At 74.4% G+C, this 113244-nt stretch carries 101 protein-coding genes, 2 tRNA genes and 2 pseudogenes (2 of these 105 cut by a window edge); 49 read left to right on the top strand and 56 right to left on the bottom strand.

Translation table 11 applies throughout. The annotated features are described in order from the left end of the window. Together E7Z53_RS06200 and E7Z53_RS06195 are read right to left on the bottom strand one after the other, a co-directional pair. A protein-coding gene (locus E7Z53_RS06200; RefSeq protein ID WP_035928199.1) for a mandelate racemase/muconate lactonizing enzyme family protein crosses the window boundary here: on the bottom strand, positions 1-157 show its 5' end (the start). The gene continues 947 nt to the left of window position 1, outside the view; the window shows 157 of its 1104 coding nt (coding positions 1-157); it begins with the start codon at positions 155-157; its stop codon lies beyond the left edge, outside the window. Further along, positions 154-1089 carry a LysR substrate-binding domain-containing protein gene (locus tag E7Z53_RS06195; protein WP_109221699.1) on the bottom strand — a complete coding sequence of 312 codons (936 nt, stop codon included), beginning with the start codon at positions 1087-1089 and terminating at the stop codon, positions 154-156. The genes E7Z53_RS06200 and E7Z53_RS06195 overlap by 4 nt, the downstream gene beginning before the upstream one ends. A 186-nt stretch (positions 1090-1275) precedes the next feature. Between E7Z53_RS06195 and E7Z53_RS06190 the strand changes: the two genes are divergently transcribed. Further along, a complete protein-coding gene (locus E7Z53_RS06190) occupies positions 1276-1890 on the top strand; it encodes a flavin reductase family protein (RefSeq protein WP_017832662.1) in 615 nt (204 codons plus the stop codon). A gap of 10 nt (positions 1891-1900) precedes the next feature. Here the strand turns inward: E7Z53_RS06190 and E7Z53_RS06185 are convergent, their stop codons facing one another. After that, a complete protein-coding gene (locus E7Z53_RS06185; RefSeq protein ID WP_176337393.1) occupies positions 1901-3607 on the bottom strand; it encodes a long-chain-fatty-acid--CoA ligase in 1707 nt (568 codons plus the stop codon). Between the two features lie 113 nt (positions 3608-3720). Between E7Z53_RS06185 and E7Z53_RS06180 the strand changes: the two genes are divergently transcribed. The 5 genes from E7Z53_RS06180 to E7Z53_RS06160 all read left to right on the top strand — a co-directional run bounded on the left by E7Z53_RS06180 (position 3721) and on the right by E7Z53_RS06160 (position 8761). Then, the gene (locus E7Z53_RS06180; protein WP_176337392.1) at positions 3721-4689 is read left to right on the top strand and encodes a hypothetical protein; all 969 of its coding nucleotides are present in this window, start codon (positions 3721-3723) and stop codon (positions 4687-4689) included. Positions 4690-4825: 136 nt separating this feature from the next. Further along, positions 4826-5542, top strand: coding sequence for a LuxR C-terminal-related transcriptional regulator (locus E7Z53_RS06175; RefSeq protein WP_017832665.1), 717 nt, complete (start codon positions 4826-4828; stop codon positions 5540-5542). Between the two features lie 33 nt (positions 5543-5575). Continuing rightward, positions 5576-6871: a sensor histidine kinase gene (locus E7Z53_RS06170; protein WP_017832666.1), complete on the top strand. Its 1296-nt coding sequence runs from the start codon at positions 5576-5578 to the stop codon at positions 6869-6871. Beyond that, a complete protein-coding gene (locus tag E7Z53_RS06165) occupies positions 6868-7881 on the top strand; it encodes a hypothetical protein (RefSeq protein WP_017832667.1) in 1014 nt (337 codons plus the stop codon). Before E7Z53_RS06170 ends, E7Z53_RS06165 begins: the two co-directional genes overlap by 4 nt. 130 nt (positions 7882-8011) lie before the next feature. Further along, positions 8012-8761, top strand: a complete 750-nt coding sequence (locus tag E7Z53_RS06160) for a DNA-3-methyladenine glycosylase I (protein WP_176337391.1) — start codon at positions 8012-8014, stop codon at positions 8759-8761. On the opposite strand, the gene E7Z53_RS06155 is transcribed toward E7Z53_RS06160, so the two are convergent. The 5 genes from E7Z53_RS06155 to E7Z53_RS06135 all read right to left on the bottom strand — a co-directional run bounded on the left by E7Z53_RS06155 (position 8727) and on the right by E7Z53_RS06135 (position 15464). Further along, positions 8727-9956 (bottom strand): aminotransferase class I/II-fold pyridoxal phosphate-dependent enzyme, encoded by a 1230-nt coding sequence (locus E7Z53_RS06155; RefSeq protein WP_035928190.1) that lies wholly within the window; start codon positions 9954-9956, stop codon positions 8727-8729. The two genes, E7Z53_RS06160 and E7Z53_RS06155, sit on opposite strands and share 35 nt — an antisense overlap. 469 nt (positions 9957-10425) lie before the next feature. After that, positions 10426-11874 (bottom strand): dihydrolipoamide acetyltransferase family protein, encoded by a 1449-nt coding sequence (locus tag E7Z53_RS06150; protein ID WP_035928185.1) that lies wholly within the window; start codon positions 11872-11874, stop codon positions 10426-10428. 82 nt (positions 11875-11956) lie between these two features. Continuing rightward, positions 11957-12940: an alpha-ketoacid dehydrogenase subunit beta gene (locus E7Z53_RS06145; protein ID WP_035928182.1), complete on the bottom strand. Its 984-nt coding sequence runs from the start codon at positions 12938-12940 to the stop codon at positions 11957-11959. Then, the gene (locus E7Z53_RS06140; protein WP_081994485.1) at positions 12937-14244 is read right to left on the bottom strand and encodes a thiamine pyrophosphate-dependent enzyme; all 1308 of its coding nucleotides are present in this window, start codon (positions 14242-14244) and stop codon (positions 12937-12939) included. Before E7Z53_RS06140 ends, E7Z53_RS06145 begins: the two co-directional genes overlap by 4 nt. Positions 14245-14300: 56 nt before the next feature. Then, positions 14301-15464 carry a histidinol-phosphate transaminase gene (locus E7Z53_RS06135; RefSeq protein WP_017833498.1) on the bottom strand — a complete coding sequence of 388 codons (1164 nt, stop codon included), beginning with the start codon at positions 15462-15464 and terminating at the stop codon, positions 14301-14303. A 167-nt stretch (positions 15465-15631) separates the two neighbouring features. On the opposite strand from E7Z53_RS06135, the gene purB reads away from it, so the two are divergent. After that, positions 15632-17059 (top strand): adenylosuccinate lyase, encoded by a 1428-nt coding sequence (gene purB, locus E7Z53_RS06130; protein WP_017833497.1) that lies wholly within the window; start codon positions 15632-15634, stop codon positions 17057-17059. 118 nt (positions 17060-17177) lie between these two features. On the opposite strand, the gene E7Z53_RS06125 is transcribed toward purB, so the two are convergent. After that, positions 17178-17441, bottom strand: a complete 264-nt coding sequence (locus E7Z53_RS06125) for a hypothetical protein (protein ID WP_017833496.1) — start codon at positions 17439-17441, stop codon at positions 17178-17180. A gap of 318 nt (positions 17442-17759) precedes the next feature. Here E7Z53_RS06125 and E7Z53_RS06120 point away from each other — a divergent pair, with 318 nt between their 5' ends. After that, positions 17760-18473 carry an AfsR/SARP family transcriptional regulator gene (locus E7Z53_RS06120; protein WP_081994483.1) on the top strand — a complete coding sequence of 238 codons (714 nt, stop codon included), beginning with the start codon at positions 17760-17762 and terminating at the stop codon, positions 18471-18473. Between the two features lie 112 nt (positions 18474-18585). Here the strand turns inward: E7Z53_RS06120 and E7Z53_RS06115 are convergent, their stop codons facing one another. The 8 genes from E7Z53_RS06115 to E7Z53_RS06080 form a co-directional block, all read right to left on the bottom strand. Then, positions 18586-22653 (bottom strand): Pls/PosA family non-ribosomal peptide synthetase, encoded by a 4068-nt coding sequence (locus E7Z53_RS06115; RefSeq protein WP_217905473.1) that lies wholly within the window; start codon positions 22651-22653, stop codon positions 18586-18588. A gap of 469 nt (positions 22654-23122) precedes the next feature. Then, positions 23123-24793 (bottom strand): FAD-dependent oxidoreductase, encoded by a 1671-nt coding sequence (locus E7Z53_RS06110; protein ID WP_109242922.1) that lies wholly within the window; start codon positions 24791-24793, stop codon positions 23123-23125. A 22-nt stretch (positions 24794-24815) separates the two neighbouring features. Further along, a complete protein-coding gene (locus tag E7Z53_RS06105) occupies positions 24816-25718 on the bottom strand; it encodes an FAD:protein FMN transferase (protein ID WP_176337390.1) in 903 nt (300 codons plus the stop codon). A gap of 114 nt (positions 25719-25832) precedes the next feature. After that, positions 25833-26774, bottom strand: coding sequence for a glycerophosphodiester phosphodiesterase (locus E7Z53_RS06100; RefSeq protein WP_176337389.1), 942 nt, complete (start codon positions 26772-26774; stop codon positions 25833-25835). A 169-nt stretch (positions 26775-26943) separates the two neighbouring features. Beyond that, the gene (locus E7Z53_RS06095; protein WP_109242923.1) at positions 26944-27762 is read right to left on the bottom strand and encodes a di- and tripeptidase; all 819 of its coding nucleotides are present in this window, start codon (positions 27760-27762) and stop codon (positions 26944-26946) included. Between the two features lie 106 nt (positions 27763-27868). Continuing rightward, on the bottom strand, positions 27869-28843 hold the full coding sequence (locus tag E7Z53_RS06090; RefSeq protein ID WP_126350376.1) for an acyl-CoA thioesterase: 975 nt from the start codon (positions 28841-28843) through the stop codon (positions 27869-27871). 63 nt (positions 28844-28906) lie between these two features. Then, entirely contained in the window at positions 28907-30802 is a 1896-nt protein-coding gene (locus E7Z53_RS06085) for a pyruvate kinase (RefSeq protein WP_255219442.1), read from the bottom strand. 81 nt (positions 30803-30883) lie between these two features. Beyond that, positions 30884-31135, bottom strand: coding sequence for a hypothetical protein (locus tag E7Z53_RS06080; protein WP_035928159.1), 252 nt, complete (start codon positions 31133-31135; stop codon positions 30884-30886). Positions 31136-31366: 231 nt separating this feature from the next. On the opposite strand from E7Z53_RS06080, the gene E7Z53_RS06075 reads away from it, so the two are divergent. Then, positions 31367-31981: a cyclodeaminase/cyclohydrolase family protein gene (locus E7Z53_RS06075; protein WP_035928155.1), complete on the top strand. Its 615-nt coding sequence runs from the start codon at positions 31367-31369 to the stop codon at positions 31979-31981. Between the two features lie 19 nt (positions 31982-32000). Here the strand turns inward: E7Z53_RS06075 and E7Z53_RS06070 are convergent, their stop codons facing one another. Further along, on the bottom strand, positions 32001-33530 hold the full coding sequence (locus tag E7Z53_RS06070) for a DHA2 family efflux MFS transporter permease subunit (RefSeq protein WP_035928152.1): 1530 nt from the start codon (positions 33528-33530) through the stop codon (positions 32001-32003). Positions 33531-33622: 92 nt separating this feature from the next. On the opposite strand from E7Z53_RS06070, the gene E7Z53_RS06065 reads away from it, so the two are divergent. Both E7Z53_RS06065 and E7Z53_RS06060 read left to right on the top strand, forming a co-directional pair. Beyond that, complete coding sequence (locus E7Z53_RS06065) at positions 33623-34393, top strand: spermidine synthase (protein ID WP_176337387.1); 771 nt, start codon at positions 33623-33625, stop codon at positions 34391-34393. An 87-nt stretch (positions 34394-34480) separates the two neighbouring features. After that, positions 34481-34924, top strand: coding sequence for a DUF779 domain-containing protein (locus tag E7Z53_RS06060; RefSeq protein ID WP_031283030.1), 444 nt, complete (start codon positions 34481-34483; stop codon positions 34922-34924). Here the strand turns inward: E7Z53_RS06060 and E7Z53_RS06055 are convergent. The 4 genes from E7Z53_RS06055 to E7Z53_RS06040 are packed head-to-tail and all read right to left on the bottom strand — an operon-like array spanning position 34899 to position 37102. Then, positions 34899-35288, bottom strand: a complete 390-nt coding sequence (locus tag E7Z53_RS06055; protein WP_017833482.1) for a hypothetical protein — start codon at positions 35286-35288, stop codon at positions 34899-34901. The genes E7Z53_RS06060 and E7Z53_RS06055 overlap by 26 nt on opposite strands. Further along, positions 35278-36243, bottom strand: a complete 966-nt coding sequence (locus E7Z53_RS06050) for a cation diffusion facilitator family transporter (RefSeq protein WP_176337386.1) — start codon at positions 36241-36243, stop codon at positions 35278-35280. The genes E7Z53_RS06055 and E7Z53_RS06050 overlap by 11 nt, the downstream gene beginning before the upstream one ends. 41 nt (positions 36244-36284) lie before the next feature. After that, on the bottom strand, positions 36285-36623 hold the full coding sequence (locus E7Z53_RS06045; protein WP_017833480.1) for an acylphosphatase: 339 nt from the start codon (positions 36621-36623) through the stop codon (positions 36285-36287). Next, positions 36620-37102 (bottom strand): pyridoxamine 5'-phosphate oxidase family protein, encoded by a 483-nt coding sequence (locus E7Z53_RS06040; protein ID WP_017833479.1) that lies wholly within the window; start codon positions 37100-37102, stop codon positions 36620-36622. Before E7Z53_RS06040 ends, E7Z53_RS06045 begins: the two co-directional genes overlap by 4 nt. Before the next feature lie 145 nt (positions 37103-37247). Between E7Z53_RS06040 and E7Z53_RS06035 the strand changes: the two genes are divergently transcribed. Together E7Z53_RS06035 and E7Z53_RS06030 are read left to right on the top strand one after the other, a co-directional pair. Next, entirely contained in the window at positions 37248-37787 is a 540-nt protein-coding gene (locus E7Z53_RS06035) for a nuclear transport factor 2 family protein (protein WP_176337385.1), read from the top strand. Further along, positions 37784-38248 carry a nuclear transport factor 2 family protein gene (locus tag E7Z53_RS06030; protein ID WP_176337384.1) on the top strand — a complete coding sequence of 155 codons (465 nt, stop codon included), beginning with the start codon at positions 37784-37786 and terminating at the stop codon, positions 38246-38248. Before E7Z53_RS06035 ends, E7Z53_RS06030 begins: the two co-directional genes overlap by 4 nt. Before the next feature lie 104 nt (positions 38249-38352). Here E7Z53_RS06030 and E7Z53_RS06025 read toward each other — a convergent pair whose 3' ends face one another. Continuing rightward, entirely contained in the window at positions 38353-39012 is a 660-nt protein-coding gene (locus tag E7Z53_RS06025) for an SDR family oxidoreductase (protein ID WP_017833476.1), read from the bottom strand. 183 nt (positions 39013-39195) lie between these two features. Here E7Z53_RS06025 and E7Z53_RS06020 point away from each other — a divergent pair, with 183 nt between their 5' ends. Continuing rightward, positions 39196-39363 carry a hypothetical protein gene (locus E7Z53_RS06020; protein WP_017833475.1) on the top strand — a complete coding sequence of 56 codons (168 nt, stop codon included), beginning with the start codon at positions 39196-39198 and terminating at the stop codon, positions 39361-39363. A gap of 33 nt (positions 39364-39396) precedes the next feature. On the opposite strand, the gene E7Z53_RS06015 is transcribed toward E7Z53_RS06020, so the two are convergent. From E7Z53_RS06015 to E7Z53_RS06005, 3 genes are all read right to left on the bottom strand, one after another. Continuing rightward, positions 39397-39729, bottom strand: coding sequence for a hypothetical protein (locus E7Z53_RS06015; protein WP_017833474.1), 333 nt, complete (start codon positions 39727-39729; stop codon positions 39397-39399). Next, positions 39717-40256, bottom strand: coding sequence for a DUF488 domain-containing protein (locus E7Z53_RS06010; RefSeq protein WP_017833473.1), 540 nt, complete (start codon positions 40254-40256; stop codon positions 39717-39719). Before E7Z53_RS06010 ends, E7Z53_RS06015 begins: the two co-directional genes overlap by 13 nt. 76 nt (positions 40257-40332) lie before the next feature. Then, positions 40333-40833 carry a pyridoxamine 5'-phosphate oxidase family protein gene (locus tag E7Z53_RS06005; protein ID WP_035928142.1) on the bottom strand — a complete coding sequence of 167 codons (501 nt, stop codon included), beginning with the start codon at positions 40831-40833 and terminating at the stop codon, positions 40333-40335. Between the two features lie 136 nt (positions 40834-40969). On the opposite strand from E7Z53_RS06005, the gene E7Z53_RS06000 reads away from it, so the two are divergent. After that, entirely contained in the window at positions 40970-41812 is an 843-nt protein-coding gene (locus E7Z53_RS06000) for an SDR family oxidoreductase (RefSeq protein WP_017833471.1), read from the top strand. Here the strand turns inward: E7Z53_RS06000 and E7Z53_RS05995 are convergent. The 3 genes from E7Z53_RS05995 to E7Z53_RS05985 are packed head-to-tail and all read right to left on the bottom strand — an operon-like array spanning position 41770 to position 44610. Continuing rightward, positions 41770-43053, bottom strand: coding sequence for a cytochrome P450 (locus E7Z53_RS05995; RefSeq protein ID WP_176337383.1), 1284 nt, complete (start codon positions 43051-43053; stop codon positions 41770-41772). The genes E7Z53_RS06000 and E7Z53_RS05995 overlap by 43 nt on opposite strands. A gap of 46 nt (positions 43054-43099) precedes the next feature. Then, entirely contained in the window at positions 43100-43585 is a 486-nt protein-coding gene (locus E7Z53_RS05990; protein WP_017833469.1) for a hypothetical protein, read from the bottom strand. 56 nt (positions 43586-43641) lie between these two features. After that, positions 43642-44610, bottom strand: a complete 969-nt coding sequence (locus tag E7Z53_RS05985; protein WP_176337382.1) for a hypothetical protein — start codon at positions 44608-44610, stop codon at positions 43642-43644. A 290-nt stretch (positions 44611-44900) separates the two neighbouring features. On the opposite strand from E7Z53_RS05985, the gene E7Z53_RS05980 reads away from it, so the two are divergent. The 3 genes from E7Z53_RS05980 to E7Z53_RS05970 all read left to right on the top strand — a co-directional run bounded on the left by E7Z53_RS05980 (position 44901) and on the right by E7Z53_RS05970 (position 48692). Then, positions 44901-45998 (top strand): acyltransferase family protein, encoded by a 1098-nt coding sequence (locus E7Z53_RS05980; RefSeq protein ID WP_017833467.1) that lies wholly within the window; start codon positions 44901-44903, stop codon positions 45996-45998. Positions 45999-46134: 136 nt separating this feature from the next. Continuing rightward, a complete protein-coding gene (locus E7Z53_RS05975; protein ID WP_095650334.1) occupies positions 46135-47091 on the top strand; it encodes an ABC transporter ATP-binding protein in 957 nt (318 codons plus the stop codon). Next, positions 47088-48692 (top strand): ABC transporter permease, encoded by a 1605-nt coding sequence (locus E7Z53_RS05970; RefSeq protein ID WP_176337381.1) that lies wholly within the window; start codon positions 47088-47090, stop codon positions 48690-48692. The genes E7Z53_RS05975 and E7Z53_RS05970 overlap by 4 nt, the downstream gene beginning before the upstream one ends. Positions 48693-48806: 114 nt before the next feature. Here E7Z53_RS05970 and E7Z53_RS05965 read toward each other — a convergent pair whose 3' ends face one another. Next, positions 48807-49349: a type 1 glutamine amidotransferase domain-containing protein gene (locus E7Z53_RS05965; RefSeq protein WP_035930518.1), complete on the bottom strand. Its 543-nt coding sequence runs from the start codon at positions 49347-49349 to the stop codon at positions 48807-48809. Between the two features lie 250 nt (positions 49350-49599). Here E7Z53_RS05965 and E7Z53_RS05960 point away from each other — a divergent pair, with 250 nt between their 5' ends. The 5 genes from E7Z53_RS05960 to E7Z53_RS05940 all read left to right on the top strand — a co-directional run bounded on the left by E7Z53_RS05960 (position 49600) and on the right by E7Z53_RS05940 (position 54086). Next, on the top strand, positions 49600-50463 hold the full coding sequence (locus E7Z53_RS05960; protein ID WP_176337380.1) for a sulfite exporter TauE/SafE family protein: 864 nt from the start codon (positions 49600-49602) through the stop codon (positions 50461-50463). A 92-nt stretch (positions 50464-50555) separates the two neighbouring features. Beyond that, positions 50556-50942 (top strand): thioredoxin, encoded by a 387-nt coding sequence (gene trxA / locus E7Z53_RS05955; RefSeq protein ID WP_176337379.1) that lies wholly within the window; start codon positions 50556-50558, stop codon positions 50940-50942. 130 nt (positions 50943-51072) lie between these two features. Further along, entirely contained in the window at positions 51073-52425 is a 1353-nt protein-coding gene (locus tag E7Z53_RS05950) for an MBL fold metallo-hydrolase (RefSeq protein ID WP_176337378.1), read from the top strand. A gap of 81 nt (positions 52426-52506) precedes the next feature. Continuing rightward, on the top strand, positions 52507-53577 hold the full coding sequence (locus E7Z53_RS05945; protein ID WP_095651252.1) for a HoxN/HupN/NixA family nickel/cobalt transporter: 1071 nt from the start codon (positions 52507-52509) through the stop codon (positions 53575-53577). 5 nt (positions 53578-53582) lie between these two features. Further along, positions 53583-54086, top strand: a complete 504-nt coding sequence (locus tag E7Z53_RS05940) for a metallophosphoesterase family protein (protein WP_017833459.1) — start codon at positions 53583-53585, stop codon at positions 54084-54086. A 34-nt stretch (positions 54087-54120) separates the two neighbouring features. Here the strand turns inward: E7Z53_RS05940 and E7Z53_RS05935 are convergent, their stop codons facing one another. Both E7Z53_RS05935 and E7Z53_RS05930 read right to left on the bottom strand, forming a co-directional pair. Continuing rightward, positions 54121-54690, bottom strand: a complete 570-nt coding sequence (locus E7Z53_RS05935; protein ID WP_144835868.1) for a hypothetical protein — start codon at positions 54688-54690, stop codon at positions 54121-54123. Between the two features lie 149 nt (positions 54691-54839). Continuing rightward, complete coding sequence (locus E7Z53_RS05930) at positions 54840-55136, bottom strand: DUF1540 domain-containing protein (protein WP_109242937.1); 297 nt, start codon at positions 55134-55136, stop codon at positions 54840-54842. A 234-nt stretch (positions 55137-55370) separates the two neighbouring features. On the opposite strand from E7Z53_RS05930, the gene E7Z53_RS05925 reads away from it, so the two are divergent. The 3 genes from E7Z53_RS05925 to E7Z53_RS05915 are packed head-to-tail and all read left to right on the top strand — an operon-like array spanning position 55371 to position 57308. Continuing rightward, complete coding sequence (locus tag E7Z53_RS05925; RefSeq protein WP_017833456.1) at positions 55371-55931, top strand: carboxymuconolactone decarboxylase family protein; 561 nt, start codon at positions 55371-55373, stop codon at positions 55929-55931. Next, positions 55928-56938, top strand: a complete 1011-nt coding sequence (locus E7Z53_RS05920) for a pirin family protein (RefSeq protein WP_176337377.1) — start codon at positions 55928-55930, stop codon at positions 56936-56938. Before E7Z53_RS05925 ends, E7Z53_RS05920 begins: the two co-directional genes overlap by 4 nt. 22 nt (positions 56939-56960) lie before the next feature. Next, on the top strand, positions 56961-57308 hold the full coding sequence (locus E7Z53_RS05915) for a GNAT family N-acetyltransferase (protein ID WP_176337376.1): 348 nt from the start codon (positions 56961-56963) through the stop codon (positions 57306-57308). A gap of 63 nt (positions 57309-57371) precedes the next feature. On the opposite strand, the gene E7Z53_RS05910 is transcribed toward E7Z53_RS05915, so the two are convergent. After that, a complete protein-coding gene (locus E7Z53_RS05910) occupies positions 57372-58247 on the bottom strand; it encodes a shikimate dehydrogenase (RefSeq protein WP_017833453.1) in 876 nt (291 codons plus the stop codon). A gap of 285 nt (positions 58248-58532) precedes the next feature. Between E7Z53_RS05910 and E7Z53_RS05905 the strand changes: the two genes are divergently transcribed. Both E7Z53_RS05905 and E7Z53_RS05900 read left to right on the top strand, forming a co-directional pair. After that, a complete protein-coding gene (locus tag E7Z53_RS05905; protein WP_176337375.1) occupies positions 58533-59315 on the top strand; it encodes a cyclase family protein in 783 nt (260 codons plus the stop codon). Further along, positions 59312-61030, top strand: a complete 1719-nt coding sequence (locus E7Z53_RS05900; protein ID WP_095651256.1) for a thiamine pyrophosphate-binding protein — start codon at positions 59312-59314, stop codon at positions 61028-61030. The genes E7Z53_RS05905 and E7Z53_RS05900 overlap by 4 nt, the downstream gene beginning before the upstream one ends. A gap of 54 nt (positions 61031-61084) precedes the next feature. On the opposite strand, the gene E7Z53_RS05895 is transcribed toward E7Z53_RS05900, so the two are convergent. Beyond that, positions 61085-62425: a hemolysin family protein gene (locus E7Z53_RS05895; protein WP_172604386.1), complete on the bottom strand. Its 1341-nt coding sequence runs from the start codon at positions 62423-62425 to the stop codon at positions 61085-61087. Positions 62426-62555: 130 nt separating this feature from the next. On the opposite strand from E7Z53_RS05895, the gene E7Z53_RS05890 reads away from it, so the two are divergent. Further along, complete coding sequence (locus tag E7Z53_RS05890) at positions 62556-63770, top strand: glycerophosphodiester phosphodiesterase family protein (protein WP_109221727.1); 1215 nt, start codon at positions 62556-62558, stop codon at positions 63768-63770. Between the two features lie 61 nt (positions 63771-63831). Here the strand turns inward: E7Z53_RS05890 and E7Z53_RS05885 are convergent, their stop codons facing one another. The 5 genes from E7Z53_RS05885 to E7Z53_RS05865 all read right to left on the bottom strand — a co-directional run bounded on the left by E7Z53_RS05885 (position 63832) and on the right by E7Z53_RS05865 (position 67599). Further along, entirely contained in the window at positions 63832-64044 is a 213-nt protein-coding gene (locus E7Z53_RS05885) for a hypothetical protein (RefSeq protein ID WP_017833937.1), read from the bottom strand. Between the two features lie 94 nt (positions 64045-64138). Next, on the bottom strand, positions 64139-65044 hold the full coding sequence (locus tag E7Z53_RS05880) for an ABC transporter ATP-binding protein (RefSeq protein WP_255219441.1): 906 nt from the start codon (positions 65042-65044) through the stop codon (positions 64139-64141). After that, on the bottom strand, positions 65034-65807 hold the full coding sequence (locus E7Z53_RS05875; protein WP_176337374.1) for an ABC transporter permease: 774 nt from the start codon (positions 65805-65807) through the stop codon (positions 65034-65036). Before E7Z53_RS05875 ends, E7Z53_RS05880 begins: the two co-directional genes overlap by 11 nt. Further along, positions 65804-66598 (bottom strand): ABC transporter permease, encoded by a 795-nt coding sequence (locus E7Z53_RS05870; protein ID WP_051063790.1) that lies wholly within the window; start codon positions 66596-66598, stop codon positions 65804-65806. Before E7Z53_RS05870 ends, E7Z53_RS05875 begins: the two co-directional genes overlap by 4 nt. 38 nt (positions 66599-66636) lie before the next feature. Beyond that, the gene (locus E7Z53_RS05865) at positions 66637-67599 is read right to left on the bottom strand and encodes an ABC transporter substrate-binding protein (RefSeq protein WP_035927715.1); all 963 of its coding nucleotides are present in this window, start codon (positions 67597-67599) and stop codon (positions 66637-66639) included. 132 nt (positions 67600-67731) lie between these two features. On the opposite strand from E7Z53_RS05865, the gene E7Z53_RS05860 reads away from it, so the two are divergent. Next, the gene (locus tag E7Z53_RS05860) at positions 67732-68682 is read left to right on the top strand and encodes a LysR family transcriptional regulator (protein WP_017833932.1); all 951 of its coding nucleotides are present in this window, start codon (positions 67732-67734) and stop codon (positions 68680-68682) included. Between the two features lie 94 nt (positions 68683-68776). Further along, the gene (mdlC, locus tag E7Z53_RS05855; RefSeq protein WP_176337373.1) at positions 68777-70378 is read left to right on the top strand and encodes a benzoylformate decarboxylase; all 1602 of its coding nucleotides are present in this window, start codon (positions 68777-68779) and stop codon (positions 70376-70378) included. Between the two features lie 24 nt (positions 70379-70402). Here mdlC and manA read toward each other — a convergent pair whose 3' ends face one another. After that, entirely contained in the window at positions 70403-71515 is a 1113-nt protein-coding gene (manA, locus tag E7Z53_RS05850; RefSeq protein ID WP_176337372.1) for a mannose-6-phosphate isomerase, class I, read from the bottom strand. A gap of 64 nt (positions 71516-71579) precedes the next feature. Here manA and E7Z53_RS05845 point away from each other — a divergent pair, with 64 nt between their 5' ends. Beyond that, positions 71580-72980: a phosphomannomutase/phosphoglucomutase gene (locus tag E7Z53_RS05845; RefSeq protein WP_035927725.1), complete on the top strand. Its 1401-nt coding sequence runs from the start codon at positions 71580-71582 to the stop codon at positions 72978-72980. A 66-nt stretch (positions 72981-73046) separates the two neighbouring features. On the opposite strand, the gene E7Z53_RS05840 is transcribed toward E7Z53_RS05845, so the two are convergent. The 3 genes from E7Z53_RS05840 to E7Z53_RS05830 all read right to left on the bottom strand — a co-directional run bounded on the left by E7Z53_RS05840 (position 73047) and on the right by E7Z53_RS05830 (position 76828). Then, positions 73047-74234: a globin domain-containing protein gene (locus E7Z53_RS05840; RefSeq protein WP_017833928.1), complete on the bottom strand. Its 1188-nt coding sequence runs from the start codon at positions 74232-74234 to the stop codon at positions 73047-73049. A 58-nt stretch (positions 74235-74292) separates the two neighbouring features. Continuing rightward, positions 74293-74784: an RrF2 family transcriptional regulator gene (locus E7Z53_RS05835; RefSeq protein WP_017833927.1), complete on the bottom strand. Its 492-nt coding sequence runs from the start codon at positions 74782-74784 to the stop codon at positions 74293-74295. A gap of 178 nt (positions 74785-74962) precedes the next feature. Next, entirely contained in the window at positions 74963-76828 is a 1866-nt protein-coding gene (locus E7Z53_RS05830; RefSeq protein WP_176337371.1) for a phosphoenolpyruvate carboxykinase (GTP), read from the bottom strand. A gap of 299 nt (positions 76829-77127) precedes the next feature. On the opposite strand from E7Z53_RS05830, the gene E7Z53_RS05825 reads away from it, so the two are divergent. Beyond that, a tRNA-Arg gene (locus tag E7Z53_RS05825) sits at positions 77128-77203 on the top strand. An 83-nt stretch (positions 77204-77286) separates the two neighbouring features. On the opposite strand, the gene E7Z53_RS05820 is transcribed toward E7Z53_RS05825, so the two are convergent. From E7Z53_RS05820 to upp, 5 genes are all read right to left on the bottom strand, one after another. After that, a complete protein-coding gene (locus tag E7Z53_RS05820; protein ID WP_176337370.1) occupies positions 77287-78471 on the bottom strand; it encodes an FAD-dependent monooxygenase in 1185 nt (394 codons plus the stop codon). A 12-nt stretch (positions 78472-78483) separates the two neighbouring features. After that, positions 78484-79470, bottom strand: a complete 987-nt coding sequence (locus E7Z53_RS05815) for an aldo/keto reductase (RefSeq protein ID WP_176337369.1) — start codon at positions 79468-79470, stop codon at positions 78484-78486. A 53-nt stretch (positions 79471-79523) separates the two neighbouring features. Beyond that, positions 79524-80063 carry a SixA phosphatase family protein gene (locus tag E7Z53_RS05810; RefSeq protein ID WP_017833923.1) on the bottom strand — a complete coding sequence of 180 codons (540 nt, stop codon included), beginning with the start codon at positions 80061-80063 and terminating at the stop codon, positions 79524-79526. Positions 80064-80159: 96 nt separating this feature from the next. Beyond that, on the bottom strand, positions 80160-80984 hold the full coding sequence (locus E7Z53_RS05805) for a winged helix-turn-helix domain-containing protein (RefSeq protein WP_035927744.1): 825 nt from the start codon (positions 80982-80984) through the stop codon (positions 80160-80162). Positions 80985-81491: 507 nt separating this feature from the next. Further along, on the bottom strand, positions 81492-82127 hold the full coding sequence (upp, locus tag E7Z53_RS05800) for a uracil phosphoribosyltransferase (protein ID WP_031283230.1): 636 nt from the start codon (positions 82125-82127) through the stop codon (positions 81492-81494). Positions 82128-82215: 88 nt separating this feature from the next. On the opposite strand from upp, the gene tadA reads away from it, so the two are divergent. From tadA to E7Z53_RS05755, 9 genes are all read left to right on the top strand, one after another. Then, entirely contained in the window at positions 82216-82761 is a 546-nt protein-coding gene (tadA, locus tag E7Z53_RS05795; protein WP_176337368.1) for a tRNA adenosine(34) deaminase TadA, read from the top strand. Between the two features lie 29 nt (positions 82762-82790). After that, a tRNA-Ser gene (locus tag E7Z53_RS05790) sits at positions 82791-82880 on the top strand. Between the two features lie 206 nt (positions 82881-83086). Next, the gene (locus E7Z53_RS05785) at positions 83087-83920 is read left to right on the top strand and encodes a thioesterase family protein (protein WP_035927749.1); all 834 of its coding nucleotides are present in this window, start codon (positions 83087-83089) and stop codon (positions 83918-83920) included. Positions 83921-84043: 123 nt separating this feature from the next. Further along, the gene (locus E7Z53_RS05780; RefSeq protein ID WP_017833918.1) at positions 84044-84370 is read left to right on the top strand and encodes a 2Fe-2S iron-sulfur cluster-binding protein; all 327 of its coding nucleotides are present in this window, start codon (positions 84044-84046) and stop codon (positions 84368-84370) included. Between the two features lie 85 nt (positions 84371-84455). Continuing rightward, on the top strand, positions 84456-87326 hold the full coding sequence (locus tag E7Z53_RS05775) for an FAD-binding and (Fe-S)-binding domain-containing protein (RefSeq protein ID WP_035927752.1): 2871 nt from the start codon (positions 84456-84458) through the stop codon (positions 87324-87326). 142 nt (positions 87327-87468) lie between these two features. Then, a complete protein-coding gene (locus tag E7Z53_RS20730) occupies positions 87469-88293 on the top strand; it encodes a DUF4232 domain-containing protein (RefSeq protein ID WP_176337367.1) in 825 nt (274 codons plus the stop codon). Next, positions 88283-93301, top strand: coding sequence for an Lhr family ATP-dependent helicase (locus E7Z53_RS05765; protein WP_176337366.1), 5019 nt, complete (start codon positions 88283-88285; stop codon positions 93299-93301). The genes E7Z53_RS20730 and E7Z53_RS05765 overlap by 11 nt, the downstream gene beginning before the upstream one ends. 27 nt (positions 93302-93328) lie before the next feature. Further along, complete coding sequence (locus tag E7Z53_RS05760; protein WP_176337365.1) at positions 93329-94171, top strand: Fpg/Nei family DNA glycosylase; 843 nt, start codon at positions 93329-93331, stop codon at positions 94169-94171. A gap of 127 nt (positions 94172-94298) precedes the next feature. Next, complete coding sequence (locus E7Z53_RS05755; RefSeq protein ID WP_017833913.1) at positions 94299-95828, top strand: stealth conserved region 3 domain-containing protein; 1530 nt, start codon at positions 94299-94301, stop codon at positions 95826-95828. 89 nt (positions 95829-95917) lie between these two features. Here the strand turns inward: E7Z53_RS05755 and E7Z53_RS05750 are convergent, their stop codons facing one another. From E7Z53_RS05750 to E7Z53_RS05735, 4 genes and pseudogenes are all read right to left on the bottom strand, one after another. Then, positions 95918-96478, bottom strand: coding sequence for a hypothetical protein (locus E7Z53_RS05750; RefSeq protein WP_109221736.1), 561 nt, complete (start codon positions 96476-96478; stop codon positions 95918-95920). Positions 96479-96972: 494 nt separating this feature from the next. Continuing rightward, positions 96973-98076: pseudogene (locus tag E7Z53_RS05745) on the bottom strand (pyridoxal-phosphate-dependent aminotransferase family protein). 102 nt (positions 98077-98178) lie between these two features. Continuing rightward, a complete protein-coding gene (locus E7Z53_RS05740) occupies positions 98179-98544 on the bottom strand; it encodes a hypothetical protein (RefSeq protein ID WP_017833909.1) in 366 nt (121 codons plus the stop codon). Positions 98545-98770: 226 nt separating this feature from the next. Beyond that, positions 98771-100068: pseudogene (locus tag E7Z53_RS05735) on the bottom strand (MFS transporter). 374 nt (positions 100069-100442) lie between these two features. Between E7Z53_RS05735 and E7Z53_RS05730 the strand changes: the two are divergent. Both E7Z53_RS05730 and E7Z53_RS05725 read left to right on the top strand, forming a co-directional pair. Beyond that, positions 100443-100934: a nucleoside deaminase gene (locus E7Z53_RS05730; RefSeq protein ID WP_017833907.1), complete on the top strand. Its 492-nt coding sequence runs from the start codon at positions 100443-100445 to the stop codon at positions 100932-100934. A 224-nt stretch (positions 100935-101158) separates the two neighbouring features. Next, the gene (locus tag E7Z53_RS05725; RefSeq protein ID WP_176337364.1) at positions 101159-102397 is read left to right on the top strand and encodes a S1C family serine protease; all 1239 of its coding nucleotides are present in this window, start codon (positions 101159-101161) and stop codon (positions 102395-102397) included. 18 nt (positions 102398-102415) lie between these two features. Here the strand turns inward: E7Z53_RS05725 and E7Z53_RS05720 are convergent, their stop codons facing one another. Together E7Z53_RS05720 and E7Z53_RS05715 are read right to left on the bottom strand one after the other, a co-directional pair. After that, a complete protein-coding gene (locus E7Z53_RS05720; RefSeq protein ID WP_052132978.1) occupies positions 102416-104416 on the bottom strand; it encodes a CHAT domain-containing protein in 2001 nt (666 codons plus the stop codon). Positions 104417-104494: 78 nt separating this feature from the next. Continuing rightward, on the bottom strand, positions 104495-104824 hold the full coding sequence (locus E7Z53_RS05715; RefSeq protein ID WP_035927776.1) for a CU044_2847 family protein: 330 nt from the start codon (positions 104822-104824) through the stop codon (positions 104495-104497). Between the two features lie 553 nt (positions 104825-105377). Between E7Z53_RS05715 and E7Z53_RS05710 the strand changes: the two genes are divergently transcribed. Then, on the top strand, positions 105378-106145 hold the full coding sequence (locus E7Z53_RS05710) for a hypothetical protein (RefSeq protein WP_176337363.1): 768 nt from the start codon (positions 105378-105380) through the stop codon (positions 106143-106145). Between the two features lie 14 nt (positions 106146-106159). Further along, positions 106160-106861, top strand: coding sequence for a class F sortase (locus E7Z53_RS05705; RefSeq protein WP_052132979.1), 702 nt, complete (start codon positions 106160-106162; stop codon positions 106859-106861). Positions 106862-106966: 105 nt separating this feature from the next. Here the strand turns inward: E7Z53_RS05705 and E7Z53_RS05700 are convergent, their stop codons facing one another. After that, positions 106967-110473, bottom strand: a complete 3507-nt coding sequence (locus tag E7Z53_RS05700) for a bifunctional proline dehydrogenase/L-glutamate gamma-semialdehyde dehydrogenase (protein WP_217905471.1) — start codon at positions 110471-110473, stop codon at positions 106967-106969. 128 nt (positions 110474-110601) lie between these two features. Here E7Z53_RS05700 and E7Z53_RS05695 point away from each other — a divergent pair, with 128 nt between their 5' ends. Next, positions 110602-111510 (top strand): LysR substrate-binding domain-containing protein, encoded by a 909-nt coding sequence (locus E7Z53_RS05695; RefSeq protein WP_126350392.1) that lies wholly within the window; start codon positions 110602-110604, stop codon positions 111508-111510. Positions 111511-111537: 27 nt separating this feature from the next. Here E7Z53_RS05695 and idi read toward each other — a convergent pair whose 3' ends face one another. Continuing rightward, positions 111538-112089 carry an isopentenyl-diphosphate Delta-isomerase gene (gene idi / locus E7Z53_RS05690; protein WP_109221739.1) on the bottom strand — a complete coding sequence of 184 codons (552 nt, stop codon included), beginning with the start codon at positions 112087-112089 and terminating at the stop codon, positions 111538-111540. Between the two features lie 122 nt (positions 112090-112211). Between idi and E7Z53_RS05685 the strand changes: the two genes are divergently transcribed. Both E7Z53_RS05685 and E7Z53_RS20725 read left to right on the top strand, forming a co-directional pair. Further along, positions 112212-113153 carry a pseudouridine synthase gene (locus E7Z53_RS05685; RefSeq protein WP_043739122.1) on the top strand — a complete coding sequence of 314 codons (942 nt, stop codon included), beginning with the start codon at positions 112212-112214 and terminating at the stop codon, positions 113151-113153. Continuing rightward, positions 113150-113244: the start of a DUF418 domain-containing protein gene (locus tag E7Z53_RS20725; RefSeq protein ID WP_017833902.1), read on the top strand. The gene runs 1159 nt beyond the window's last position; 95 of the gene's 1254 nt are visible here — the first part of the coding sequence; the start codon lies at positions 113150-113152; its stop codon lies off the right edge, out of view. The genes E7Z53_RS05685 and E7Z53_RS20725 overlap by 4 nt, the downstream gene beginning before the upstream one ends.

The raw sequence follows: 113244 nt of genomic DNA, 5'->3' as shown, positions 1-113244 counted from the left end.
AGGGCCGCGGCGGGGTGTCGGCGGTGCCCACGATCCCGTCGTCGGTGGTGATCCGCACCAGCACGTGGTCCGCCTCGTGGACGGCGCCCGAGGCGAAGTGCAGCGGGTGGACGTAGGGGATCGAGTAGGGGATCGCCTCGACGGTCGCGATCTTCATGGGCGGGCGGGCCTTTCCTGGGCGGGCGGGACGGGCGTGCCGCCGGGGGACCCGGGGGCGGCCTGGACGTCGACGACGAGGTCGATGAAGTTGTGCAGGAGCGCGGAGCGGTCCTCGCGCCGCCACGCGACGGCGAGCTCGATCTGCGGCGAGTGCTCGATGTCGCGGTAGACGACGCCCTCGAGCTGGAAGGCGCGCACCCCGGCGGGCACCACGGCCACCCCGCCGCCGGCGGCCACGAAGGAGAGCAGCGTGGACGTCTCCCCCGCCACCTGGGCGATCCGCGGCTGGAAGCCGGCCTGGCGGCAGAGGTCCGCGGCGGTGCGGTAGAGCACGGAGTCGGGCGGGTAGGTGATGAACTCCTGGTCCTGCAGCTCGTGCACGGCCACGGGCAGGTCCACGGCGAGGGCGCTGAAGGAGGGCAGCGCCACCACGAGCGGCTCGCGGGCGACCACCCGGTACTCGACGTCCGCAGAGGCCACGGGCGGGCGCAGGAGGGCGGCGTCGAGGGTGTGCTCCCGCAGCCCCTCCTCCATGGCGGGGGTCAGCATCTCGCCGTGCAGCGCCAGGGACAGCCCGGGCATCGTCTCCTTCGCCCGGCGCACGACCTGCGGCATCACCCCGTAGGTGGCCGAGCCGGAGAAGCCGACCCGCAGCACGCCCGTGGCCCCCTGCCCCACCTGGTAGACGTCGGCCTTGAGGGCCTCGATCTCGTTGATGATCCGCCGCCCCCGGTCCAGGAGCACCTGGCCGGCGGCGGTGAGGTCCACCCGCCGGGTGGTCCGGTCCAGCAGCCGAACGCCGAGCTGCTCCTCGAGCTGGCGGATCTGCTGGGACAGCGGCGGCTGGGCCATGTGCAGGCGCTTGGCGGCGCGGCCGAAGTGGCGCTCCTCGGCCACGGCGATGAAGTAGTTGAGCTGCCGGATCTCCATCGTGGCACCTGGCCCTTCCGCTCGGTCGGAGGGGTCGTCGTCGACCGCCACCCGTCGTATTGATCCACAGAGTACACCCAAAATGCTCCATTAGGACATCCGTGACCCCTAATCGACTCTGCTGCCGCCGTGCGTTGCGGGGCCGCGCCCTGTGCCCGCGGCCCGTCGAGGTGGTGCAATGGGCCCATGCGCACCGACATCACCGCCGACCGGCACGGCTCCTTCGCCCGGGCGGTCAAGTCCCTCGTGGTCCCCCGCCCCATCGCGTGGGTCAGCTCCCGCTCGGCCGCAGGCGTCGACAACCTGGCCCCGCACTCGTTCTTCACGGTCGCCTCGGAGAACCCCACGATCGTCCAGTTCGTCTCGGTCGGCGAGAAGGACAGCCTCCGCAACATCCGGCAGACCGGGGAGTTCGTGGTCAGCTTCGCGCCCGAGGGGCTGTTCGAGCGGATCAACGCGACCAGCACCGACTACCCTCCCGAGATCAGCGAGTTCGACGCCGTGGGCCTGACCCGTGAGCCCTCGCTCACCGTGGCCGTCCCCCGCGTGGCCGAGTCCCCCGCCGCCATCGAGTGCCGGCTGCACACGGACCCCATCCCCGTGGGCAACTGCTTCCTGGTCCTCGGCGAGGTCACGCACGTGGTCGTGGACGAGGAGGACATGGACGAGCGGGGCCCGGTCGTGCGGACGCTGCGCCCGATCGCGCGGCTCGGGCGCGACGAGTGGGGCGAGCTGGGCCGGATCCGGTCGATCCGACGGGTCCCCTACCGGGACGTCGCCCCGGAGGCGGACCTGCCCTGAGCCCCCGGGCTCAGGGCCGCACGCCCGTGCGCCGCAGCTGCTCGCGGACCTCCCGGCGCTGGATCTTGCCGAGCATCGTGCGCGGGAGCTCCTCCACGGCCACGATCCGCCGGGGGACCTTGTAGCGGGCCAGGCCCGCCCAGCAGTGCTCGCGCAGGGCCGCCTCGTCGAGCTCGGCGCCCGGCACGAGGGTCACGGCGGCGACGACCACCTCGCTGCCGTTGGGGTCGGTGAGCCCCACCACCGCGGCGTCCGCCACGGCGCGGTGCCGGCGCAGCGTGTCCTCGACCTCGCTGGGGGCCACGTTGAACCCTCCGGTGATCACGACCTCCTTGAGCCGGTCGACCACCCGCAGGAACCCGTCGTCGTCGACCGTGACGATGTCGCCGGTGCGCAGCCACCCGTCGTCCGTGAGCGTCCGGGCGGTCTCGTCGGGGCGCTTCCAGTACCCCTGGAAGACCTGCGGGCCCCGCACCCAGAGCTCCCCGGGGTGTTCCGGGGGGACGTCCTCGAGGGTGTCCGGGTCGACGAGCCGGATGTCGGTGGACGGGAACGGGATCCCGATGGAGCCCGCCCGGCGGGAGTCGTTGAGCGGGTTGCAGGCCACCAGCGGGGAGCACTCGGTCAGTCCGTAGCCCTCGATCAGGATCCCCCCGGTGGCCCGCTCCCACTGCTCCACGAGCGGGACCGGCAGGCTCATGGCCCCGGAGACGGCCACCGGGATGCCGCGCAGGTCCACGCCCTGCTCCGGTGCGGCGTCGAGGAGCTTCTGGTACACCGGCGGCACCGCGGGCAGCACCGTGGGGCGGGCGCGCTTCATCGCCCCGAGGATCAGGTCCGCGCGCACGGTCGGGAAGAGCACGAGCCGCGCGCCGAGGGACATCGCGAACGTCACGCCCAGGGTCAGGCCGAAGGCGTGGAAGAGCGGCAGCACGCCGTGCACCACCTCGCGCTCGCCGGAGCCGAGCCAGTGCCGGCCCATGAGGGCGTTGGACTCGAGGTTGCGGTGCGTGAGCATCGCCCCCTTGGGCAGCCCGGTGGTGCCGGAGGTGTACTGCAGCAGCGCGAGGTCGTGCGCGGCGGGCCGCGGGTGCTCCGCGGCGATCGGGGCGGAGGCCAGCAGCTCCCGCCAGGGGATCGTGCCCGGGGCGGGGCCGGTGAGCTGCGCGCGGGAGGCGCGTGCGCCCGGCAGCGGCAGGCGCAGGGCCAGCCGCTTCGGCCGCGGCATCGCGGCGGTGATGTCCACGGACACGACCGCGTCGACCCGCAGGTCCGCGGGCAGGGAGCGCACCCGCTCGGCCGCCCGGTCCCAGACGATCGCCACGCGCGCCCCGTGGTCCTCGAACTGGTGGCGCAGCTCCGGGGCCGTGTAGAGCGGGTTGTGCTCGACGACGACGGCCCCCAGGCGCAGCACCGCGTAGAACGCCACGACGTGCTGCGGGCAGTTGGGCAGGACGATCGCGACCCGGTCGCCGCAGCCCACGCCCAGCCGGCGCAGGCCCTCGGCCGCGCGGTCGACCTGCCGGCCCAGGGCGGCGTAGGAGGTCGTGGCCCCGAAGAACTCGAGCGCGGTGCTCGCACCGTGGCGGGCGACGGAGCGCTCGAGCATGTGCACCAGGGACGTCTCCGGCAGGTCCAGGTCCGCGGGGACGCCCGGGTCGTAGCTGGCGGTCCAGGGGCGGGCACGCAGGAACTCGCGGACGGTGTCGACAGGCATGGTCCCGACCCTACTCGGCGGCGGCACCCGGCCGCCCGGCCGCGGCGACACCCCGTGCAGGACGGGACGGCTCACCGGGCCCGGTCCGGGAACCGGCCGTAGACTCCGGTGCCATGACGCCCTCCTCGACCCCCGGCTCGCCCTCCCCCGACGACCCGACGCCCTGGTCGGACACCGGTCCGCACGACTCCCCGGACGCCACCCGGCCGCTGCCCCCGGTCAGCCGGTTCGCCGCCCCGGCCGGCGGCGGCTCGCCGCACGACGCCCCCGAGGGGGGCGCCGGGAGCGGCGGGACCGAGGACTGGTCCTGGTACGACGACGAGGACGACCAGCACACCCGGCCGCTGCCGGCGGTGACCGCCCAGCGCCCGGTGCCGGAGGACCCGCGGCCGCGCACGGACCCGACGCCCGCGGTCGGGGTCCCCGGCGCCGCGGCCGGCTACGGCCCCGCGCCCGGCTACGGCGCCGGACCCGACGGCCCGTTCTCCGGCGACCCGTCCTCCGGCGTCCCGGTCGACGCCGCGACCCGTCTCGCCCGGCAGCGGGAGGAGTTCGGGGGCCTCCAGCTGGTGCCCGGCTTCTTCGGCTGGCTCAGCGCCATGGCCCTGTCCTGGCTGCTGCTGGCCCTGGCGGGCCTGACCGCGGCCGCGCTGGGGCTGCGCCTCGTGGACGGGGTCGGCGGCGTGGTGGACGACCTCGCCGCCGGGTCCGCGGCGGCCTGGACGGGAGCGGCCGCCCTCGGCCTGGTCGAGTTCATCGCGTTCCTGGGCGGCGGCTACGCCGCGGGCCGGATGGCGCGGTTCTCCGGGGCACGGCAGGGCGTGTCCGTGTGGCTGTGGTCCCTGTTCGGCCGCTCCGTGGCCACCGTCGCGGGACTGGTGTGGGCCGACACCGTCGGCCTGGCGCCCGTGGGCGTCTCGGCCCAGGCGCTGATCGGCGACCTGCTGGTCCCGGGCCTGCTCGCGGTCCTCGCCGTGCTCGCCGTCGACCTGCTCGCGGCGGTGCTCGGCGGGCTGTGGGGCGTCCGCTACCACCGCAGGGTCGATCGCTGGGGGGACGGACCGGAGGACCGGGCCCGGTAACTTTGCGTCCCGGCACCGTGTCGGGTTCGCATCCGACCACCAAAGAGGGGACAATCGGAGCACCTCGGTGAGATCCGTCACCCCCACGCGGAAATCTGCGGACCGGCCCACCGAGCAGCACCCGGAGGAAACACAAATGCCGTCCACCCTTGTCGCCGTCGTCGATGACCACGAGGTCGTCCGGGAGGGCGTCCGCCTCGTCTCCATGACCTCGCAGGCGGACGTGAAGCTCGTCGGATCGGCCTCCAGCGTCCCCGGACTCCTCGACCAGCTGGGCCGGGACCCCGAGAATCCCGCCCTCACCGCCCAGGGCGCCAAGCGGATCGAGTGCGAGGTCGTGCTCCTGGACCTGTCCCTCGACGACATGTCCCGACCCGCCACCAACGTGGAGCTGCTGCGCGCCGCCGGCATGAAGGTGCTCATCTTCAGCATCGGCGAGAACGCCGCGCTGATCCGCGAGGCGCTGCGGGCCGGCGCGCTGGGCCTGGTGCGCAAGTCGGACCCGCTCGAGCACGCGATCGAGGAGGCCCGCAACATCGCCGAGGGCAAGCCCGTGATCACCAAGGAGCTCGCCGCCGCGATCGACGGGGACGTGGAGTTCTCCCGGGCCAGCCTCTCCCCGCGGGAGCAGGAGACCCTGCGGCTCTACGCCTCCGGCTTCGCCCAGGTCCAGGTCGCACGCCGGATGGGCATCAAGCAGAGCGCCGTCAAGACCAACATCGACCGCATCCGGGAGAAGTACGCGCGCGTCGGACGCCCGGCGCCCACCAAGATCGACCTGCGCATCCGGGCGATCGAGGACGGCCTGGTCGAGCCCACGGCGGACATCACCACGGCGGAGAAGCATCTGTGATCCGCCCCTCGCCCCGGTGAGGGCCGCCGCTCCGTGAGCCACGCCGCGCACCGGCCCCCGCTCGCCTACCGGAAGGTCCCCGCCCGGCGGCGCCGCAGCAGCCTCCTGGTGCCGACCTCGCCGCAGGAGCTGGGGATGAACTCCTACCGCATCCACCTGCTCGCGAACATCTGCCACGGGCTGGTCGTCGTCGCGCTGTTCCTGGAGGCCCTCACCATCGTCGAGGACCAGCTGCGCGCCTTCGAACGGTGGCACCTGGTGTTCCTGCTGGCCCTCCTGGTCAACGGCGGCGCGATGCTCCTCCAGGGCGCCAGGCGGCAGGTGCGGATGTGGCCGGTGCTCGCGGCCCCGGTGCTCGTGGCCCTCACCGTCCTGACCCTCCCGCTCGCCTGGACGGGCGCCGCTCCGCCGCAGGACCCGTGGGTGGAGCCGTTCATTCTGCTCGCGGCCGCCGCCACCGTGGTCGCGTGGAGCATCGAGCTGGCAGTCGCGTACCTGGCGTCCGTCACGGTCTTCTACGTCCTGGTCATGGTGCGCACCACGGAGTCGGCCGACGTGATGGGCGTGCTGTTCGACGCCACGAGCCGGATCGCGTTCGGCGTGGTCCTCGTGGTGCTGATCAGCCTGGTCTACAAGGGCGGGCAGAACGCGGACCAGGTGTACGCGGCCGCGATCGCGCAGGAGCTGCAGCTGAACCGCTCGCGCTCGCAGGCCGAGGAGCAGGAGCGGCTGGACCGCCTCATCCACGACAACGTCATGGCCGCCCTGCTGGACGCCGGACGGGCCCCGGGCCCCGTCCAGCGGCGCACCCGGGAGCTGGCCCAGCGGGCCCTCGAGGTCCTCGCCTTCGAGGAGCGCCGCGCCGAGGGCAAGGGCACCACCATGGTGCACACCTTGCTCGACGACCTCCTCGAGTCCCTGTCCCCGTGGCGCAACCGGGTGCGCTTCAACAGCATCACCCCCTACATCAGGCCCCCCGGCCAGCCGCGCCCGCTCATCCCCGTGGAGACGGCGCAGGCGCTCGTGCAGGCGGTCACCGAGGCGGTCTCCAACAGCGCCCGCCACGCCGGCACCGAGGTCACCTTCGTGACCATGGACGGCGGCGTGTGCCCGCCCACCCCCCTCAACCCCGAGGGCTTCTTCCTTCGCTTCCAGGTGGTGGACCGCGGCCGCGGCTTCCAGGTCCGCAGCATCGACTCCCGGCGGCTCGGGGTGCGCGTGTCCATCCTGGGCAACGTGCGCCACGTGGGCGGCGCGGTGGACGTCGACAGCGCACCGGGACGCGGCACCCGCGTCACGATCCTCTGGCCCCGGGACGCGCAGCCGTGATCTCCCGCACCCTCTTCCATCCCCTGAGCCTGGTCGCCGCCACGGTGTTCTTCCTGATCCCCGTGGTGCTCGGGATCCTGCAGACGCCCAGCATGGACAAGCCGGACCTCATGCAGGCCGCGCTCGTGACCTACGTGGTCGCGGTGGCGCTGGTCGTCTACCCGTACCGGCAGCGCCGGCTGCCCGATCTGCCCGCGGCCCTGGGCGTGCTCCTCATGCTGGTGTCGATCCAGCGCTCCTACGACGCCCTGAACCCCCAGGCGGAGCTGTTCGGCGGGCAGTGGTTCACCCTGGGCTTCGACGGCTTCCTCGTGGTCCTGGGCATCCGGCGCCGCGCGGGGTGGGGCTGGGCCACGCTCGTCATCGCGGTCGCCGTGTCCATGACGTGGGGCGCCCGCTCCGCCCTGGGCCTTTGGGACGCGGCGCTGACGAACGCCGCGGCGGCGGCCCTGCTGCTCGCGAGCCAGCTCATCGCCCGGGAGTACGACCGGGCCTCCGCCGCGTTCGCCGAGGCCCGGGACATGGTGATCTCGGCGCGCTCCCACGACGAGGCGGAGCAGGACACGGTCAACGCCTCCGTGCAGCGCGTGCACGAGGTGCGCCGCCTCGCGGGCGGGCTGCTCGAGCGGATCGCGCACGACCCCTCCCCCGTCTCCGAGTACGAGATCGAACAGTTCCGCCTCACCGAGGCGCAGCTGCGGGACTCCATCCGGGGCCGGTCGATCGCCACCCCCTACCTGCTCGAGGTCACGCGGGCGGCGCGGGCCCGGGGCGTGCTGGTGGACATCCTGGACGAGCGCGGCAGGCCCCTGCCCACGGCGGTGCTGCGCGCGGCCACCCGCCAGGCCATGGAGGTGCTCAACGCCGCGACCTCGGGGTCGGTCACGATCCGCGCCTTCCCGGAGGGAGAGCCCGCCGCGGTGTTCATCGTCCACGACGGCAACGCCGGGGACGAGGAGCCCGTGGCCATCGAGATCGCCGACGGCACCGGTGCGGTCTCCCGGTTCTGACCGGCTCCACCGCCCGCGGTGCGGGCACCCGCACTGCACCCGGTCGTCCGGCGCCCCGGACACCGGCGGCTCCGTCCACAGGGAGCCGCGTGCCTGCGGTCCGCCGGCCCGGCGTTCCTACCGTGGTCCCATGGACACCGCCTCCGCCGGGCACGGCCCGCACCCCGCCGACGACCGCTCCCGCCCCGGCACGGACGACCGCCCGCCCGACGCCCACCGCTCCCCCGGCGCCCACGACCGCCCGCCCGGCACCGCCCTCCGGGACGGTGGCGTCCGCTCCCCCTACGACGCCTTCCGCGCCGTGCTCTGCGGGGACGGCCTGCGCCGCTGCCCCTGGGCGCCCACGGGCCCGGCCGCCCTCGAGGAGCACGACCGGCGCTGGGGCGCACGGCCCGCGGACTCCTCCGGCTGGTTCGAGGCCCTCGGCCTGGAGATCTTCCAGGCGGGCCTGGCCCGCTGGAGCATCGCCCAGCGGCGGGAGGGCCTGCGCCGGGCGCTGCGGGACTTCGTCCCCGAGGAGATCGCCCGGATGACCGAGGACGACGTCGACGAGCTGCTCCTGGATCCCGCGGTCATCCGCAACCGGGTCAAGATCGAGGCCGTGGTGCACAACGCGCGCGCCTGCCGCGGACTCGGTCCCGAGGACTGGGCGGAGCACGTCCGGGATCTCCGCCCGGCCGCCGCCGAGCCGCCCCTGACCGTCCTGGAGGAGTCGCGCCGCTCCCCCGAGGGGGACCGGCTGGCTGCCCGGCTCAAGGAGCAGGGACTCGTGTTCGTGGGGCGCACCACCGCGCACCGGTTCCTGCTCCGCACCGGGGTGCTCCCCGGGCACCTGGCCGGGTGCTTCAGGGACGGGACTGGAACCGGAGGATCCGGGTGAGGGCCTCCTCCACCCGGTCGGGCCCCGCGGCGAAGGACAGCCGCACCGCGCGGTGGCCGCGTGCGGCGTCGAAGTCCAGGCCCGGGACGACCGCGACGGCCTCCGCCTCCAGCAGCCGCCGGCACCACTCCAGGGAGCTGCCGTGCCGCTCGAGCTGCTCCCCGAGGTCGGCGTAGAGGTAGAACGCCCCGTCCGCCGGCGCGACCTCGCCCCACCGGAGCGCCGGGAGCGCGTCCAGGAGCAGGCTCCGGGAGCGCGCGAACTGCTCGACCGCCCGGTCCGCCTCGGCGTAGGCGTCCGGGGTGAAGGCCTCCACGGCGGCGTGCTGCGCGGCGGCGGGCGGGCAGAGGCTCAGGTTGCCGGCCAGCGCGTCGACCGCGGCCGCGAGGTCCCGGGGCAGCAGGGCCCACCCGAGCCGCCACCCCGTCATCCCCCAGTACTTGGAGAAGGAGGAGATCACCACGGCGTCGCGGTCGTGCTCCCACGCGCTGGTGCCCCGGTACGGCCCGCCGTCGCGGGGCGCGCCGCCCTCCGGGGCGGTGTGCACGATCCCGTGGTAGATCTCGTCGCTGATCAGGCGCGTCCCGTGCTCGGCGCACCACCGGGCCAGCGCCGCCAGCTCCCCGGGCTCCAGCACGGTGCCGGTCGGGTTCGCCGGGCCCGCCACCACCAGTCCCTGCAGGGGCCCGTGCTCGGCGACCGCGGCGTCGAGCATCCCGGGCGTGGGCTGGAAGCGGGTCGCCGCCCCGCAGTCGAGCTCGACCACCTCGGCGCCCAGGGCGGCCAGGGTGTTGCGGTAGGCGGGGTAGCCCGGCCGGCACACCGCCACCCGGTCCCCCGCGTCGAACGCCGCCAGGAAGGTGAGCACGAGCGCCCCGGAGGCCCCCGTGGTGATCGCGACGTCCTCGGGACGGACGTCGAGCCCGTACCACCGGGCGTAGTGGCCGGCCACCGCCCGGCGCAGCGGCTCGATCCCGAGGGCGGGGGTGTAGCCCAGCCCCTCGTTGCGGGCGTGCACCCGGGCGGCCGCCCGCGCGACGGGACCCGGGGCGCCGCCGGAGGGCTCCCCCGCGCAGAGGGAGACGACGTCCCGGCCGGCGGCGCGCAGGCGCTCGACGTCGGCGAGGATCTCCATCACCCGGAACGGCGGCACCGCCGAGCGTGCGGAGGGACGGGGCGGCAGGTGCGCAGGCATGCGCCCAGCCTACGGCCGCCGCGGTCCGGCGCGATCGCGGTCATGCCCCGTCATGCGCACATCGGGGGACAGACTTTTGTCCAGACCTCCGCAATACTGGACCCAGTCCTGGACGTCAGGAGGCCGCACTGAGGCGGTCCTCCGGGCGTGGGGGGACAGGTCTCCGGCAGCAGTGCCGGGGGCCGACGGGCAGGTTGCCACCGCGGCCGGCGTCGCACGAGTGATCCATCGTGAATGAGATGTGTGATTGTGTCTGGGGGGATTTCAATCACGGGTCCACAGGAGATGGGGCGCCGGGCACGGGACGCAACCGCCCAGTTCCACGTCGGTGCGGCGTCGGGCCACGGCCCGGCGGGGAGAGCCGTGAGACGTGGCGGCACGCGCGTCGACGACGCAGCACACGGCCCCGCACCGATCGGTGCGGGGCCGTTGCCGTGCCGCTCGTGCCGCGGACCGCACGGGCCGGGGCTCACTCCAGCAGCAGCGCCGGCTCCTCGAGGATCCGGGCCACGTCCGCGGTGAAGCGGGCCGCGAGGTCCCCGTCGACCACGCGGTGGTCGAAGGACCCGCCCAGCGTGGTGACCCAGCGGGGCACCACGGCGCCGTCCACGACCCACGGCTTCTGCTTGATGCTCCCGAACGCGATGATCGCCACCTCGCCGGGATTGATGATCGGCGTGCCGGTGTCGAGGCCCAGGGCCCCGATGTTGGTCACGGTCAGGGTGCCGCCCTGCATGTCGGCCGGCTGCGTGCGCCCCGCCCGGGCGGTCCGGGAGAGCTCGTCGAGGGCCACGGCCAGCTCGCGCAGCGAGAGGTCCTGGGCGTCCTTGACGTTCGGGACCATGAGACCGCGCGGCGTGGCCGCCGCGATGCCCAGGTTGACGAAGTGCTTGACGAGGATCTCCTCGTCCGTCCACGTCGCGTTGACCATCGGGTTGCGGGCCGCGGCCCACACGACGGCCTTCGCGAGCACCAGCAGGGGCGTGACCTTGACGCCCTCGTAGTCCGGGGCGGCCTTGAGCCGCCGGACGAACTCCATGGTGCGCGTGGCGTCGACCTCCACGAAGACCGAGGCGTGCGGGGCGCTGAAGGCGCTGCGCACCATGTTCTGCGCCGTGGCCTTCCGCACGCCCTTGACGGGGATCCGCTCGATCCGCTCCTCCGGGGCCGCGGGGCGGCGCCGGTCCACGGCCTCGCCGAGCCGCGCCACGTGGGCGAGCAGGTCCTGCTTGGTGATCTGTCCGGCGGCGCCCGTGGCGGGGACGTCGGCGAGGTCGACGCCCAGGTCCCGTGCGGCCTTCCGGACCGGAGGCTTCGCCAGCGCGGGGCGGCGCGGGACGACCTCGACGGCCGGGGGCACGTCGCCGCGACCCGGCCGGCGCCAGACGCCGCTGTCCTCGGCCAGCCGGGCGGCGCGCCCGGCGATGCCCTGGGCCGCCGTGCCGATCCCACCGCCGAGCCCGGCGCCCAGCGGGCCCCGGGACAGCTTCTCCGTCCAGCCCGCGGGCCGGGCCGGCTCCGGCTCGGCCTCCGGCGCCGGCGGCGGGACCGCCCGGCGCCGCCGCCGCACGGGGTCGGCCTTGGGCCCGGAGCCGACGAGCGGCCGGTCCGCACCGGGCTCCCCGCCCTCCCCCAGGATCCCGGGGACGCCGGAGGCCGGGGCGGGCTCCGCCGACTCGCCCGGGGAGCCCACGGCGATGATGGGGGCGCCGACCTCGACTGTGCTGCCCTCGGCGGCCAGCAGGTCCAGGACGGTGCCGGCGTACGGGGACGGCAGCTCGACCACGGACTTCGCGGTCTCGATCTCGACGAGCACCTGGTTGACCGTGACGGTCTCCCCCGGTGCGACCTTCCACGCGAGGATCTCCGCCTCGGTCAGGCCCTCGCCGACGTCGGGCAGGTTGAAGATCTGGGGCATGTCAGTACTTCCTCTCTCGCGCGCGGCCCCCGGGCCGGCGGCGGTGCCGCCGGCCCGGGGGCCGGCGACCGGGTCGGCGGGGTCAGTAGGCGAAGGACCGGTCCAGGGCCTCGAGGATGCGGTCGAGGTCAGGCACGTACTGGTCCTCGACGGCGGCCACCGGGTACGGCAGGTGGTAGGCGCCCACCCGCAGCACCGGTGCCTCCAGGGAGTAGAACGCCCGCTCGGTGAGGCGGGCGGCGATCTCCCCGCCGAGGCCGCCGAAGGTCGGGGCCTCGTGGGCGACGACGAGGCGGCCCGTCCGGCGCACGGAGTCCTCGAGGGTGTCGAAGTCGATCGGCGACAGCGAGCGCAGGTCGATCACCTCGACACTGCGCCCGTCCTCCTCCGCCGCCTGCGCCGCGGCGAGCGCGACCGGCACGAGGGGGCCCCAGGCCACCACGGTGGCGTCCTCGCCGTGACGGACGACCTGCGCGGAGAACGGGTCGGCGGTCGGGCGCTCGACGTCCACCGCGCCCTTGAGCCAGTACCGCCGCTTGGGCTCGAAGACGATGACGGGGTCCTCGCACGCGATGGCCTGCTGGGTCATCCAGTAGGCGTCCTGGGCGTTGGACGGCGTGACGATGCGCAGCCCCGCCGTGTGCGCGAACAGCGCCTCGGGGGACTCCGAGTGGTGCTCCACCGAGCCGATGACCCCGCCGTACGGGATGCGGATCGTCACGGGGACGGTGACGTCCCCGTTGGTGCGGTTGCGCATCTTGGCCAGCTGCGTGGTGATCTGGTTGAACGCCGGGAAGGAGAAGCCGTCGAACTGGATCTCGCACACGGGCCGGTAGCCGCGCAGGGCGAGCCCGATGGCGGTGCCCACGATCCCGGCCTCCCCCAGCGGGGTGTCCATCACCCGGTGGGCGCCGAAGTCCGCCTTGAGCCCCTCGGTGACGCGGTAGACGCCGCCGAGGGAGCCGATGTCCTCGCCCATGAGCAGCACCCGGGGGTTCTCCTCCATGGCCCGGCGCAGGCCCGCGTTGACCGCCTTCGCGATCGTCAGGTCCGGTGCGGTGCTCATGCGAGGTCCTCCTGGGTGCCGGCGGTCTGCGGGTCGGGGGCCCCGGCCACGGGGTCGGCCGCCACGGTCAGCCCCGCGGCCTGCGTGCCCCGGTCCGGTCCGGCGGGGCCCGGCCCGGCGTCGTCGTCGGTGTCGGTGTCGGTGTCGGCGAAGCCCGCCTGGTAGGCCGCGTACCAGGCGCGCTCCTCCTCCACGAGGGCGTGCGGCTCGGCGTAGGGCCGGTCGAAGAAGTCCTCGAACGCGGGCGGGTCCATGGCCAGCACGAGGGCGCGGGCCTGGTCGGCGAACGCCTGGGCGTCGGCCGCGACGTCGGCGAAGAAGTCGTCGCCGGTGCCGTGGGCCTCGCGCAGGTGCGCCTCGAGACGGAGCAGCGGGTCGAGCTCGCTCCAGTGCTGCTCGTCCTCCCGCAGGCGGTACTTGGTGGGGTCGTCCGCGGTGGTGTGGGCCCCGAGCCGGTAGGTCTCGGCCTCCACGAGCACCGGGCCCTGGCCGGCGCGGGCCTTCTCGAGCGCGTACCGCGAGGCCGCCAGCACCGCGAGCACGTCGTTGCCGTCCACGCGGATCCCCTCGAAGCCGTACCCCGCGGCGCGCTCGGCCAGGGGCACGCGGGACTGGGTGCGGAACGGCACCGAGATGGCCCACTGGTTGTTCTGCACGAAGAAGACCACCGGGGCGTCGTAGGACGCGGCGAAGACCATGCCCTCGTGGACCTCGCCCTGGGTGGAGGTGCCGTCCCCGAAGTAGACGACCGCGGCCGCCGGCTCGGCCTCCCGGCCCTCCGCCTCGGCCGTCCGCCGGTCCAGGTCGATGCCCATGGCGTAGCCCACGGCGTGCGGGACCTGGCAGCCGAGCACGATGGAGTAGACGTTCATGTGGTGCCGGCTGGGCCGCCAGCCCCCGGCGCTGTGCCCGCGGAACACGGTGAGCAGCTCGGCGGGCTCGACGCCCCGCTCGATGGCCACGGCGTGCTCCCGGTAGGTCGGGAACACGTGGTCGGCCGGGCGCAGCGCACGGGCGGAGCCCACCTGGGCTGCTTCCTGCCCGCGCATCGGCGCCCACAGCACCAGCTGCCCCTGCCGCTGGAGGTTGGTCGCCTCCTCGTCGAAGCGGCGGGCCAGCGCCATCGAGCGGTACAGCCCGCGCAGCTGCTCGGCGTCGACGTCGCGCACGTACGGGGACAGGACCGGGTCCTCGCTCAGCCGGCCGTCCCGGTCGAGGAGCCGCACCAGGCGCGTGCGCACCTCCGGCGTCGGCACGGTGCGGGCCGGCACGGGGGCGGCCGGGGACGATGGGGCGGCATCCATGGGCAGGACGTCCTTTCGGGTTGCTCGGGAGGGAGCCGGGCCGGCGCGGCCGAGGATCAGAGCACGGGCGGGTGGGGGAACTGCGCGCACAGCTCCAGGAACCGGGTGTTGGCCTCCGGCTCCCCGATGGTCACGCGCACGCCCTCGTCGCCGAAGCGGCGCACGGACAGGGCGTGGGCGTCGCACAGCTCGGCGAAGCCCCCGCTGTGCTCGCCCAGGTTCAGCCACACGAAGTTCGCCTGCGTCTGCGGGTACGGCCAGCCGAGCCCGTCGAGCCCGGCGAGGACCCGCTCCCGCTCGTCGACGACCCGCTGGACGCGCTCGGCCACCTGGTCGTAGTGGCGCACGGACGCGATCGCCGCGCGCTGGGCGAGGTCGGTCACGGAGAACGCGGGGGACGCCTGGCGCAGGTACTGGGTGATCTCCTGGCGGGCCACGGAGTAGCCGATCCGGAGCCCGGCCAGACCGTGGGCCTTGGAGAACGTCCGCAGCACGACGACGTTGGGGTGCCGGCGGTACAGGTCGACGCCGTCGACGAGGTCGTCGCGGCGCTGGAACTCCTGGTACGCCTCGTCGATCACCACGATCACGTCGCGCGGCACGGCGGCGAGGAACTCCTCGACCTGCGCGGTGGTGAGGCTGGGGCCCGTCGGATTGTTCGGCGTGCACAGCAGCACGACCTTCGTCCGGGCGGTGACCGCGGCGGCCATGGCCTCGAGGTCGTGGGAGCCGTCGCGGCGGTTCGGGACCGGGACGCCCAGCCCGCCGGAGAGCCCGATGCTGATCGGGTAGGCCTCGAAGGAGCGCCAGGCGTGCACCACCTCGTCCGGGGTGCCGTCCTCGCCGGCGCCCACGAAGGCGCCGAGCAGCTGGTTGAGCGCGCCGAGGCTGCCGGCGCCGGTGACGATGTCCTCGGCGGGAACGCCGAGGAACTCGCCGAGCACCTCCCGCAGCTCCGCGGAGGTCGTCTCGGGGTAGCGGTGCACCGCGTCCCAGCCGGCGAGGACCTCCTTGACGGCGGGCACGGGCCCGAACGGGTTCTCGTTGGAGGACAGCTTGTAGGACACGAGCCCGTCCACCACGACCGGGGGCTTGCCGGCCGCGTAGCGGGGAAGTCGGGACAGAGCCGGGCGCGGCCGGACCGCCGGGGTGGTGGCGGTGGCCGGGCCCGAGGCCGGGGCGGTGCCGGCCAGGGTGCGGGTAGCGTCGCTGGTACTCATGGAGGTCATGCTATCCCCGCACCCCCGGGGTTCCCCCGGTCGATGACGCCCCTCCGGACGACCCGCTGCTTTTCGGGGCGAAAGCTACAACCGGGTTCCGCGAAAGTTGGCGGCGGACGACAATTCGTCCGCCCGGGAGCGCGCGGGGGCCGTGGAAGAATGTGCCCATGCCCAACACCGATCGCATCCTGTCCTCAGGGCGCGCGGCGCTCGCCGCCGCCGTCCCGCCCGTCGCGCTGGGGCCCCTCGACGGCCGCTACCAGCCCGTGGTCGCGCCCCTGGTCGACCACCTCTCCGAGGCCGCCCTCAACCGCAACCGCGTGCACGTGGAGGTCGAGTGGTTCCTGCACCTCGCCGAGCGGTCGGTGCTGCCGGGGCTGGCGCCCCTGACCGAGGAGCAGATCGCCGGGCTGCGCCGGGTCGTCACGGACTTCGACACGGACTCGGTCGCGGAGCTCGCGGAGATCGAGGCCGTGACGGTCCACGACGTCAAGGCCGTGGAGTACTACATCGGCCGCCGGCTGCCCGCCCTGGGACTGGAGCACCTGGTCCCCCTCGTGCACTTCGGCTGCACCTCCGAGGACATCAACAACCTGGCGTGGGCCCTGGGGGTCAAGGACGCCACGACCGACGTGTGGCTGCCCGCGGCCCGGGCGCTCGTGGCCGACGTCGCGGCGCTGGCCGGGTCCGCGGCGGAGACCCCCATGCTCTCCCGCACCCACGGCCAGCCCGCCACGCCCACCACGCTGGGCAAGGAGATGGCGGTGGTCGCCCACCGCCTGGGCCGCCAGCTGTCCCGGATCGAGCGCACCGAGTACCTGGGGAAGATCAACGGCGCCACGGGCACCTACGCCGCCCACTACGCGTCCGTCCCGGACGCGGACTGGACGGAGGTCTCGCGCGAGTTCGTGGAGGGCCTGGGCCTGTCCTGGAACCCGCTGACCACCCAGATCGAGTCCCACGACTGGCAGGCCGAGCTCTACGCCGACCTCGCCCGGTTCAACCGGATCCTGCACAACTTCTGCACCGACGTGTGGTCCTACATCTCGATCGGCTACTTCCAGCAGATCCCGGTGGAGGGCGCCACCGGCTCCTCCACCATGCCGCACAAGGTCAACCCCATCCGCTTCGAGAACGCCGAGGCGAACCTCGAGCTCTCCAACGCCCTGCTGGACGCCCTCGGCGCCACGCTCGTGACGTCCCGGTGGCAGCGCGACCTCACCGACTCCTCGTCCCAGCGCAACATCGGCGTGGCCTTCGGGCACTCCCTGCTCGCGGTCTCCAACGTGAGCAAGGGCCTGGCCCGCCTCGACGTGGCGGAGGCGGTCCTGGCCGCCGATCTCGACGCGAACTGGGAGGTCCTCGCGGAGGCGGTCCAGATGGTCATGCGCGCCGAGGCGATCGCCGGCGTCGAGGGCATGGACAACCCCTACGAGCGCCTCAAGGACCTGACCCGCGGCCGCCGGGTGGACGCCGCCCGACTCCAGGAGTTCGTGGCGGGCCTGGGCCTGTCCCCGGCCGCGGAGCAGCGGCTGTCCGGGCTGACCCCGGCCACCTACACGGGCATCGCGGCGGACCTCGTGCGCTTCCTGTGAGCCCGCGCCCCGCGTGACGACGGGGTGCCCGGGCACGGGGCGCCGGGACGCGCCCGGGCACCCCGTGCCGCGCGGATCGGCCCGTGCGGACCAGTCCGTGCGGATCAGTCCGTGCGGATCAGACGGACGGGAGGTCGTGCAGGTTGTTGCACACGGTGTCCTCCGGGGCGGCCCACAGCCGCTTCTCGCACCCGGCGGACACCACGCGGACCCGCAGCTGCCCCGACGACCCCGGGACGTAGTAGAGGTGGACCTCGCTCTCGATGTCCCGGATGATCCGGGTGGTCGACCGCGGGGACCACACCTCCGCGGGATTGCACAGGGCGACGATGTTCCCGAGGGGGTCCGTGCGGACGCCCGTGACGGGTCGCTGGTCGGTCATCGGTAGAACTCCTGAGCTCGTGCCCCGGCCGGCACCGCCGGTCCGGGGATCAGTCGTATACCACGGTGCGGTCCTGCGCACCACCCTCCACCGGGGTCGTGTGCCGGCCGCCTGGGTTTTCGTTTGCTTTTGACGCACTCCGGGCGTTCGCTTTTGACTCACGGGGCGTTGCCCGGGATCATCGGTGCCTGAACCCTCTCTCGCGGCGGACCTGGATCCTGGTCCGCGGGACCGGAGAGGACGGTGCTCGGACCACGGCCTTCGGGGGAAGGCAGGCTCCGGGCGCACCGGGGACAGTGATCATGACAGTGGGGGATCATGACAATGGATGGGGAACACTCGATCAGGCTGCGGCTTCTCGGCAACGTCGAGGTCGAGCTCGACGGCACCGTGCTGGCCCTGGGCCACCGGCAGCAGCGCCTGCTGGCCGCGCTCGCCGTCCTCGGTCCCAAGCCGCGCCGGTTCCTCGGCGAGCTGCTGTGGCCTGACCGGACCGCGGAGCGCGCGATGGGCAGCCTGCGCACCACCGTCTTCAACATCTCGCGCCAGGTGCCCGGAGCCGTCGGGGCCCGCGGCAACAACATCGCCCTGGCCGAAACGGTCACCGTGGACCTGCACGAGCTGCGCGCGTCCCTGGACCGGGCGGCCACCGCCACGGCGCCCGTGACGGAGGACCCCTGGTTCCTGTCCCCCGACGGCGCCCAGCTGCTGCCCGGCTGGTACGACGGCTGGGTGATGGCCGAGCAGGACCGGCTGCGGACCCTGTACGTCAACGCCGTGGAGCACCTCGCCCGGCTCTCCCTGGAGCACCGCGACTTCTACCGGGCCCACGTGCTCGCCGACAACGTCCGGGCCCTGGACCCGCTGCGGGAGAGCGCGGTCCGCGTGTCGATCGAGGCGGACCTGGGTCTCGGCAACAACGCCCCGGCCCTGCAGACGTTCCGCAGCTTCTGCAGCACGATGGCCGACGAGCTCGGAGCGCCGCCCTCCCCCCAGATCACCCAGCTGATGGGCCACATGCGCAGCGCCTGACGCGCTCCCGCCCGGGGCCGTCCCGGCCGGTGCGTGCCCGGCGGCGGGGCAACGGCGTCCCCGCGACCCGCTGCCGGGTCGCGGGGACGTCCACTGGGCGGTCATGGCCGGGTCATCGTCCCGAGGTCAGGGCGGCCGTGGCCGACCGCACCGGGATGCCGCGCCAGGCGGTGTGGGGCAGCAGCTGCTCGCCCTTCATCACCAGCGACAGGGCGTCCACCGAGGCACCCGCGCCGACCGTCGTGTCGTAGAGCACGATCGAGCGCGCACCGACGGAGGCCCCGGGCAGGATCTCCACGTGGGACATCTTCATCACGCGGTCCTCGAAGAGGTGCGTCTGCAGCGACACGTCCGTCGAGACGGCGGCGTCGTCGCCGATGTGGACGAGGTCGAACTCGGTCAGGTAGGTGGTGCCGATGTACGTCCGCCGGCCGATCTGCGCGCCGAACAGGCGCAGGACCGGGCCGATCAGGGGCGTGCCCACGAGACCGCCGATGAGGGCGGGGACCGCCGCGGACTCGTACACGCCGGTGACGAACTCGCTGCGCCGGACGAAGTTGTCCCACAGCGGCTCGACGCGCTGGCGGTACCGGCCCACGATCGCCCACTTCAGGACGACGACGGCGAGGACCACGGTCAGGCCGGTGGCCAGCGCGACGAGGGGCAGCACGGCCACGAAGCCGAGCAGCGTCAGCTCGGGCACCAGGGCGACCGAGGCGAGCAGGCCCAGGTAGCCGATCAGCCCGATCAGCGCCGGCGGGACCGTGATGCGCAGCGCCTCGATGACGAGGCGGGCCGCCACCTTGCCGCGCGAGGGCCGGAAGGTGAGGCTCTCGTCGTAGTTGCCGCTGTCCTGCCGGCGGGGCAGGAACATGGCGGGCGAGCCCAGCCAGGACGTGCCGTCCGGCACGTCGGCCGGGGGCACCGAGGCGACGCCCACCAGGGAGCCCTCGCCCATCCGGGTGCCCGAGGGCACGAACGCGGCGTTGCCCACGAACGAGCGGTCGCCCACCACGGTGCGCTCCATGTACAGGTGACCGTGGTGGTAGACGGCGCTGCCCACGCTGGCCATGTCCGCGACGAAGCTCCCCTCGCCGAGGGTGAGGAGGTCCGGGTCGATGTGGCCGACCGTGGAGACCTCGGAGCGGGGGCCGACCTTGGCGCCCAGGGCGCGCAGCCAGGGGACCGTGTACATCGTGGCGTACAGGGCGTTGGTGCTCTCCAGGCTGGTGGAGAGCAGCTGGTCCGCCATCCACTTGCGCACGCCGAGCCCGCTGCGCACGGGGTGGATGCCGGTGGGCGTGCGGCGCAGGACGATCTTCCGGCCGCCCGCGACCACGGCGCAGACCGTGAGCACGTAGACGACGCCGACCGCCGGGGTGAGGGCGAGCCCCACGGGGAGGCCGAACTCCAGGGCCGCGGCCCAGATCATCAGGAAGGACGGGAGCACCAGGACGAAGGGCATCAGCTCGAGGACCAGCCAGCCCAGGAGCAGGCCGGCCGCCAGCGGGGCGGGCCAGCGGCCGCTGGGCAGCGGGCGCCGCTCCATCCGCTCGAGCAGCTCGTCGTCCCCGTCACCGGGCCGGGCCGGGGAGCCCAGCCAGTGCTCGCCGGCGGGGATCGTCTGGTTGCGGGAGGCCAGGGACTGCTCGGCCAGGCGGGCACCGTCCTCGATCCGGGTGCCCGGCTGCAGGAGGGCGTTGGCCCCCACGAACGCGTCGTCGCCGATGTGCACCGGCGCGATGGTCACCCACCCCTCCTCGACCTGGGCGGTCTGCACGGAGGAGTTGTAGCCGATGCTGGCGCGGGCGCCGACGGTGACGAGCGAGGGCAGGCCGATGGCGGCGGTGCCCACGTGGGCGTCCGGACCGATCCTGGCGCCCAGCAGGCGCAGGTAGACGGCGGCCATCGGGGTGCCGGTGAGGAGATTGAGCGGCGAGAGCCGGGTCAGTCCGTCGATGCACCAGAGCAGGTAGTACTGCCGGCCCCACAGGGCGTGGTGCCCCGGTCTGACGAAGCGTCCCAGCACGCGGGAGCCGAGGAACGGCAGGAGGACGCGGGCGAGCACGGAGACCAGGACGCCCACCAGGAGCATGTCCCACATCAGGGCGTAGCTGAACTGACCGCCGTAGGAGTACAGGACCGCGGCGAGCGGGGAGCCGACGAGCATGGCCGCCAGGACCATCGTCGTCACCTGCGCGAGGCCGCACAGCGCCACGCGGCCGCTGGTGTGGTGCAGCGGCGCGGGGCGGTCGTCCGGGGCGGCCGCGGCGGGGACGTACGCCGGGGCGGCGTCCAGGTGGCGCGCCAGGTCCCGGACGGTCGGGTAGGTGTAGATGTCCGCGATGGAGATGTCCTGGTCCGGGTGCGCGCGGCGCAGCTCGGACGTGGCGGTCGCGGCGAGCAGCGAGTGCCCGCCGAGCTCCATGAAGAAGTCCGCCTCCACGGAGAGCTGGTCCTCGGGGATGCGGAAGACCTTGGACCACACCTCCGTGATCCCCCACTCGGCGTCCGTCGCCGGCGGGACCAGCCCCATCGTGGTGACGAAGCGGGGCGTGCTGGGGTCCGGCAGGTTCTTCCGGTCCACCTTGCCGCTGACCATCATCGGCATCGCGGGCAGGATCTCGTAGAAGGACGGCACCATGTACGGCGGCAGCGCCGCGACCACGGAGTCGTGGAGCAGCTCGAAGAGGGCGCGCTCGTCGCGCACCGGGGCGCGCAGGGTGAGGAACGCCGCGACGTCGTCGCCGCCGGAGGTGAGCTTCACGGCGGCGTCCGCCACCGCGTCCTCCCGGCGCAGCACGTTCTCGATCTCCTGCAGGTCCGCGCGGTGACCGCGGATCTTCACCTCGCTGTCGGCGCGGCCGAGGTACTCGATCTCGCCGTCGGGCATGAACCGGCCCAGGTCGCCGGTGCGGTAGATCCGTCCGGCCCGGGGCCCGTCCGGGTGGGGGCGGAAGCGCTCCTCGGTGACGTGCGGCAGGTTGACGTAGCCGCGGGCCACGCCGGGGCCGGCGATGCAGATCTCGCCCGGCTCGCCGTCGGCGACCTCGTTCATCTCCTCGTCGAGGATCCGCACCTCGTAGGTGGGCAGGGGCTTGCCGATGGTCACGGGCCGCCCGGGGGCGAGCTCGCCCCACGTGGCGGTCACGGTGCCCTCGGTGGGGCCGTAGGTGTTGAGCATCCGGCGCTCGGGGGTGCACCACCGCTCCACGAGGTCGGCGGGGCAGGCCTCGCCGCCCACCAGGATGCTGCGGATGCGGGGCAGGTCGTGCTCGAGGGTGGCCAGGACGGTCGGCACGCAGTAGAGCACGGAGATCTCCATGCGCTGCAGAAACTCGGCGAGCCCCTGTCCCAGGCGGGCGTCGTCGGTGGGGCCGGCCACCAGGGAGGCGCCCACGGCCCAGGTCGGCCAGATCTCCTCGATGGAGAAGTCGAACGCGATGGTCATGCCCTGGTAGACGCGGTCCTCGGAGCGGACGTCGTAGACCTCGGGCACGATCTCGATGAAGTTGCAGATGCTCGAGTGCGCGACCTCGACGCCCTTGGGGCGGCCGGTCGAGCCCGAGGTGTAGATGATGTAGCACGTGGGGTCGCCCTCGTGGCGGACGACGGGGCGGTGCGCGGGCGCCTCCTCGAGCCGCTCGCCGATCCGGCCGACGTCGACGACGTCGGCGGGCGCGTCCTCGACCAGGGCCACGAACTCGGCGGAGGTCAGCATGAGGGACAGGTCGGAGTCCTCGGCGATGAACTGCACGCGGTCCGCGGGCAGGTTCGGGTCGATCGGGACGAAGGTGGCGCCCGTCTTGAGGATCGCCAGGAGGGACGCGTAGAGCATCGTGGAGCGCTGGAGCAGGATCCCGACGCGGTCGCCCGCGCTCAGGCCGTAGCCGGTGATCAGGTGGGCCAGGCGGTTGGCGAGCTCGTCGAGCTCCGCGTAGGTGTAGGCCCGGCCGTCGGCGTGCAGCGCCTGGGCGTCGGGGGTCAGGTCGCAGCTGCGCTCGAAGAAGTGGTGCAGCCGGGTGGGCTTGGTCTCCGTGCTCCGGACGCCCCGGGTCGAGGGCTCCGTCCACGGAGCTGCTCCGGCGGGGCCTCCCTTCGCGGCGGCCTCGTCCCACAGCACTCGCTCTGCCGCCGCAGTCTCCTCGCGGCGGTGAGAGCGATGTGGCACTGAGGTCATGTCCAACTCCTTTCGATGCACGTAACACCGGTGTTACCGGCATGTCCGTTCTACGGAGCGGGGTGTTATGGCCTCCTCACGGATCCGTCACGGCGGCGTTATTCCTCCGTTATCGATGCGTTCGTCGGTGGAGCTGCCAGGGGCGATGCCGACCGCGCGATCGGTTTCCAGTGGCAAAGATCACAGCCCGCATCTCGCTCTGCGAGACGTTTTCGACTGCAATCGTGCGGTTCCCGGGCCGGGGGTCGACGGTCGGGGACGCTCCCCCGGTGCGCGCCGGGGGCCGGGAGCTGGGTGGCCGGTCGCCCGTCCCGGCCACAGCTCCGGGGACAGGAGAATTCCCCCTGTTACCTTTCGTGAACGAGCGTCGGGTCGTCCTTGCACGCACGAGGCCCCCGCACGGGAACAGGACCGTCTCGTCCCTGTTCCCGTGCGGGGGCCTCGTGCTGCGCCGCGTCCCGGGTGCCGCTCAGCCGGCCGGGGAGCCCCGGTCCTCGTCGTCGCCGGAGGGCGTCGCCGCGGCGCCGTCGGGCCGGGCCGCCCAGGTGAGGTAGCCGCCGTCGAGGTTGACGACGTCCCGTCCGTGCTGCGCCAGGACCCGGGCCGCGAGGTAGCCGCGCAGGCCGGCCTGGCAGTGCACCACGAGCTCGCCCTCCGGCAGCTCGTCGAGGCGGTCCCGCAGCCGGTCCAGCTCGATGTTGATCCCGCCGGGGATCGGCATCGCCGTGTGCTCGCCCGGGGTGCGGACGTCCAGCAGGGTGGCGCCGGAGGCGAGGCGGTCGTCGAGCTCGTGCCACTGGACGGTCTCGACGAGCCCGTCCCGGTGGTTGCGGTCGATGTAGCCGAGCATGTTCACGGGGTCCTTGGCGGAGCCGTAGAGCGGGGAGTAGGCCAGCTCGAGCTCGGCGAGGTCGGCGGCCGCGATGCCGCCGGTGATGGCCGTGGCGAGGACGTCGATGCGCTTGTCCACGCCCGCCCCGCCCACGCCCTGGGCGCCGAGGATCGCGTCGTCCTCCGGGTCCACGAGCAGCTTGAGGGTCATCCCCTCCGCCCCGGGGTAGTAGCCGGCGTGGTTCGCGGGGTGCGTGTGGATCGCGCGGTAGGACCGGCCCGCGGCGCGCAGCCGCTTCTCGTTCCAGCCCGTGGCCGCGGCCGTGAGGCCGAAGACGCCGACCACGGAGGTGCCCAGCACCGGCCGGTCGGAGACGTCCATGCCGGCGATCACGTCGGCGACGAGCCGGCCCTGGAGATTGGCCGTGTTGGCCAGCGCGACGAGCGTGGCGGACCCGTCGAGGGCGTCGCGCTTCTCCACGGCGTCCCCCACGGCGTAGACGTCCGGGTCGGAGGTGCGGAGGTGCTCGTCGACGACGATGCCGCCGCGCGCCCCGACCTCCAGCCCCGCGGCCCGGGCCAGCGTGCTGTCGGGGCGGACGCCGACCGCGGCGAGGACCACGTCGGCCGGCAGCTCGGTGCCGTCGTCGAGCGTCACGGTGCGCTCCCCCACCTCGGTGACCGTGGTCCCCAGCCGCAGGTCGAGCCCGCGCTCGCGCATCAGGGTGTGCACGGGCTCGACCATCTCGGGGTCGAGCGGGGCCATGACCTGGGGGGCGGCCTCGACGAGGGAGACCTGCAGGCCGCGGTGGACGAGCTGCTCGGCGACCTCGAGGCCGACGTAGCCGCCGCCGACGACCACGGCGGAGCGGGCGCCCTCGACCGCGGCCACGACCGCGTCGGTGTCCTCGATGTCGCGCAGGACCAGGGCGCGCTCGATGCCGGGCACGGGCGGGCGGACGGGGACGGCCCCCGGGGAGAGGACGAGGACGTCGTAGCCCCGCTCCTCCTCCCGGCCGGAGGCGAGGTCCCGGACGCGCAGCACGTGCCGGTCCCGGTCGACGCCGACGACCTCGTGCCCCACCCGGACGTCGAGGCCGAACCGGGCGCCCAGGGACTGCGGGGTCTGCAGCAGCAGCGCGGAGCGCTCCTCGATGACGCCGCCCACGTGGTAGGGCAGGCCGCAGTTGGCGAAGGACACGTGGCCGCTGCGCTCGTACACCGTGATCTCGGCGTCCTCCAGCAGGCGGCGCAGACGGGTGGCCGCGGACATTCCGCCGGCGACGCCGCCCACTATGACGATTCTCATGCGGTCATGCTACCGGCGCCGCTCAGGCCGCCGCGCGGCCCGCCCGCTCCGGCCAGCCCGGTGTCCTGAGGCGGCGCCGGAGGGTGCTGCCGGGCCGGGAACCGGTGAACTCGCCGTCGGCCGCGCACGCCGCGACCCAGCCGGGCGCGTCCCGTCCCAGCACGTGCGCCGCGCGGGCGTAGGCCTGGGCCTCCACCGCGCTCTGCGCGGCGACCACGACCCGGTCCCACGGGCTCGCCGCGACGGCGCCGGTCACCGGGTCGACCAGGACGCTCCCAGGGCTCTCCACCACCGCGAGGCCCCGCCGGCCGCCCTCGACGAGGGCCGCCCGTACCCCGGGCTCCACACCGGTCCGGGGGTCGGCGCTCCGTGCCGCCGGGGCGGCGCCCACGAGGGCGGCGGCCGCGGCGGTCGGCCCGCCCACGGCGCACGCCGCGCCGACCTCGGCGACCAGCGCAACGCCGGGGTGCGTCTCCGTGAAGGCCCGGACGATGCGGTCCGCCGCCCACGCGTCCGCGACCGGCGCAAGGTCCAGGACCGTGCCGCGGCCCATGCGCAGCCGCCGGGTGGCCACGTCCAGGTCGAGGCGCCCGATCCCGGGCGCCGGGTGCGGCTCGAGCCCGTCCAGGGCCCGCCAGGCCGCCCCGCCGGTGGTGGGATCGGTGAGCCCGCTCGTGAGGCGGGCGGAGAGCAGAGCGGCCGCGACGATCCCGGCGAGCACGGGCCCGAGGACGACGTCGACGTCCTCGTGCTCGGCGAACCGGTTCAGCAGGGACAACTCCGAGTCGATGCGCTCGGGCGCGACGGCGCGGGCGGTCTCGCGGCGCACGTGCTCGGCGAGCCGGACGGCCTCGGCCTGGAGGTCCGGGGCGGGAGCGCGCACGGCGCCGGCGTCCGGGGCGCGGGGCGGGATCGGGGTGGGCATGACCGTCTCCTGGTGGTGGGGGGAGAGGCGGGCAACGGTGACGTGCGGGGGACACGGACAGCTGCTGTCGAGCATACGCGCGCCGGGCCCGGCCGGCGGTGACGTGACCCCCCGTTACCCGACCGTCGTGCTCGCGCACCGGGACCGGCCCGTGACGGCCGCCGGGCCGCCGGCCGGGACGCCGAGCGGGGCCCCGGAGGGAGCCCGCACCCAGCGCAGCACGTCGGCCGGGCGGTTCGTGGTGAGCTGCTGGACGCCCAGCGCGCGGCACAGGTCCACCTCCCGTGCGGTGTCGACCGTCCAGACCCGCAGCACGCGTCCCTCCGCCCGCCACTGCCGCACGAGGTCGGGGCGGGCCCGGACGAGGTCCAGCCCCGGGCCCACCAGGTCCACGAGGCCCGCCGAGATCACGGGCAGCGCCGGCGGCACCACGAACCGCATCCCGGCGTGGAGCACCGCCGCGGCCGTGCGGCCGACGCGCAGGCTGTCCCCGACCGTGCGGCGGGTGGTCGTCCCGACCAGCTGGCACACGTGCCGGGCGGGCACCGTCTCCAGGAAGTGCCGGACGGCGTCGGGGTGGAAGCTCATCAGCGAGACCGTGACGTCGTCCAGCCGCCCGGTCTCGGGGTCCCAGCCCTCCCGCATCAGCAGACCGAGGACCTCCTCCTCGAGCCGGTGGCCGAACGGGCTGGGGTGCTTCGTCTCCACGGCCAGGCCCACGGGCCGGCCCGCTCCCCGCAGCAGGTCCAGCAGCTCGGGCAGGGTGAGCAGCTGACGGTCCGGCGCCCCGTGGCCCGGCGGGATGCGCACGCCCTTCCAGGAGGTCCAGTCGAGGCGGCGCAGCTCGGCGAGCGTGCGGGCGGAGACGGGGCCCCGGCCGTCGCTCGTGCGGCCCAGCTGGGCGTCGTGGTGCAGGACGAGGTGGCCGTCGCGGCTGAGGTGGACGTCGCACTCCACCCCGTCGGCGCCGTCCAGCAGCGCCTGCACGTAGGCGGCCCGGGTGTGCTCGGGGAGGTCCGCGCTGGCCCCCCGGTGCGCGTAGACGATCGGCCGCACGGCGCTCCCTCGGCTGTCGGTCGGGGCGCGGTGGGCCCCGCTCGTGCACCAGGCTAGGCAGACGCGGTGAACGCGGGGCCACGCCCCGGCGGACCTGTCGTGAACGACGACGACGCCCCGCCGGGGGCGGGGCGTCGTCGAGCGGCAGCGCGGCAGCGCGGCGCGGGGTCTACTGCTCGCCGGTGATCTCGCCGCGGGCCGCGGCGGCCGTGTCGGCCTTCCGGCCCCGCCTGCCCTTCCGGGACGTGCCGTCGTCGAAGCGGGGGGCCCGCTCCTCCGGCCCGAGCTCGGCGGGGAACGTGGTGGGCAGCGGCCCGAACGCCTCGTGGGTCGCGGCGATGACCTGCTTGGACATGGCCAGGTTCGCTCCCCCGCCGACGATCGCGCCCACGCCGAACGGCAGGGCGCGGCCGAACACGGCGCCGGTCTGCTTGAGCAGGAAGCGCTTGACGAACATGTTGCGGATGATCCTGCTGACGTCGAAGGTCTTCGAGTCGTCCTTGCCCATCATCAGGCCCCAGGAGGACATCATGCCGCGGCCCTTGGTGCCGCTGGCCAGGATCTGGTTCATGACCTGGCGGCCGTCCTCGCCGAGCATCAGGGCCATGACCATGGTGCGGGTCTTCTCCGGGTCCTCCGTGTGCACCCCGTGCAGCTCGGCGATCGCCTGGGCGTACAGGGCGGTGGCCTCGAGGTAGCCGACCACCGCGAACGAGGACAGGCCTAGGGACGCGACGGTGCCGATGCCGGGGACCACCGCGGTGGCGCCGACGGCCCCGCCGCCCATGGTCACGGACCGGACGTAGATCTTCTCGAGCCGCCTGGCGATCTGCTCGGGCGTCTCGTCGGGGTGGTCGGCGCGCTCCTTCTTCACGAAGCCCAGGACCACGGGCCGCTGCACGCGCAGCACGGTGTCGAGGAGCTTGTTCATGGCGGGCTTGGGCTTGCCCTCGTCGTCGAACGCGTTGCTCAGGGGATTCAGGTCCATGGCGTGCTCTCCTTGTGGGGTGCCGGGACGGTGGGTCTCGGCCCACTATATGCACAGCAGGCTGATCGGGTCCCGGGATTCGCCGACGGCTGAGGAGGGGGCGCGGTCAGCTCCTGGGCAGCCGGGAGACGGACGGGTCGACCTGCTGGAAGGAGTCCGGGAACTCGGCGCGCAGCCGGACCAGCTCCCGGGCGAAGGCGTCCAGGTCCCGGTCCTCCTGGCTGACCGGCTGCCACTGCCGGGCCGGCAGGGCGTGGCCCTGGTCGTCGAGGGCGACCATGACCATGAGGCAGTTGGTGGTCAGCGCGAGCTCCCCGGTCGCAGGGTCCCCCGACCAGCAGTTCACGGAGATGTGCAGGCCGCGGGCCGCGGTGTGGATGAGCCGCGCCCGGACCTCCACGAGGTGGCCGATGTGCATGGGCCGGTAGAACCGGACGCCCCCGGCGTAGACGGCGATGACCGGCCGGCCCGCCCACCGGGCCCCGCACACGTACGCGGCCTCGTCGATCCAGCGCATGGCCGTGCCCCCGTGCACCTTCCCGCCCCAGTTGATGTCCGTGGGCGCGGCGAGGAAGCGCAGCACGGTCTCCTCGGCGGTGCCCTCGTCCGTGTACCGCTGCTCCGCCATCAGCTCCTCGATGCTGTTGCGCAGCTCGATCCGACGCTGCGTGACGGCCGACTGCTGGCGCTCGTGCTCCGTCTCGGGCGCCCACTGCGGGACGGGGGTGGGGCGGCCGTCCCCGTCCACGGCCACCATGATGATCAGGCACGTGTCCTTGAGGGTCACCCCGTGCTCGCGGGGGTCCGCGGAGGCGACCTCCACCCGGATGTGCATCGAGGACCGTCCGGTGTGCACGATCTTCGCGGAGACCTCCACCATGTCCCCCACGCACACCGGGCGGTCGAAGTGGATGTTGCCCACGTACGCCGTCACGCAGTAGGCCCGGGACCAGCCCACGGCGCACGCGTAGGCGGCCTTGTCGATCCACTCGAGGACGCGCCCGCCGTCCACGGTGCCGGTGCGCCCGGCGTCGGTCGGGGCGGCGAGGAAGCGGAGAACAGCGGTGTCGCGTGCGGCCATGCCCCCAGTGTGGCACGGGTCACCGCGCGGTCCGCCCCGCGGCCCACCCGACCGCTCGCCCGCTCACTCGACGACGGGCGCCCACGCGTTGAGCCGGCGGAGCATGTCCGACTTCTTGCGGGTGTGCCCCTCCATCCGCACGAGGATGTCGTCGAGGGCCTCGATCGCGTCCACCACGAACGGTCCCTTGTTGAGCATCACGCACTCGGCGCGCTGGCCCATCGCCGCGTCCGTGACCTCCGCCCGGGAGGGCAGGCCCTTCTTGGCGAGGGACTCCAGGACCTGGGTGGCCCAGACCACGGGCACGTGCCCGGCCTCGCACAGCCACAGGATCTCCTCCTGCACCTCGGCCATCCGCTCGAACCCGGCCTCGACCGCGAGGTCCCCGCGCGCGATCATGACGCCCACGTCCTGCCACCGCATGGCCTCCAGCAGCATCGCGGGCAGGGACTCGAAGCCGCCCACGGTCTCGATCTTGAGGGTGACGTCCAGGGCGGTGTTGCCGATCCGCTCGAGCTCCCGCAGCAGGTCGGTCACGTCCTCCCGCGAGCGCACGAAGGACATGTTGACGATGTCGGCGTGCTCGGCCACGAACGGCAGGTGCGTGCGGTCCTCGTCGGTGAGCGAGGAGATGCGCAGGTCCGTCTCGGGCAGGTTGATGCCCTTCCCCGCTTTGAGCTTGGTGCCGTCGGGGCCCGCCTGCAGCACCTCCAGCGCGATCTCGTCGGGCCCCACGGAGGTGATCCGGCAGCGGATCCTCCCGTCGTCGATCCAGGCCGGCTGCCCCTCCCGGGCGTCCGTGAACACCTCGGGCAGGGAGCAGCCGATCCGGAACGGGCTCTCGGACCGGACCGGGGCGGGTGCGAGGTCCCGGGTCAGCACCACGGTGTCCCCCGCGCGCACGCGCAGGGACTGCTCGACGGCGGGCAGCTCGCCGAGCACGCCCTCCGTGCCGTCCTCGGCCCGCACGGCCAGGCCCGTGGCGAAGTACACGGTCTTGGCGCACTCGACGAGCACGCCGGGCCCGGTGGCCTCGATCACCCGCAGGGTCCGTCCGGAGCCGCGCGCGTCCTTGAGCCGCAGCCGCTCCCCCGGGGTGCGGGCCGCGGTCCAGGCTGCGCCGGCCACGGGGACGGCCGGGGCGTCGTCGTCGACCGCCGGCTCCGCCTCGCCCAGCCAGAGGCGGGCCGGGGCGGTCACCCGGCCGCCGCTGTCCCGGGTGGGCTTGATCTTCTCGACCTGCGGACCGGGCTCGATCGGCCCGGTGCGCAGCTTGGGCCCCGCGAGGTCCATGGCCACGCGGACCTCGCGGCCGAGCGCCTGCCCGGCCGCCCGGACGTGCCCGATCATGGCCGCCCACTGCTCGGGGCCGTCGTGGGCGCAGTTGATCCGGGCCACGTCCATCCCGGCGCGGACCATGTCCTGGACGAGCCGGGGGTCCGAGGCGGCCTCCGAGGGGAAGGTGACCATGATCCGGGTGCTGCGCCCCTCCCGGCCCGGGCCGAGCAGGGCCGCGGTGTTGCGGCGCAGCACCTCCGCACCGGGCTCGCCGGGCTCGTCGGGGCCGGGCGCCCCGACCTCCTCCTCCGGCCGGCCGGCGAGCACGCGGAGGGTCTCCAGCACGGCGCCGAGGTGGCTCATGACCCCGGCCTCCATCCGCCCCAGGGAGGACACGCCCAGGCCGCTGAGGTCCCGCTGCAGGTCCCGCACGTCCTGGCTGCGCACGGCCACGTAGTCCACGAGGTTGAGCGCGGACCCGCGGTGGCGGGGGTTCACGCGCTCGAGCTGCGGCACGGCCGTCCGGCGGGCCCGGAGCACCACGTCGACGAGCGCCGCGACCCGGTCGTGCAGCCGCGCGGCGCACTCCTGCCGGGCGGTCGCCGCCATGCCGTGCTCCCTCCCGCGGTCCCGGCCGGGTGCTGCCCCGCCGCGACCGCCGTCGACCTGCTGACTCCCCATGATCCTCCTCGTCCGCCCGGCTGTCAGCGCCGACCGTACCCGCCCCGGGCGAACAGCGGCTGAACACGAGGCGACGGGGCCTCAGGCGGGGCGGGCGAACGGGGAGCGGCGCAGGCGGTAGCCGTGGACGGGGATCAGCCGGCGGGAGCCGGTGCCGGCCTCCAGGATCCAGAGCAGCCGCAGGTGGGGGGCGCACTGGCCCACCGTGCCGACGTGGCGGAGGTGGCCCTGCTCCCACACCTCGATCCGGTCGCCGGGGCGGATCCGTGCGGGGTCCTGGACCCAGGTGTCATCGGCGGTCGCGTCGACGGTCGTCGCTCGGAGGGTCGTCATGGCGGCACGTCCTCTCGGGGGTCGGCGTCCGGGGAGGGGGCCCTCGGACACCTCCAGGATCGTCCGCGGATGTGGCCGGCACGTTTCCGTGCGATGGACGGGCCGTGCATTCGTCCCGCGGTGGCTGTGGGACTCACCACGGGGACCGGCGGAGGGCTAGGCTCGTGCGGACGCCACCGCCTGCGCGCGCCCCGCGGCGGGCGGCAGGTCCCGCCACCGGAAGGAGCCGCTGTGATCAGCTCGGAGAACGTCAGGGCCTACGTGGAGCGCATGGCCTCGGACGAGCCCGCCCCCGGCGGCGGCGCCGCGGGCGCCCTGCAGGCCGCGCTGGGCGCGGCCCTGATCGCGATGTCCGCCCGCTACTCCACGGCGTCCGAGCACGCGGACCGTGCCCGGCGCGCGGCCGACCGGGCCGAGGAGCTGATCCCGCGCGCGCTGGGCCTGGCGGACGCCGACGCCGAGGCCTTCGGCGCGCTCTCGGCCGCCTACACCCTGCCGAAGGACACCGCCGAGGAGAAGGCGGAGCGCTCACGGGCCGTCCAGGAGGCCACGGCCGGCGCCGCGCGTCCCCCACGGGAGCTGATCGGCGTGGGCACCGAGGTGGTCGGGCTCGCGCGCGAGCTGACCGGCTGGTGCAACCCCAACGTCCTCAGCGACGTGGCGGCGGCCTCCGAGGCGGCCCGGGCCGCGGTGGCCACGGCCATGGTGACGCTCGAGATCAACGTCCGCGCCCTCAAGGACGCCGCGACCCGGGAGGAGCTGCGTGCGGGGCTGGCCGAGGGCGAGCGGGCCGTCGAGGACGCCGCGGAGCTCACGCGGCTGATCCGCGAGCGCGTCCGGGGCTGAGGACCGGGCCCGCGGGGCCTCAGTCCTCCGCGCCCGCGGCGCTCTCCGTGCCCGCCGTGCCCGCGGGGCGGCGCACCCCGAAGGAGCCGACGACGGCGAGCAGCGAGATGATCCCGCCGCACAGGAAGGCGCTCCGCACGCCCGCCTCGGTGGCCTCCGGAGCCGAGGCCCCGGAGGCCGCCGCGCCGGCGGCGGAGAGGGTCAGCACGGTGACGAACAGGGCCGTGCCCGCCGCGCCCGCCACCTGCTGCAGGGTGCCCACCATGGCGGAGCCGTGCGAGTACAGCCGTGTCGGCAGGGCGCCCAGGCCCGCGGTGAACAGCGGGGTGAACATCAGGGCCAGACCCGTGCTGAGCACCACGTGGGCGAGCAGCACCATCGGGACGGGCGTGGCCCCCGTGGTGGAGGCGAGGTACCACAGGGACGCGCTCAGCAGGATCGAGCCCGGCACGAGCAGCACGGTGGGGCCCGATCGGTCGTAGACCCGGCCCACGAAGGGTGCCAGCAGTCCCATGACGAGCCCGCCGGGCAGCAGCAGCAGGCCCGTGCCCAGGGGGTCGAGGCCGTGCACGGTCTGCAGGTAGATGGGCAGGACGATCAGCGTGCCGAAGAGGGCCATCATGCTGACGGCGAGCACCGCCGTGGACATCGTGAACACCCGGGACCGGAAGGTGCGCAGGTCCAGCAGGGCGCGGTCCGCGCGCTGCAGCCGCGTCTGGCGCCGCACGAACACGGCCAGCGCTGCCACGCCCAGCACGAGCGGCACCCACGCCGGGAGCGCGGCGTCCCCGCCCTCGCCGAGCGTGCTCAGGCCGTAGACCAGGCCGCCGAAGCCCAGGGCCGAGAGCACCACCGAGACCACGTCCAGCGGCGCCGGACGGGGCTCGGTGACGTTCTGCATCCGCCACGCGCCGAGCAGCAGGGAGCCCACCGCGATCGGCAGCACCAGGATGAACATCCACCGCCACTCGAGCACGCTGAGGATGACGCCCGAGATGGTGGGCCCCACAGCCGGGGCCACCGAGATGACGATCGAGATGTTGCCCATGACCCGCCCGCGCCCGGCCGGCGGCACCAGGGTCAGCACCGTGGTCATCAGCAGCGGCATCATGATGGCCGTGCCGCCGGCCTGCACCACCCGCCCCGCGAGCAGCGTCCCGAACCCGGGCGCGGCCGCGCAGACGAGGGTGCCGAGGCTGAACAGGGTCATGGCGGTCAGGAACACGGGCCGGGTGTGCAGGCGCTGGAGCAGGAACCCCGTCACCGGGATGACCACGGCCATGGTCAGCATGTATGCGGTGGTGAGCCACTGGCCGGCGACCGCCGTGACCGAGAGGTCGGCCATGAGGCGGGGCAGCGCCACGCCCATGATCGTCTCGTTGAGGATCACCACGAACGTGGAGACCAGCAGCAGCCCGATGACCAGGCGGTTGCGGGCGGAGTGGTCGGTGTCCGCGACGACGGCCGGGGGGCCGGTGTCCGGGAGCCCGGTGGCGGGCGCGGGGGCGGGGACGGGAGGGGTCTCGGACACGGGGACGTCGGGTGCCATGGGCGGGGGATCCTTCGGGACGCAGCAGTGGTTCACCGGTAGAGCCGTCCCGGCCCCCGCTTCATTCCCGTCCGGGAAGTGACAATGGGCTCATGCGCAGATACCTCAAGGACGCCGGCGTGCACGCCGAGATCACCCCGGACGGCTTCACCGAGGGCGGGTTCGTGCTCTCCATCGGCGGGGCCGAGCAGTCCCACGTGGACCTCGCCCGCCCCGGGGAGATCTTCTACGAGTACCTGCGGCGGATCGGCGGCGTCGTCGACGTGGTGGCGGCGCCGGGTGCGCCGGTCACCGCGGTCCACCTGGGCGCCGGGGCCCTGACGCTCGCCCGGTACGTGGCCGCGACCCGGCCCGGCTCCGCGCAGGTGGCCGTGGAGCTGGAGCGGGAGCTGCCCGCGTTCGTGCTCGAGGCGCTGCCCCTGCCCGCGGGGGCGGACGTGCGCGTCGTGATCGACGACGCCCGGGCGGCCCTGCCGGACGTCGTCGCCCCCGGGACCGCGGACCTCGTGGTCCTCGACGTCTTCTCGGGCCGGGACGCTCCCGCCCACCTCACGGAGCCGTCCTTCTACGCCGAGGCCGCCGGGGTGCTGGCGCCCGGCGGGGTGCTGGTCGTCAACGTGGGCGACGATCCCGGGCTGGCGTTCTTCGCCGGGCAGGCGCGGGCGATGCGGGAGGCGCTGGCGGACGTGTGGTGCCTGGCCGAGGAGCGGCTGCTCACGGGGCGCTACCCGGGCAACCTGGTCCTCGTGGGCGGGCGCCGGGCCCTGCCCCGGGAGTGGGCGGACGCCTTCGCCGCCGCCGGACCGCACCCGGCGGGCGTGCTGGACGGCCTGGGCCTGGAGGAACTGCTCCACCGCCTGTAGCGTGGATCACACCGCCGAGCCGAGGAGCGTGCTGTGAGCACCGCCGAGAACACCGCAGAGAGCACCGCCACGAACACCACCGCGAACATCCCCGGGAACACCGCCGGGGACACCGCCGGGGACACCGCCGTCCTGGAGTCCGTCCCCGCCGTCGAGGGCGAGACGTTCTCCCGGGTGGCCCTGACGCCGGCCGCCGTGGAGCTGCTCGGGACGCTGCGGGGGATCCACGGGCGGCTGATGTTCCACCAGTCCGGCGGGTGCTGCGACGGCTCCGCGCCCATGTGCTACCCGGCCGGGGACTTCCTCACCGGCCCGGCGGACGTGCTGCTGGGCGTATTCACGCTGCCCGGTGACCCGGCCACGGCCGAGCTCGAGTTCTGGATGTCCCGCGAGCAGTTCGAGTACTGGAAGCACACCCTCCTCACGGTGGACGTGGTGGAGGGCCGCGGCTCCGGGTTCTCGGTGGAGGCGCCGGAGGGCAAGCGCTTCCTGATCCGCTCGGTGCTCATGCAGGATCCGGCCGGCTCCTGAGCCGGCCCTGCTCGTCGAAGGACGGGCCCCGGTCGTGGACCGGGAAGGTGGTGAAGGCCGGGACCTCGTAGGGGTGGGCCCCGGCCATCGCCCGCAGCACGCGCTCGCGCTCGGCGGCCGGATACAGCGTCTCGATGCGGACCTCGTCGACCTCCTGGGGCCGGCCGACCTCCCCGATCACGGGGTGCGCCCCCGGCAGCGGCGTGAACCGCCCGGTGCCGCGGCTCACGAACGCGGTGTGGGAGTAGTTCCCGGCCCGTCCCGCCCCGGCCTCGCCCAGGGCCTGCAGGACCTGCTCGGCGTGGGTGGCGGGGACGAAGACGACCAGGCAGTGCTGCTCGCCGCTCGGGGGCTCAGTGCTCATGGGGGGCGCAGACCTCCGGTTCGTCGTGGTCCGCGGGCTCCAGCTGGATCGTGGAGTGCTGGACGGACACGGGGAAGTGCTCGGCCACGCACTGCTGGATCCGGCCCAGCGCCTCCGCGGAGCCGCCGGAGTAGAAGTACTCCTCCTCGAGCACCACGTGGGCGGTGAGCACGGGCAGGTCCGAGGAGATCCGGGTCGCGTGCAGGTCGTGGACCTCCACCACGTGCGGGAGCTCGAGGATGTGCCCGCGGACCTCGTCCATGTCGAGCCCGGGGGGCACGCTCTCCATGAGCACGGACAGGGACTCCACGAGCAGCCGGATGGTGCGGGGCACGATGAGCGCCCCGATGAGCAGCGCCACCACGGCGTCCGCCTGCACCCAGCCGGTGAGGGTGATGACCACGGCCGCGACGATCACGGCGACCGAGCCCAGTGCGTCGTTGAGCACCTCGAGCATCGCCGCGCGCAGGTTCAGGTTCGAGCGCCGGCCCCCGAAGAGCACGGCCATCGCCACGAGGTTGCCGGCCAGGCCCAGGGCGCCGAAGACCAGCATCTCGGCCGAGGCCACCGGGTGCGGCTCGAGGAACCGGCGCACGCCCTCCACGAGCACGAACAGCCCCACGGCCAGCAGCACCCCGGCCTGCAGGGCCGCGGCCACAATCTCCGCGCGCCGCCAGCCCCACGTGCGCCGGGCGCTGGGCGGGCGCAGGGTCAGCTGCGCGGCGATCAGCGCGAGCAGCAGCCCGCCCGCGTCCGTGAGCACGTGGGCGGTGTCGATGAGGAGCGCCAGGGAGCCCGTCCACAGGGCGCCGACCAGCTGGACGACGAACAGCGCCGCGGTGATCCCGAGGGCGGTGGCGATCCGCCACCGGTCGGTCCCGGGGCCGGCGTGCGAGTACCCGGGCCCGTGGTCGTGCTCCGCGCGTCCGCGGTCCCCGGCGTGGTCGTGAGCCATGCCCCCATCGTAGAACGCGGGCGGGGGCGCGGCGTCGCGGCTCAGCCGGTGACGAACCCGCGGAACTCCCCGGTGGCGGGGCCGTAGTGGGAGTCCACCTTCATCACGGCGCCGGGCGTGCCGCCGCCGTTGAGGGCCTTGAGCAGGTCCCGCACGGCGTGCCGGGGGCCCTCGGCGATCACCCCCACGGTGCCGTCCGCGTTGTTCACCGCCGAGCCGTGCAGGCCCAGCCGCTCCGCGTGGCGCGCGGTCCACCAGCGGAACCCGACGCCCTGCACGGAGCCGTGCACCACGGCGGTCAGGCGCAGGACCTCCTCGAGGTCCAGCCGTTCGGGGTCCCGCCCGGCGGTGGCTCCCTGGTGGATCGGGGGCAGGCTCACAGGTCCACCACCGTGGACTGGCCGGGGTCGATCTGCTCCCCGGTGGCGCGGGCCCTGGCCCAGCGCAGCGCGGTGGCGACCGTCCCGGGGCTGCGCCAGTGCTCGGCGGTCTCCGTGCGCACGCGCAGCACCACGAGCCCGGGTGTGGCGGGCCCGTCCGGGTAGTACGCCTTCAGCGCGTCGGACCACAGCCCCTCGAGCACCTGCCGGTCCTCGACCACCTCGGCGGCGCCGGAGATCGAGACCCATTCGTGGTCCCCCACGAACGCGACGTTGACGGCGTCGTTGGCCGCCACGTCCCGGACCGAGGAGGTGTCCCGGCTGGTGAAGAAGTTGAGGTCCTCCCCCGGGGCCACGTCGACCACGGTCATCGGGCGGCTGACGAGCTTGCCGGTGGCCTCGCGGGTGCTGAGCATGCCGACGCGGGTGCGGTTCACGAACTCGACGATGTGCTGGATGTCATCCTGGTGGGTGCTCATGTGGTCAGATTAGGGAACGACCGGGCCTCGTGGCACGGCCGGGCCCGGGAATTCATCATGGGCGGAACCGCTTGTCGTGCGCCGGCGCGCCGGAACGGCCCGGCCGGCCGGCCCACGAGAAGGACGAGAGGACGAGAGCAGGACCATGGACGACACACAGGTCTCGGAGCAGACCGCGGAGAGCACGACGGAGAGCACCATCGGGGCGCTCAGCGCCCAGGACCGGATCGAGATCGCCGAGATCCTGAGCTTCTCCTCGCACCTGCTGGACAACCGCCAGTGGGACATGTTCGGGGAGGTGTTCGTGCCGGGAGTCCGCCTGAGCGCACCGCAGGGGGAGTTCGACGGCCCGGCGGGCGTGCGGCGCTTCGTCGAGTCCGTCGATCTCGCCCGCTTCCCCGCCACGCACACCCTGAACTCGATCGTGGAGGCCGTGGACGCGGACACCGCCGTGTGCTGGTCCAGGATGCTGCTGCTGACGTGGGACCGGAGGGTGGCCTGCGGCGACTACATCGACACGTTCCGCCGCACCGCCGACGGGTGGCGGATCGAGCGGCGCACCGTGGCGCCCCGCAACGACTCCGCCTCCGCGGCGCTCGCCGAGGGCGGCTACGCGCCGGCCCCGTACGCCTACGCGATGTTCGACGACGCCGTGCTCGCGGCCGCCGACCGGGCCCGCCGGTGAGCCCCGCACCGGGCGCGGGGTGGGACCGGGTGCCCGCCGCCGACGCGCTCGAGATCGGCACCGTCCTGAGCCGGTGCGCCCGGGTGGTGGACGCCCGCGCCTGGCCGGACCTGGACCGGGTGTTCACCGGGGACGCCGTCGTCGTCTCCCCGGGCGGGACCGCGCGCGGGCCCGCGGAGATCGCCGAGCGGACCCTGGCCGAGACCCGGGACCCCCACTTGGTCACCGACACGGTGCTGCGCCGGCTCGCCCCGGACCGGGTGCGGGCCTGGAGCAAGTGGCTGGTGGTGTGCGCCGACGGGACCGCGCTGGGCGGGGACCAGCTGGACCTGTTCGTGCGCACCCCGGACGGCTGGCGGATCGCCGAGCGCCGCATCGCCGCCCTGGACGCGCCCGGCCCCGGTACGACCGGGCCCGGCGCGACCGCACGCGTCCTGGGGACGGCCGACTTCCTGGCCTAGGAACCCTGCGCCGTTCCTGGTCAGGGGCCCTGCGGCGAGGGGCGGCCGCCGCGCCCGGGGTCCCGGTGCGCGGCGGCCGCCCCTCGTGCGGTGCGCTCAGGCGGTCACGGCTGCACCTCGAGCGCCTCGGTGATGAGCGTGTGGCCGTCGGAGAACTCGATGGTCTTCCCGATGGTCGAGGGGTCGTCCAGCACGGCCGCGACCACGAGCGCCACGTTGGCCCGCGAGGTCCGGTGCTCGCCGTCCCGCTCGCCCGCGGACACGTCGATCCTGCCGGTCGCCTCGTCCTCGGTGAGGGCGCCGGGGCCCACGATCGTCCAGTCGAGCGAGGAGGCGCGCAGGTGGTCGTCGGCGTCGGCCTTGGCCTGGGCATAGGCGTGGAAGGGGTCGTCCTCGGGGACGCCGTGGTCCTGGCCGGCGCCGAAGTAGGAGACCATGACGAAGCGCTTGGCGCCGGCCATCACGGCCGCGTCCATCGCGCGGATCGCCGCGTCCCGGTCCACGGCGTAGGTGCGCTCGGGGCTGCCGCCGCCGGCGCCGGCGCTCCACACGACGGCGTCCTGGCCCTCGAGCAGGTCCGCGAGCTGGGCGACCGACAGCTGCTCCACGTCGGCCACCACGGGGGACGCGCCGGTGTTCTCGACGTCGTCCGTGTGGTCGGGGTTGCGGAAGATGCTCGTGACGTCGTTGCCGCCGGTCTTGAGCAGCTGGGCGAGGACGAGGGCGACCTTGCCGTGGCCGCCGATGATGGCTGTGCGGGACATGGATGTGCTCCTTGGGGTGGTGAGGGGACGTGGTGTTCTCCCCCGACGCTAGCCCCCTCCCGGCCGCAGGGACACGGCTCACGCGGAGGGCGAAACCGGGAATGCGCCCGGCCCCGGCGTCCGGCGCCGCGGACGCCTCGGGTAGCCTCGACGGGACCCCTGTTCCCGACCGGAGGCTGCCCCGTGCTGATCTTCCAGCTCCTGCTGACCGCGATCGCCCTCGTCCTGCTGGTCGTCGCCCTGATCGACGGCGCATGGACGCTCGCGCTCATCGCCGCCATGATGCTGATGATCGCGGTGTCCGGCGTGTTCATCGCCTACCGCCGGGAGAAGCACCTGGGCCGGCGCTGAGCGCCCCCGCTCCTCCCCCGGGCCGCTGCGGGGCTACTCGGCGGCGTCCTCGATGCCGGTCACGGCGGTGAGGATGAACACCGAGTCCTCCAGGGCCACCACGGAGTGCCGCTCCGCGGGGATCACGTGCAGGTGTCCGGCCCCGAGCACCAGGTCCTCGCTCGAGGAGACCCGGATCCGCCCGTGCAGCACCTGCAGGCTCCCGGCGTAGGGGGCGTTGTGCTCCGCGAGCACCGCCCCCTCCTTGAGGGCCAGGAGGGTCTGGCGCAGCACCTTCTGGTGCAGGAGCTGCTCGGCGCTGCGCCCGTGCGGGGCGTGGCGTGCCTCGTTCAGGTGCTGCAGGGCGATCTCGTTCAGGTGCTGCATGGTTCTCCTCCTGGGTAGGTGATCCGGTCTCCGTCGACCACGGCGAAGTCCCGCAGCGTCGCGGGGGTCAGCTTGCCGGGGCCCATGATGTGCTGCACGTCGTGCCCGCGCACCAGCAGGGCCTCGGCCACGAGCGAGCGGTGGCAGCGCCACCAGACGGCCTCCGCGCACATGATCGCGACCACGCGGTCCTCGGCCAGGCGCTCGAGCCCGGCCAGCGCGGCCCGGAACTCGTCGGTCAGCATGTGGTCGGCGTAGCCGCGGAAGGACTCGTTGCGCCAGGCGGTGTTGACCGAGTCCTTCGAGGTGGGGCGCAGCCCGCCAAGGCCCTTGCAGTAGCTGTGCCCGATGCCGGCCTCCGCGAGCGTGCCCGGCAGCGCGTCAAGGTCGAACTGCGGGTTCTTCCGCGAGCGCGGCACCGTGCGGATGTCGACGAGCTGCTGCACCCCGGACTCCCGCAGCAGCGCCACGAACTCCTCGGCGGAGCGGGTGGAGTGGCCCACGGTGTAGACGGTGTGCGCGGTCATGTCCCCACCCTACTGACCGGGCACGGAGGCCTCCCCGTCCCGACACGGCCCGCTCCGCGGGAGCCGGCCCGGGCCGTCACGACCCGCCGGAGCCGGCCTCGGTCCAGCGGGCGGACCCGCCCGGGGTCCGGCGGCCGACGGCCGCCCGGGAGTTCCACGCCTCGTGGTCGGCCATGGTGAAGCGCCGGCCTGTCACGGCGGTCGGGACGATGCGGACGAACTGGTCCTTCATCCCCTCCTGCCACGGGAACAGGGGCAGCTGCAGGGCCTCCATCAGGGCGTGGCCCGGCCGGACGCTCTCGGCGCCGCCCTTCACGATCACGCTCCACGCCGTGGCGGTCGCCGGGTCGTGCCCGTCGATCTCGAGGGCCACCGCCAGGCCCTCGAGCGCGCCGCTGACCTTCGTGCCCAGGCCCGAGCGGAACACGATCGTCCCGCGGTCGACCACGTAGTTGATCGGGAAGATCTCCGGCGCCCCGTCCACCACGACGGCCAGCCGGGCGACGCCGTCCGCCCGCAGCCGGTCCCAGCAGTCCTCGGGGGCGAGCTCCTCCACGTCCTTGCGGTACCACTCCACCGTCGACCCCTTCCGTGCTCCTCGGCCGCCCGGGGGTGCCCGGCCGCCACCTCCAACCTACGGTGCCGCCGCCGCCGGGGGAACAGGACCGGCCCGCGCTGCGGCGCCCGGTCCGGGACGTGGGAGAATCGGGGCCATGAGCGTGGTGATCGCGGGATGCGGAGACCTGGGCACGGAGATCGGGCTGCGGCTGGCCGGGCAGGGGCACGAGGTGCTGGGCCTGCGCCGCCGTGCGGAGCTGCTGCCGCCGCCCCTGACCGGGATCGCGGTGGACCTGAGCACCGAGGTGCCCGAGCTGCCGGGCGACGTCGAGCTGCTGGTCGTGGCCACCGCCGCGGACGGGCGGACGCCGGAGGCCTACCGGGCGGCCTACGTCGACGGCCTGCGCCACCTGTTCGACGGGCTGCGCGCCGCCGGGGCCCTGCCCCGGCGCGCCCTGCTGGTCTCCTCGACCGCCGTGTGCGGGGACGCCGACGGCGGGGAGGTCACCGAGGACACCCCGCCGGACCCCTCGACCCCGACCGCGCGGATCCTGCTGGAGGCCGAGGAGCTGTTCCACGAGCAGTTCCCGCACGGCACGGTCCTGCGGCTGTCCGGGATCTACGGGCCGGGCCGGACGCGGCTGATCGACAAGGTGCGCTCCGGGGACGGTGCCGCCGGGGCGGCCTGGACCAACCGCATCCACCGCGACGACGCGGCGGCGGCGGCCGTGCACCTGCTGACCATGGATGCGCAGCCGCTCACGCTGTACCTGGGCACGGACGACGAGCCCGTGCCCGAGCTCGAGGTCCTCGAGTTCCTGGCGCAGGAGCTCGGCGTCCCCCGGCCCGAGGACGTCCCGGAGGCGGACGCGCCGCGCCGGGGCTCGAAGCGGCTGTCCAACCGGCGGCTGCGGGAGTCCGGCGTCGAGCTGCGCCACCCCACGTACCGAGAGGGCTACCGGGCGGTGCTCGCCGGGGAGGGCGTGCGCCACCCCTGACCGGCGCCGACCCGCAGGACGACGTCGCGCACCTCGTAGGCGGCGATCAGCTCGACCCACGAGACCCGCGGCGGGTGCGCGAACTCCAGGGGCAGCCGCAGCAGGCGCTGCAGGAAGACGTCGGTCTCCTGGATCGCGAGGAACCCGCCCGGGCACCGGTGGGCGCCGTCCCCGAAGGACATCGCCTCGGGCCGGATCCCGCGCGGCCGGGACCGTTCCGGGCACAGCTGCCGGGCGTCCTCCCCCAGGGCCTGCTCGTCGGTGTTCGCCTGGCGGACGTAGAGGTCGAGCAGCGCCCCGACGGGCACCTCGTGGCGCTCGTCCCCGTCCTCCAGGACCAGCTCCCGCGTGGTCCGGCGGTAGAGGTGGCCCACCACCGGTTCCAGGCGCAGGATCTCGTGCAGGATCCCGTGCCGGGCCGGCTCGTCGGCCGCGAGGTACTCCTCCCGCAGCCGGTCGTCCTCCAGCAGGTGCCAGGCGGCCACCGCGATGAACTCGCGGGTGGTGGCCATGCCGGCGGCCGCGTAGGTGAGGCACTCCACGAGGATCTCCCGGTCCGTGTAGTCCTCCGCGAGCAGGTGGGACACGACGTCCTCCTGCGGCTGACGGCGCCGGGCCCGGATGGCCGGGCGCACGTCCCGGAGCTGGAAGGCGGTCATCGCCCACATCGGCCGCAGGGCCCCGGCGACGGCGCCCAGACGAGCGGGGAGCCGGCGCCGCGGGGAACCGGCGGAGCCGGTCACGGGGCCGCTGAAGAAGCGCTCCAGGCGCCGGGACATCCCGTCGATGTCCGAGTTCGTCAGCCCCACCACCTGGGCGGCGACCTCCACGGAGTAGCGCAGGGTGATCGCGGACAGCTCGGCCCCGCCGTCCTGCCGGATCCGCTCGACCAGCTCGTCGGCGCGCTCCTCCATCAGGGCCCGGTAGCGGCGGCTCACCGCGGCCGGGGTGAAGAACCTCGCGGTGGCGGTGCGCTGGCGCCGGTGCTCCGGACCGTCCGCGTAGAGCACGGGCGGGTGGTCGCCGGTCAGGCCCTGCCGGGCGGTCTCCGCGCTGAAGCCGGCCTGGACCGTGCCGTCGGCCTCCCGCAGCACCTGGCGGACCATCGGCAGGGAGCGGACGTGCCAGACGCCGTCGAGCACCTCCACCCGCGGCACGCTGCGCTCGCCGGGCGGGGCGGTCCGGCGCCGGTCGCCGTGCGGGACGGGGCAGCGGGTCTCGGGGCGGGCGTCGTCGCTCATGGGCTCATGCTAGTCCCGGGGTCGGACCGGTCCGGCGTGGACCGTCTCAGTTCCGCTCCGCCTGGTCGTTCTCGATCTGCGCGGTGGCGGGCAGCACCTGGGAGGACGAGGGCCCGTCCAGCACGACCAGCAGCACGCGCAGGTCGGCCCCGGAGAGGTAGGCGCCCACCAGGCGGTGGTTGGAGTCGAGGACCACGAGGAAGCCCTCGGTCCGGTACGCCGGGACGGTGAGCTGGACCGGCCCCGACTCCTCCGCGAACTCCTGGCGCATGTGATCGATCTTGCCCTGCCGGTCCTCCGGCCACTGCTTCGCGGCCGCCTCGGCGAGGGTCAGCGGCCGGTGCTGCGGGTGCGACCACTCGCCCGGGTTGCCCTCGGGGTCCACATGCCACACCGTGTAGAGGTCGGCGAGCTCCTCCCGGGACGAGATCACGAGGTCCTCGATCCGGGAGTTCTCGTCGTCCACCGCACCCCAGTCGAGCCAGGCCCGGATGTCGTCGCCGAACAGGGTCTTGAAGTCCGAAACGTCCATGCCGTCATCTCAGCAGACTTGTGCGCTCACCGCCACAGTGACGCCGGGCCGGACGCTCAGGAGCCCTCGGAGCTCCCCCGGGCCGGGCGCGCCGCCGCCTCGGGCCGGACGTTGAACGCCGAGGCGGAGCGGTCGGCGGGCTCGGTCGGGAACACCGTGTGCCCCTCCGCCCACTTGTGCCGCGCGTAGGAGTGCAGCCGGTCCGCGAACGGCCCGTCCCGCCACTCCAGGTAGGGCATGTCCTGGCTCGCGTCGAGCAGGAAGTAGCTGCTGAACGCCCGGAGCACCTGCGGCGCGCCCGGGCCCGCCGCCGGCTCCTCCGCCGCGGCAGGATCCCCGAGCACCAGGAAGATCGGGGCTCCGGGCAGGCCGTCGCAGACCCGCACCTCCAGGCGTTCGGCCACCACGGGGTCGAGCTCGCCGAGGGCCCGGAGCTGGTGGACCAGCGTGTCGAAGCTGCGCCGCAGGTCCATGGGCGAGAGACCATAGTGGTGGCGGATCTCGCGGAGCCGGGACGCGAGCGCGGGCGACTTCGGGTCGAGGACCAGCAGCCGGACGCGGACCCCGGCGTCGAGCGCCTTGTGGATCGCGTCCAGGTCGCCGGCCAGGGTCAGCGGGAAGGTGTCCATCCACCACAGCTCCTGGCCGGGGCGCACGCCCCGGAGCACGTCGACCGCGTCGAGCTCCTCGCAGACCCCCACGAGGCCGAGCCGGTCGTCGCGGGCCGCCGTCGGCGCGGGGACCGGGGGACGCTGCGCCTCGACGGGCCCCGAGCCGTGCCAGTGCGCCAGCCCGGCGTCCAGGAGCAGCCCCACACCGCCCACGGTGAGCAGGACGGCCCCGGCGTCGAGGAGCACCTCCGACCACGCCCGCCCGGCCACCAGGGCGACGACGACGAGCGCCGCGCCGAGGCCGGCCAGCACGACCGGCGCCGTGACCGGGCGCCGCTCCGGCACGGAGCGCGCGGCGGCGCGCCACCCGTCGCCCCCGGCCCGGTCCTGGGTGGCACTGCGGATCTCCAGCACGGGACTCCCCCTCCTCGAGCGGCTCTGCTCCCACCCTGGCACGGCTCCTGACCTGGGCGTTAGCACCCCGGGCACCGGGGCTTTTTGTGACAGCCGGTGCGCCGCGCCCGTCCGACGCTCCGTCCCCACTTCTGCGGCACCGCACCCCACCATGCGTTTGCATACCTAAACTCGGAGTCGGGCGGGTGGGGGCACGGCGTCACGACCGCTTCCCCGCCCCGGGGACCGCCCCCACGCCCAGCAGCTGACCGCACCGGCCGCGCTGCCCCCTCCTGCGGAAGGCACCTCTCTTGGCCACGACACTCCGGGACCGCCTCGGCGACCGTCACAACCGCCTCAACGCCCTCCGCCTGGGTCTGGCGTCCCTGGTGATCGTCGGGCACACCTGGCCGCTGACCGGCGCGGACGGCCCGAGCCTCGAGGTCCTGTCCGACGTGGCCGTCAACGGCTTCTTCGTGCTCAGCGGCTACCTCATCGCGGAGAGCAGGGTGCGGACCACGCTGGTGCCCTACCTCTGGCGGCGGTTCCTGCGCATCTACCCGGCCTTCCTGGTGAGCCTGCTCGTGGTGGCCGCCGTCTTCGCGCCGCTCGCGGCCGCGCTCGAGGGCACGTCGCTCGACGTGGCCTCCGCCGCCGGCTTCGTGCTGAACAACGCCGACCTGAGGATCTCGCAGTGGGGCATCGACGGGACCCTGGTCCGGGTCCCGGCCCCGGACTCCTGGAACGGCTCGCTCTGGACGCTGTTCCACGAGGCCCTCGCCTACCTGCTGATCGGGCTCGTCCTCAGCCTCGCCGTCGCGGCGCGGCACGCCCGGTGGGTGCTGCCGGGGCTGTTCCTCGTCGTGCTCGTCCTGCGCCCCCTGGTCGAGGGCCCGCTGGAGGTCACGAGCCACCTCTGGCTCAACGGCGCCCGGCTGGTGGGCTACTTCCTGGCGGGCGCGGCGGTCTGGGCCTGGGCGGGGACGTGGCGGCCCACCTGGGTGCACGTCGCGGGGGCGGGCGTCGTCTACGCCGTGCTCACGGACCAGGGCTGGGCGGACCTGTACGGGCAGCTGCCGCTCGCCGTGCTGCTCCTCGGCCTCGGCGCCGCCCCGTCCCGGAACTGGACCACCCGCACCGACCTCTCCTACGGCGTCTACATCTACGCGTACCCGGTGCAGCAGCTCCTCGTGCTGCTCGGCACGGCGTCGTGGGGCGTCGCCGTCAACTCCCTGCTCGTCGTCCTGCTGACGCTGCCCCTGGCGCTGCTGTCGTGGACGCTCGTCGAGAAGCCCGCCCTGCGGGCCAAGGCGTGGCTCGACCCCCGCGACCGGCCCGACCGGCGGGTCCCCTCCGCCGGCGCGCAGAACCCCTCGCCCGCGGCCGTGGAGGGACGCCGTCCGGAGTGACCGCGCCGGCTCCCGCCCCCGCCGCCCGGCCGGCGCGCCCGGGACCCCCGGGCCTCCTTGTCCGGCACCGGGGCGGTGCCTACCGTGAGGAGCAGGCGGGCGCGACGCCGCCGGCCCCGACCCGTCAGGAGCACCCATGGACACCCCGGTGATCGAGGCCCGCGGGCTCGTCAAGACCTTCGGCCCCACCGCGGCCCTGGACGGCTTCGACCTCACCGTGGCGCCGGGGCAGGTCGCGGGCTTCCTCGGCCCCAACGGCTCGGGGAAGTCCACGGCGATCCGGGTGCTGCTGGGCCTGCTCCGGGCGGACGCGGGGACGGCCACCGTCCTCGGCCTGGACGCCTGGCGGGACGCCGTGCAGATCCACCGCCGCACCGCCTACGTCCCCGGGGACACGAACCTGTGGCCCAACCTGACCGGGGGCGAGATCGTGGACCTGCTCACCGGCATCCGCGGCGGACGGCGGCGGCGCCGCCGCCGCGACGAGCTCGTCGAGCGCTTCGAGCTCGACCCCACGAAGAAGGCCCGCAGCTACTCCAAGGGCAACCGGCAGAAAGTGGCCCTGGTCGCCGCCCTGAGCGCCGAGGCGGAGCTGTACGTCCTGGACGAGCCGACCTCCGGGCTGGACCCCCTCATGGAGGCCGTGTTCACGGACGAGGTGCGCCGGCTGAGCGGGCAGGGCAGCACGGTCCTGCTCTCGAGCCACATCCTGGCGGAGGTCGAGAAGCTGTGCGACACCGTGACCATCATCCGCGCCGGACGGGACGTGGAGAGCGGCACCCTCGCCCAGCTGCGCCACCTGACCCGCTCCGCCGTCACGGCCACGACCTCCGCCGGCCCCGGCCGCCTCGGCGGGCTGCCGGGCGTGCACCACCTCGTGCACGAGGACGGGAGGCTGGGCTTCGACGTCGACGACGCCCGGGTCCCCGAGGTGCTCCGGGCGCTCGCGGACCTGGGCGTGCAGAACCTGACCGTCACCCCGCCCTCGCTCGAGGAGCTCTTCCTGCGCCACTACGGCGACCGCCCGGCCGAGCCCGCCGCCCCGGACGGGACCGGGCGCGGCGCCGGCCGGGACGTGCGGGCGCCCCGATGAGGACCGCCGAGCCGTGGGCCGCGACCGGCCGGCTGTTCCGGCTCAACCTGCGCCTGGACCGGGTCCGGATCCTCGTGTGGGTGCTCGCGCTCACCGGCACCGTGTCCGCGACGGTGCTCGCCCTCGAGGAGACGTTCCCGGACGGCGAGGCCCGCCGGGCCCGGGCGGCCCTGCTGGACAACCCGTCCGCCGTGATGATGACCGGCCCGGCCTTCGGCGCGGACGACTACACGCTGGGCGCCATGACGGTCAACGAGCTGAGCCTGTCGGTGCTCGTGGCGACGGCGATCATGAGCATCCTGCTCGCGAGCCGGCACGTGCGCGCCGAGGAGGAGTCCGGGCGGCTCGAGGTCGTCCGCGCGCTGCCGGTGGGCCGCTTCGCCCCGGCGGCGGCCGCCCTGGGTGCGGTCGCCGTGGCGGACGCGGCGGTCGGCGCCGGGATCACCGCCGGGCTCTTCGCGGCGGGCCTGGGCGGGGTCGACGCCGTGGCGTGGGGCGTGGCCACGGCGCTCACCGGCCTGGTCTTCGGAGCCGTGGCGGCCCTGACCGCCCAGCTCACCGAGCACGCACGGGCCGCCTCCGGCACGGCGATGGCCGTGCTCGGCGCGGCCTTCCTGGTGCGCGGGATCGGGGACGTCGTCGAGCCCACCGGCTCGTGGCTGTCCTGGTTCTCGCCGATCGCCTGGGCCCAGCAGACCCGGCTCTACGTGGACCTGCGCTGGTGGCCGCTGGCGCTCTCGGCGGCACTCACGGCGGCGCTGCTGGTGGCGGCCGTGCTGCTGGACCAGCGGCGGGACCTGGGCGCCGGGCTGCGGCCGGCACGCCCCGGGCCCGCGGCGGCCGGGGCGGGCCTGCTCTCCGCGACCGGGCTGGCGCGGCGGCTGCTGCGCGGCACGTTCCTGGGGTGGACCGCCGGGCTCGTCCTCTTCGGCCTGGCCTTCGGCTCGCTGGCCGACTCGCTGGAGGACAGCATCGCGGACATCCCGTCGATCACCGACTGGCTCGTGATGGACCTCGACGCACTCACCGAGTCCTTCGCCGCCGCGACGCTGTCCTACCTCGCGCTCGGGGTGGTCGCGTTCGCCGTCTCGGGCGTGCTGCGCCTGCGCTCCGAGGAGGAGTCCGGCCGCACGGCCCTGCTCCTCTCGACGGGCCTCGACCGGGTGCGCTGGGTGCTCGGCTGGCTCGCCGTGGTCGTGGTGGAGGCCCTCCTGGCCCTGCTGCTGGCCGGGGCCGCGCTGGGCGCCGGGGTCACCGCCACCACCGGGGACCTGCGCTGGACCGGCGAGCTCGCCCTGGCGGCCCTGGCCTACGCCCCGGCCGTGCTCGTGGTGGCGGGGGTCGCCGCCGCCCTGGTGGGACTCGTCCCGCGGTTCGCCGCGCTGAGCTGGGCCGTGGTCGCGTACGTGGTCTTCGTCTCGTGGTTCGGCCTGCTGCTCGACCTGCCGGAGGCGGCGATGAACCTCTCCCCCGTGCAGCTGACGCCGCTCGTGCCCTCCGAGGACTGGGAGGCCGCTCCGCTGCTGGGTCTCGCCGCGCTGGCGCTCGCCCTCCTGGCCGCGGCCGCCGCCGGGTTCCGCCGCCGGGACCTCGTGGCCTGAGCCGCGGGGCCGGCACCGACGCAGGGGCGCTCCCGGACGGCCGTCGCTTCCGACGGTCGTCCGGGAGCGCCCCCGCGGTACCCGCGGAACCGGGCGGTTCCGCGGCGGCGCTGATCAACCGGCGAAGAGCGTGAGAGCCTCCCGGTTGAAGGCCTCGAGGTCACCGGGGTTGCGGGAGGTGACGAGGCGTCCGTCGACGACGACCTCCTCGTCCACCCAGTCCGCCCCGGCGTTCTTCAGGTCCGTGGCCAGGGAGGTGTAGGACGTGAGCCGCTTGCCCTGCGCGAGCCCGGCCTCGATGAGGATCCACGGGGCGTGGCAGATGGCCGCGATCGGCTTGCCCGCGGCGTCGAACTCCTTGACCAGGCGCAGGGCGTCCTGGTCCGTGCGCACGGTGTCCGCGTTGAGGGTGCCCCCGGGCAGGACCAGCGCGTCGAAGTCATCGGCCTTCGCCGCGGCGAGGGTGCCGTCGACGTCGTAGCTGCCGGCGCGGTCCCAGTCCCCCTGCATCGCCGTGATGGTGCCCTGCTCCGGGGACAGGAGCACGGGGGTGCCGCCGGCCTCCTGGACGGCCTTCCACGGCTCGGTGAGCTCGGGCTCCTCGACGCCGTTCGTGGCGATGAACGCGATCTTCTTGCCGGTGATGTCGGTGGTCATGACGTGTCTCCTCGGTCGGGGGATCTGGCGGTCAGGACTCCACTGTTGGCACGCGGGGCCCGGAAAGGGAAGTGCGGGACGGCCGGGTTCTCGCTGGGCGATACCGGCGCCCGACCTTGATACCCCCGGGGGTAGTTAAATACCCCCTGGGGTATCTGACATACTCGGAACGAACGCCGGGCGGAGCGCCCGGCACCCCTCCACGGCCTGACCACCCGCCCCGGCCGGCGGGAAGCAAAGGACACGCACCATGACCGTCACCCTCGTACTGACCCTCCTGCTGTCGGTGCTGATCGGGCTCTCGCTCGGTCTGCTCGGCGGCGGCGGATCCATCCTCACCGTCCCGATCCTCACCTACGTCGCCGGGCTGGACCCCAAGGAGGCCATCGCGGCCTCCCTGTTCGTCGTCGGGGTGACTTCCGCCGTGAGCGCCGTCAACCACGCCCGCAACCGGCGCGTGAAGTGGCGCACCGGTCTGGTCTTCGGCGCCGCCGGCATGGCCGGGGCCTTCCTGGGCGGCCTGGCCGGCGGATACATCCCGGGCACCGTGCTGATGGTCGCCTTCGCCCTGATGATGGTCGCGACCTCCCTGGCCATGATCCGCGGCCGCAGGAACAGCACCGCGACAACCCACGACGGCGAGCTGCCGGTCCTGAAGGTCGTCGCCGAGGGCCTGGTCGTGGGTCTCGTCACCGGCCTGGTGGGGGCCGGCGGCGGGTTCCTCGTCGTCCCGGCCCTGGCCCTGCTGGGCGGGCTGTCCATGCCCGTGGCCGTGGGCACCTCCCTGGTGGTCATCGCCATGAAGTCCTTCGCCGGCCTCGCCGGCTACCTCACCACGGTCTCCCTGGACTGGGCCCTGGTGGGCGCGGTGACCGTCGCCGCGGTCGCCGGCTCGTTCGCCGGGGCGCGGCTGGCCGGTCGCATCCCCGAGGCCGCCCTGCGCAAGGGCTTCGGCCTCTTCGTCCTGGTCATGGGCGTCTTCGTCCTGGTCCAGGAGCTGCCCGGCGCGGCCGGCCTCGCCGTCGGGATCACCGCCGCGGCCGCGGGCGCGGCCGCCGCCGTCTGCTGGTTCGCGGTCCCGAGGTGCCCGCTGCGCACGCCCCTCACGGCCTGACCCTCGCCCTCTTCTTCCTGCCGTTTCCGCACACCGTCCGCTACGACCGATTCCGAGATCACCGACCGAGAACCTCGACCAAGGAGGTCCCCATGGCCACCATCGACATCACCGAAGCCGACTTCGCCCCCACCATCGAGTCCAACGACATCGTCCTCGTGGACTTCTGGGCGGGCTGGTGCGGCCCCTGCCGCATGTTCGCCCCCACCTACGAGGCCGCCTCCGAGAAGCACCCGGACGTCGTCTTCGCCAAGGTGGACACCGAGGCCGAGCAGCGGCTCTCCGCCGCCGCCGGCATCAGCTCCATCCCCACCCTGATGGCCTTCCGCGAGGGCGTGCTCGTGTTCTCCCAGCCGGGCGCCCTGCCGGCGACCGGGCTCGAGCAGGTCATCACCGCGGTCAAGGGCCTCGACATGGCCGAGGTCCACGCCGAGCTCGCCCGGCAGCGGGCCGGGCAGGAGGCCGGGCAGCAGGCCTGAGCCGCGGCGCGGGTCCCCGGCACGTCGCTTCCGCCGTGGCCCCGCCCCTGGAACACTCCCGTAACAACCCGCCGATACCGTCACCACGCCCCACGGCGCGCCGCGGGGCACCACCAAGGAGGAACGCACCATGGACGTCACCGTCATCGACACCTCCCAGCTCGGGGACCGCAGCTACCTCGTGCACGACGGGCAGGTGGCGCTGGTCATCGACGCCCAGCGCGACATCGACCGCCTCGAGGCCGCCGTGGAGCAGGCCGGGGTGAAGGTCACCCACGTGGCCGAGACGCACATCCACAACGACTACCTGACCGGCGGCTGCCTCTACGCCCGGAAGCACGGCGCGGCCTACCTCGTCAACGCCGCCGACGACGTCTCCTTCGAGCGCACCCCGATCGCCGACGGGGAGACCGTCCGGGTCGGCGAGCTCACCGTCAAGGCCGTGGCCACCCCCGGCCACACCCACCACCACCTGTCCTTCGTGGTGGAGCACGGCGAGGAGCAGGCCGTGTTCTCCGGCGGCAGCGTCCTCTACGGCTCCGTGGGCCGCACCGACCTGCTGGGCCGCGAGCACATGGTGGGCCTGACCCACGACCAGTACGCCTCCGCCCGCCGCCTCGCGGCCGAGGCGCAGGAGAAGGCCGCCCTGTACCCGACCCACGGGTTCGGCTCCTTCTGCTCCTCCGGCCCCGCCACCGGCGCGGACGAGTCCACTCTCGGCGAGCAGATCAGGACGAACCACGTCTACACCGATCCGGACGAGGAGCACTTCGTCGCCGAGCTCATCAGCAACCTCACGGCGTACCCGAACTACTACGTGCACATGGGCCCGGCCAACGCCGCCGGCCCCACCGAGCCGGACCTGTCCGTGCCCGACTCCCTGGACCCCGAGGAGCTGCGGTCCCGCCTGGAGGCCGGGGAGTGGGTGGTGGACCTGCGCCACCGGGTGGCCTACTCCGCCGAGCACCTGAAGGGCACGATCAGCTTCGAGTACGGCGACGGCTCCAGCTTCACCGCGTTCCTGGGCTGGATCTTCCCCTACGACCGGCAGCTGACCCTCGTGGGGTCGCGTGCGGACGTCGAGAACGCGATCCGGGACCTGTCGCGGATCGGCATCGACTCCCCCGACGCGGCGCTGGGCGAGGACCCGGAGAAGCTCGCCCCCGGGGCGGCCCGCTCCTCCTACCCGCGCGTCGACTGGAAGGGCATGCTCGAGGGGCGACCCGAGGACGAGACCGTCCTGGACGTCCGCCGGGTGGACGAGTACGAGCAGTCGCACCTCCCGGGCGCGGTCAACATCCCGCTGCACGAGCTGCTGCCCCAAATGGACGAGGTGCCCGCGGGCCGGCTGTGGGTGCACTGCGGCTCCGGCTACCGCTCGGGCGTGGCTGCGTCACTGCTCGAGCGCGCGGGCAAGTACCCGGTGCACATCGACGCCCTGTTCGCCGAGGCCGAGGAGGCCGGCGTGCCGCTCGAGAACTGACGCCGCCGCGGGGGCCGGTGCGCGCCCCCGGCCCCCGCGGCCCCTCCCCGAAGCCCGCCCCAGCCCAGCGAAAGGCCCGCCGTGAGCACCTCCCGCACCGTCCCCCCGTCCGTCGCCGGACGGCGCAGCGTCACCGTCATCGGCGCCGCGGTCGTCCTCCTGCACGTCGCGGGCTGGGGCGCGCTGCTCGCCCTCGCCCTGGGCACCGACACCCCCCAGGGGGGAACGGGACTGTTCGTGGGACTCGCCCTCAGCGCCTACGCCCTGGGCGTCCGGCACGCCTTCGACGCCGACCACATCGCCGCGATCGACAACGCGACGCGCTCGCTGATGGCGCGGGGCCGGGCGTCCGCGGCCACCGGCTTCTGGTTCGCCCTGGGCCACTCCTCGGTGGTCCTCGTCTCCGTGCTGCTGCTGGCCCTCGGCCTGGAGGCCTTCGCCGGCGGCCTCGCGGACGAGGGCTCCGGGCTGCGGCAGGCCGCGGGGATCTGGGGCGGCACCGTCTCCGGGCTGTTCCTCGTCACCGCCGGGGTGCTCAACCTCGCCGTGCTGCTCCGGCTTCGCCGGGCCCGCCGCACGGCGCGCACCGGCGCCCTGGACGCCGCCGAGCTGGACGCCCACCTCGCCGACCGGGGCGTGCTGCACCGCGTGCTGCACCCCGTGACCCGCATGGTGGACCGCCCGGCCAGGATGTACCCCGTCGGCTTCCTCTTCGGCCTCGGCCTCGACACGGCGGCCTCCATCGGGCTGTTCGTCATGGCCGGCGGGCTAGCCCCCGAGCTGCCCTGGTACGCGGTGCTCGTGCTGCCCGTGCTCTTCACCGCGGGCATGACGATGTTCGACAGCGCCGACGGCATCCTGATGAACCGGGTCTACGGCTGGGCCTCGGTGGACGCCCGCCGCCGGCTGAACTACAACGTCACGGTGACCACCGTCTCCGTCGTCATCGCCTTCGTGATCGGCGGGACGAGTCTGCTGTCCGTGCTCGCCGAGCTCCTGCAGCCGACCGGCGGCGCGCTCGCCCTCGTCGCGGCGATCGACCTCAACTTCCTCGGCATGGCCGTGATCGTGTTCTTCGGCGTCGTCTGGCTGGGCTCGAAGGGCCTGGACCGGATCCGCCGCGACGGACGACCGGTCCCTGTGCGAGGCTGATCGTCATGGTCCGACTCCTCCTGCTCGCCGACACGCACGTCCCCAAGCGCGCCCGCGACCTGCCCGCCGCGGTGTGGCGGGCCGTCGACGACGCCGAGGTGGTGCTGCACGCGGGCGACTGGATCGACCTCGCGACCCTCGACCGGCTCGAGGAGCGGGCCGCCCGCCTCGTGGGGGTCTGGGGGAACAACGACGGCCCGGAGCTGCGCGAACGGCTGCCCGAGGTGGCCCGCGAGACGCTCGGGGGCGTGCGCTTCGGGATGGTCCACGAGACCGGTGCCGCCGCCGGGCGGGAGGCCCGGATGGACCGGGCGTTCCCCGGCCTCGACGTCCTGGTCTTCGGCCACAGCCACATCCCGTGGGACAGCACCACCCCGGCGGGCCTGCGGCTGCTCAACCCCGGCTCCCCCACGGACCGGCGGCGCCAGCCGCACTGCACCTATCTGACGGCGGTCGCCGACGGCGGGCGGCTCACCGACGTGGAGCTCGTCCGCCTCCCGCCGCGCTGACGCCCCGCGGCACCGGCGCCGCCGGGCCGAGCGCTCAGAGCAGGCCCCGCAGCTGGTAGTAGCGCCGGCCCACCACGGTCCCGTTGACCCGGACGGCGGCCCACACCAGCACGAGCAGCAGCGCCACCAGCACGGCCGGGACGGGCACGAAGAGCGCCCACACCACCAGCGCCATGCCCGGGACGGCCAGCAGGATCGGCCAGGCGTACTGCACCATCTCCACCGCCATGTAGTCCTGCATCTCCCGCAGGACCGGGTCCCGCGGGACGGCGCCGCGGCGCACCGAGGTCCGCAGCCCCTTGCTCGCCCGGGCGCGGGCGTCCATGAGGTCGTTGCGGGGCGCGTCGTCCGCCCGGGTGAGCGAGAGGATGATGCCGCTGACCAGCAGGGCCGCCCCGCCCACCACGAGTCCCCACTGCACCGGGCTGAGCAGCCCCCTCTCGCCCAGGAGGAGCGCGGCCGCGATGCCGCCCAGCAGCCCGACCACCAGGCTCGCCACGACGGCCAGCACGATCCGGCGGGCCCAGACCGCGTCGAGCTCCCCGAGCCGGGGGATCTGCACGTGCGGGTGGTCGGCCCCGCTGAGCCGGATCTCCTCGTCCATGGCGCACCGTCCTCTCGTCGCCCCGTGCTGCTGCGCGGGCCCCTCCATTGTCCCGCGCCCTGGGCGCCGCGGCACGTCCGCCCCGGGACAGGCGGATACCCCGGCCCCGGTCAGGCGCCCGGGGCCGGGGACGGGGCGGCCGACGGTCCTCAGGCGGCCTGGTAGGTCAGGCAGTCGGCCTCGTCGGCGCCGGCGCCGATCTTCACGTCGTGGGCCGTGCACATCAGGTGCGCGTTGTGCGTGCACTCGGACCGCTGGCAGGCGCCGACCTCGGCGTGGACGGTGGGCAGGCCGCCGTCGGGACCCAGCGAGATGAACGTGCCGCAGTGCGCGTGGCCGGAGGACCCGGTCACGGTGATCGCGTGGGCCGTGCACTCGTGGTCGTGGTTGAACGAGCACTGCCCCACGGTGCAGTCGGAGACGGGAACGAACTCGGTGGTGGCCATGACTTCTCCTCCGGGAGGATCTCCGGGCCGGAGCCTGCTGCCCCGGCCTGAACAAGCTCTTCCAGGATGCGCCTCACGAGGGACGATGGATAGCGCATTTTTTCGTGCCCCAATGTCCGCGGGGCGGCCGACGGGGCCCCGCGGCGCCGCCCTTGACGGGGCACCGCCGGGGGGTATTCGCTGGACGCACGGCGGTGCCGCCCGGCGGCGCCGCGACGACCCCGAGGAGACCCCATGAGCGCCGGCGACCACTTCTACCTCGACAAGGCGGATCCCGGCAGCTGGCGGGCGCTCAACGGCCTGGCGCGCAAGGTCGCCGCCGCGGCCGAGGACGCCGGGCTGTCCCGGGCGCTCGTGGAGCTGCTCAACATCAGGGTCTCCCAGCTCAACGGGTGTGCCTACTGCCTCGACCTGCACACCGGCTACGCCGTGGAGGCCGGGGTGAGCGCGCAGAAGCTGGCGGTGCTCCCCGCCTGGCGCGAGACGGAGCTCTTCGACGACCTGGAGCGGGCCGCGCTGGCCATCGGGGAGTCCGTGGCCCTGCTGCCCGACGAGGAGACCCGGCTGGCGGAGCTGGCGGTGGCCCGGGCGGAGCTGACCGACGAGCAGTACTCGGCGCTGCAGTGGACGGCGGTGGCGATCAACGCCTTCAACCGGGTCTCCGTCCTCTCCCGCCACCGGGTCCGCCCCCGTGCGGCCGCGCCGGAGGGACATCCCCCGGGAGAACGGGCCGCGGACGAGCCGGCACCGGACGCCCCGCGCACCCCGTCGACCGTCGCGGGGGGCACGGCGTGACCAACCTGGACGTGGACCCGCAGGAGCTGCTGTGCTCCGAGGCCGTCGGGGCCGGCGCGCAGCTGCTGGCCCCGCGCGAGGTGCCCCTGGGCGGGCCCCGCGCGATGACCGTGCGCCGCACCCTGCCCCAGCGGCAGCGCAGCCTCATCGGGGCGTGGTGCTTCGTCGACCACTACGGCCCCGACCTGGTCTCGGAGTCCGGGGGCATGCGGGTGGCACGGCACCCGCACACCGGCCTGGCCACCGTGAGCCTGCTGTTCACCGGCGGGATCGCCCACCGGGACTCGGCCGGCTACGACGCGATCGTCCGGCCCGGTGAGGTCAACCTGATGGTCGCCGGACGGGGGATCTCCCACCAGGAGTTCTCCACCCCCGGCACCACGCTGCTGCACGGGGTCCAGCTCTGGTACGCCCTGCCGGAGGCGACCCGCCACATGGCACCCACCTTCGAGCACCACGCCCCCGAGCCGGTGGTCGGGGAGGGCACGGAGCTGCGCGTCTTCCTCGGCTCCCTGGCCGGCAGCACCTCCCCGGTGGACACCTTCACCCCGCCGCTGCTGGCCGCCGAGGCCACCCTGCGGCCCGGCGCCCGGCTGGAGCTGGAGCTGGACCCGGCCCTCGAGCACGGCGTGCTGCTCGACACCGGCGACCTGGCGCTCAACGGCGCCCCCGTGCCGGTGGACCACCTCGCCTGCCTCCCGGTCGGGCAGGGTCCCGTGGTGCTGGAGGCCGGCCTGAGCCCGGTCCGGCTGCTGCTCATCGGCGGCGAGCCGCTGGGCGAGCAGATCGTGATGTGGTGGAACTTCGTCGGCCGCAGCCACGAGGAGGTCGTCGCCCACCGCGCCGCCTGGCAGTCGGAGATCGACGCCGAACCGGCCCCCGCGCCGGCCTCCGGCAGCTACGAGGACGGGGCGCCGTACCCGCGCTTCGGCCCCTACCCGGCGGAGCAGCCCGCCCCGCTGCCGGCGCCGCCGCTGCCCACCGTCCAGCTGCGGCCCCGCGGCTGAGCCCGTCCCCCAGGAGACCACCATGGACACCTCCGCCGTCACGGTGCGGAACAACCCCGGCCGGCAGCGCTACGAGCTCCTCGACGGGGAGACCGTCATCGGCTCGGCCCACTGGGAGCCCTTCGAGGGCCCCGGCGGGCCGCAGCGGATCTTCTACCACACCACCGTGGATGACGCCTACGGCGGGCAGGGCCTGGCCTCGAGACTGGCCCGGGAAGCCCTGGACGACACCGCCGGGGCCGGGCTGACGGTCGTCCCGGTGTGCCCCTACATCAAGAAGTGGCTGCACAGCCACCCCGACCACCAGCAGTACGCCGTGGCCGTGCGGCCCGAGCACCTCGCCGCCGTCCCGCGGCACGAGCAGCAGTGAGCCCGTCACCCGGGCCGGAGCCCGGGGGCGCCGGCCCGCGGCGGCCGGGACGGGAGCCCGGGCTCAGCCCCGCTGGGCCGCGATGAGATCGAGGAAGTGGGCGCGCATCCGGGCCCGGTCGGGCTCCACGCCGGTGATGAGCCGGAACGCGTCCACCGCCTGGCCGACCGCCATGTGGCCGCCGTCGAGCACCTGGCACCCCCGGGCCCGGGCCGCGGCGACGAGCTCGGTCTCCACCGGCAGGTAGACCACGTCGGCCACCCACTGCCGGGCCTCCAGCAGGCCGGGGTCCACGGGGGTGCCGGGGTGGTGGTGCATGCCCACCGGGGTGGCGTTGACCAGCCCGTCGGCCGCGCGCACCAGCTCCGGCAGCGTCTCGGCGGTGGCGGCCGCGACCTGCTGCCCGGGGAAGAGCTCGGCCATGGCGGCGGCCCGCTCGCCCGCCCGGGCGGGGTCCACGTCGAACAGGTGCAGGGTCTGCACGCCGGCGCTCAGCAGCGCGGAGGCCACGGCGGAGCCGGCGCCGCCGGTGCCGACCTGGACCACGCGGTCCTTGGCCGCGCCGGGGAGCACGGCCCGGAACCCCGCGGCGAAGCCGGACACGTCGGTGTTGTGGCCGACGAACCGGCCGTCGCGGATCACCACCGTGTTGACGGCCCTCAGCGCGGCCGCCTCCGGGGCGACCTCGTCGAGGTGGTCCAGGACCAGCTGCTTGCACGGGTGCGTGATGTTGAAGGCGTTGAACCCGAGGTCCCGCCCGGCCCGCAGCAGCTCCCCCACGTCCTCGCCCGGGCGGCCGATCACCTCGAGGTCCACCGGACGGTACAGGTAGTGCAGCCCGTGGTTCCGCGCCTCGGTCTCGTGCATCGGCGGGGTGAGGCTGCGGGTGATCCCGTCGCCGATCAGGCCCACGAGGTAGGACTCGGAGGTGGTGCTCATGGTGGGCTCCTTGCGGGGTGCGGTCAGGACGCGGCCGCGCAGACCGCTCTCGGCGCAGCACCGGTGCCGGTGGCGCGGAGGGCATCGCGAGCCGTTGGGACGCCCATCACAGTACACCGGGAGGACGTGCAGGACCCGCTCTGCACTCACTGTGTGAACACGGATGCCACAGTGTGGAAGTGATTCCCACCGCGGGGGCGCCGGGCCCGCGCCGGGGCACAATGGGCGGCGAGGCAAGTGCCACGGCCCCGCCGACGGGGCCCACGAACTGCGGAGGGTGACGTCATGAGCGTGCTGGGCGAACTGGGGGCGGCGCTGGCCGCCGGGACCGTGGAGGTCGTGGACCTGACCACCCCGCTGGACCGGGACACCCCGATCCTGCGGCTGCCGGAACCGTTCGCCAACACGGTGGGCCTGTCCATGACCCCGGTGAGCGCCTACGACGAGGCCGGGCCCGGCTGGGCGTGGAACGACCTGACCCTGGGCGAGCACGCCGGCACGCACCTGGACGCGCCCGTGCACTGGATCACCGGCCGGGACGGGAGGTCGGTGGACCGGATCGAACCGGCGCGGCTCGTCGGGCCGGCCGCCGTCCTGGACCTCACCGCCGAGGCGGAGGCGGACGCCGACGCCCTGCTGGAGCCCGAGCACCTCGAGCGGTGGGAGGCCGAGCACGGGCGCTTCCCCGAGAACTGCTGGGTGCTCCTGCGCACCGGCTGGTCCGCCCGCGCGGACGACCCCGAGCGCTTCCTCAACGCCGACGCGCACGGCCTGCACGCGCCGGGGCCGTCGGTGGCCGCCGCCGAGTGGCTCGCCGCCCACCCGCACGTGAGCGGTTTCGGCGTGGAGACCGTCGGCATCGACGCGGGCATCGCCGGCGGCTTCGACCCGCCCTTCCCCGCCCACCACCACCTGCTGGGCCACGACAAGTACGGGCTGACCTCCCTGCGCCGCCTCGACCGGCTGCCGGTCCTCGGGGCGCAGCTCGTGGTCGCACCCCTGCCGGTCGTGGGCGGCACGGGCAGCCCCGCCCGGGTGCTCGCCCTCGTCGAGCGGGCCGGGGCGTGACCGGCACGGTCGCCCAGCTCGTGGGCCGTGCGCTCGCGGAGCTGGGGGTCGGGCACGCCTTCGGCGTGGTGGGCAGCGGGAACTTCCACCTCACCAACGCGCTCATCGCGGCGGGCGTGCCCTTCACGGCCGCCCGGCACGAGAACGGCGCCGCGACCATGGCCGACGCCTGGGCCCGCACCAGCGGGCGCGTCGCCGTGGTCACCACGCACCAGGGCTGCGGGCTGACCAACGCGACCACCGGCATCGGCGAGGCCGCGAAGTCCCGCACCCCGCTGATCGTGCTCACCGCCGACACCCAGGCCGCGGCCGTGCACTCCAACTTCCGGATCGACCAGGACGCCCTCGCCCGGGCGGTGGGGGCGGTGGCCGAGCGGGTGCACTCCCCCGCGAGCGCCGCGGCCGACGTCGCCCGGGCCGTCCGGCGCGCCCGCAACGACCGCCGCACCGTGGTGCTCAGCGTCCCGCTCGACGTCCAGGCGTCCCCCGCCCCCGAGGGCGCCGTGGTGCCCGCGCTCCCGCCCGCGCCGCGCGTACGCCCGGACGAGGACACCGCCGAGCGCCTGGCGGGGATGCTGGCCGCCGCGCGCCGGCCGGTGTTCGTGGCGGGACGCGGCGCCCGGGGGGCCCGCGCCGAGCTGACCGCCCTCGCCGAGCGCTCGGGGGCGCTGCTGGCGACGTCGGCGGTGGCCAAGGGCCTGTTCGCCGGCGAGGACTTCGACCTCGGCATCTCCGGGGGCTTCTCCTCCCCGGCGACCGCGGAGCTGATCGGGGCGGCCGACCTCGTGGTGGCGTGGGGCTGCGCCCTGACCATGTGGACCACCCGGCACGGGCGCCTCCTGGGCCCCGAGGCCGCGGTGGTGCAGGTGGACCTCGAGGAGTCCGCCCTGGGCGCGCACCGGCCGGTGGACCGGCCGCTGGACCTCGGGGTCGTGGGCGACTGCGCGCTCACCGCCCGGGACGTCCTCGCCGCGCTGGAGCACGACGTCCTGCGGACGGGCGGCACCGCAGGAGAGGGCGCGGCCGGGCCGGGAGCCGCCGCCCCGGCGTCGTCGTCCTGGCGCACGCCCGAGCTGGCCGCGCGGATCGCCCGGGAGGCCCGGTGGCGGGACGTCGCGTTCGAGGACCTGTCCACGGCGGAGCGGATCGACCCGCGGGTGCTGTCCCGCGAGCTGGACGCGATGCTGCCGGCCGAGCGGGTCGTGGCCGTCGACAGCGGCAACTTCATGGGCTACCCCAGCCAGTACCTCTCCGTGCCGGACGAGCGCGGGTTCTGCTTCACCCAGGCCTTCCAGTCCGTGGGCCTGGGCCTGGCCACGGCCATCGGCGCCGCGCTGGCGCAGCCGCACCGGCTGCCGGTGCTCGGCACGGGGGACGGCGGTTTCCTCATGGGGATCGCCGAGCTCGAGACCGCCGTCCGGCTGGGCCTGCCGCTGGTGTGCGTGGTCTACGACGACGCCGCGTACGGCGCGGAGGTGCACCACTTCGCCGGTGACGGGGACGCGCCCCTGGACACGGTGGTCTTCCCGGACGCCGACATCGCCGCGATCGGCCGGGGCTTCGGCGCCGACGGCGTGGTCGTGCGCTCCGCCGAGGACCTGGCCGCCGTGCGCACCTGGCTCGACGGGCCCCGGGACCGGCCCCTGGTGATCGACGCCAAGATCGCCTCCGACGGCGGGGCGTGGTGGCTGGCCGAGGCCTTCCGGGGCCACTGACCCGGCTCCGCGCCACGAGGTCACCGCCGGCGGGACGGGCCCCGCCGGGACGGATCAGGCCCCGGACCGGCCGCCCTCCGCCGCGTCCCGCCGCAGCCGGGTGATCCGCACCCGCTCCACCCGGCTGCGGTCCACGGCCAGGACCTCGAGCCGGTAGCCGTCCACGTCGACGACGTCCGCCGGGCGCGCCACCCGCCCCAGCCGGTCCATCACGAACCCGCCGACCGTCTCGTAGTGGCCCTCGGGGATGACGAGCCCCGCCTCCACCGGGACCTCCTGGATGATCAGCCCGCCGTCCACGAGCACGGCCCCGCCCTCGCGCAGCACCGTGTCCTCGTGCTCCCGGACCCCGGCGTCGAACTCGTCGTAGATCTCGCCCACGAGCTCCTCCACGAGGTCCTCGAGGGTCACGATGCCCGCCGTCCCGCCGTACTCGTCGACCACCAGCGCGATGTGGTGCCCGTCCTTGCGCATGGCCTGCAGGGTGCGCAGCACGTGGTTGGTCTCCGGCAGGAAGGGGATGGGCCGCACCACGTCCCGCAGGGTCCGCGGAGGGGCCTCGATGACCCCGTCGCCGTCCTGGTCCGCGACCACGAGGTCGCGGATGTGCACGAAGCCCAGGACGTCGTCCACGCTCGTGCCGAGCACGGGGTAGCGGGAGTGCGGCAGGGCCAGGGCCGTGCGGTAGGCCTCCGTGACGGGCAGGGTGCCGTCCAGGAAGTGGACGTCGGGGCGCGGGCGCATGACCTCGGCGAGGCGGCGCTCGCCCGCCTCGAAGACGTCCGTGAGGATCGAGCGCGAGACGGCCCCGATGCCCCGGGTGTCCACGACCATCTCCCGGATCTCCTCCGCCGAGACCTCCTCGGTGACGGCGTGCGGGTCCCCGCCCACCAGCCGGACCACGAGGTTCGTGGACACGGACAGCAGCCAGATGACGGGGCGCATGAGCGTGGCGAAGACGCTCAGCGGAGGGGCCAGGATCTTCGTGAAGCCCACGGAGCGCTGCATGGCCAGGCGCTTGGGCACGAGCTCCCCGAGGACGAGGGAGAGGTACGCGATCACCAGGGTCATGCCGATCAGCGCGGAGGTCTCCGCGGCCGCGGTGGACAGACCGGCCCGCTCGAAGACGGGGGCCACGTCCGGGGCGAGCGTCGAGGCGCCGTAGGCCGAGGAGAAGAACCCCGCCACCGTCACGCCGATCTGCACCGCCGAGAGGAAGAGGTTGGGGTCCCGGACGAGGGCGGCGGTCCGGGCGCCCTTGCGGCCCGAGCGCTCGATCCGCTTGACCTGGCTCTCCCGCAGGCTCACGATCGCCATCTCGGTGCCCGCGAAGACGCCCCCGACGGCCACGAACAGCAGGACCAGGAGGATGTTCACGATCGTGCTGTTGTCCATGGCGACCACAGTACCGGCCGCCTCCGGGACGCCAGGAGATCACCTGCTCGTCACGTCGCGTTGACCGGTTCGTCTCCGCGCTCCGCTTCGGTGGAGGGGCACTGTCCCCCCAGGCACGAGGAGCACCGTCATGACCACCCGTTCCCCCCGCACCCTGCGCGGCGCCGCCGCGGCCCTGTCCGCCGTGGCCGTGCTCGGCTCGGCGCTGCCGGCCGCCGCCGCCCCCTCCGGCACCGAGGACCCGATCGTCGTCGGGCACCGCGGCGCCGCCGGCACCGCCCCCGAGAACACGGTCCCCGCGTTCAAGGACGCCCGCGCCGCCGGCGTCGACTACCTGGAGATCGACGTCCAGCTCAGCGCCGACGGCGTGCCGTTCCTGTTCCACGACAGCACCCCCGCGCGCACCACGGACGTCGAGGAGGTCTTCCCCGGCCGCGAGGACGACCCGATCACGTCCTTCACATGGGACGAGCTGCAGCAGCTCGACGCCGGCTCCTCCTTCGACGCGCAGTTCGCCGGGGAGCGGATCCCCCACCTCGACGACGCCGCGCGGATCGCCACCGTCAACACCGGCGTCTACATCGAGATCAAGTCCCCGCAGAACTCCCCCGGCATCGAGCAGGTCGTGGCCGACGCCCTGGCCGAGGACCGGGACTGGGCGAAGCTGCTCGCGGCGGACAAGGTCACCGTCATCGGCTTCGACGAGGCGTCCAACCGGACCTTCGCCGGGCTGGCCCCCGACGTGCCCCTGCAGCAGCTCACCGGCAGCGTCCCGGACGCCGCCACGATCGAGCGGTGGGCCGGTGTCGTGGACTCCGTGGGCACGAACTACCGCACCCTCGACGCCGGCGACGTCGCGCGCGTCGACGCCGCCGGCCTGGCCCTGGGCGTCTACACCGTCAACTCCCCGGAAGCGGTCCAGCACGTGGTGGACCTCGGCGTCGACATGATCACCGGCGACTTCCCCCTCCAGACGGCCCGCCACCTGGACGGGCGCGACCCCTTCCCCGCGAACAACGGGATCCGGATCGAGGACTCCGTCAACGACGTCCCCGGCGACGACCTCCAGCCCGGGACCGGCGAGCACGTGGTGCTCACCAACACGGGCCGGACCGCCGTGGACGTCAGCGGGTACGTGCTGCGCGACGCCGCGAACAACGTCCTCACCGTGGGCGAGGGCTACGAGCTGGCCCCGGGCGGGCGGCTGCGCGTGCACACCGGACCGGGCACCGGCACGGAGGACGCCCACTACAACGGCGGCACCTCCGCCGTGCTCAACAACGGCGGCGAGTCCGTCGCCCTGTGGACGGACAACGGCCGGCTGCTGGACGTCTTCGCCAACTGATCCGGGACGCCCCCGCGCCTGGCGGGCCCCGCCGGCGACCACCGACGGGGCCTGCCCGGGCTCACCAGAGGTGGCGGCACTGCCCGTTCTGGCAGGAGAACTCGGGGGCGCGCCCGTCGGGCAGCATCATCGACGGGGACGCCAGCTCGACGTCGCGCGCCAGGTCCCAGTCGTCGGGCATGATCTGCACGTAGACCAGCTCGAACCCGGTGGCGCCGCAGCGCGGGCACGGTGCGGTGGTGCCGCGCAGACCGTCGGACGGGGTGGTGCTCATGGCGGGCCTCCCGGGGAGAACGGCCCCGGGCGCTCCGGAGCCGGTGGGCCCAGTGTAGTGGGCGCACCGGCTCCGGACGCGGCCGCGGGCCGGCTCAGGCCCTCGTGCCCGCCTCCCGCTTGGCGCGCTGGATCTCCTCGTAGACGTGCCCGCGCAGCTCGGTGAACCGCGGCAGGCCGCGGGTGGTGAGCTGGTCGCGGTCGTCGGGCAGGTCGATCGGGAGGTCCTCCTGGACCACGGTGGGCGAGCTCGAGAGGATGATGACGCGCTCGCCGAGGTAGACGGACTCGTCGATGTCGTGGGTCACGAACAGCACGGTCACGCCCATCCGGTGCCACACGTCCCGGATGAGGTCCTCGAGGTCGGCGCGGGTCTGGGCGTCCACCGCGGCGAAGGGCTCGTCCATCAGCAGGATCTTCGGCTGGTAGGCGACCGCCCGGGCGATGGCGACGCGCTGCTGCATGCCGCCGGAGAGCTGCCACGGGTACTTCTTGTCCGCGCCGCGCAGGTCCACGGCGGCGATCGCCTCCTCCACGAGCTGGTTCCGCTCGTCCCGGGCCAGCCTGGCGTTCTTCAGCGGCAGCTCCACGTTCTCGCGGACCGTCATCCAGGGGAACAGGCTGCGCCCGTACTCCTGGAAGACCACGGCCATGTCCTTGGGCGGACCGGTCACCTTCTCGCCGCCCAGCAGCACCTCGCCGGAGGTCGGCGCCATGAGCCCCGAGATGCACTTGAGCAGCGTGGTCTTGCCGGAGCCGGAGGGCCCTACGAGGCACGCCAGCTCGCCGCGGCCGAGGTCGAACGTGAGGTTGCGGACCGCCTCCACGTCGCCGTGGTCGCTCTGGTAGATCTTCTGCAGCCCGCGCACGGACAGCAGCACGTCCTTCCCGCCGGTGCGTCCGGCGCCGGCGTCCGAGACCCCGGTGGCGGTCGCGTCCGTGCCGGTCCGGGGTGCGGTCGCGCCGCCGTCCACTGCCGAGCTTCCTGATTCAGCCTGCATTCTCCACCTCTTTCAGGCCCCGGTACCAGGCGAGGACCTTGCGTTCAACACGTTGGAAGACGAACGCCAGCACCACCCCGATGAGACCCAGGACGGCGATGCCGCTCCACATCTCGGGGATGGCGAACGATCGCTGGAACTGCACGATGGTGAAGCCGAGCCCCGAGGACGAGGCGAACATCTCCGAGATCACCATCAGGATCAGCCCGATCGACAGGGCCTGCCGGATGCCGGCCATCATCTGGGGGCTGGCGGCGGGGATCACCAGGTGGACGATCCGCGACCACCCGTGGATCCCGTACGAGCGTGCCGTCTCGTCCATGACGGAGTCGACCGAGCGCACGCCCTCGATGGTGTTCAGCAGGACGGGCCACACGGACCCGAGCACGATCACCACCACCTTCATCTGGTCGTTGACGCCGATGAGCAGCATCAGCACGGGCACCAGCACCGGAGGCGGGATCGCCCGGAAGAACTCGAGCACGGGCTCCAGCAGGTTCCGCAGCCAGCGCACCGACCCGATCACGAGACCGGCGACGACGCCGACCAGGATGGACAGCGCCAGCCCCACCAGGAGCCGGCCGATGCTCGGCAGCACGTCGTCGAAGAACCGGTCGCCGAACCAGACGTCCACGAACGTCGTGGCGAACTCGCCCGGCTCCGGGACGTAGAAGTTGGTCGTCGTCAGGGTGTAGGCCCACCACAGCAGGACCAGCAGGACGGGCAGCGCGAGCGCGTAGCCCAGGGTCTTGACGAGTCTCACACCGCCACCTCTCCGCGGACGGACGAGTGCCAGGCCAGCGCCCGGCGCTCGAGCGCCCGCATCCCCAGGTTGATGAGCACGCCCAGCAGCCCGGCCGTGACGATGAACGCGTACATGGCCGTGACGGCGCCGCCGGACTGGGCCAGGGAGATCTCGCGGCCCAGCCCCGGCGTGCCGATCACGAGCTGGGCGGTGACCGCCAGGATCAGCGCCACGGCCGCCCCGAGCCGCAGCCCGGTGATCACGTAGGGCAGGGACGTGGGCCACGTGACGTACCGGACGCGGGCCAGCGTCCCGAGCCCGTAGCTCTTGGCCGTGTCCTGCGCCACGGTGTCCACGTCCCCGACCCCGTAGAGGACCTGGATGAGGATCTGCCAGAAGGACGCGTACACGACCAGCAGCAGGGTGGACTCGAGCTGCACGCCGAACAGCAGGACGGCCAGCGGGATGAGCGCAACCGACGGGATGGGCCGGAGGAACTCGATCGTGCTGTGGGTGGCCCGGCGCAGGAACGTGCTGCTGCCGATGACCAGCCCCAGGACGATCGCGGCGACCGCGGCGATCAGCAGCCCGAGGAACCAGGCCCGGACGGTCTGCCAGACCGCCAGCCAGAAGCCCGCCGAGCCGAGCTGCTCCCCGAGCTCCAGCAGGACCGCGCTGGCCGGGGGCAGGTACCGGGGGTCGACGATCCCCGTTAGGGGCAGCAGCTCCCAGGTGAGCAGGAACCCGAGGATCCCCAGCACCCCGAGAACCCCGGGCCCCCAGGCCCGTCCCGTGCGCTTTCGTGCCATGTCGTGCTCCCTCCCTCGGGTGCCGGGTCCGCGGACGGCTACGGCAGCAGCGCGTCGAGGTCGGGGGCCTGCTCGAGGGTCCCGTACTCCACGGCGGCGTCGCCCAGCTTCTGCAGCGCCTCGCGGTCGAACTCGGTGCGGAAGCGCGGCAGGGCCATCTCGGCGCGCAGCTCGTCGCTGATCTCCGTGTAGGTCCCGACGATCTCCCGGACCGCGTCCGGGTTCTCGTTCGCGTACTCGAGCGAGCGGTTCATGGCGTTCTGGAACTTCTCCACCAGCTCGGGGTCCTCCTCGAGCTTCTGGGCGGTCGTGAAGTAGCCGGCGATGTCGAGCTCCGGGTCGAACTCCACGAAGTTGTAGGACACCGCGCGGGCACCCTCGTCGAGGACCTGGGTGAGGAACGGGTCGAGGATCCAGGCCGCGTCCACCTGGCCGCGGTCGAGCGCGGCCGGGGCGTCCGGGAAGCCGACCTCCACGAAGTCGATGCTCTGCGGGTCCCCGCCGGCCTGCTCGACGACGTGGCGGATCGTCGTGTCGCCGATGTTGTTGAGGTTGTTCACCGACACCGTCTTGCCGGCCAGGTCCTCGGGGCCCTGGATGTCCGAGTCGGCGGGCACCACCACGGCGCCGAAGTCCCGCTCGGTGTCGCCCGAGGTCGTGGTGCCGTTGGCGACGTACTCGAGGTCCAGCCCCTCGCCCTGGGCGACCATGACGGACAGGGTGTTGCCGAAGGCGAAGTCGAAGTCCCCGCTGACCACGCCCGGCACGGCGGCGGCGCCGCCGCTGGTGGTCTGGATGTCGAGGTCGATCCCCTCCTCCTCGAAGAAGCCCTGCTCCTCGCCCAGCCAGATGGCGGCGGTGTCGACGATGGGGATGACGCCGACGGTGACGGCCTGCATCTCCCCCTCGGCCTCCGTGCCGCCTCCGCCGTCGCCGCCGCCGCACGCGGCCAGCGCCAGTACGGATCCTGCTGCTCCCAAGCCGATGAGCGGTCGCCGCATCGTGCCTCCCCTGTGTCGTCCGGTGCCCGTTGTGATGGGGATCACTCTAGTGACGTAGCATTCACAAACCAGTGCATGTTGTCGATGGACCGATGTATGACATCTATGAGTCGCTGACCGAGGAGGGGTGCCGTGGAGCTGGACCTGAACCTGATGCGCGTGTTCTGCACGGTCTACGAGCAGGGCAGCGTCACGGGGGCCGCCGCCGAGCTGCACCTCACCCAGCCCACGGTGAGCCACGCTCTGAAGAACCTGCGCCGGCAGTGCAACGACCAGCTGTTCGTCCGGGAGGGCCGGGGCCTGAGCCCCACGCCGTTCGCGAGGAGCATCTTCCCGCAGGTCAAGGCGGGGATCGCCCAGGTGACCGCGGCCGTCTCCTCCGGCGGGCTGTTCGACCCGGAGACCGCCCGCGAGCGCTTCACCCTGGCGCTGACCGACCTCGGGGAGCTGGCGTTCCTGCCGTCCGTCATGGTGGCGCTGCGGGAGCAGGCACCCGGTGTGGAGCTGACCGTGCTGCCCCTGGACGTGGAGCGCGTCCCGGAGGACCTGCTCCGCAACCGGGTGGACGCCGCGATCTGCGCCCCGTACATCGGCGGGCCCGGCATCGTCCGCACCGTCGTCGGCACCGACGAGTACGTGGTGATCGCGGCCCGCGGCCACCCGCGGGTCCGGGAGCGGCTCACGCTCGAGCAGTTCGCGGAGGAGCCGCGGATCCGGCTCGCCCCGTCGATGGGCCACGACCTCGCCGAGGTCGCGGCGGAGCGGGCGGGCGCCCCGGGCAGCACGGCCCTGCGGCTGTCCCACTTCACGGGCCTGGTCTCCGTGGTGGAGCGCACCGACTGCCTCGCGGTGCTGCCGCGGTTCCTCGCCGAGACGCTCCAGGAGGCGGCCGGGATCCGGGTCTTCCCGCACCCGGTCGAGATGCCGGTCCTGCAGCTGGCCGCCTACACCCGCGAGACCGCCCACCAGCGCCCGGCGCAGCAGTGGTTCGCGCGGCTGGTCGTGGACACGCTGCGGGAGTCCGTCTCGCCGGACCCGTCGGCGCCGCTGCGGCCCGGGCCCTGGCATCGTCGCCGTCTATGAGGGGATAGAAAACATCGACTGGCCGTGCCCCCGGCCCCCTTCTACTCTCGCGGTGAGGCGGCACGCCGGTGCCGCGTCCCGATTGGAGCGCAGCGTGACCACCATCCGTGCCAGGACCCACCGCTGGATGCAGGCCCGGGGCCTCGACACCGTGTTCGGCAACCCGGGCTCCAACGAGCTGCCCTTCCTGCGGGACCTGCCCCCCGGCATCCGGTACGTCCTGGGGCTGCACGAGGGAGTGGTCGTGGGCATGGCCGACGGCTACGCGCAGGCCACGGGCCGGCCGGCGCTCGTGAACCTGCACTCGGCCTCCGGCACGGGCAACGCCATGGGCGCGCTGACCAACGCCGCCAGCTCGCACACCCCGCTCGTGGTCACGGCCGGCCAGCAGGTGCGCGCCACGATCGGCGCGGAGCCCATGCTCGCCAACGTGGCGGCCCCGGACCTGACCTCCCCGCTGACGAAGTGGGCGGGCGAGCCGCTGTCCGCGCAGGACGTCCCCCGCATGCTGGACCAGGCCCTGTGGGAGGCGTGCACCGGGTCCCGCGGCCCCACCTACGTCTCGGTCCCCTACGACGACTGGGACCGGGAGTCCGCCGACAACGACGACTACCTGCTGCCCCGGCGGGTGGCCGAGGGCCTGCACCCGGCCCCCGAGCACGTGCGGGAGATCGCCGGTCTGCTGGCCGGAGCCCGCCGGCCCGCGCTGGTGCTGGGCTCCGAGGTGGACGCCGTGGCGGCGAACGGGGTCAGCCGCGAGCTCGCCGAGCTGCTCGGCGCCGACGTGTGGGTGGCGCCCTCCCCCTACCGGCTCCCCTTCCCCAACCGGCACCCGCAGTTCCGCGGGGTCCTCCCCGCCTCGGAGCGGGGCGTGCACGCCGCCCTCGAGGAGAACGACGTGGTCCTGGTGCTCGGCGCCCCCGTCTTCCGCTACCACCAGTACGAGCCCGCCCGGTACCTGGCCGAGGGCACGCAGCTGCTGCACGTCACGGAGGACCCGGGCGAGGCCGCCCGGGCGCCGTTCGGGACCTCGTTCGTGGCCGGGCTCGCCGCGACGGCCGCGGCCCTGGTGGCCGCCCTGCACGAGCGAGACGGCGGGGCGCGCCCGGCCGCCCCGGTCGGGTGGACGGTGCCGCCGCCCGCCCGCGAGCCCGTGGACGGCGTCTTCCACCCGGGCGCCGTGTTCGAGGTGCTGCGCGAGACGGCGCCGGCGGACACCGCCTACGTGGTGGAGTCGACCTCCACCAACGGGGACTTCTGGAGGCACATGGACCTGCGGGAGCCCGGCTCCTACTTCTGGCCGGCCTCCGGCGGCCTGGGCTTCGGGCTGCCCGCGGCGGTCGGCGTGAAGCTGGCCCGGCCGGACCGTCCGGTCATCGGGGTGGTCGGCGACGGGTCGGCCAACTACGGGATCACCGCCCTGTGGAGCGCGGCGCAGTACCGGGTCCCGGTCGTGTTCGTGATCCTCAACAACGGCACCTACGGCGCGCTGCGCTGGTTCGCGGGCATGCTGGGCACGGGGGACGTGCCGGGGCTGGACGTGCCGGGCATCGACTTCCTGAGCCTCGCGCGGGGCTTCGGGGTGCCCGCGCAGGCCGCGGGCACGGCCGCGGAGCTCGCCGACCTGGTGCGGCAGGGTCTCGCGGCCGAGGGCCCCACACTCATCGAGGTCCGCACGGAGCTGACCACCCCCTGAGCGGCGCCGCGAGCCGGGGGCGGCTCAGCGGCAGGAGACCGTGAACACCCTGGCGTCGCCGGACAGCTCGACGGTGCCGGGGCCGCCCCGGTGCAGCAGCGACTCCCCGCCGGCCAGCTCCCACTCCCGGCCGGCGGCCCGCACCAGCACCCGGTCCCCGGTGCTCAGCAGGACCGTGGTGCCCCGCAGCCCGACGGGCACGGCCCGTCCCGGCACGAGCTCGTGGGCGGTCAGCGACAGCCGCTCGTCCCACAGGGGGTAGACGCGGCGGCCGTGCTCGTCGGCGGCGGGCTCGACGACCTCCGGGGCCGCCTGCTCGTCGGCCAGCACGGCGAGCAGCTCGGCCACGTCCACGTGCTTGCCCGTCAGCCCGGCGCGCAGGACGTTGTCCGAGGAGCTCATCACCTCGATCGCCGTCCCGGACAGGTACGCGTGGAGCTGCCCGGCCGGGGTGTGCAGGGACTGCCCCGGGGCGAGGCGGACGTGGTGCATGCACACCGCGACCAGCAGCCCGCGGTCGCCCGGGTGCCGGTCGTGCACGTAGCGGACCAGCGAGGCCACCGGGTCCTGCGGGCCCGCGGCGCGGGCCGCGTCGACGGTCGCCGCCACGGCGGCCGCGGCGGCGTCGTCGTCGAGCGTCAGCACGGCCGGCAGCACGGGGCGCCCGCCGGCGGCGGCGTCGCGCAGCCAGTCCAGCCCCAGGCGCGCGGCGGTGGCGCGCAGCCGGTCCGCCGGCTGCACCCCCGTGAGCAGCTCCACGTCGGTGAGGGCCACGACGGTCTCGGGCTTGGCGGAGCGGTCCTTGTAGTTGCGCCGCGGGTCGTCGAGCGGGATCCCCGCCCGCTGCTCGCGCTCGAAGCCCGCCTCGGCCTGCTCCGGCGAGGGGTGCACCTGGATGGACAGGGGGGCGTCGATGGCCAGGATCTTGAGCAGGAACGACAGGCCCTCCAGCGGCTCGTCCCGGCCGTCCCGGACGACGACGGAGGGCGCGGAGGGGTGCGCGCCGACCCACAGCTCGGCCTCGGGCTCGGGGCTCGGCACGGGTCTGCCCTGGAGGCGGGCCAGCACCTCGCGGGAGCCCCACGCATAGTGCTGGACGGGATTGCGCATGCGGAGGATCTCGACCATGCTCGTCATCCAATCACAGGACCGCCCGCGCCCCGCGGCACCCGGGAGCGCCCGTGGCCTAAGATCACCCCTTGTGACTATCGATCTCTCAGCTTCGTTCAAGGCCTACGACGTGCGCGGCATCGTGGGCGAGTCCATCACCGCGGAGACGGTCCGGGCCACCGGCGCCGCGTTCGTGGACGTCCTGGGCCTCGCCGGCCTGACGGTCCTGGTGGGCGGCGACATGCGCCCCTCCTCGCCGGAGTTCGTGGACGCCTTCGCCGAGGGCGCGGTCCGCCGCGGCGCGGACGTCGTGAAGATCGGGCTGATCTCCACCGACGAGCTGTACTACGCGTCCGGGACGTTCGGCGCCGCCGGGGTGACCTTCACGGCGAGCCACAACCCCGCCGAGTACAACGGCATGAAGATGTCGAAGGCCGGGGCCGTCCCGGTCTCCTCCGAGACGGGCCTCTACGACATCCGCGACCTCGCCCAGCGCTACCTCGACGACGGAGCGGTCCCGGAGGCCCCCGTCCCCGGCACGGTCACCGAGCGGGACGTGCTGACCGGCTACGCGGAGTACCTGCGCTCCCTGGTGGACCTGTCCGGGACCCGCCCGCTCAAGGTGGTGGTCGACGCCGGCAACGGGATGGCGGGGCTGACCACTCCCGCGGTGCTGGGCGACGCCGTGCTGGAGCCGCTGCCGCTGGAGGTCGTGCCCCTGTACTTCGAGCTGGACGGCACGTTCCCCAACCACCCCGCCAACCCGCTCGAGCCGGAGAACCTCGTGGACCTCCAGCGGGCCGTGCGCGAGCACGGCGCGGACCTGGGCATCGCGTTCGACGGCGACGCCGACCGCTGCTTCGTGGTCGACGAGCAGGGCGGGGCCGTCTCGCCCTCGGCCGTCACCGCGCTCGTGGCCGAGCGGGAGATCGAGCGCGCCCGGGCGGAGGGCGTGGAGAACCCGGTGATCATCCACAACCTCATCACGTCCCGCGCCGTGCCCGAGCTGGTCACCGCCCGCGGCGGCCGCCCCGTGCGGACCCGGGTGGGCCACTCGTTCATCAAGGCCGTCATGGCCGAGGAGGGCGCCGTGTTCGGGGGCGAGCACTCCGCGCACTACTACTTCAAGGACTTCTTCAACGCGGACACCGGGATGCTCGCCGCGATGCACCTCCTGGCCGCGCTGGGCGAGCAGGACGGGCCGCTGAGCGAGCTGATGCACCAGTACGACCCGTACGCGGCCTCCGGTGAGATCAACTCCACGGTGGAGGACAAGGCCGGTGCCGTCCGGCGGGTCGTCGACGCCCTGGCCGGCCGGGACGTGAGCGTGGAGGAGCTGGACGGCACCACGCTCAGCTGCCCGGACGAGGGCTGGTGGTTCAACCTGCGCCCCTCCAACACCGAGCCGTTCCTGCGCCTCAACGTCGAGGCGAAGGACCCGGCGACGATGGAGCGGGTCCGGGACCGGGTGCTGGACATCGTGCGCGTCTGAGACCCCGGCACGCAACGGGGCCCCGCCGGACGAGCCGTCCGGCGGGGCCCCGTGCGCTGCGGGCGCTCAGACCGCGGCGGTCTCGCGCGCCTCGTCGTGGAGCATCCACTGGTCCGGGCCCAGGATCTCGTAGGCCACGCTGCGCCCCGGGACGCCCTGGGCGATCACGGCGGAGCGGACGGCCTGCATGAAGGGCAGCGGGCCGCACAGCACCACCTGGGCGTCGGCCGGGATCCGCACGGCGCCGAGGTCCATGAACCCGTCGTGGTCGCCGTCCCCCGGGGTCTCCATCCAGGTCTCCAGGCGGGCGTGGGGCAGCTCGGCGACCAGCATCTCGTGCAGCTCCCGCAGCGCCCAGTCCTCCGCCGAGCGGTCGGCGTGCAGGACGAGGACCTGCCGCTGCGACTCCTGGCGGACGAGCCGGTCCAGGAACGCCAGCATGGGGGTCACGCCGATGCCGGCGGAGGCCAGCACGAGCGGCCCCTCCCCCTCCGGGAGCACCACGTCCCCGTAGGGGTTGGAGACCCGCAGGACGTCGCCCACCTGCACGTCGTGGCAGAGCACCGGGGTGACCTCGCCGCGCTCGTCGAGTCGCACGGCGATCCGGCGGGTCCCCTCGGGCCCGGGCACCAGCGTGAACTGCCGCGGCTGGTCCACGCCGTCGGGCATCCGCACCTCGACGGTCACGTACTGGCCGGCCACCGCGGGGGTCATCGGGGTGCCGTCGGCGGGCTCGAGGGTGATCGCCGTGGTGGTGGTCCCGGTCTGCTCCTTGGCCGCGACCCGGAACGGGGCGAAGACCACGCTGTTCGCCTGGCCCGCGTAGAGGCCCTCCTCGATCTTGATCAGGGCGTCGGCCATCAGCCAGTACACCTCGTCCCAGGCGGCCACGACCTCGGGCGTCGCGGCGTCGCCGAGGTCCCGGGCGATCGCGCCGAAGAGGTGCTCGTGGACGATCGGGTAGTGCTGGGGCAGCACGCCCAGGGACGCGTGCTTGTGCGCCACGCGGGAGAGCAGCTCGTCCGGGTAGCCCTCGGGGTGGGTCAGCAGCCAGGAGGCGAACATCGCGATGGAGCCGGCGAGGGCCTGCGCCTGGGTCCCGTTCTTCTGGTTGGAGCGGCTGAACATGCCGTCCAGCAGATCGGGGCGCGCCTCGAACATGGACCGGTAGAACTCGGGGGTGATGAACGGGATGCGCTCGGCGACGACGCCGATGGTCTGCTCGATGACGGGACGGGACTGGTCGGACAGCACGGTTGCCTCCTGGGGAGCCGGTGGATGACTCCTCAAAAGTAGCATCTGAAATGCTTGATTACGTCATCGGCGGCGGCGCGCCCCCCGCGGTGGCCGCCGGCGGCTCGGGCGGGCGCAGCCCGATGGACACCAGCACCGGGCCCACCTGCCGCTCGCTCACGAGGTCCCGCACCCGCACGTCGTCGAGCGCGCCGTAGAAGGCCTCCCGCGCGTCCGCGAGGGCGCGGCGCAGCCGGCACCCGCGGTCCAGCGGGCAGTCGCCGCCGGCCGACTCGCACTCGACCATCGCGGAGCCCGCCTCCAGCTCGCGCAGGAGCGAGCCAACGGTGGCGTCCAGGCCGGCGGGGGTGATCGACACCCCGCCGGTGCGGCCGCGGCTCGAGGCCAGCAGCCCGAGCCCGCTCAGCCGGCCCACGGTCTTGGTCACGTGGTGGTAGGGGGCGCCCACGCCCTCGGCGATGGCGCGCGTGGTGAGCTTCTCCCCCTCGGGGACGGCTCCTGTCAGCAGCAGGACGCGCAGGGCGATGTCCGAGAACGCGGTCAGCCGCACGGCGGGGTCCTCCGGTCGCTCATGGCGGCTCCTTCCGAGACCTCGCGCGTCCCGGCCGGCCGCGGGAGCGCCCCCATTGTCCCACGCGGGCGGCGGACACGGACGAGGGGCCTCCCGGCACGGGAGACCCCTCGTCCGACCGCCGGCCCCGGGGCGCCGCAGCACCCCGGGACGGGGATCACGCCTGGTTCAGGCGGTCCTCCAGCCCGGCACGCTGCTCGAGGATGGGCTCGGGCACGTGGCCGAGCCGGTGGAACCACTCGTCGATGCTGGGCAGCTCGGCCCGCCACTCCTCGACGTCGACCTTGAGGGCGGCCTCGAGCTCCTCGTCCGAGACGTCCAGGCCGGTGAGGTCGAGGTCCTCCTTGGTGGGCACGATGCCGATCGGGGTCTCCCGGCCGCCGGCCGTGCCCTCGAGGCGGTCGAAGATCCACTTGACCACGCGGGAGTTCTCGCCGAAGCCCGGCCAGGCGAAGCCGCCGCTCGGGGTGCGGCGGAACCAGTTGACGTAGAAGACCTTCGGCATGTCGTCCTCGCCGATGCGCTCGCCGACCTCGACCCAGTGCTCGAGGTAGTCGTTGGCGTTGTAGCCGATGAACGGGAGCATGGCCATGGGGTCGCGCCGGACGACGCCCACGGCGCCCTTCGCGGCGGCGGTGGTCTCCGAGGACAGCGTGGCGCCCTGGAACACCCCGTGCTCCCAGCCGAAGGACTGGGACACGAGCGGGATGGTGGACTTGCGGCGGCCGCCGAAGACGATCGCGGACAGCGGCACGCCCTCCGGGTCGTCGTACTCGGGGGCGAGGATGTCGGCCTGCTTGATCGGGGTGCAGAAGCGCGAGTTCGGGTGCGCGGCGGGACGGCCGCTCTCCGGGGTCCAGTCGCGGCCCTTCCAGTCGGTCAGGTGCTCGGGCGTCTCGTCCGTCATGCCCTCCCACCAGACGCCGCCGTCGTCGGTGAGCGCCACGTTGGTGAATATCGTGTTGCCCCGGGCGATGGCGCGCATGGCGTTGGGGTTGGTGGGCCATCCCGTGCCCGGAGCCACGCCGAACAGACCGGCCTCCGGATTGGTCACCCGGGCCTGGCCGTCCTTGCCGAAGCGGATCCAGGAGATGTCGTCGCCGACCATCTCGGCCTTCCAGCCCTCGAGCGTGGGCTCGAGCATCGCGAAGTTGGTCTTGCCGCAGGCCGAGGGGAAGGCCGCGGAGATGAACCGGCTCCTGCCCTCGGGGTTCGTGACCTTGAGGATGAGCATGTGCTCGGCCAGCCAGCCCTCGTCGTGGGCGATGGCGGAGGCGATGCGCAGGGCGTAGCACTTCTTGCCGAGCAGGGCGTTGCCCCCGTACCCGGAGCCGAAGGACCAGACGGCCCGGTCCTCGGGGAAGTGCACGATGTACTTGGCGGGGTTGCAGGGCCAGGGCACGTCCTGCTCGCCCGGGGCCAGCGGGGCGCCCAGCGAGTGCAGGCACTCGACGAAGAAGCCGTTCTGCTCGGTCATCTTCTCCAGCACCGGGGTGCCGATGGTCGCCATGATGCGCATGGAGCACACCACGTAGGCGGAGTCGGTGATCTCCACGCCGTAGCTCGGCCGCGAGGCCTCCAGGTGGCCCATGACGAAGGGGATGACGTACATCGTGCGCCCGCGCATGGCGCCGCGGAACTTCTTGCGCAGGGAGCTGCGCATCACCTCCGGGTCCTCCCAGTTGTTGGTGGGGCCCGCTCCCTTCTCGGTCTTGGTGCAGATGAAGGTGCGCTCCTCGACCCGGGCGACGTCGTCCGGGTCCGAGAACGCGGCGAAGGAGTTGGGGAACTTCTCCTCGTCCAGGCGGACGAAGGTGCCGGCGTCCACGAGCTCGTCGGTGAGCTGCGTCCACTCGGCCTCCGAGCCGTCGACCCAGTGGATGCGGTCCGGCTGGGTCAGCTCCGCCATCTCCCGCACCCACGAGAGGAGGTGCGCATGGGTGGTGGGCGCGCTGTCCAGCGCGTCCTTCACAGCCTCGTTCAGCCCGGTGGTCTCCGTCGTTGCAGTGGGGTTGTCAGCCATTGACATGTCTCCTCGTTGAGGCCGTCCGCCGACCGCCCGGGGCTCTCGTGGTGGTGCTCGTCGTCGAACACTCGACCCGGTGTCACCGGGCCCACAGTGAGCGGCGTGGAGGTGGGCGGCCGGTCTCTACTGTGATGTGGGTCCATCGTATCGCCCCGGCCCCGGCCGCCCCAGCAGGGTTACGCGCGCCGCGGCCCGTCGCGCCGGGTGCCGGGCGGGGCGCCCCCGGATTTTGCGCAGCCGGGGGCCGCATGTAGAGTGATGTCCGGTTTGAACGGCGGTGACGCCGGGACGCCGATGCGCCTGTAGCTCAACGGATAGAGCATCTGACTACGGATCAGAAGGTTGGGGGTTCGAATCCCTTCGGGCGCACCATCCACGAAAGAGCCCCTCACCGGCGGAGACGCCGGTGAGGGGCTCTTTCGTGCCCGGCCGCTGCGGCCCGGGCCGCGGACGGCTCAGGCCGGGGCCGCGGCGAGCGCCCGGACGTCTCCCCCGGCGCGCCCCACGAGGCCGCGGGTCACCACGGTGTCGAGCCCCGGGAGGGCGGCCAGGCGCAGCGCCAGGCGCCGCGCCTGGCGGCGGGCGCGGGAGGACGGCAGGAACCACTGCGCCCCGCCGCGGGCGACGCGCTGCTTCTCCGCCACGACCGGCCGCCAGACCCGCTCCCAGCCCGTCAGCGCCTCCTCGACCGATCCGGCGCGGTCGAGCCGCTCGGCGAGCAGCCACGCCCCGGCGATCCCCAGCGAGGCGCCCTGGCCGCCCAGCAGGGACACCGCCTGGCCCGAGTCCCCGAGCAGCACGACCCGGCCGCTGCTCCACCGCGGCAGCTCGATCTGCACCACCTGGTCGTAGTAGAGCCGGTCCCCGCCGGGACAGGCCGCCAGGACGCGGGGCACGATCCAGCCCAGCGAGCCGTGGACGGCACGCAGGCTCTCCCGGGGGTCGGCCGGCAGGGACGGTGCGGCGGCCCGGTGCACGGCGAACACCGCCAGGCGCCCGTCGCGCAGCCCGTAGAACCCCATCGCCCGGTCGACGCTGTCCGTGAGGCAGAAGCGGTCGCCGACCTGCCGGCACGCCTCCGGGTCGTCGACCACGAACGCCGCCGTGTGCAGGCCCAGCCAGCGGCGGAAGCGCTCCTCGGGCCCGAACGCGGAGCGCCGCACCGCCGAGTGCACCCCGTCGGCGCCGACCACCAGGTCGGCGTCGAGCACCGTGCCGTCGTCGAGCACCGCGCCCGCCCCGCCGGGCCGCTGCCGAACCCCGGCGACGCGCCGGCCGTAGCGGAGCTCCGCGACGCCCCGGGCGTGCTCGCGCAGGACCCGCTCGAGGTCGGGGCGCATCACGCTGACCAAGTGCCCGTCGAGGGCGTGGGCGAACCGGGCGAACGGCAGCCCGGCCCGGTCGCGGCCGCGGTCGTCCACGTAGCTGAGCCGCTCGACCAGGTAGCCGAGCTCCAGGACCGCCGGCAGCACGCCCATCTCCTCGGCGGCGTCCCAGCCGGGGCCGAAGAAGTCCATCATGTAGCCCTGCTCCCGCGGGCGCGGCGCCCGTTCCAGGACCACCACGTCCCAGCCCCGCCGGCCCAGGCACCCGGCCAGGGCCAGTCCCGCGATGCCCGCCCCGCAGACGACCGCGCGCACGGCCGGCGCCGCTCAGTACCGGTCGCCGACGGCTGTCACGCCGTCCAGCAGGGTCAGGTCCTCGGCCGTCAGGCGCAGGTCCGCGGCCGCGGCGTCCTCCCGCAGGTGGCCGGGGTCGGTGGTGCCGGGGATCGGCAGCACGTGCTCGCCGCGCACCGTGGTCCAGGCGATCGCGACCGCCGCGGGCGAGGTCCCGTGCCGGCCGGCGACCTCGCGGAGGGGCGCCAGCACGGCGTCCTCGTTGGCGGCCATGGCCTCCGGCGTGAACCGGGGGTTGCGCGAGCGGAAGTCGGAGCCGGAGAACTCCCGGCCCGCGAGGGCGCCGGAGAGGTAGCCGCGGCCCAGCGGGGAGAAGGGGACGAACACCGCCCCGTGCTCGGCGCACCACCCGATGACGTCCCCGGAGGGGTCCCCGTCGGCGGTGGGGCCAGACCCCTCGGGGTTGCGGGTCCACAGGGAGTACTCCGACTGGACGGCCGCGACCGGGTGGATGGCGTGCGCCCGCTCGGCCTGCTCCGTGCTGACCTCGGAGAGCCCCAGGTGGCGCACCTTGCCCGCGGTCACGAGCTCGCCCATCGCGCCCCAGGTGTCCTCGAGGGGCACGTCGGGGTCCACGCGGTGCAGGTAGTAGAGGTCCACCGCGTCGGTGCGCAGCCGGCGCAGGCTGTCCTCGATCGAGCGGCGCACCTCGTCCGGGTGCCCGCAGCGCTCCGTCCGGGGCGGCTCCAGGGAGGCCGCGCGCAGCCCGGTCTTGGAGCAGAGGAACACCTCGTCCCGGCGCGGGGCGAGGGCGGCGCCGACGAGCTCCTCGTTGGCTCCCCCGCCGTAGAGCACCGCCGTGTCCACCACGTTCATGCCGAGGTCCACCGCGAGCCCGAGCACCTCGTGCTTGCGCCGCTCGGTCAGCCCGTGCCGGTCGTAGACCCAGCTCAGGCCCATGGCCCCGAACCCGATCGCGCCCACGCGGTCCCCGGACGGGGTGAATTCGATCTGTCGCATCCAGTGCTCCTTCGTCGGTCCGGTCGCCGCGCCGGCGCCCGGAGGACCGCCGGTCAGCGGTCTCCCGCGGACGGTCGCGGCACCGTGAAGTCCACCAGGCGGGCGTCGGCGCCGTCCAGTCCGGCCCAGGTGCCGGGAACCTCCAGGACCGCCAGCCCGGAGGTGGGGCAGCCGTCGGCGAGGGCCATGACGGCGTCGTAGTCGGAGTCCGGTGTGGCCAGGCGGAGGGCGGCGTCGCGCAGACCGGGCAGGTGGCCGATGAGCAGCAGGGACTCCACGGTGTCCGGCACGTGGTTGAGCACCGCGATGATCCGGCTGTCCTGGGCCGCGTAGAGGGACTCGTCGAGCCGGGCGGTCGGGGCGAGGTCGCCGAGCTCGCTGCACACCCACGTGCAGGTCTGGCGCGCGCGCAGGGCGCTCGAGCACAGGATCATGTCCGGCACGTGCCCGTTCGCCAGCAGCCAGCGCCCCGCGGCGGCGGCGTCCGCGGCCCCGCCGCGGTCCAGGGGGCGGTCGTGGTCGGCCACGCCCCACGGGTGCTCGGCCTCCGCGTGGCGCATGAGGACGAGCTTCTTCCGGTCGTGGCGGGTCATCGGTTCATGATGCCACGCGTCCGCCGGGCACGGAGCGACCCCGGCTCCTCCGCGTCGCGGGACGGAACCGGGGCCTGCACGGATCGGGGACGCGGATCAGATGGAGTACTCGGGGGCCGCCCACACGACGACCTCGGGGTGCTCGTAGAAGCGGTAGCCCTGGCCGCGGACGGTGCGCACGGTGTTCGCGAGCCGGCCGAGCTTGGAGCGCAGGCGCCGGATGTGCACGTCGATGGTCCGCTCGTTGGGCACCTCCTCGGAGTCGCGCCACAGGCTGTGCAGCAGCTCGTGGCGGCCCACGGTCCGGCTGCCGTTCTCCACGAGGTAGTTCAGCAGCTCGAACTCCTTGAACGTGAGGTTCAGGAGGCCGCCGTCGAGGAAGACCTCCCGGCGGGAGAGGTCGATGAGCACCCCGGTGGACTGGCTGGTCTTCGTCTCGGGCGCCGGCGCGGGCGCGGCGGGCGCCGTGGGCCGCACGGCCCCCGAGGTGGGGTCGCCCAGGGCGTTGCGCACGACCTCGAGGTCGGTGCCGGCGGTGTTGGCGGGAGCCAGCGCCACGGCGGCGTAGGAGTCGGCCTGCGGGACCAGCTGCTGGGCGTACGCCCGGATGCTCTGGACCATCTTGACCAGCGAGGTGCCGCTGGCCGCCGCGGTCTCCTCGTCGAGACCCACGTAGATCACGAACCCGCGCGCCTCGTTCTCCTGCACCTGCGGACGCGGCGCCGTGTCCCGCTGCAGGCGGGTGGGGAGCGGGGTCTCGCCCGGCGCGGCCGACATGGGGCCGATCGTGCTCCGGAGGCTGCGGTAGTCGGCGGGGGCGGTCTGCCCCCGCTCGGGGGCCGCGGCCGGACCGCGGACAGCACGGGCCTCGCTCGTGCGGTTGCGCTGGGAAATGTGCACGTATCCCGGTGTGCCTGGCATCTGGTGCCCCTCGTCTTTCCGTCGTGCGGCGGACGAGGTTCCGTCCGCCTGAGTCGATCCGCCCCTCGGAACGGCCCCGCCGCTCCCAGCTCCCGAACCGGCCCGCTCCGTGGTGGTCGGGGAGGGTCCCCGCGAAGCTGGCAAATTCCTGACAGTGGCGTTGCTCTCATGGTCCACCAGCCCCCTGGATCCCGCAAGTAATATTCGAGGCGTTATCTCACGATGCGAGATTCGAACGACGGCTGTCCAAGTGCTCCGCCAAAATGAACCTCCTTCACCTTGCGGCTGTGATGCCGTTTTCCGTCCGACCCCCGGGATATCAGACCTCTGGGACCATCCGGGGGCTTTTCCGCCCCTCAAGCAGGTCCCGATCCTGTTGTCAAGACGGCTTCGTCGGTGAACTCTTCGTCTCACGATGTGAACACGTGGCCGGAGGTCGAAAAAAGGCCCGCCGAGGACGTCGGCGGGCCTTTTCAGCGCGTGGTCTGCGGTGTCACGGAACGGCGGTCAGTCGACCACGCCGTAGAGCCGGTCCCCGGCGTCCCCGAGGCCCGGGACGATGTAGGCGTTCTCGTCGAGCCGTTCGTCCCTCGCAGCCAGGACGATGTTGACCTCGGAGTCCCCCAGCTCCTCCTCGAGGGCGGCCAGGCCCTCGGGCGCGGCCAGGAGGCAGACGCACGTGATCTGCTCGGCCCCGCGGCGGTAGAGGAACTTGATCGCCTCCCGCAGCGTCCCGCCCGTGGCCAGCATCGGGTCGAGGACGAAGACCTGGCGGCCGGTGAGGTCGTCGGGCAGCCGCTCGGCGTAGGTGATGATGTCGAGGGTGTCCTCGTTGCGGGCCATGCCGAGGAAGCCCACCTCGGCCGTGGGGATCAGCCGGGTCATGCCCTCGAGCATGCCCAGGCCCGCACGGAGGATCGGCACGACCAGCGGCCGTGGCTTCGACAGCCCCACGCCCGTGGTGCGCGTGACCGGCGTGTCGATCTCCACCGGTTCCACGCGGACGCCCCGGGTGGCCTCGTACGCGAGCAGCGTCACGAGCTCCTCGACGAGCAGGCGGAACACCGGGGACGTGGTGTTCTTGTCCCGGAGCACGGTCAGTTTGTGTGCCACCAATGGGTGGTCGAGAACGGTCACTCGCATGGACCAAAATTACCATCGGGCCACGGGGGCGCCCCGCCCCCTCGCCGGACCCCGCCCGGCCCGGCGACCCGCCCAGGAGGAGAACCGCATGGCACTGCCCCCGCGCACCCGCTCCGAGGCCCGGGCGGAGGAGTGGATGCGGCTGGCCCTCGCCGAGGCCTGGGCGGCGCTCAGGACGCAGGACGTGCCGATCGGCGCCGTCGTGGTCGGCCCGGACGGGACGGTGGTCGGCCGGGGCCGCAACCGCCGGGAGGCCGACGGCGACCCCACCGCCCACGCCGAGATCCTGGCGCTGCGCGACGCCGCCCGCGCCCTGGGCTCGTGGCGGCTGGACGGCTGCACGCTGGTGGTGACCCTCGAGCCCTGCGCGATGTGCGCGGGCGGGATCGTCCTGGCCCGCGTGCCCCGCGTGGTCCTGGGCGCGTGGGACGACAAGGCCGGGGCGGCCGGCTCCGTCCTCGACGTGCTCCGGGAGCGGCGGCTCAACCACTGGGTGGAGGTGACCGGCGGCGTGCTGGCCGAGGAGTGCTCCCGGCTGCTCCTCGACTTCTTCGCGGAGCACCGGCGCGGTGGGGACGACAGCGCCGGGCCCGCCGCTCCCGGTCCCGCCGGCCCCGCGGGTTTTGGCGGTTGAGCTCGCCAGCCGGTACAGTACTGCGAGCTGGTGACGTGTCCGAGCGGCCGAAGGTGCATCACTCGAAATGATGTTTGGTGTAAGAGCCAACGAGGGTTCAAATCCCTCCGTCACCGCCAGTCGGGAAGGCCCCGGGTCCTGAGGGATCCGGGGCCTTCCGCATGCCCGCCCGCCGGTCCCGCCCCGTCCGGCGCCCCCGGAGGACGTGGACGGCCCCGGCCCGGGGCGGCCGGCGGCGGGGAGCGCGGGCCGCCGTTGGATACCGTGGTGGCGATCACCACGCCCGCCGTGCGGCGGGCCCGGACGGAAACGGAAGAGGGGCAGCATGACGACGTCGGCGCAGGCAGTCGGACACCTGGGAGCGGACGGGGAGGAGTACCCGGACGCGTACTTCGTGCGGCTGGACCGCACCCGGTTCCGCTCGACGCTGCACTCGCAGGGCGCGTGGAGCGAGGCCGAGCAGCACATGGGCGCCGCCTCGGGGCTGCTCGCCCACGCCGTGGAGGCCGACCACCCGCGCGCGGACCTCCTGCCCGTGCGCTTCTCCTACGACATCCTCGGCTTCATCCCCGGCGGCGAGGTCGAGGTGACCACGCGCGTGGTCCGCCCGGGCCGCACCATCGAGCTGGTCGAGGCCACCATGAGCCACGCCGGGCGCTCCTGCATCCGGCTGAGCGTGTGGCGGCTGCTCCGGGGCGAGACCGCCGACACCGCCGGCACGCACCGGGAGGCCCTGCCGCCGGTGGGCGACGCCCTGCCCGCCACGATGACCGGGCGGTGGCCGGGCGGCTACATCGCCTCCCTCGAGGGCCGCACCGTGCGCGAGCACCGGCCCGGCCGGGCGGCCATGTGGCTGCGCGCGCCGCACGCCGTCGTCGCCGGGGAGGAGTCCTCCACCACGGCGCGGTTCCTGGCGGCCGTGGACGCCGCCAACGGCATCGCCGTGCGGGTGGGCCCCGACGAGATGGTCTTCCCCAACGTGGACCTGAGCGTGCACCTGGTCCGGGAGCCGGTCTCCCCGTGGGTGGGCCTCGACACGCACGTCACCTTCGGCGACACCGGCGTGGGCCTCACCGAGTCCGCGCTGCACGACGAGGCCGGCTACCTGGGCCAGGTCGCCCAGTCCCTGACGATCCGGCCGCTCCCGGTCTCCGGCTGAGCCGAGCCGGACGGGCCGGGCGCGGGCCCCGGCCCGTCGGTGGGGGCCGCCGCGCGACCGTACAATGGGGCGGGATTCCCGACGTCGAGACCAGGGGCGACCGCGCCCCGAGGAGGACACCCAGTGAGCAGCATCAACATCACCGTGATCGACCGCGAGGGCAACCGCACCGAGGGCGTCGAGTGGAAGGACTACGAGAGCCTCATGGAGGCCCTCACCCGCCACAAGTACCCGATCCTCGCGACCTGCGGCGGCAACGCGTCCTGCTCCACCTGCCACTCCTACCTCGACCAGACCTCCTTCTCGAAGGCCAACGAGATCAACGACGAGGAGGAGGACCTCCTCGACATGCTCGACGACACCCGCCACGACACCTCCCGGCTCAGCTGCCAGGTCGAGTGGGCGGAGGAGCTCGACGGCGCCGAGGTCACCATCGCCCCCGAGTGGTGAGCCCCCCGTCCCCGCGGGGACGCCCCCGCCAGCCCTGACCAGACCCCGGACGGACCGGCCTCGCCGGCGCGCAGGAAAGTGGACCATGACCGACATCCGCGAGGACCTCACCACCCGCGCCGCCTACGTCTCGGACGCGTCGATCTACCGGCGGCTGCCCGAGGCGGTGGCCGAGCCGCGCAGCGTCGAGGAGGTCCGCGAGCTGCTGGCGCTGGCGAAGGAGCGGGGCTGGTCGGTGGTCTCCCGCGGCGGCGGCACCTCCGTGGCGGGCAACGCGATCGGCGACGGGCTGGTCATCGACACCTCCCGGCACTTCAACAGGATCCTGTCGATCGACCCCGAGGCGATGACCGCCACGATCGAGCCCGGGGTGATCTGCGACCAGCTGCGCTCCGCGGCGTCCGAGTTCGGCCTCACCTACGGACCCGACCCCTCGACGCACTCACGGTGCACGATCGGCGGGATGGTCGCCAACAACGCCTGCGGCTCCCACTCCGTGGCGTGGGGCACGTCCGCGGACAACCTGGTCTCGCTGAAGGTCATGCTCGCCGACGGCCGGGTGGTGGAGCTGCACGAGGGCGGCACCTCCGAACCGGGGATCGACCGGGCGCTGACCGGGATCCGGGACCGGCACCTGGCCATGCTGCGCACCGAGCTCGGCCAGTTCCCGCGCCAGGTCTCCGGGTACGGGCTGCACTACCTGCTCGGCGAGAAGGGCTTCGACGCCGCCAAGGCCTTCGCCGGCACGGAGGGCACCTGTGGGGTCATCACCGAGCTCACGGTCCGTCTGGTCCGCAGGCCCGCCCACACGGCCCTGGCCGTGCTGGGCTTCGAGGACGCATTCGAGGCCGCCACGGCGGCGCCGAAGCTGCGCGTGCCCGGGGTGTACACCATCGAGGGCATGGGCGCGGACCTGCTCGACGCCCTGCGCACCCGGCAGGGCCAGGAGCACGCCGGCGGCGAGCTGCCCCGCGGCGGCGGCTGGCTCTACTGCGAGGTCGGCGCGGACACCCTCGAGGAGGCCGAGGCGGCCGCCCGCACCCTGCCGGGGCTCGTCCCGGAGAACGTCGTGGACTCCGTGATCGTCTCCGACGCGGGGCAGGCCCGCGCCCTGTGGCGGATCCGCGAGGCCGGCGCCGGGATCGTCACCCGCCTGCCCGACGGCGGGGAGGCCTGGCCGGGGTGGGAGGACTCCGCGGTGCCCCCGGCGCGCCTGGGCGAGTACCTGCGCGACCTCTACGACCTGCTGCACGAGCTGGGCCTCACCGGCATCCCCTTCGGGCACTTCGGAGAGGGCTGCGTGCACATCCGCATCTCCTTCGACCTCGGCACCGAGGAGGGGATGGCGACCTACCGCACGTTCATCGAGCGCGCCGCGCGGCTCGTGCACCGCTACGGCGGCTCGGTCTCCGGCGAGCACGGCGACGGCCGCGCCCGGTCCGAGCTGCTGGCCACGATCTACTCCCCTGAGGCCCTGGCCGCCTTCGCGGCGTTCAAGGCCGTCTTCGACCCGGACGGCGTCTTCAACCCCGGCGTGCTCGTGGACCCGGAGCCCATCGACCAGGGCGTGCGCCCCGGGCCCGGCGCCCGCACGTTCGAGCTGACGCCCGTGCATGCGTTCTCCCGCGACGGCGGCTCGTTCTCCAGCGCGGTCAACCGGTGCGTGGGCGTGGGCTCCTGCCGCTCCGACGTCGGCGCCATGTGCCCGTCCTTCCAGGCGACCCACGACGAGGTGCACTCGACCCGCGGCCGCGCCCGGTCCCTCGCCGAGATGCTGCGCGGGGAGTCCATCACGGACGGCTGGAAGTCGAAGGAGACCCTCGAGGCCCTCGACCTGTGCCTGTCCTGCAAGGCCTGCGCGTCCGAGTGCCCGGTCAACGTGGACATGGCGACGTACAAGGCCGAGTTCCTGCACCACCACTACCGGCACGGCCTGAGCTCCTTCCTGGGCCGGAACCGGCGGCCGATGGCCCACTTCACGATGGGCTGGATGCCGCTGCTGATGCGGATCGTGGAGAAGGTGCCCCTCTCCTTCCGGCTGATCAACCTCCTCGAGTCCCACCGCGGCGTCGAGGAGCTGACCAAGCGGCTCGGCGGGATCGAGCCGAGGCGGCGGATGATCACCTTCGCCGAGCAGCCGCTCACCCGGTGGTTCCGCGGCCGTCCCGCCGCGCGGTCCGGGGGCGGGCCCGCCGAGACCCGACCGTCCGTGGTGCTGTGGCCGGACACGTTCACGAACTTCTCCGCCGACGCCCCCGGCAGGGCCGCCGTGGAGGTGCTCGAGGCCATGGGCTACCGGGTGCTGATGCCCATGGGCAACGTCTGCTGCGGGCTGACCTGGCACTCCACCGGGCAGCTGGACATGACGCAGAAGGTGCTCCGCCAGACCCTGGACGTGATGGAGCCGCTGATCGAGGCCGGGTACCCGATCATCGGGCTCGAGCCCTCGTGCACGGTCATGCTCCAGGAGGAGATCACCGAGCTGCTCCCCGGCGACCCCCGGGCCCGGCGGGTCACCGAGCTGACGACGACGATCGGCGCGTTCGCGGCCCGCCACCTGGCCGAGGGCGGCGCGTGGCCGTTCCGGGAGCTGGCCACCGAGGCGGGCCCCGCCGGCGCCGTGTGCCAGGTCCACTGCCACCAGCAGTCCATGAGCGGCTACGGCCCGGAGCTGGAGGTCCTCGCGAAGCTGGGCGTGGACACTGCCGTGGTCGGCGGCGGGTGCTGCGGGCTCGCGGGCAACTGGGGCTTCGAGCCCGGCCACTACGAGGTCTCGCAGACCCTCGGCGAGCGGGAGCTGTTCCCCGCGATCCGCAGTGCGGCGGACGGGACGATCGTGCTCGCCGACGGCTTCTCGTGCCGCACCCAGATCGCCCAGGGCACGGGCGCGGACGGCGTCCACCTCGCCGAGGTGATGCGCGCGGCGCTGCCCCCGGCGGAACCCGGCGAGCGGTAGCCCCGCCGGGAGCGGCCCCGGCCGGGGCGGGCGCCGCCTCCGGCAGCGGTGTCGGTGGCCCTGCCTAGAATGAAGCACCTGGGAGGGATCCCTTCCCGGGACGTGGCACGCCACGACGTCCGTCCGAGGAGGATATCCCCCCGTGTCTTCGCTCTCCCCCGCCCCCCGCCCCGTCCTGGGAGCCCTCGCCCTCGCCGCGGCCCTGCTCCTCACCGCCTGCGCGGGCGAGGAGCCGCAGCAGACCGGCACCGCCGGCGCCCCCGCCGAGAGCGGGCCGGCCCCGACCTCGGCGGCGACCCCGGAGACCGCCCCGGCCACCGGGCCGGAGGACACCACGGCCCCGGCCGAGGACCGGACCGGCGGGCAGGGCACCGCCGGTCCGGCGGAGGACCCGGCGGCGGAGGACCCGGCGGCGGAGGACCCGGCGGCGGAGCCCGCCGCGGACGGGCCGGACGAGGCTGCGGCGGAGCGGACGGACGGCGGCGCCCCCGACGCCGGCGCGGAGGGCGACGGCACGGCCGCCCGCGGCGGCACCGCGGGCACCGGCACCGGCGGCTCGCCCCTGTGCACCACCTCCCGGCTCGAGGTCGCGGCCGCCCCCGTGGGCGGCGCCGCCGGCTCCGTCCACGTGGACGTCGTCCTCACCAACGCGGGCGAGGACCCGTGCACGCTCGCCGGCTACGCCGGGGTGTCCTTCGTCGACGCCGACGGCACGATGATCGGCTCCCCGGCCCTGCGGGACGCCACCGTCCCCGGCACCGGGCAGGTCCTGGCACCCGGGGAGTCCGTCACCGCCGGCCTGCGCATCAGCCAGGCCGGCAACCACCCGACCTGCGACGCCCGGACCGCCACTGGTCTGCGCGTCTACCCGCCCGAGAACACGGAGTCCGTCGTGATCCCCTTCCCCGTGGAGGCCTGCGGCGATCCGCGGATCCACCAGCTCGAGATCCAGGGCTTTGGCGCCTGAACCAGCCCTGAGCCTGTTCACCGAGCACACCCGGGCCTGGTTCTCGGGTGCGTTCGCCGCGCCCACCGCCGCCCAGGAGGGCGCGTGGCGGGCCATCGCCGCGCGGCGCCACGCCCTGATCGTGGCGCCCACCGGCTCGGGCAAGACCCTGGCCGCGTTCCTGTGGGCCCTGGACCGGTTCGTGGCGGAGGCCGCGCCCGGCGCCGGGACGCCGGCCGCCGGGCCCGCCCCCGGCCCTGCGGGCGGCGCCCCGGCCCCCGGCGGGACCCTGCGGGCCAAGGCCCGCTCCGCGAGCACCGCGGGCGAGCGGCGCGGGACCCGCGTCCTCTACATCTCCCCGCTCAAGGCCCTGGGCGTGGACGTGGAGCGCAACCTGCGGGCCCCCCTGATCGGCATCTCGCAGACGGCCCGGCACGCCGGGATCGAGCCGCCGGAGATCAGCGTGGGCGTCCGCTCCGGGGACACACCGCAGGCGATCCGCCGGGCCCTGCTCACGAACCCCCCGGACATCCTCATCACCACCCCCGAGTCGCTGTACCTGATGCTGACCTCCAAGGCGCGGGAGACCCTCACGGACGTGCAGACGGTCATCGTGGACGAGGTGCACGCCGTGGCCGGCACCAAGCGGGGCGCGCACCTGGCGCTCACGCTCGAACGGCTGGACGCCCTGCTGGAGCAGCCGGTGCAGCGCATCGGGCTGTCCGCGACCGTCGAGCCGATCGAGACGGTCGCCCGGTTCCTGGGCGGCCGGGAGCCGGTCACCGTCGTCGCGCCGCGCACGGAGAAGACGTGGGACCTCACCGTCTCGGTGCCCATCCCGGACATGACCGTGCTGGGCGGGCCGAGCGCCTCGCCGTCCCTGGCCGGCTCGGCCTTCGGGGACGACGACCTCGACGCCCTCGCCCCCACGACCACGGCGTCGATCTGGCCGCACGTCGAGGAGCGGGTCGTGGACCTGGTGCTCGAGAACCGGTCGACCATCGTGTTCGCCAACTCCCGCGGCCTCGCCGAGAAGCTCACCGCGCGGCTCAACGAGATCTACGCGTTCCGCGTGGAGCACGCGGACCCGCACGACGGGCCCCGGGACGGCGCCCCCGCGGACGGCGCCGGTCCGGGCGACGACGGGGCGCCGGGGCCCCCTGCCGGCTCCGCGCCCCAGCAGGTCGGGGACGTGCTGCGCTCCGCCCTCGCCGGGCAGGAGCCGGCCGCGGCCCGCGGGCCCGCCGCCCCCGAGCCCGCGGACCTGCGCCGGCAGACCGGCCGCTACGAGGGCGCGGCGCCGGTGCTGGCCCGCGCCCACCACGGGTCGGTCTCGAAGGACCAGCGGGCGGTGATCGAGGACGACCTCAAGACCGGACGGCTGCGCTGCGTGGTGGCCACCTCCTCCCTGGAGCTGGGCATCGACATGGGTGCGGTGGACCTGGTGGTCCAGATCGAGGCCCCGCCCTCGGCGGCCTCGGGCCTCCAGCGCGTGGGCCGCGCCGGCCACCAGGTGGGCGAGGTCTCGCGCGGCTGGTTCTACCCGAAGCACCGCGGGGACCTGCTGGACGCCGCCGTCACGGTGGAGCGGATGCTGCAGGGACGGATCGAGCCGCTCGCGGTCCCGCTCAACCCCCTGGACGTCCTGGCCCAGCAGACGGTCGCGGCGACCGCGCTGGGGCCGATCGACGTCGAGGAGTGGTTCGACACCGTCCGCCGGTCCTGCCCGTTCCTGACCCTGCCCCGCTCCGCCTACGACGCGACCCTGGACCTGCTCGCGGGCCGCTACCCGTCCGACGAGTTCGCCGAGCTGCGCCCGCGGATCGTGTGGGACCGGGAGACCGGCACCATCGAGGGCCGGCCCGGGGCGCAGCGCCTGGCCGTGACCTCCGGCGGCACGATCCCGGACCGCGGCCTGTTCGCGGTCTACCTCGTGGGCGAGCAGGACGGGAAGAACTCCCGGCGGGTGGGCGAGCTCGACGAGGAGATGGTCTACGAGTCCCGCGTGGGGGACGTGATCGCCCTGGGCGCCTCGAGCTGGCGGATCGAGGAGATCACCCACGACCGCGTCATCGTCTCCCCCGCCCCCGGTGTGCCGGGCAAGCTCCCGTTCTGGCACGGCGACGGCCCCGGCCGGCCCGTGGAGCTGGGCCGCGCGGTGGGCCGGTTCAACCGCGAGATCGCCGGGGCCTCCGCGGAGGACGCCCGCGCCCGGCTGCGCGCGGCCGGTCTCGACGAGTGGGCCGCCGACAACCTGCTGGCCTACGTGGGCGAGCAGAAGGAGGCCGTGGGGCAGGTCCCGTCGGACCGGCTGTTCGTCGTCGAACGCTTCCACGACGAGCTCGGGGACTGGCGCGTGGTGCTGCACTCCCCGTTCGGGATGCCCGTGCACGCCCCGTGGGCGCTGGCCGTGGGGGCCCGGCTGCACGAGCGGTACGGCCTCGACGGCTCCGCGCAGGCCGCCGACGACGGGATCGTGCTGCGCGTGCCGGCCATGGAGGACGAGCCCCCGGGGGCGGAGCTGTTCCTCTTCGACGCCGACGAGCTCGACCAGATCGTCACCGAGGAGGTGGGCGGCTCCGCACTGTTCGCCTCCCGGTTCCGGGAGTGCGCCGCCCGGGCCCTGCTGCTGCCCCGGCGCGACCCCGGCCGGCGCTCCCCGCTGTGGCAGCAGCGCCAGCGCTCGGCGCAGCTGCTGGACGTCGCCCGGAAGTACCCGCAGTTCCCGATCATCCTCGAGACGATCCGCGAGTGCCTCCAGGACGTCTACGACCTGCCCGCGCTCAAGGAGCTGCACCGGGCGGTCGAGCGGCGCGCGATCCGGGTGGTCGAGACCACCACGGAGCAGCCCTCGCCCTTCGCCCGGACCCTGCTCTTCGGCTACGTGGCCCAGTTCCTCTACGAGGGCGACTCCCCGCTGGCGGAGCGCAAGGCGGCCGTCCTGTCCCTCGACGCCGCCCTGCTCAACGAGCTCCTGGGCCGCGCCGAGCTGCGGGAGCTGCTGGACCCCGACGTCATCGAGCGCACGGAGGCGGAGCTGCAGCGACTGGCCCCGGACCGGCGGCTGCGCGGGGTCGAGGGCGCGGCCGACCTGCTGCGCCTGCTCGGCCCGCTCACCACCGCCGAGGCCGTCCGCCGGCTCCAGGACCCCGGGGACCCGGAGTCCGCGTGCCCCGAGGACGTCGCCGCCGGGTGGCTCGAGCAGCTCGTGGCCGCCAACCGCGCCCTGCGCGTGCACCTGCGCGGCGTCGAGCACTGGGCAGCGATCGAGGACGCCTCCCGGCTGCGCGACGCGCTCGGCGTGCCCCTGCCCATGGGGGTGCCGCTGGCCTTCGTGGAACCGGTCGAGGACCCGCTGGCCGACCTCGTCTCCCGCTACGCCCGCACCCACGGGCCGTTCACCGTGGACGAGGCCGCGGCGCGGCTCGGGCTGGGCACGGCCGTGGTGCGCACCACGCTGGAGCGGCTGGCCGCGGACCGGCGCGTGGTCGAGGGCGAGTTCCGGCCGGTGCGCCCCGACGGCGGCGGGGCCGGCCCGGCGGCCTCCGAGTGGTGCGAGTCCGAGGTGCTGCGCCGGATCCGGCGCCGCTCGCTGGCCGCGCTGCGCCGGGACGTTGAGCCCGTCTCCGGGCAGGTCTACGCCCGGTTCCTGCCGGCCTGGCAGCACGTGGGCCGGGGCCACCAGCTGCGCGGCGAGGACGGGGTGCTGACGGTGGTGGACCAGCTCGCGGGCGTCGCCGTCCCCGCCTCGGCCTGGGAGCCGCTGGTGCTCGCCGCCCGGGTGGCGGACTACCGGCCCGAGCTGCTGGACGAGCTGACCGCCACCGGGGAGATCCTGTGGTCCGGGGCCGGGTCCCTGGCGGGCGACGACGGATGGGTGTCGCTGCACCTGAGCGAGGCGGCCCAGCTCACCCTGCCCCCGGCCGAGACCCTCGAGGTCGCGGCGTCGGCCCTGGACTCCACGCTGGAGCGGCGGGTCCTCGACGTCCTGGCCCCCGGCGGCGCGTGGTTCTTCCCGCAGCTGCTGGGCCTGCTCGACGCCGCCGGGGACCCGGTTCCCGCCCCGGCGCTGACCACCGCGCTGTGGAACCTCGTCTGGTCCGGGCTGATCACCAACGACACCTTCCTGCCCGTGCGCACCCTGCTCTCCGGCGGGCAGGCCGCCCACCGGCACCGGGCCCAGGCCCCGCGGGGACGCACCACGTCCCGCCGGGGCGCCGCCCGGCTGCGGCCCGGCGCGGCCTCCCGCCCGGGGATCGGCGGGGCGCTGCGCGCCCCGGCGCGGGCGGCCACCCTGGAGCGCCACGACTCCCCGCTCGTGGCCGGGCGCTGGTCGATGCTGCGCCCCGAGCCCCTCGACCCCACGCTGCGGGCGTCGGCCACCGCGGAGCTGCTCATGGACCGCTACGGCGTGGTGACCAAGGGTCCCGTGGCGGTCGAGGAGCTCCCCGGCGGCTTCGCCACCGTCTACAAGGTGCTCTCCACGCTCGAGGACACGGGCCGGGCCCGCCGGGGCTACTTCATCGAGGGCCTGGGCGCCGCCCAGTTCGCGCAGGCCGCCACGGTGGACCACCTGCGCACGTTCAGCACCGACGACCAGGTCCGCGCCGAGGAGCCCGTGGCGCTGGCGCTCGCCGCGACCGACCCCGCCAACCCCTACGGGGCGGCCCTCGAGTGGCCGGAGCCCGTGTCCGTGCCCGCCCCGGACGGCGGGGACGCGCCCGCGGGGAGGCACCGGCCCGGGCGCAAGGCGGGCGCCGTCGTCGTGCTCGTGGACGGCGCCCTGGCCCTGTACGTGGAGCGCGGCGGGCGGACCGTGCTCGCGTTCACCGACGACGCGGCCGCCCTGGCCGCCGCCGGACCCGCCGTGGCCGAGATCGTCCGCCGGGGCGCGGTGGACAAGCTGACCGTCGAGAAGGTCAACGGCGCCGGGGTCCTGGGGCACGGCCCCGTCGAGACCGCGGTGCGGGAGTCCCTGCTGGCCGGCGGGTTCTACTCGACGCCGCGCGGCCTGAGGATGCGCCGATGAGCGCGGACCCGAGCACCGGGGGCGGCCGTGCCCGAGGGTGACACCGTCTACCGCCAGGCCGTCCTGCTGCGCCGCGCCCTGGCCGGGAGGATCCTGACCCGCAGCGACCTCCGGTTCCCGTCGATCGCCACCGCGGACCTCTCGGGGCGCACCGTGACCGAGGTGGTGCCGCGGGGCAAGCACCTGCTGGTCCGCACCGACGGCGGGCCCGACGGCCTGCCCCCGCTCACCCTGCACTCCCACCTGCTCATGGAGGGCATGTGGCACGTCTACCCGCGGGGCGCCCGGTGGCGGCGCCCCGGCCACCAGGCGCGGGCGGTGCTCGAGAACGCGGCCGCGCAGGCCGTCGGCTTCGACCTCGGCATGCTGGACCTCGTGGCCACCGCCGACGAGGACGAGCTCGTGGGCCACCTCGGCCCGGACCTGCTGGGCCCCGACTGGGACCGGGCGGAGGCCCTGGCCCGGCTCGCCCACCACCCGCTCCGGCGCGTGGGGGCCGCGCTGATGGACCAGCGCAACCTCGCCGGCATCGGCAACGTCTACCGCAACGAGATCCTGTTCCTCCAGCGGCTGCACCCCTTCACCCCGGTGGCCGAGGTCCCGGACCTCGGCGCGGTCGTGGACCTCTCCCACCGGCTGCTGCACGTCAACCGGGACCGCTCGCAGCGCTCCACGGTGGGGGGCCCGGCCCGCCGCGGCGAGCAGTTCTGGGTCTACGGCCGCGGCCGGCAGCCGTGCCGCCGGTGCGGGGCCCCGGTCCGGGAGGCGCGGATCGACGACGCCGAGCTCGTGCCCGGCGAGCCGTACCCCGGGCCGCCGCGGGACCGGGCGGTGTGGTTCTGCGAGCGCTGCCAGCCCCTCCCCTCCTGAGTCCGGCCGTCGCGGCTTATCATGAGATCGCCGCCCCAGCGGCCCGACACCATGAGGAGGCACCATCAACACGACCCTGCTCGGCGCAGAGTACTTCGCGGCACCCGAGGACGGCACGGACGGCGAGGTGTTCCGCTCCGCTTCCCGTGCCTCTGCCGCGGCCCTGGACCAGCGCGAGGACGTGGTCCGCTACAAGGACCGCTTCGCGCTGCGGATCACGGACCAGACCCCGCACGACGTCATGGTCCAGAACCTGCTCTTCCTGCGCGGGGTCCTGGACTCGGCGGGCGTCGACTACCTGCTGGTGCGGGGCAACGACGAGCGCCCCGTCATCGCCGTGGACCTCAAGGACCGTCCCCGGCTCCGGCAGGCCCTGGTGGACGCGGCCGTGGGCGAGCCGTACTACGTCAAGCCGATGGACACCAAGAAGAAGACCGTGCAGCTGCTGGCCGACGGCGAGCTGTCCTCGCGCCGCAACGCGCGGGTCCTGCGGCTGTTCCGGCCCCACTACTCCGCGGAGGCCAGGCTCTACTACGGCGCCGGCACCGGGGTGCAGGTGGAGCTGTGGGAGTTCGGCGAGGACGAGATCCGGCTGCCCATCGAGAACTCGCTGACCCGGCGCACCGTCCCGGTGGCCGAGGCCGTGCGCGGCACCGTGGAGCGCTTCGGCCTCACCTGGCCCACGATCGAGAACATGTTCGCCGACCACGCCATCGACATCGACTTCGCGGTCGACATGATCTTCTCGTGGGTGGACGGCTCCGACGAGGAGTACCGCCGGGTCCGGGCCTCGTACATGGCCGACGCCGTGGTGGGCGAGGGCGACGCGCACGAGGCCCGCTTCCGGCAGGTCGACGAGCTGAAGTACGCCCTGCGCTCGGTGCACATGTTCGCCCCCTGGGTGCGCAACATCTACATCGCCACCGACTCCCGGCCGCCGGCGTGGCTGGCCGAGCACCCGCGCGTGCGGGTCGTGCGCAGCGAGGAGTTCTTCGCGGACACCTCGGCCCTGCCGATCTACAACTCCCAGGCGGTGGAGGCGCAGCTGCACCACATCGAGGGGCTCTCGGAGCACTACCTGTACTCCAACGACGACATGTTCTTCGGCCGCCCGATCGGCCCGGCGCTGTTCTTCTCCCCGGGCGGGATCACGAAGTTCGTGGAGAACGAGACCCGCATCGGCCTGGGCGAGAACTCCGCCGAGCGCTCCGGCTTCGAGAACGCCGCCCGCGTCAACCGCCGGCTCCTGTGGGAGCGCTTCGGCCGGATCACCACCCGCCACCTGCAGCACTGCGCCGCGCCCCTGCGGCGCAGCGTGGTGGCCGAGATGGAGCGGGAGTTCCCGGCGGAGTTCGCCCGCACCGCGTCCAGCCGCTTCCGCGCGGCGGACAACATCTCGGTGACGAACTCGCTCTACCACTACTACGCGCTGCTGACCGGCCGGGCCGTGACCCAGGAGACGGCCCGCACGGAGTACGTGGACACCACCACGCGCGCCGGGCTGCAGCAGATGGAGAAGCTGCTCGGCCGCCGCAACCTCGACATGTTCTGCCTCAACGACGGCAGCTTCCCGGAGGTGCCCGGTCCCGAGCGCGCGGAGCGGATGACGGAGTTCCTGGAGCGCTACTACCCCATCAAGGCTCCCTGGGAGAAGTGACCGCGGAGAATGAGCGGGGCCGGTGCGGGATCCCGCACCGGCCCCGCTCGCTCTCCGCGGCTCGACGACCGCCGCGTCCGAGCCGGGGCTCAGGTGCGCGGCCGGTCCCCGGGGCCGGGGTCGCCGTCGGGGCGGGTGCTGCCGTCGTGCAGGGTGTCGCCGTCGCTCCGGGTGTCGCCGTCGTGCCGGGTCCGGGTGTCCGGTCCGGCGTCGCCGTCCTGCCAGGGGGCCTCGTCGGAGCGCGTCCCGGAGGCGCGATCGGTGACGTCCTCGCGGCGTCCGCGGGAGGCGTCAGCAGGGGTGGAGTCGTCCCCGTCCGGGACGAGCGAGGCGGCGTCCCGGCGATGGGTCTCCGCCTCCTGGCGGACCTTCTCGGCGTCCTCGGTGCGCCGCTGGGCGTCCTGCTCGAGGCGGTCGGCCTCGATCCGGGCCTTCTCGGCCTCGGCGCGGGCCGCGTCCGCGTCCGCCTTCCGCTCGCGGGCCGAGAGGTCCTCCTCCTCGCTGCGGGCGCGCAGCTCGGCGGCGCGCTGCTGGTTCTCCCGCCGCTCCACGGCCTCGCGCTCCTTCTTCTTGCGGCTCCCGGCCAGCACGGCCAGGACGACCACGGCCAGCACGGCCAGGGCCAGCACGATCCAGATCCAGGTTTCCATCGGATGTTCCTCCTCGGTAGGTCCCCACGTTCCTCAATAGAAGCAGAGCCGGACGGGTCCGGCTACAGGCCCCGGCGCCCCGGCGGGCGGCTCCGTGCCGGAGCACCCCGGGGTCGTGCCACCGGCACGGGGCGCACCGGCCGCCGGGCGGCGTGCGCGGGAGACCCGCGCCGCCCGGGTGCGTGCTCCGCCGGCGCAGTGGCCGGGGGATCGTGCCTTGCCAGCGGCGGTTTCGGCAGCACGCTTCCCGCTCCGCCCCGCCGCGCCCCCGGGCCGCCCGAGCAGCGCGGCGCCGGGCCGGGGAGCACGGGTCGCCCCGCGGGACACGGGGCGCCCGCGCCGTCGTGACCGAACATGACCCTCCGCGTCGGGCCGGGTCGCCGCCGCCGTGCCGTCCCGGCGCCGCTCCACCCGCCGCACGGTGGCGGACCCCGGCACCGGGGAGCGCATCGAGCGCTCCGAGACCGACCTCATCTGAGCGGACGCGGAGCGGCTCACACCAGGGCGGGGACCTTCCGCAGCGCCTCCTGGAGGGCGCCCAGGACGAGGGCCACCGACCCGGCGTCGGCGTTGGGGCCCATCAGGCCGATCCGCCACACGGTGTTCGCGTACTCCTTCACGCCCGCCCCGATCTCCACGGAGAAGTGCTCCAGCAGGTAGGCCCGCACCCAGGCGGAGTCGACGCCCTCGGGCACCTTGACCGTGGTCAGCTCCGGGAGGCGGTGCCCCTCGGCGGCGAACAGCTCCAGCCCCATGTCCTGCAGCCCGGCCTAGAGCGCGTCGCCCGCGGCCTGGTGACGGGCCCAGACGTTCTCCAGGCCCTCCTCGGCGATCCGGCACAGCGCGGCGTCCAGGGACGCGATCATCGCCGTGGGCGCGGTGTGGTGGTAGGTCCGGGCCCGGCCCTGGGCCTCGCCCACGTAGCCGCCGAGCATGCCCAGGTCCAGGTACCAGGAGCGGGGGTGCTGCACCCGGCGCTCGAACGCGGCGTCCGAGATCGTGAACGGCGCCAGTCCCGGGGCGACCCCCAGGCACTTCTGGGTGCCCGCGTAGCCGAGGTCCACCCCCCAGTCGTCCGCGCGCAGCTCGATGCCGCCGATGGACGTGACCGCGTCCACGAGCAGCAGGGCGTCGCCCTTGAGCTCCCCCAGCGCGGCGATGTCGGAGCGCACGCCCGTGGAGGTCTCCGCGTGCACCGCCGCGATGATCTTCGGGGACGGGTGCGCCTCCGCGACGCGCTGCGGGTCGATCGGCTCCCCGTAGGGGAAGTCCACGCGCACCACCTCGGCGCCGCACCGGGCCGCGACGTCGCACATGCGCTCGCCGAACAGCCCGTTGACGGCGACGACGACGACGTCGCCCTCCTCCACCGTGTTGACGAACGCCGCCTCCATGCCGGCGGAGCCGGTGGCGCTCAGCGGCAGGGTGCGCCGGTTGTCCGTGCCCCAGACGGTGCGCAGGCCGTCGCAGGCGCTGTCCATGACGTCGAGGAAGGCGGGATCGAGGTGGCCGAGCAGCGGGTGGCCCAGCGCCGCCGTGGCCTCCGGGTAGGGGTTGGACGGGCCGGGGCCGAACAGGTGTCGCTGGATCAGGGGCACGGTGCACTCCTCAGGGGAACGGGTGGACGGGTCCGCCGACCAGCCTATGGCCTGCCCGTGCCGGCGGCCGTCAGCGTGCGGCCCCGCAGGTCGCCGGAGACCTCACCGGCGTCCGAGCCGGCGGAGCAGCGGGCCGAGGCGTCGCGCCGGGGCCCGCCGCGGGGCGGAGCCCTCCGTGCGTCCGTCCGGGCGGCGGGGCTGCCGGGCGATCTCCGACCAGGAGGCGAACATCGCGCTGCCCTCGGTGGCCGTCACGCGGTTCTGCAGCGTGGGGCGCCCCGCGGGGCCCTGGACCACACCGGTGCGCTTGTCGTAGGTGAAGCCGTCGTCGAGGACGATGTGCCGGTCCGTCTCGGTGACCACGGTGTACAGCACCACGTGCTCGCCGGAGTCCGCCCCGGGGTGGACGGCGGCGCGAGCGCCGGGGTGCGTGGCGCCGCCGTGGTTGAAGTCGAACAGGTCGGCCATGGGAGGGGCGTCCTCCTGAGAGCTCGGGGACTCCGGTCGCCGGCACGGCGCCGGCGACGGTCCGGCCCGGGCCCGGTGGCGTGCGGACCCGGTGCGGCGGGTGGGCGCTCCCCACTCTAGCGACCGGTCGCGGGGCCCTCGAGGCGCCGGGTCGCTCTCCCGGCCGGGGCCCCGGGCCGGGGGAGCGCCCGAGGGCTTCCCGCCCCGCGGGCTCGGTCCCGCGGACTCAGTCCCGGGGGCCGGCCGGGACCGGCTGGTGGGTCTCGTACATCCGCGCCGCCACGACCAGGGCCGAGACGGCGCTGATGCCGGCGGCGGCCCAGACCGCGGCGTGCAGGCCCAGCAGGTCGGCCACGATCCCCCCGAGCACGGCCCCGACCGCGTAGCCCAGGTCGCGCCAGACCCGGTAGACGCCCACGGCCCGGCCGCGCCACACGGGGTGGGCGACGTCGCCCACCACCGCCAGCAGCGTCGGGTAGACCATCGCGGTGCCCGCCCCGAGCAGGACCGTCCCGGCGGCCCAGCCGCCGAACCCGTCGCCGGCGGCGATGACGGCCAGGGCCGCGGCCTGGGTGGCCATCCCGGCGGTGATCAGGTGCTTGCGCCCGACCCGGTCCGACAGGGCGCCGGTGACCAGCTGCCCGACGCCCCACACCCCGGGGTAGAGGGCGAAGAGCAGCCCGATCTGGGACACCGTGAGCTCCGCGGTGGCGAACAGAAGGGGAACAGGCCCCAGGAGAGCCCGAAGTTGAGGTTGTTGACCAGCCCCGCCTGGCTGGCCGAGGACAGCGCGGGCTCCCTCAGGCTGGTCTGGGCGATGATCTGGCGGTCGGTGAGACCGGCGTGCAGGTGGTCGTGCATCCCGTCGGCGCGCGGGGTGTGCCGGCCGGCGTCGAGCAGCGCGTGGCCGCGGGTCTCCTTGACGAAGGCCCCCGACAGCAGCAGCGCCAGGGCGGTGTAGGCCAGGCCCAGCAGGAACGGGGCCGGGCGCAGCCCGTACTGCTCGGCCAGGTACCCGGCCAGCAGGGAGGTCACGGCCACCGCACCGTAGCCGGCGGCCTCGTTGAGCCCCATGGCCAGTCCGCGCTGGGCCGGGCCCACCAGGTCGATCTTCATCACCACGGTCGTGGACCAGGTCAGGCCCTGGTTGACGCCGAGCAGCACGTTGGCGGCCACCACCCACCCCCAGTCCGGGGCGAAGATCAGCATCAGCGGCACCGGCACGGCGAACAGCCAGCCCACCAGCAGCACCGGCTTGCGCCCGTACCGGTCGGAGAAGGTGCCGGCGAACCAGTTGGCGATCGCCTTGGTGATCCCGAACGCGGCCACGTAGGTGAAGATGAAGGTGTAGCCGGTCAGCCCGAACTCGTCGGCGGCCAGCAGCGGCAGCACGGTCTGCTGCTGGCCGACCATGCCGCCGACCAGGGCGTTGACCGCCACCAGGAGCGTGAACTGGGCGGCGTTGGCGCGCAGCCCCAGACGGAGGGGCTCGGGCGTGCCGGAGGGTCTCGTCTGCCGGCCCATGGCCGCTCCTTCCGGTGTCGTGGGCCCGCCGGACGGCGTGCCCGCTGATGCTCCGAGGAACCGGGAGCAGTGCTGTCAGCAGTGTTCCACGGTTCGCCGGAGGATCGGCCGAGGGAGGGGCGGCGTGACACAGCGCGGGCGGCGCGGCACGCGGAGCCCGGCCCTCCTCCCCCGCCGGCACGCCGGGGCACCTGTTGTGGTCGGGCACACTCCTCGGTAACCTCTGGACAGGCCCACGGCGGGCCCGGATCCCCGGGCCATCTACCAGGCAGAACCGCACCATCGACCACGCAGCGGCCGCCGTCGGCGCACGTCCCCCCGCCCCGGCCCGGGACGCTCCCCGGCGACATCTGCCCCCACCCCGGGAGTTCCGCATGGACACTGACCGCACCCCGCCCGCCGACGCCCGGCAGCTGCTGCTGGAGGCCATCGACCTGGCGGTGGGCAACGCCGCCGTCGACGGCGGCCCCTTCGGCGCCGTCGTCGTCACCGCCGACGGCCGCCGCTTCAGCGGCGTCAACCGCGTCACGGCCGACAACGACCCCACCGCGCACGCGGAGGTCATGGCGATCCGCGCCGCCTGCCGCGAGCTGGGCACCTTCGACCTCTCGGGCGCGACCCTCTACACCAGCTGCGAGCCGTGCCCCATGTGCCTGTCCGCCTCGCTGTGGGCCCGGCTGGACGCCGTCTGGTTCGCCGCGGACCGGCACGACGCGGCCGCCGGCGGCTTCGACGACGCCGAGTTCTACGAGTACTTCGCCACGCCCGAGCACGAACGGTCGCTGCCGGTGCGCCCGGTGGCCCTCGCCGAGCGCACTGCACCGTTCGAGGCCTGGGCCAGGAACGTCGCGCGCACGGCCTACTGAGCCTCCGTGCGGGCGCGCTCCCGGGCCGCGGAGCCGGCCGGTCCGGCACTGCCGAGCCGGCCGGCCCGGACTGCGGCGGCGGCCTCCCGAAGGACGTCACCGCACGTCGGAGCGGGTCCGTGTCCGGATCGTGAGCTGCCTTACTTCGTCAAGCCCGGCCGTCGGGCGTCCCCCCGGGCGACAATGAGGTCAGGATAGTCAGCGGTGTCCGAGGGGGGAGCACCATGAGATCGTCCAGGAGCACGCGGGTCCGGCGCAGGAGCGCGGCCGCCCTGGCCGTCAGCGTCCTGCTGGTGAGCGGATGCGGGCCGGGGGACACGACGCCCGAGGACCAGGTCGAGCAGGCCGGAGCGGGTGGGCCGGCCGCCCCGGGAGCATCGGCCGGCGCCACGGACATCCCGCACCACGAGGAGAACGGGCTGACCGTGTCCGGCCAGCTCCCGCCGGGCGAGGACCACCCGCCCGACCTCACCACGCAGCAGATGCACGCCCTCGGAGACACCTCGGTGTTCGCGATCCAGGGACGCCGGCCCGACGACTACCTGGGGATGGGCACCGGGTTCGTCGTGGACAAGGACGCCGGGATGGCCGTCACCAACGCGCACGTCGTCCAGGGCCTCGCGGCGATCTCGGGACGGTTCAACACCGGTCAGAAGGCGTCCCTGCACGTCATCGCCCTGGACCCGTGCACGGATCTCGCGGTGGTGCACTTCTCCTCCCCGCTGCCCGAGCAGACGCACCCGCTCGTCATCGGCAGCTCGGACGCGGTGACCCCGGGGGACACGGTCACGGCGCTCGGCTATTCCACCGCTCCGCCCGACCAGCCCTCCGGCCAGAAGCTCCTCATCGCCTCAGGACTCGTCAACGCGACCAAGGTCCCGGCACAGCCGCAGGGCGCCCCGGAGTACAAGGACACCATCCAGCACGGCGCCACCGTCAGTCCCGGCAGCTCGGGAGGGCCTCTGCTCGACCACCACGGCCGGGTGGTGGGGATCAACACCTCGACGCAGTTCAGCGGCCGGAACGTCGTGGAGGAGGGCCAGTTCTACTCCATCGCGGTCGACTCGGCCCGGACGGAGATCGTCGACAAGCTGCTCAAGGGCCAGTCGCAGAACGACATGGGGTGGGCCGTGGAGGAGTACTATCCGGGCTACTTCACGGCCCTCGACCCCACCGGCGGCCCTGCGCTCGACGCGAGGATGGCGCGCAGCGGCATCGAGGGAGGCCTCTACGTCAAGGCCGTCACCCCCGGCTCCGGGGCCAGCAAGGCGGGGATCAGGCCGGGCATGCTCATCACCAAGATCCAGAACACGTCCACGGCGACGGTCGCGGAGATGTGCGCCATCGTGGAGTCGGTGCTGCCCGGCACGGTCGCGGCGGTCGAAGGACGCTACCTCCTCTCGGACTCCGAGCGCTTCGACACGCAGTTCTACAAGGAGTTCGCGCTGCCCGGTCCGCACTGAGCCGGAGCGGCGGGCGCCCTACCGGGCGATCCAGACGGTGACGGTCGAGTTCTGTTGCACCGGGGTCCCCTCGAGCGGGTCCGTGCGGACCACCTCGCCCGGCGGCCGGTCCGTGCCGTCCTCGTACTTGACCGTGACCTGCACCCCGCTCGCCCTGATCCGGTCGATGACGGGCTGGGCAGGTCGTCCCACCATGTCCACGGGCAGGTACACCACCTCGGGGTCGGGGGCCGCACCCGGGCCGGCGTCCGCGGGATCCCCCGACGCGCTGTCGGTCCCGACCTCGCTCCCCGGCTCGTGCAGCCCTCCGGCAAGGCCCCGCGGACCGGTCGAGTGGACCACCGTGATCTCGGTGTCCCGCTCCACCCTGCCGGTGGGCCACAGGCCGAGCACCGTGCCCTCCGCCGTCCCGTGGGGCTCCCCCCGCACGCGCACCCCGAGGCCGAGCTCGTCGAGCTCCCGGACCACCTCGTCCACCGGACGATCGCGGTAGGCGGCGGCCTCCACCTCGACGGTACCGATCCGGGCCAGCGCCCACCACACGAGCGCCCCGGTCAGGAGGAGCAGTAGCGGGGCCAGCCACCGCACCCGCGCGTGCCGCCGGCGGTGCCCCGCAGCCGGGCGGCCCGTCTGAGCCGGTGGTCCAGGCGCCGGCGGGGGACGCTCCACCACCGGATCGGGGCGCTCGGCCACCGGATCCGGACGCTCGGCCACCGGGCCGGGATCCTCCACCACCGGCGCGGCAGTTTCGACCACCGGCGGTTCCGCCGTCGGGGGTGAGCTCCCGGGCCCGGCCTGGGGCGGGACCGGCTCGACCGGCGCCGCGGCGGGGCCACCGCCGGCCGGCGCCCCGGGAACCACCGGCGCGCCGGCGCGCGAGGACCGGGGGGCTTCGGCGGCCCGCTTCCGCTCCCGGGGTCTGCGGATGCTGAACAGACGGGTCTCCAGACCCCTCAGGTAGAGGACGGGGGTGATCCATTCCAGCGTGTGGCCGTTCATGCCCAGGATGGACACGCGCCCGCTGCGCACGGCCTGGTCCACAGGCCGCCCGGCGGCGACGGCGGAGTAGAAGCCCCGGGCGAAGGCGGCGGCCGCGGGATCGGTGATCTCGAACTGCATGGCCACCACGGCACTGACGCCCCCGCGCACCAGCGCAGAGGCGGTGCCCGAGAACAGGTCCACCGACCCGGAGACGGCCGACTGGCACGAGTTGAGCACCACGAGCCGGGGCATCGGGGTCGCCTCGTGCAGCAGGTCGGCGAACCGGCTGGCCTCCACCCGGTGCGCCCGCCCGTCGGCCCCCACGAGCGCCAGCACGCCCTCGTCCAGCTCCACGTCGAAGTCCCCGTGCCCGATGAAGTGGACGACGTGCCACTCCTGGCCCAGGAGCATGTCGTGCACGCCGTCCCACGTGGCGTCGCGCACCCATGTCAGCTCGATCTGTCCCCGCTCGAGGGGCTCCGCGAGCGCCTGGGCCAGGTACTGCTCCTCGGCTTCGACGTCGAGGACCGGGAGCCCCCGGGGAGAGGCGGTGATCCCGAGGATCCGCACGGGCTGCTGCACCCGCAGCGGCGGCGGGGCGGCCGCGACGGGCACATGGCGCACCAGGGGGTCGATCCGGGCGACGTAGGTGCCGGCCTGGGCGTCGTACATGGCCTCCCAGGGCAGGGGCGTCAGCTCCGGCGCGGCCAGACGCAGCACCAGGCGCAGCGGCTCACCTCGTTCGGCGGCGACGTCCACGCTGGACCGGTAGCGGGCCCCGATCGCGGGGTGGCCCAGCAGCATGTCGAAGAGCTCCTGGCCCACCGTCCGGACCGTCGTCTCGGGGCCGGCGACCAGCCGGCGGGTGCTGGCGGCGGAGGCCAGGAGCGCGTCCTGCCATCGGTCGCGCCCCTGCATCAGCCCCGCGCAGTCGATCGCCACGGTGGCCGAGGCCTCGCCCACCGGGGAGTGGACGATCTCGACGTCGTAGAGGCCCTCCTCCGCGGACCGAACGACCGACAGCTCCAGCACGCTCACCGGTTCCTCACCCCATGGCTCCTGATCGGGCGGTCCCTCGGCTCGGGGCAGGACGGACCGTCGGTGGATCGTGCCCGCTCATTCCGTGCGCGTGTCCTCCCAGGTGAGCTTGACCGTGAAGTTCGCGGCGCCGCCCGTCTTCGCGATGAAGGCACCGGCCTCCGCGTGCAGGTCGACCCCGAACTCCACGCACACCCCCGAGGGGCGGTGGGCCAGGGACACGAGCTGGTCGATCAGGGCCTGGACCGCGGGCTGGATGTGCGCCACCGCCTCCTCGAAGGTCCGCTGGGCCTCCAGCACCACGCTCTCGCGGTGACCGCCCCGGGTGACCGGTCCGCCGGACCCGTCCGCGGTCTCCACCAGGACGCTGCGTCCGTCCGCGGTGGGAAACTCGACGATGTTGCCCATGGTGGCACCTCTCCCTCGTCCCGCGCCGTCCCGCACCGCACCGTGAGCCCACTGTGCTCCCCCCGTTCACGGGCTGGCAAGGGAGAACACCAGGATCGGCGGTCGGAGACACAATGAGACAGGCCTCGGCGCCGCATCCGGGCGCCGGAGCACCCGGGCCGCGCCCGTGGCGGTCCGGGTGCTGCGGCACGGCGCGGCACCGCCGCGTTCCCCCACGTCGGAGCGGGACCCCGCCCGGACTGTGAGGCGGCTTACGAAATGATGAACATTTATTTACATATCAGTACCCTTGCATCGACGAGCCACGGCCGACTCACGGGTCCGATGTGCGATGCACGTGGGGGGACACCGGAGCACAGTCGGCCGAGCTCTCCGGGCGCCGCTCTCGACCCGATCCCTCCGGGGGCGGCGCCCCTCGGCCACCGACACACCTCGGACCCGGTCCGGATTCACCGAAGCACTTGCGCCCCGATCCTCGAAACCCAGGGAACTCCCAGTAAACTGTGCACTGCGTCACATCTCATTCCGTCGCTCTCACCGAGAGGCCGATCCCGTGAAGAAGTCCGCACTGCTCGCAGCACCCGCCCTGGCCCTCGCCGCCGCGACCCTCCCCGCAGCCCCTGTCGCCGCGGCCGAGAGCTGGTCCGTCCGGGCCGAGCTCGCCCCGGTCAACAGCAGCACCACCACCGGCAGCGTGGTCGTCGACGTCACGGGCGGGGAGGCCGTGCTGACCGTCGAGGTCGCTGGTGCTCCCGCCCTGTTCCAGGGCGCACCCTATCCGCACGCCCAGCACATCCACATCGGGGGACAGGGGCTTTGCGCTCCCCCGACGGCCGACGCCGACGGGGACGGCGCGGTCAGCTCCATGGAGGGCCAGCCCTGGACGGGTGGGATCGGAGCCTCCCTCACCACCTCCGGCGACACGACCCCGGCCTCGGCCGTGGCGATCGACCGGTTCCCCGCCGGTGACGCCTACACCTACCAGCGGACCGTCCCGGTGGACGCCGCGATGGTCGCGGCCCTGCAGAACGGCACCGCCGTGGTCAACGTCCACGGCGCGGACTCGGCGGCCCTCTCGGCCGCGGCGCAGGTCAAGGTGAATCCGATGGCCCCGGACCTGCCCCTCGCCTCCGACATCCCGGTGGCCTGCGGCGTCCTGGCGCCCGCCCAGATGGCCGTGCCGGAGGGTCCTGCCGACACGGGCGTGGAGACCGCCGGGACCGGCTCGGACACGAACGGGATCATCGGTGCGGCCGTTCTCGGCATGCTCGCGCTGGGTGCCGCCGTGGGCGCGCGCCGCCGGGTGGCCGGCGAACGCTGACCGGCGGGCACCGGATGGCCCGGCACCGCCGCGAGCCCCGCCACCTCCGCACGGGGTTGGCGGGGCTCGCCGTGGTCCTGGCCCTGTGGTGCACCGGTGACAGCCCCGCGCCGGGGACGACGACGGAGCGCGGGTCGGTCGCGGAGCGCGTCGTGCCCCTCGCTGCGGGCGCCCTGTCGGCACCGTCCTCGCCGCCGCCCGTTCGGGCGAGCGCCCCCGCGGACGCCGCGCAGGCGCCGGCTCCCGCGCCGGAGGCCCTTCCCGAGTCGCCGCCGGAGCGCCTGTCGGTGGAGCGCATCGGACTGGACGGCGAGCTCGTGCAGCTCGGGCTGCGCCCCGATCGGAGCCTGGAGGTCCCTCCGGAGGGTCCCGGCGCACCGGCCGGCTGGTACCGGCACTCGCCCACTCCGGGCGAGGCCGGTCCGTCCGTGCTGCTGGGCCACGTCAACGCCACCGGCGGCGGCCCCGGCGTGTTCGCCGAGCTGCACCGGTTGACCCCCGGGGACCGGATCACCGTCACGCGCCAGGACGGCTCCGCGGCCGTGTTCGCCGTGGACGCCGTCGAGCGGTACGAGAAGGCCGCGTTCCCCACGCTGCGCGTCTACGGCAACACCGCCGGCCCGGAGCTGCGCCTGATCACCTGCGACGGCTACGACCCCGCGACCGGCTCCTTCGACGCGAACCTGGTCGTGCACGCGTCCCTGCTCCAGGACTGATCCATCAGGGGCGCTGCGGCCGGGGAAACGGAACGGCCCCGGGCCGTGGACCGGGCCCACGAGGGGCCGGTGGTCCGCGGCACGGGGCCGTGGTGGGGAGGGCTGCTAGATCAGTCCGTCCGTGAGGTGGTTCGGCGTGCCGAAGCGGTGCGCGGTGATGCTCACGGCCTGCTCGTGCAGGAACGGCAGCATCTCGACCCGGCCCGCGGCGGTGACCGGGTGGGCGTAGACGGCCACGTCCGGACGGGACCCGGTCGCGGCGATGAAGGCCGCGCGGTCCCCGCCGATCAGCCGGACGCGCCCGCCGCCGAGGGCCGGGGCGCCGGCCAGCCACGCGGCGTCGTCCTCCACCCGCACGGGCACGCCGCGGTCGGTGAGCACGGCGCGCACCGGGGCGGGCAGCTCGTGCGCCGTGGAGACGGTCAGCGCGGAGCCCGCCCGCAGCCCGGCGGCGACGACGCGCAGCAGGTCGGCGAGCGGCTCGCCCTCGGACAGGCGCACCGTGACGGGCAGGGGCAGGTAGCGGAAGACGTTGCGCTCGGCGTAGAGCCCGGTGACGTCCTCGGCGACGCCGAACTCCTCGGCCCAGGCGGCCTCGTCGCTGCGCAGCGCCTGCTCGAGGCCCTGCGCCTCGGCCGGCCCGAGGTCCGCCGTGCCCGAGTGCGCGGCCTGCAGCAGCTCGACGGCGGCCGCGTCGGCCACGGGGAGCCCGGCCCCGCGCAGCGGCGCCGGCTCCCACTCGCCCAGGCCCATGAGGTAGCTGGGCCCGCCGGCCTTGGTGCCGGGGCCGACGGCCGACTTCTTCCACCCGCCGAAGGGCTGGCGCTGGACGATGGCCCCGGTGATGTGGCGGTTGACGTACAGGTTGCCGGCCTGGACGTGCTCGAGCCAGTAGCCGATGTCCTCCGGGTCCAGGGAGTGCAGGCCGGCGGTGAGGCCGTACTCCACCTCGTTCTGGAGGGCCACGGCCTCCTCCAGGGTCTCGGCGGTCATCACGCCGAGCACCGGGCCGAAGTACTCCACCAGGTGGAACTCGGAGCCGCGCTGCACGCCGGTGCGCACGCCCGGGGACCACAACCGGCCGGTCCCGTCGAGCTGCTGCGGCTCGATCAGCCAGGACTGCCCCTCCTCGAGGGTGGTCAGGGCCTGGAGCAGCTTGCCCTCGGCGGGCTCGGTGAGCGGGCCCATCTGCGCGGCAGGGTTGGTCGGGTGGTCGACGGTCAGGGAGGTCACGGCGTCCACGAGCTGGTTGCGGAAGCGGCGGGACTGCGCCACGGAGCCGACCAGGATCACCAGGGAGGCCGCCGAGCACTTCTGCCCGGCGTGGCCGAACGCCGAGTAGGCGACGTCCTTGGCGGCGAGGTCGAAGTCGGCGCTGGGCGTGACGATCAGCGCGTTCTTCCCCGAGGTCTCGGCCAGCAGCGGCAGATCGGAGCGGAAGGTGCGGAACAGCTCCGCCGTCTCGTAGGCGCCGGTGAGGATCAGCCGGTCCACCGCCGGGTGGGAGATCAGCTGGCGGCCGAGGGCGCGCTCCTCGAGGTCCACGAGGGCGAGCACGTCGCGGGGGATCCCGGAGGCGTCGAGGGCCTCCCAGAGTGCCTCGGCGACCACGGCGCCGCAGCGCTTGGTCGGGCCGGCCGGCTTGAACACCACCGGGGAGCCGGCGGCGAGGGCCGCCAGCGCGGACCCCGCCGGGATGGCCACCGGGAAGTTCCACGGCGGGGTCACCACGGTGAGCCGGGAGGGCACGAAGGACGCGCCGTCGACCTCGTCCAGCTCACGGGCGCGCTCGGCGTAGTAGTGGGCGAAGTCGATCGCCTCGCTGATCTCCGGGTCGGCCTGGTCGAGGGTCTTGCCGGCCTCGGCGGCGGCGACCTCGAGCAGCTCGGCCCGGCGGGCGGACAGGGCGTCGCCCGCGCGGTGGAGCACCTCGGCGCGCTGGGCGCCGCTCAGCGCGGCCCAGCCGCGCCCTGCCTCGAGGGCCGCCTCGATGACACGGTCGAGCTGCTCCTCCGTGCGCAGCGCCGCGGCCGTGACGGTCGCCACGCCGGCCCGGGAGCCGGGGACCCGGGCGAGGATCGCCCGCCCCCAGTCCCGGTTGGCGGCCACGGCCGGGTCGGTGTCCGGCGTGTTGGTGAACGCGTCGACCGGGGCGGGCGGCTCGGGCAGGCTGCGGTCCTGGACCCGGTGGGGGGCCGGCACGGTGTCGTCGAGGCCGGCCAGGGAGGCGAGGAAGCGCTGCTTCTCGCGCTCGAAGAGCTCCTCGTCGGTGGAGAGCTCGAAGACCGCGGACATGAAGTTCTCGCGGGACGCGCCCTCCTCGAGCCGGCGGATCAGGTAGGCGATGGCCACGTCGAACTCGGCCGGGTGCACCACGGGGGTGTAGAGCAGCAGGGACCCGACGTCGCGCTTGACGGCCTCGGCCTGGCCGGTGGCCATGCCGAGCAGCATCTCGAAGTCCACGGCCCCGGCCACGCCGCGCTCGGTGGCCAGCAGCCAGGCGAAGGCGATGTCGAAGAGGTTGTGCCCGGCGACGCCGATGCGCACGGCGTCCGTGTGCTCGGGCTGCAGCGCGTAGTTGAGGACCCGCTTGTAGTGGGTGTCCGAGTCCTGCTTGGTGCCCCAGGTCGCCAGCGGCCAGTCGTGCAGGGACGCCTCGACCTGCTCCATCGGCAGGTTCGCGCCCTTGACCACGCGCACCTTCACGGGGGCGCCGCCGGCGGCGCGGCGGGCGGCGGCCCACTCCTGCAGGCGGATCATCGCGGCCAGGGCGTCGGGCAGGTAGGTCTGCAGGACGATGCCGGCCTCCAGGTCCTTGAACCGGGGCTGGTCGAGGATCCGGGTGAAGACCTCGAGGGTCATGTCCAGGTCCTTGTACTCCTCCATGTCCAGGTTGATGAACTTGGGCGCGGTGAAGGAGGCGGCCCGCTCGTACAGCGGGGTGAGCTTCTCGACGACCTCGGTCACGGCCTCGTCGAAGGCCCAGGGCGAGTGCGGGGCGACGGTGGAGGAGACCTTGATGGAGACGTAGTCGACGTCGGGGCGGGCCAGCAGGTCGTGGGTGCCCTGCAGCCGCCGGGCGGCCTCGCGGTCCCCGAGCACGGCCTCGCCCAGGAGGTTGACGTTGAGCCGGACGTCGTCCTTGCGGATCTTCGCGATCGACCTCCCCAGCTTGGCCTCGCTGGCGTCCACGATGAGGTGGCCCACCATCTCGCGCAGCGCCTTGCGGGCCGCGGGGATGACGACCTGCGGGGCCACGGGGGCGAGGGCCCCGCCCGCGCGCACCGCGGAGCGCAGGTACCAGGGCAGGAAGCCGGGGACCTTCGGCGCCAGCCGGGCCAGGTTGCGGGCCGCCACCCGGAGGTCCTCGGGGCGGATGACGCCGTCCACGAAGCCCACCGTGAAGTCCAGGCCGGCGGGATCCTTCAGCACCCCCGCCAGCTGCTCCCCCGAGGCGTCCCTGGGGAACTGCTCCGCCTCAGTGAGCCAGCGGCGCACCGTGGCCACGGCCTGCTCGGGCAGCGACGCCGGGATGGCGGCGTGGGAAAGGGTGCGTCCCACCGCGGGGCGGCCGGGGGCCTGCGCTGCCGGGGGGACGGGGATCGTCGTCATGGGTGGTACTCCCTGGGTTGGGTCGAAAGCACTGCGGTACGTCCAGTGTGCGCCCCGGGACGATTCGGATAAAGTGAAGAATTCCACAGATGATTCATCAGCAGTACTAATCTTTGGGAGGCGGCGGAATGCTGGATGTGCGCAAGCTGCGGCTGCTGCGGGAACTCGCGCTGCGGGGCACCCTCGCGGAGGTCGCCGCCGCCCTGAACTTCAGCCCCTCGGCGGTCTCCCAGCAGCTCTCGGCGCTGGAGAAGGAGGCGGGGGTGGCCCTGCTCTCGAAGGCCGGCCGGCGGGTTCAGCTCACGCCGCAGGCGGAGATCCTGGTGGCGCGCACCACCGAGCTGCTGGACGTCCTGGAGCGCACCGAGTCGGACCTGGCGGCGTCGCTGAGCACGGTCACCGGCACCGTGCGGGTCGCCGTGTTCCAGTCCGCGGCCCTGGCGCTGCTGCCGGAGGTGCTGGGCGCCATGCGCCGCGAGCACCCGGACGTGCGGGTCGAGATGGTGCAGGCCGAGCCGGAGCGGGCCCTCTACGAGACCTGGGCCCGGGAGTTCGACGTGGTCGTGGCGGAGCAGTACCCGAGCCACGCCGCCGCCCACCACCCGGACCTGGACCGGCGGCGGCTGATCACGGACGCCATCCGCCTGGCCGTCCCCCCGGGCCCCGAGCACGCGTTCGTCGCCTCCCTGCGGGACGCCCGCGAGCTCCCGTGGGTCATGGAACCGCGGGGAGCCGCCTCGCGGCACTGGGGCGAGCAGCTGTGCCGGCGGGCGGGCTTCGAGCCGGACGTCCGGTTCTCGACGGCGGACCTGCAGGCGCAGACCCGGCTCGTGGAGTCCGGCAACGCCGTGGCGCTCATGCCGGACCTGATGTGGGCGGGCGGGGACTCGCCCTGCCGGCTGGTCGACCTGCCGACCGGGCCCCGGCGGACGGTGTTCACCTCGATCCGCGGAGCGAGCGCCCACCGCCCGGCGATCCTCGCGCTGCGCGCCGCCCTCGAGACGGTGGCCGCCGGCCTGGCCGGACGGATGGAGTGAGCCGGAGGGAGCCGGCCGGGCGGAGCGCTACGGGCGGAGCGCGGCCCGGCCCGTGAGCGCCCCGCGCAGCCGGTCGTCCGCGATCTGCTCCAGCAGCCACGGGCTGAGCAGGAACGGCGCGGCCTCCGCCGCGGCGAACAGCTCCCCCGGGGCGATCCAGGCGACCTCCGCGACCTCGGCGGGCAGCGGCCGGGGCCGCCCGGTGGCCCGCGCCACGTAGACGGGGCAGAACTCGTTCTCCACGATCCCGGAGGCGTCCACCGCCCGGTAGCGGAAGTCGGGCAGCACCTCCGTCATCCCCGTCACCTCGAAGCCCAGCTCCTGGCCGGCGCGGCGCGCGATGGCCTCGACGAACCCCTCACCGGGGCCCGGGTGACCGCAGAAGCTGTTGGTCCACACCCCGGGCCAGGTCTTCTTCGCGAGCGCCCGGCGGGTCAGCAGCAGCCGCCCGTCGTCGTCGAGGACGTAGCACGAGACCGCCAGGTGCAGGGGGGTGTCCGTGGTGTGCACCCCGGCCTTGGGCGCGGTTCCGATGGGACGGTGCGCCTCGTCGAGGAGGACGACTTCTTCGGCTGACATGGGCCTCGTTCCGGTCGGCGGGCGGGTGCGGGTGCTCCCCCATTCTCGCAGGATCCGCGGGGCGGCGGTACGCGGGCCCGCCGAGTGGACAACGGGGCGCGGGCGGAGCACGATCGGGAACCATGCGACGACGTCGGCCCGCCACCGCCCCCCTGCCGCTGCGGGACGGGGTGGACCCGGTCCGGGTGCGGCTGCCGGCCGCCGGGGCCGACGCCCCCGGGACCGTCCGCGGCTATCTGCTGAGCAGGTTCCCCGCGTCCGCGCCCGAGCTCGAGGAGCTCTTCGCGGCCGGCGGGATCGTCGACGACGCCGGGCGGCCCCTCCCCCACGACGCTCCCCTCCGCCCCGGCGGCTCGGTCTGGTACCACCGCGCCCTGCCCGAGGAGCCGGAGCTGCCCGGGGACCTGCCGGTCCTGTTCGAGGACGAGTGGCTGCTGGCGGTCGACAAGCCGCACGGGCTGCCCACCACGCCGCGCGGCGGCTTCGTGGCGCAGAGCGCGCTCGTGAAGCTGCGCCGCTCCCGCCGCGAGGACCGGCTCTCCCCGCTGCACCGGCTCGACCGCGGCACCGCGGGGGTGCTGCTGCTCTCGCGGGACCCCGGCACCCGGGGCCGGTTCCAGACCCTCTTCCAGGAGCGTGCGGTGGCGAAGGAGTACGAGGCCGTGGCCGCGCACCGGCCCGGGCTGCGCCTCCCGCGGCTCGTCGAGTCCCGCATCGTCAAGGACCGCACGTCCCTGCAGGCGCGGGAGGTGCCGGGACCCGTCAACGCCCGCACCCAGGTGGAGAGCGCCGGGCCGCCGTTCGCGGACGAGGAGGGGACGTGGGCCCGCTACGTCCTCCGGCCCGAGACCGGGCGCACCCACCAGATCCGGGTGCACCTGGCCGGCCTGGGCGTCCCGGTGCGCCACGACCCCCTGTACCCGCAGGTGCGGCCCGCCGGCGCCGAGGACCCCGGCCGGCCGCTTCAGCTGCTGGCCCGCCGCATCGCCCTCGTCCACCCGGTGACCGGCGAGCCGCTCGTGCTCGAGAGCCGCCGTGCCCTGCCGTCCGGGGACGCCGCGTGAGGGCTCCGCACGCCCCCCGGGCGACGGGCCGCGTCCCGGCGCCGGACGTGGCCCGGGGGCTCATGCTCTGGGTCATCGCGGTCGCCAACGT

The sequence above is a fragment of the Kocuria salina genome (genome assembly GCF_013368965.1).
GTDB lineage: Bacteria > Actinomycetota > Actinomycetes > Actinomycetales > Micrococcaceae > Kocuria > Kocuria rosea.
The sequence above is the reverse complement of the archived record's forward strand: the minus strand, read 5'-3'. Positions and strand labels throughout refer to the sequence as shown.

Coding starts and splice junctions, on each gene's coding strand:
- E7Z53_RS06135 (WP_017833498.1), bottom strand. CDS start 15,464: ATGAGTACCAGCGACGCTACCCGCACCCTGGCCGGCACCGCCCCGGCC.
- E7Z53_RS05925 (WP_017833456.1), top strand. CDS start 55,371: ATGAGCGCCGGCGACCACTTCTACCTCGACAAGGCGGATCCCGGCAGC.
- E7Z53_RS05870 (WP_051063790.1), bottom strand. CDS start 66,598: ATGGCACGAAAGCGCACGGGACGGGCCTGGGGGCCCGGGGTTCTCGGG.
- E7Z53_RS05910 (WP_017833453.1), bottom strand. CDS start 58,247: ATGAGCACCACCTCCGAGTCCTACCTCGTGGGCCTGATCGGCGACGGG.
- E7Z53_RS06040 (WP_017833479.1), bottom strand. CDS start 37,102: ATGAGCACCCACCAGGATGACATCCAGCACATCGTCGAGTTCGTGAAC.
- E7Z53_RS06125 (WP_017833496.1), bottom strand. CDS start 17,441: ATGACCGACCAGCGACCCGTCACGGGCGTCCGCACGGACCCCCTCGGG.
- E7Z53_RS05995 (WP_176337383.1), bottom strand. CDS start 43,053: ATGAGCGACGACGCCCGCCCCGAGACCCGCTGCCCCGTCCCGCACGGC.
- E7Z53_RS06025 (WP_017833476.1), bottom strand. CDS start 39,012: ATGTCCCGCACAGCCATCATCGGCGGCCACGGCAAGGTCGCCCTCGTC.
- E7Z53_RS05960 (WP_176337380.1), top strand. CDS start 49,600: ATGACCGTCACCCTCGTACTGACCCTCCTGCTGTCGGTGCTGATCGGG.
- E7Z53_RS06055 (WP_017833482.1), bottom strand. CDS start 35,288: ATGAGCACTGAGCCCCCGAGCGGCGAGCAGCACTGCCTGGTCGTCTTC.
- tadA (WP_176337368.1), top strand. CDS start 82,216: ATGGCACTGCCCCCGCGCACCCGCTCCGAGGCCCGGGCGGAGGAGTGG.
- E7Z53_RS06065 (WP_176337387.1), top strand. CDS start 33,623: ATGCGCAGATACCTCAAGGACGCCGGCGTGCACGCCGAGATCACCCCG.
- E7Z53_RS06070 (WP_035928152.1), bottom strand. CDS start 33,530: ATGGCACCCGACGTCCCCGTGTCCGAGACCCCTCCCGTCCCCGCCCCC.
- E7Z53_RS06105 (WP_176337390.1), bottom strand. CDS start 25,718: ATGCCCACCCCGATCCCGCCCCGCGCCCCGGACGCCGGCGCCGTGCGC.
- E7Z53_RS06140 (WP_081994485.1), bottom strand. CDS start 14,244: ATGGATGCCGCCCCATCGTCCCCGGCCGCCCCCGTGCCGGCCCGCACC.
- E7Z53_RS05950 (WP_176337378.1), top strand. CDS start 51,073: ATGGACGTCACCGTCATCGACACCTCCCAGCTCGGGGACCGCAGCTAC.
- E7Z53_RS05975 (WP_095650334.1), top strand. CDS start 46,135: ATGGACACCCCGGTGATCGAGGCCCGCGGGCTCGTCAAGACCTTCGGC.
- E7Z53_RS05750 (WP_109221736.1), bottom strand. CDS start 96,478: ATGGAAACCTGGATCTGGATCGTGCTGGCCCTGGCCGTGCTGGCCGTG.
- E7Z53_RS05730 (WP_017833907.1), top strand. CDS start 100,443: ATGGACACTGACCGCACCCCGCCCGCCGACGCCCGGCAGCTGCTGCTG.
- E7Z53_RS06095 (WP_109242923.1), bottom strand. CDS start 27,762: ATGGACCTGAATCCCCTGAGCAACGCGTTCGACGACGAGGGCAAGCCC.
- E7Z53_RS06010 (WP_017833473.1), bottom strand. CDS start 40,256: ATGACCGCGCACACCGTCTACACCGTGGGCCACTCCACCCGCTCCGCC.
- E7Z53_RS06145 (WP_035928182.1), bottom strand. CDS start 12,940: ATGAGCACCGCACCGGACCTGACGATCGCGAAGGCGGTCAACGCGGGC.
- E7Z53_RS05940 (WP_017833459.1), top strand. CDS start 53,583: ATGGTCCGACTCCTCCTGCTCGCCGACACGCACGTCCCCAAGCGCGCC.
- E7Z53_RS06090 (WP_126350376.1), bottom strand. CDS start 28,843: ATGGCCGCACGCGACACCGCTGTTCTCCGCTTCCTCGCCGCCCCGACC.
- E7Z53_RS05805 (WP_035927744.1), bottom strand. CDS start 80,984: ATGCCAGGCACACCGGGATACGTGCACATTTCCCAGCGCAACCGCACG.
- E7Z53_RS06155 (WP_035928190.1), bottom strand. CDS start 9,956: ATGCCTGCGCACCTGCCGCCCCGTCCCTCCGCACGCTCGGCGGTGCCG.
- purB (WP_017833497.1), top strand. CDS start 15,632: ATGCCCAACACCGATCGCATCCTGTCCTCAGGGCGCGCGGCGCTCGCC.
- upp (WP_031283230.1), bottom strand. CDS start 82,127: ATGCGAGTGACCGTTCTCGACCACCCATTGGTGGCACACAAACTGACC.
- manA (WP_176337372.1), bottom strand. CDS start 71,515: ATGACGAGCATGGTCGAGATCCTCCGCATGCGCAATCCCGTCCAGCAC.
- E7Z53_RS05775 (WP_035927752.1), top strand. CDS start 84,456: ATGACCGACATCCGCGAGGACCTCACCACCCGCGCCGCCTACGTCTCG.
- E7Z53_RS06000 (WP_017833471.1), top strand. CDS start 40,970: ATGAGCGTGGTGATCGCGGGATGCGGAGACCTGGGCACGGAGATCGGG.
- E7Z53_RS05725 (WP_176337364.1), top strand. CDS start 101,159: ATGAGATCGTCCAGGAGCACGCGGGTCCGGCGCAGGAGCGCGGCCGCC.
- E7Z53_RS05890 (WP_109221727.1), top strand. CDS start 62,556: ATGACCACCCGTTCCCCCCGCACCCTGCGCGGCGCCGCCGCGGCCCTG.
- E7Z53_RS05970 (WP_176337381.1), top strand. CDS start 47,088: ATGAGGACCGCCGAGCCGTGGGCCGCGACCGGCCGGCTGTTCCGGCTC.
- E7Z53_RS06110 (WP_109242922.1), bottom strand. CDS start 24,793: ATGAGAATCGTCATAGTGGGCGGCGTCGCCGGCGGAATGTCCGCGGCC.
- E7Z53_RS05695 (WP_126350392.1), top strand. CDS start 110,602: ATGCTGGATGTGCGCAAGCTGCGGCTGCTGCGGGAACTCGCGCTGCGG.
- E7Z53_RS06080 (WP_035928159.1), bottom strand. CDS start 31,135: ATGACGACCCTCCGAGCGACGACCGTCGACGCGACCGCCGATGACACC.
- E7Z53_RS06150 (WP_035928185.1), bottom strand. CDS start 11,874: ATGCCCCAGATCTTCAACCTGCCCGACGTCGGCGAGGGCCTGACCGAG.
- E7Z53_RS06160 (WP_176337391.1), top strand. CDS start 8,012: ATGGACACCGCCTCCGCCGGGCACGGCCCGCACCCCGCCGACGACCGC.
- E7Z53_RS06085 (WP_255219442.1), bottom strand. CDS start 30,802: ATGGGGAGTCAGCAGGTCGACGGCGGTCGCGGCGGGGCAGCACCCGGC.
- E7Z53_RS06015 (WP_017833474.1), bottom strand. CDS start 39,729: ATGCAGCACCTGAACGAGATCGCCCTGCAGCACCTGAACGAGGCACGC.
- E7Z53_RS06050 (WP_176337386.1), bottom strand. CDS start 36,243: ATGGCTCACGACCACGCCGGGGACCGCGGACGCGCGGAGCACGACCAC.
- E7Z53_RS05990 (WP_017833469.1), bottom strand. CDS start 43,585: ATGGACGTTTCGGACTTCAAGACCCTGTTCGGCGACGACATCCGGGCC.
- E7Z53_RS06175 (WP_017832665.1), top strand. CDS start 4,826: ATGCCGTCCACCCTTGTCGCCGTCGTCGATGACCACGAGGTCGTCCGG.
- E7Z53_RS06190 (WP_017832662.1), top strand. CDS start 1,276: ATGCGCACCGACATCACCGCCGACCGGCACGGCTCCTTCGCCCGGGCG.
- E7Z53_RS06195 (WP_109221699.1), bottom strand. CDS start 1,089: ATGGAGATCCGGCAGCTCAACTACTTCATCGCCGTGGCCGAGGAGCGC.
- E7Z53_RS05930 (WP_109242937.1), bottom strand. CDS start 55,136: ATGGCCACCACCGAGTTCGTTCCCGTCTCCGACTGCACCGTGGGGCAG.
- E7Z53_RS05810 (WP_017833923.1), bottom strand. CDS start 80,063: ATGACCCGCCACGACCGGAAGAAGCTCGTCCTCATGCGCCACGCGGAG.
- E7Z53_RS06035 (WP_176337385.1), top strand. CDS start 37,248: ATGGACGACACACAGGTCTCGGAGCAGACCGCGGAGAGCACGACGGAG.
- E7Z53_RS05815 (WP_176337369.1), bottom strand. CDS start 79,470: ATGCGACAGATCGAATTCACCCCGTCCGGGGACCGCGTGGGCGCGATC.
- E7Z53_RS05715 (WP_035927776.1), bottom strand. CDS start 104,824: ATGGGCAACATCGTCGAGTTTCCCACCGCGGACGGACGCAGCGTCCTG.
- E7Z53_RS05880 (WP_255219441.1), bottom strand. CDS start 65,044: ATGCAGGCTGAATCAGGAAGCTCGGCAGTGGACGGCGGCGCGACCGCA.
- E7Z53_RS05700 (WP_217905471.1), bottom strand. CDS start 110,473: ATGACGACGATCCCCGTCCCCCCGGCAGCGCAGGCCCCCGGCCGCCCC.
- E7Z53_RS05965 (WP_035930518.1), bottom strand. CDS start 49,349: ATGACCACCGACATCACCGGCAAGAAGATCGCGTTCATCGCCACGAAC.
- E7Z53_RS05705 (WP_052132979.1), top strand. CDS start 106,160: ATGGCCCGGCACCGCCGCGAGCCCCGCCACCTCCGCACGGGGTTGGCG.
- E7Z53_RS05685 (WP_043739122.1), top strand. CDS start 112,212: ATGCGACGACGTCGGCCCGCCACCGCCCCCCTGCCGCTGCGGGACGGG.
- E7Z53_RS05895 (WP_172604386.1), bottom strand. CDS start 62,425: ATGGACAACAGCACGATCGTGAACATCCTCCTGGTCCTGCTGTTCGTG.
- E7Z53_RS06115 (WP_217905473.1), bottom strand. CDS start 22,653: ATGACCTCAGTGCCACATCGCTCTCACCGCCGCGAGGAGACTGCGGCG.
- E7Z53_RS05915 (WP_176337376.1), top strand. CDS start 56,961: ATGGACACCTCCGCCGTCACGGTGCGGAACAACCCCGGCCGGCAGCGC.
- E7Z53_RS05740 (WP_017833909.1), bottom strand. CDS start 98,544: ATGGCCGACCTGTTCGACTTCAACCACGGCGGCGCCACGCACCCCGGC.
- idi (WP_109221739.1), bottom strand. CDS start 112,089: ATGTCAGCCGAAGAAGTCGTCCTCCTCGACGAGGCGCACCGTCCCATC.
- trxA (WP_176337379.1), top strand. CDS start 50,556: ATGGCCACCATCGACATCACCGAAGCCGACTTCGCCCCCACCATCGAG.
- E7Z53_RS05935 (WP_144835868.1), bottom strand. CDS start 54,690: ATGGACGAGGAGATCCGGCTCAGCGGGGCCGACCACCCGCACGTGCAG.
- E7Z53_RS06180 (WP_176337392.1), top strand. CDS start 3,721: ATGACGCCCTCCTCGACCCCCGGCTCGCCCTCCCCCGACGACCCGACG.
- E7Z53_RS05785 (WP_035927749.1), top strand. CDS start 83,087: ATGACGACGTCGGCGCAGGCAGTCGGACACCTGGGAGCGGACGGGGAG.
- E7Z53_RS05865 (WP_035927715.1), bottom strand. CDS start 67,599: ATGCGGCGACCGCTCATCGGCTTGGGAGCAGCAGGATCCGTACTGGCG.
- E7Z53_RS06120 (WP_081994483.1), top strand. CDS start 17,760: ATGACAATGGATGGGGAACACTCGATCAGGCTGCGGCTTCTCGGCAAC.
- E7Z53_RS05905 (WP_176337375.1), top strand. CDS start 58,533: ATGAGCGTGCTGGGCGAACTGGGGGCGGCGCTGGCCGCCGGGACCGTG.
- E7Z53_RS05885 (WP_017833937.1), bottom strand. CDS start 64,044: ATGAGCACCACCCCGTCCGACGGTCTGCGCGGCACCACCGCACCGTGC.
- E7Z53_RS05830 (WP_176337371.1), bottom strand. CDS start 76,828: ATGGCTGACAACCCCACTGCAACGACGGAGACCACCGGGCTGAACGAG.
- E7Z53_RS06185 (WP_176337393.1), bottom strand. CDS start 3,607: ATGCCTGTCGACACCGTCCGCGAGTTCCTGCGTGCCCGCCCCTGGACC.